Origin of the sequence: Streptomyces sp. NBC_01237 (assembly GCF_035917275.1) — a bacterium.
Classification (GTDB): Bacteria; Actinomycetota; Actinomycetes; order Streptomycetales; family Streptomycetaceae; genus Streptomyces.
Genome location: NZ_CP108509.1, coordinates 1,430,804 through 1,546,146 on the forward strand (window position 1 = coordinate 1,430,804; position 115,343 = coordinate 1,546,146).

93 protein-coding genes, 1 tRNA gene and 1 pseudogene (1 of these 95 cut by a window edge) are annotated in these 115,343 nt (G+C 71.4%); 56 read left to right on the top strand and 39 right to left on the bottom strand.

What is annotated here, in order from left to right:
- Window positions 1-159: 159 nt before the first annotated feature.
- Window positions 160-849, bottom strand: a complete 690-nt coding sequence (locus OG251_RS42485) for a sigma-70 family RNA polymerase sigma factor (protein WP_326682614.1) — start codon at window positions 847-849, stop codon at window positions 160-162.
- A 680-nt stretch (window positions 850-1,529) separates the two neighbouring features.
- Here OG251_RS42485 and OG251_RS42490 point away from each other — a divergent pair.
- The 8 genes from OG251_RS42490 to OG251_RS42525 all read left to right on the top strand — a co-directional run bounded on the left by OG251_RS42490 (window position 1,530) and on the right by OG251_RS42525 (window position 9,119).
- Window positions 1,530-2,003: a carboxymuconolactone decarboxylase family protein gene (locus OG251_RS42490; protein WP_326682615.1), complete on the top strand. Its 474-nt coding sequence runs from the start codon at window positions 1,530-1,532 to the stop codon at window positions 2,001-2,003.
- A 384-nt stretch (window positions 2,004-2,387) separates the two neighbouring features.
- Entirely contained in the window at window positions 2,388-3,284 is an 897-nt protein-coding gene (locus tag OG251_RS42495) for an RNA polymerase sigma-70 factor (RefSeq protein ID WP_326682616.1), read from the top strand.
- Between the two features lie 284 nt (window positions 3,285-3,568).
- Window positions 3,569-4,315, top strand: coding sequence for an SDR family oxidoreductase (locus tag OG251_RS42500; RefSeq protein ID WP_326682618.1), 747 nt, complete (start codon window positions 3,569-3,571; stop codon window positions 4,313-4,315).
- Window positions 4,316-4,656: 341 nt separating this feature from the next.
- Window positions 4,657-4,953 (top strand): hypothetical protein, encoded by a 297-nt coding sequence (locus tag OG251_RS42505; protein ID WP_326682619.1) that lies wholly within the window; start codon window positions 4,657-4,659, stop codon window positions 4,951-4,953.
- A 146-nt stretch (window positions 4,954-5,099) separates the two neighbouring features.
- Window positions 5,100-5,690: a hypothetical protein gene (locus OG251_RS42510; protein WP_326682620.1), complete on the top strand. Its 591-nt coding sequence runs from the start codon at window positions 5,100-5,102 to the stop codon at window positions 5,688-5,690.
- Window positions 5,691-5,917: 227 nt separating this feature from the next.
- A complete protein-coding gene (locus OG251_RS42515) occupies window positions 5,918-6,799 on the top strand; it encodes an MBL fold metallo-hydrolase (RefSeq protein WP_326682621.1) in 882 nt (293 codons plus the stop codon).
- A gap of 452 nt (window positions 6,800-7,251) precedes the next feature.
- On the top strand, window positions 7,252-8,325 hold the full coding sequence (locus OG251_RS42520) for a Dyp-type peroxidase (RefSeq protein WP_326682622.1): 1,074 nt from the start codon (window positions 7,252-7,254) through the stop codon (window positions 8,323-8,325).
- Window positions 8,322-9,119: a family 1 encapsulin nanocompartment shell protein gene (locus OG251_RS42525; RefSeq protein WP_326682623.1), complete on the top strand. Its 798-nt coding sequence runs from the start codon at window positions 8,322-8,324 to the stop codon at window positions 9,117-9,119. The genes OG251_RS42520 and OG251_RS42525 overlap by 4 nt, the downstream gene beginning before the upstream one ends.
- Window positions 9,120-9,143: 24 nt before the next feature.
- Here the strand turns inward: OG251_RS42525 and OG251_RS42530 are convergent, their stop codons facing one another.
- On the bottom strand, window positions 9,144-10,580 hold the full coding sequence (locus OG251_RS42530) for a M64 family metallopeptidase (protein WP_326682624.1): 1,437 nt from the start codon (window positions 10,578-10,580) through the stop codon (window positions 9,144-9,146).
- Between the two features lie 214 nt (window positions 10,581-10,794).
- Here OG251_RS42530 and OG251_RS42535 point away from each other — a divergent pair, with 214 nt between their 5' ends.
- The 3 genes from OG251_RS42535 to OG251_RS42545 all read left to right on the top strand — a co-directional run bounded on the left by OG251_RS42535 (window position 10,795) and on the right by OG251_RS42545 (window position 15,423).
- On the top strand, window positions 10,795-12,204 hold the full coding sequence (locus OG251_RS42535; protein WP_326682625.1) for a helix-turn-helix domain-containing protein: 1,410 nt from the start codon (window positions 10,795-10,797) through the stop codon (window positions 12,202-12,204).
- Window positions 12,205-12,289: 85 nt separating this feature from the next.
- A complete protein-coding gene (locus OG251_RS42540) occupies window positions 12,290-13,936 on the top strand; it encodes a helix-turn-helix domain-containing protein (RefSeq protein ID WP_326682626.1) in 1,647 nt (548 codons plus the stop codon).
- A 110-nt stretch (window positions 13,937-14,046) separates the two neighbouring features.
- Complete coding sequence (locus tag OG251_RS42545) at window positions 14,047-15,423, top strand: diaminopimelate decarboxylase (RefSeq protein ID WP_326682627.1); 1,377 nt, start codon at window positions 14,047-14,049, stop codon at window positions 15,421-15,423.
- A gap of 405 nt (window positions 15,424-15,828) precedes the next feature.
- Here the strand turns inward: OG251_RS42545 and OG251_RS42550 are convergent, their stop codons facing one another.
- The 7 genes from OG251_RS42550 to OG251_RS42580 all read right to left on the bottom strand — a co-directional run bounded on the left by OG251_RS42550 (window position 15,829) and on the right by OG251_RS42580 (window position 19,830).
- Window positions 15,829-16,182, bottom strand: a complete 354-nt coding sequence (locus OG251_RS42550) for a GNAT family N-acetyltransferase (protein WP_326682628.1) — start codon at window positions 16,180-16,182, stop codon at window positions 15,829-15,831.
- A gap of 40 nt (window positions 16,183-16,222) precedes the next feature.
- A complete protein-coding gene (gene panD / locus OG251_RS42555; RefSeq protein ID WP_073722268.1) occupies window positions 16,223-16,648 on the bottom strand; it encodes an aspartate 1-decarboxylase in 426 nt (141 codons plus the stop codon).
- Between the two features lie 105 nt (window positions 16,649-16,753).
- A complete protein-coding gene (locus OG251_RS42560) occupies window positions 16,754-16,999 on the bottom strand; it encodes a hypothetical protein (RefSeq protein WP_326682629.1) in 246 nt (81 codons plus the stop codon).
- 131 nt (window positions 17,000-17,130) lie between these two features.
- Window positions 17,131-18,111, bottom strand: coding sequence for a TIGR03557 family F420-dependent LLM class oxidoreductase (locus tag OG251_RS42565; RefSeq protein ID WP_326682631.1), 981 nt, complete (start codon window positions 18,109-18,111; stop codon window positions 17,131-17,133).
- A 177-nt stretch (window positions 18,112-18,288) separates the two neighbouring features.
- On the bottom strand, window positions 18,289-18,978 hold the full coding sequence (locus OG251_RS42570; protein ID WP_326682632.1) for an HAD family hydrolase: 690 nt from the start codon (window positions 18,976-18,978) through the stop codon (window positions 18,289-18,291).
- On the bottom strand, window positions 18,978-19,451 hold the full coding sequence (locus tag OG251_RS42575) for a DUF5709 domain-containing protein (protein WP_326682633.1): 474 nt from the start codon (window positions 19,449-19,451) through the stop codon (window positions 18,978-18,980). The genes OG251_RS42570 and OG251_RS42575 overlap by 1 nt, the downstream gene beginning before the upstream one ends.
- A gap of 52 nt (window positions 19,452-19,503) precedes the next feature.
- A complete protein-coding gene (locus tag OG251_RS42580) occupies window positions 19,504-19,830 on the bottom strand; it encodes a plasmid stabilization protein (protein WP_326682634.1) in 327 nt (108 codons plus the stop codon).
- A 514-nt stretch (window positions 19,831-20,344) separates the two neighbouring features.
- Here OG251_RS42580 and OG251_RS45135 point away from each other — a divergent pair.
- Window positions 20,345-22,690 (top strand): annotated as a pseudogene (locus OG251_RS45135) (phosphoketolase family protein).
- 231 nt (window positions 22,691-22,921) lie between these two features.
- Here the strand turns inward: OG251_RS45135 and OG251_RS42600 are convergent.
- A complete protein-coding gene (locus OG251_RS42600) occupies window positions 22,922-23,146 on the bottom strand; it encodes a hypothetical protein (protein ID WP_326682636.1) in 225 nt (74 codons plus the stop codon).
- A 533-nt stretch (window positions 23,147-23,679) separates the two neighbouring features.
- On the opposite strand from OG251_RS42600, the gene OG251_RS42605 reads away from it, so the two are divergent.
- The gene (locus OG251_RS42605; RefSeq protein ID WP_326682637.1) at window positions 23,680-24,240 is read left to right on the top strand and encodes a type 1 glutamine amidotransferase domain-containing protein; all 561 of its coding nucleotides are present in this window, start codon (window positions 23,680-23,682) and stop codon (window positions 24,238-24,240) included.
- A 272-nt stretch (window positions 24,241-24,512) separates the two neighbouring features.
- The gene (locus OG251_RS42610; RefSeq protein WP_326682638.1) at window positions 24,513-25,208 is read left to right on the top strand and encodes an endonuclease; all 696 of its coding nucleotides are present in this window, start codon (window positions 24,513-24,515) and stop codon (window positions 25,206-25,208) included.
- A gap of 53 nt (window positions 25,209-25,261) precedes the next feature.
- On the opposite strand, the gene OG251_RS42615 is transcribed toward OG251_RS42610, so the two are convergent.
- Window positions 25,262-25,870: a Dps family protein gene (locus OG251_RS42615; RefSeq protein WP_326682639.1), complete on the bottom strand. Its 609-nt coding sequence runs from the start codon at window positions 25,868-25,870 to the stop codon at window positions 25,262-25,264.
- Between the two features lie 568 nt (window positions 25,871-26,438).
- Between OG251_RS42615 and OG251_RS42620 the strand changes: the two genes are divergently transcribed.
- Window positions 26,439-27,620 carry a PP2C family protein-serine/threonine phosphatase gene (locus tag OG251_RS42620; RefSeq protein ID WP_326682640.1) on the top strand — a complete coding sequence of 394 codons (1,182 nt, stop codon included), beginning with the start codon at window positions 26,439-26,441 and terminating at the stop codon, window positions 27,618-27,620.
- Between the two features lie 80 nt (window positions 27,621-27,700).
- Here OG251_RS42620 and OG251_RS42625 read toward each other — a convergent pair whose 3' ends face one another.
- Entirely contained in the window at window positions 27,701-27,985 is a 285-nt protein-coding gene (locus OG251_RS42625; RefSeq protein ID WP_326682641.1) for a hypothetical protein, read from the bottom strand.
- A gap of 2,257 nt (window positions 27,986-30,242) precedes the next feature.
- Between OG251_RS42625 and OG251_RS42630 the strand changes: the two genes are divergently transcribed.
- The 6 genes from OG251_RS42630 (at window position 30,243) to OG251_RS42655 (ending at window position 34,446) form a co-directional block, all read left to right on the top strand.
- Window positions 30,243-30,605: a MarR family winged helix-turn-helix transcriptional regulator gene (locus OG251_RS42630; protein WP_326682801.1), complete on the top strand. Its 363-nt coding sequence runs from the start codon at window positions 30,243-30,245 to the stop codon at window positions 30,603-30,605.
- Between the two features lie 26 nt (window positions 30,606-30,631).
- The gene (locus tag OG251_RS42635; RefSeq protein WP_326682642.1) at window positions 30,632-32,032 is read left to right on the top strand and encodes an MFS transporter; all 1,401 of its coding nucleotides are present in this window, start codon (window positions 30,632-30,634) and stop codon (window positions 32,030-32,032) included.
- Window positions 32,033-32,064: 32 nt separating this feature from the next.
- Window positions 32,065-32,358 (top strand): DUF1330 domain-containing protein, encoded by a 294-nt coding sequence (locus OG251_RS42640; RefSeq protein ID WP_326682643.1) that lies wholly within the window; start codon window positions 32,065-32,067, stop codon window positions 32,356-32,358.
- Between the two features lie 297 nt (window positions 32,359-32,655).
- Complete coding sequence (locus OG251_RS42645) at window positions 32,656-33,345, top strand: SMI1/KNR4 family protein (protein WP_326682644.1); 690 nt, start codon at window positions 32,656-32,658, stop codon at window positions 33,343-33,345.
- Window positions 33,346-33,455: 110 nt separating this feature from the next.
- Window positions 33,456-34,100 carry an ATP-binding protein gene (locus OG251_RS42650; protein ID WP_326682645.1) on the top strand — a complete coding sequence of 215 codons (645 nt, stop codon included), beginning with the start codon at window positions 33,456-33,458 and terminating at the stop codon, window positions 34,098-34,100.
- A gap of 94 nt (window positions 34,101-34,194) precedes the next feature.
- Window positions 34,195-34,446: a hypothetical protein gene (locus OG251_RS42655; protein WP_326682646.1), complete on the top strand. Its 252-nt coding sequence runs from the start codon at window positions 34,195-34,197 to the stop codon at window positions 34,444-34,446.
- 265 nt (window positions 34,447-34,711) lie between these two features.
- Here the strand turns inward: OG251_RS42655 and OG251_RS42660 are convergent, their stop codons facing one another.
- Window positions 34,712-37,147, bottom strand: a complete 2,436-nt coding sequence (locus OG251_RS42660) for an AfsR/SARP family transcriptional regulator (RefSeq protein WP_326682647.1) — start codon at window positions 37,145-37,147, stop codon at window positions 34,712-34,714.
- A 494-nt stretch (window positions 37,148-37,641) separates the two neighbouring features.
- Between OG251_RS42660 and OG251_RS42665 the strand changes: the two genes are divergently transcribed.
- From OG251_RS42665 to OG251_RS42725, 12 genes are all read left to right on the top strand, one after another.
- Entirely contained in the window at window positions 37,642-37,863 is a 222-nt protein-coding gene (locus OG251_RS42665; RefSeq protein ID WP_326682648.1) for a hypothetical protein, read from the top strand.
- A gap of 52 nt (window positions 37,864-37,915) precedes the next feature.
- Window positions 37,916-38,137 (top strand): hypothetical protein, encoded by a 222-nt coding sequence (locus OG251_RS42670; protein WP_326682649.1) that lies wholly within the window; start codon window positions 37,916-37,918, stop codon window positions 38,135-38,137.
- 83 nt (window positions 38,138-38,220) lie between these two features.
- Window positions 38,221-38,817 (top strand): MauE/DoxX family redox-associated membrane protein, encoded by a 597-nt coding sequence (locus tag OG251_RS42675; RefSeq protein ID WP_326682650.1) that lies wholly within the window; start codon window positions 38,221-38,223, stop codon window positions 38,815-38,817.
- Entirely contained in the window at window positions 38,814-39,410 is a 597-nt protein-coding gene (locus OG251_RS42680; RefSeq protein WP_326682651.1) for a hypothetical protein, read from the top strand. The genes OG251_RS42675 and OG251_RS42680 overlap by 4 nt, the downstream gene beginning before the upstream one ends.
- Window positions 39,411-39,466: 56 nt before the next feature.
- A complete protein-coding gene (locus OG251_RS42685) occupies window positions 39,467-41,377 on the top strand; it encodes an ABC transporter ATP-binding protein (RefSeq protein WP_442818482.1) in 1,911 nt (636 codons plus the stop codon).
- Complete coding sequence (locus OG251_RS42690; protein ID WP_326682653.1) at window positions 41,374-41,862, top strand: S26 family signal peptidase; 489 nt, start codon at window positions 41,374-41,376, stop codon at window positions 41,860-41,862. Before OG251_RS42685 ends, OG251_RS42690 begins: the two co-directional genes overlap by 4 nt.
- A gap of 968 nt (window positions 41,863-42,830) precedes the next feature.
- Window positions 42,831-43,082, top strand: a complete 252-nt coding sequence (locus tag OG251_RS42695) for a phosphopantetheine-binding protein (RefSeq protein WP_326682654.1) — start codon at window positions 42,831-42,833, stop codon at window positions 43,080-43,082.
- Between the two features lie 214 nt (window positions 43,083-43,296).
- On the top strand, window positions 43,297-44,967 hold the full coding sequence (locus OG251_RS42700) for a carbamoyltransferase N-terminal domain-containing protein (protein ID WP_326682655.1): 1,671 nt from the start codon (window positions 43,297-43,299) through the stop codon (window positions 44,965-44,967).
- Window positions 44,968-45,216: 249 nt separating this feature from the next.
- Complete coding sequence (locus tag OG251_RS42705; protein ID WP_326682656.1) at window positions 45,217-48,531, top strand: non-ribosomal peptide synthetase; 3,315 nt, start codon at window positions 45,217-45,219, stop codon at window positions 48,529-48,531.
- A 109-nt stretch (window positions 48,532-48,640) separates the two neighbouring features.
- Entirely contained in the window at window positions 48,641-49,762 is a 1,122-nt protein-coding gene (locus tag OG251_RS42710) for a MupA/Atu3671 family FMN-dependent luciferase-like monooxygenase (protein WP_326682657.1), read from the top strand.
- Between the two features lie 333 nt (window positions 49,763-50,095).
- The gene (locus OG251_RS42720; RefSeq protein WP_326682658.1) at window positions 50,096-51,001 is read left to right on the top strand and encodes an aminoglycoside phosphotransferase family protein; all 906 of its coding nucleotides are present in this window, start codon (window positions 50,096-50,098) and stop codon (window positions 50,999-51,001) included.
- A 288-nt stretch (window positions 51,002-51,289) separates the two neighbouring features.
- Window positions 51,290-51,628 carry a hypothetical protein gene (locus OG251_RS42725; protein ID WP_326682659.1) on the top strand — a complete coding sequence of 113 codons (339 nt, stop codon included), beginning with the start codon at window positions 51,290-51,292 and terminating at the stop codon, window positions 51,626-51,628.
- 126 nt (window positions 51,629-51,754) lie between these two features.
- Here the strand turns inward: OG251_RS42725 and OG251_RS42730 are convergent, their stop codons facing one another.
- The 4 genes from OG251_RS42730 to OG251_RS42745 form a co-directional block, all read right to left on the bottom strand.
- Complete coding sequence (locus OG251_RS42730; RefSeq protein WP_326682660.1) at window positions 51,755-52,153, bottom strand: hypothetical protein; 399 nt, start codon at window positions 52,151-52,153, stop codon at window positions 51,755-51,757.
- A gap of 244 nt (window positions 52,154-52,397) precedes the next feature.
- On the bottom strand, window positions 52,398-52,577 hold the full coding sequence (locus tag OG251_RS42735; protein ID WP_326682661.1) for a hypothetical protein: 180 nt from the start codon (window positions 52,575-52,577) through the stop codon (window positions 52,398-52,400).
- A 104-nt stretch (window positions 52,578-52,681) separates the two neighbouring features.
- A complete protein-coding gene (locus OG251_RS42740; RefSeq protein ID WP_326682662.1) occupies window positions 52,682-53,359 on the bottom strand; it encodes a hypothetical protein in 678 nt (225 codons plus the stop codon).
- Between the two features lie 152 nt (window positions 53,360-53,511).
- A complete protein-coding gene (locus tag OG251_RS42745; protein ID WP_326682663.1) occupies window positions 53,512-54,555 on the bottom strand; it encodes a saccharopine dehydrogenase family protein in 1,044 nt (347 codons plus the stop codon).
- Between the two features lie 59 nt (window positions 54,556-54,614).
- Between OG251_RS42745 and OG251_RS42750 the strand changes: the two genes are divergently transcribed.
- The 3 genes from OG251_RS42750 to argB all read left to right on the top strand — a co-directional run bounded on the left by OG251_RS42750 (window position 54,615) and on the right by argB (window position 57,039).
- Window positions 54,615-55,241, top strand: a complete 627-nt coding sequence (locus OG251_RS42750) for a TetR/AcrR family transcriptional regulator (RefSeq protein ID WP_442818468.1) — start codon at window positions 54,615-54,617, stop codon at window positions 55,239-55,241.
- Window positions 55,242-55,416: 175 nt separating this feature from the next.
- A complete protein-coding gene (locus OG251_RS42755; RefSeq protein WP_326682664.1) occupies window positions 55,417-56,073 on the top strand; it encodes an isochorismatase family protein in 657 nt (218 codons plus the stop codon).
- Window positions 56,074-56,130: 57 nt separating this feature from the next.
- Window positions 56,131-57,039 carry an acetylglutamate kinase gene (argB, locus tag OG251_RS42760; RefSeq protein WP_326682665.1) on the top strand — a complete coding sequence of 303 codons (909 nt, stop codon included), beginning with the start codon at window positions 56,131-56,133 and terminating at the stop codon, window positions 57,037-57,039.
- 8 nt (window positions 57,040-57,047) lie between these two features.
- On the opposite strand, the gene OG251_RS42765 is transcribed toward argB, so the two are convergent.
- From OG251_RS42765 to OG251_RS42795, 7 genes are all read right to left on the bottom strand, one after another.
- Window positions 57,048-57,578, bottom strand: a complete 531-nt coding sequence (locus tag OG251_RS42765) for a GNAT family N-acetyltransferase (RefSeq protein ID WP_326682666.1) — start codon at window positions 57,576-57,578, stop codon at window positions 57,048-57,050.
- 178 nt (window positions 57,579-57,756) lie between these two features.
- Window positions 57,757-58,458, bottom strand: coding sequence for a 4'-phosphopantetheinyl transferase family protein (locus tag OG251_RS42770; protein ID WP_326682667.1), 702 nt, complete (start codon window positions 58,456-58,458; stop codon window positions 57,757-57,759).
- Window positions 58,458-58,685 carry a hypothetical protein gene (locus OG251_RS42775; protein ID WP_326682668.1) on the bottom strand — a complete coding sequence of 76 codons (228 nt, stop codon included), beginning with the start codon at window positions 58,683-58,685 and terminating at the stop codon, window positions 58,458-58,460. Before OG251_RS42775 ends, OG251_RS42770 begins: the two co-directional genes overlap by 1 nt.
- Window positions 58,682-60,259: an amidohydrolase gene (locus OG251_RS42780; RefSeq protein ID WP_326682669.1), complete on the bottom strand. Its 1,578-nt coding sequence runs from the start codon at window positions 60,257-60,259 to the stop codon at window positions 58,682-58,684. The genes OG251_RS42775 and OG251_RS42780 overlap by 4 nt, the downstream gene beginning before the upstream one ends.
- An 18-nt stretch (window positions 60,260-60,277) precedes the next feature.
- A complete protein-coding gene (locus tag OG251_RS42785) occupies window positions 60,278-61,288 on the bottom strand; it encodes an ABC transporter ATP-binding protein (RefSeq protein ID WP_326682670.1) in 1,011 nt (336 codons plus the stop codon).
- Window positions 61,285-62,313, bottom strand: a complete 1,029-nt coding sequence (locus OG251_RS42790) for a FecCD family ABC transporter permease (protein WP_326682803.1) — start codon at window positions 62,311-62,313, stop codon at window positions 61,285-61,287. The genes OG251_RS42785 and OG251_RS42790 overlap by 4 nt, the downstream gene beginning before the upstream one ends.
- 86 nt (window positions 62,314-62,399) lie before the next feature.
- The gene (locus OG251_RS42795; protein WP_326682804.1) at window positions 62,400-63,395 is read right to left on the bottom strand and encodes a FecCD family ABC transporter permease; all 996 of its coding nucleotides are present in this window, start codon (window positions 63,393-63,395) and stop codon (window positions 62,400-62,402) included.
- A 346-nt stretch (window positions 63,396-63,741) separates the two neighbouring features.
- Between OG251_RS42795 and OG251_RS42800 the strand changes: the two genes are divergently transcribed.
- Both OG251_RS42800 and OG251_RS42805 read left to right on the top strand, forming a co-directional pair.
- Window positions 63,742-65,493, top strand: coding sequence for an ABC transporter ATP-binding protein (locus tag OG251_RS42800; protein ID WP_326682671.1), 1,752 nt, complete (start codon window positions 63,742-63,744; stop codon window positions 65,491-65,493).
- Window positions 65,494-65,558: 65 nt separating this feature from the next.
- Window positions 65,559-67,394 (top strand): ABC transporter ATP-binding protein, encoded by a 1,836-nt coding sequence (locus OG251_RS42805; protein WP_326682805.1) that lies wholly within the window; start codon window positions 65,559-65,561, stop codon window positions 67,392-67,394.
- A gap of 105 nt (window positions 67,395-67,499) precedes the next feature.
- On the opposite strand, the gene OG251_RS42810 is transcribed toward OG251_RS42805, so the two are convergent.
- From OG251_RS42810 to OG251_RS42825, 4 genes are all read right to left on the bottom strand, one after another.
- On the bottom strand, window positions 67,500-67,709 hold the full coding sequence (locus OG251_RS42810; RefSeq protein WP_326682672.1) for an MbtH family protein: 210 nt from the start codon (window positions 67,707-67,709) through the stop codon (window positions 67,500-67,502).
- A complete protein-coding gene (locus OG251_RS42815) occupies window positions 67,706-82,003 on the bottom strand; it encodes a non-ribosomal peptide synthetase (protein ID WP_326682673.1) in 14,298 nt (4,765 codons plus the stop codon). Before OG251_RS42815 ends, OG251_RS42810 begins: the two co-directional genes overlap by 4 nt.
- Window positions 82,004-82,184: 181 nt before the next feature.
- A complete protein-coding gene (locus tag OG251_RS42820; RefSeq protein ID WP_326682674.1) occupies window positions 82,185-83,222 on the bottom strand; it encodes an iron-siderophore ABC transporter substrate-binding protein in 1,038 nt (345 codons plus the stop codon).
- A 116-nt stretch (window positions 83,223-83,338) separates the two neighbouring features.
- Window positions 83,339-84,691: a lysine N(6)-hydroxylase/L-ornithine N(5)-oxygenase family protein gene (locus OG251_RS42825; RefSeq protein ID WP_326682675.1), complete on the bottom strand. Its 1,353-nt coding sequence runs from the start codon at window positions 84,689-84,691 to the stop codon at window positions 83,339-83,341.
- A gap of 247 nt (window positions 84,692-84,938) precedes the next feature.
- Between OG251_RS42825 and OG251_RS42830 the strand changes: the two genes are divergently transcribed.
- Window positions 84,939-85,886, top strand: coding sequence for a methionyl-tRNA formyltransferase (locus OG251_RS42830; protein ID WP_326682676.1), 948 nt, complete (start codon window positions 84,939-84,941; stop codon window positions 85,884-85,886).
- Window positions 85,887-86,192: 306 nt separating this feature from the next.
- On the opposite strand, the gene OG251_RS42835 is transcribed toward OG251_RS42830, so the two are convergent.
- A complete protein-coding gene (locus OG251_RS42835) occupies window positions 86,193-86,717 on the bottom strand; it encodes a DoxX family protein (protein ID WP_326682677.1) in 525 nt (174 codons plus the stop codon).
- 214 nt (window positions 86,718-86,931) lie between these two features.
- On the opposite strand from OG251_RS42835, the gene OG251_RS42840 reads away from it, so the two are divergent.
- Together OG251_RS42840 and OG251_RS42845 are read left to right on the top strand one after the other, a co-directional pair.
- Window positions 86,932-88,947, top strand: coding sequence for an NADPH-dependent 2,4-dienoyl-CoA reductase (locus tag OG251_RS42840; RefSeq protein WP_326682678.1), 2,016 nt, complete (start codon window positions 86,932-86,934; stop codon window positions 88,945-88,947).
- Window positions 88,948-88,980: 33 nt separating this feature from the next.
- Complete coding sequence (locus OG251_RS42845) at window positions 88,981-89,571, top strand: PadR family transcriptional regulator (protein WP_326682679.1); 591 nt, start codon at window positions 88,981-88,983, stop codon at window positions 89,569-89,571.
- A 113-nt stretch (window positions 89,572-89,684) separates the two neighbouring features.
- Here OG251_RS42845 and OG251_RS42850 read toward each other — a convergent pair whose 3' ends face one another.
- Together OG251_RS42850 and OG251_RS42855 are read right to left on the bottom strand one after the other, a co-directional pair.
- Window positions 89,685-90,707, bottom strand: a complete 1,023-nt coding sequence (locus OG251_RS42850) for a DMT family transporter (RefSeq protein WP_326682680.1) — start codon at window positions 90,705-90,707, stop codon at window positions 89,685-89,687.
- Window positions 90,704-91,603, bottom strand: a complete 900-nt coding sequence (locus tag OG251_RS42855; RefSeq protein WP_326682681.1) for a phosphatase PAP2 family protein — start codon at window positions 91,601-91,603, stop codon at window positions 90,704-90,706. The genes OG251_RS42850 and OG251_RS42855 overlap by 4 nt, the downstream gene beginning before the upstream one ends.
- A gap of 160 nt (window positions 91,604-91,763) precedes the next feature.
- Here OG251_RS42855 and OG251_RS42860 point away from each other — a divergent pair, with 160 nt between their 5' ends.
- From OG251_RS42860 to OG251_RS42890, 7 genes are all read left to right on the top strand, one after another.
- Window positions 91,764-92,393 carry a TetR/AcrR family transcriptional regulator gene (locus OG251_RS42860; protein ID WP_326682682.1) on the top strand — a complete coding sequence of 210 codons (630 nt, stop codon included), beginning with the start codon at window positions 91,764-91,766 and terminating at the stop codon, window positions 92,391-92,393.
- Window positions 92,394-92,648: 255 nt separating this feature from the next.
- Entirely contained in the window at window positions 92,649-93,434 is a 786-nt protein-coding gene (locus OG251_RS42865) for an SDR family oxidoreductase (protein ID WP_326682683.1), read from the top strand.
- 54 nt (window positions 93,435-93,488) lie between these two features.
- On the top strand, window positions 93,489-94,502 hold the full coding sequence (locus tag OG251_RS42870) for an SPFH domain-containing protein (RefSeq protein ID WP_326682684.1): 1,014 nt from the start codon (window positions 93,489-93,491) through the stop codon (window positions 94,500-94,502).
- A complete protein-coding gene (locus OG251_RS42875; RefSeq protein WP_326682685.1) occupies window positions 94,499-95,398 on the top strand; it encodes a hypothetical protein in 900 nt (299 codons plus the stop codon). Before OG251_RS42870 ends, OG251_RS42875 begins: the two co-directional genes overlap by 4 nt.
- A 142-nt stretch (window positions 95,399-95,540) precedes the next feature.
- Window positions 95,541-96,047 carry a nucleotide triphosphate diphosphatase NUDT15 gene (locus OG251_RS42880; protein WP_326682806.1) on the top strand — a complete coding sequence of 169 codons (507 nt, stop codon included), beginning with the start codon at window positions 95,541-95,543 and terminating at the stop codon, window positions 96,045-96,047.
- Window positions 96,048-96,088: 41 nt separating this feature from the next.
- Window positions 96,089-96,583 (top strand): FBP domain-containing protein, encoded by a 495-nt coding sequence (locus OG251_RS42885; RefSeq protein ID WP_326682686.1) that lies wholly within the window; start codon window positions 96,089-96,091, stop codon window positions 96,581-96,583.
- 99 nt (window positions 96,584-96,682) lie between these two features.
- Window positions 96,683-97,087 (top strand): SHOCT domain-containing protein, encoded by a 405-nt coding sequence (locus OG251_RS42890; protein WP_326682687.1) that lies wholly within the window; start codon window positions 96,683-96,685, stop codon window positions 97,085-97,087.
- A 344-nt stretch (window positions 97,088-97,431) separates the two neighbouring features.
- On the opposite strand, the gene glpK is transcribed toward OG251_RS42890, so the two are convergent.
- Together glpK and OG251_RS42900 are read right to left on the bottom strand one after the other, a co-directional pair.
- The gene (glpK, locus tag OG251_RS42895) at window positions 97,432-98,949 is read right to left on the bottom strand and encodes a glycerol kinase GlpK (protein WP_326682688.1); all 1,518 of its coding nucleotides are present in this window, start codon (window positions 98,947-98,949) and stop codon (window positions 97,432-97,434) included.
- Between the two features lie 27 nt (window positions 98,950-98,976).
- On the bottom strand, window positions 98,977-99,822 hold the full coding sequence (locus tag OG251_RS42900) for an MIP/aquaporin family protein (RefSeq protein ID WP_326682689.1): 846 nt from the start codon (window positions 99,820-99,822) through the stop codon (window positions 98,977-98,979).
- A 552-nt stretch (window positions 99,823-100,374) separates the two neighbouring features.
- On the opposite strand from OG251_RS42900, the gene OG251_RS42905 reads away from it, so the two are divergent.
- Window positions 100,375-101,019, top strand: coding sequence for a hypothetical protein (locus OG251_RS42905; protein WP_326682690.1), 645 nt, complete (start codon window positions 100,375-100,377; stop codon window positions 101,017-101,019).
- 273 nt (window positions 101,020-101,292) lie between these two features.
- Here OG251_RS42905 and OG251_RS42910 read toward each other — a convergent pair.
- Both OG251_RS42910 and OG251_RS42915 read right to left on the bottom strand, forming a co-directional pair.
- Window positions 101,293-101,366: transfer RNA gene (locus OG251_RS42910), tRNA-Pro, on the bottom strand.
- A 50-nt stretch (window positions 101,367-101,416) separates the two neighbouring features.
- Window positions 101,417-104,071, bottom strand: a complete 2,655-nt coding sequence (locus tag OG251_RS42915; RefSeq protein ID WP_326682691.1) for an ATP-binding protein — start codon at window positions 104,069-104,071, stop codon at window positions 101,417-101,419.
- Between the two features lie 108 nt (window positions 104,072-104,179).
- Between OG251_RS42915 and OG251_RS42920 the strand changes: the two genes are divergently transcribed.
- The 3 genes from OG251_RS42920 to OG251_RS42930 all read left to right on the top strand — a co-directional run bounded on the left by OG251_RS42920 (window position 104,180) and on the right by OG251_RS42930 (window position 105,654).
- Window positions 104,180-104,680 carry a DUF309 domain-containing protein gene (locus OG251_RS42920; protein WP_326682692.1) on the top strand — a complete coding sequence of 167 codons (501 nt, stop codon included), beginning with the start codon at window positions 104,180-104,182 and terminating at the stop codon, window positions 104,678-104,680.
- 148 nt (window positions 104,681-104,828) lie between these two features.
- Window positions 104,829-105,251 (top strand): DUF350 domain-containing protein, encoded by a 423-nt coding sequence (locus tag OG251_RS42925; protein WP_326682693.1) that lies wholly within the window; start codon window positions 104,829-104,831, stop codon window positions 105,249-105,251.
- A gap of 73 nt (window positions 105,252-105,324) precedes the next feature.
- On the top strand, window positions 105,325-105,654 hold the full coding sequence (locus tag OG251_RS42930; RefSeq protein ID WP_073722219.1) for a hypothetical protein: 330 nt from the start codon (window positions 105,325-105,327) through the stop codon (window positions 105,652-105,654).
- A 61-nt stretch (window positions 105,655-105,715) separates the two neighbouring features.
- Here the strand turns inward: OG251_RS42930 and OG251_RS42935 are convergent, their stop codons facing one another.
- From OG251_RS42935 to OG251_RS42945, 3 genes are read right to left on the bottom strand one after another with little or no spacing between them, the layout of a single operon-like run.
- A complete protein-coding gene (locus OG251_RS42935) occupies window positions 105,716-106,966 on the bottom strand; it encodes an NAD(P)/FAD-dependent oxidoreductase (RefSeq protein WP_326682694.1) in 1,251 nt (416 codons plus the stop codon).
- Window positions 106,963-108,372, bottom strand: coding sequence for an FAD-dependent oxidoreductase (locus tag OG251_RS42940; protein ID WP_326682695.1), 1,410 nt, complete (start codon window positions 108,370-108,372; stop codon window positions 106,963-106,965). Before OG251_RS42940 ends, OG251_RS42935 begins: the two co-directional genes overlap by 4 nt.
- Entirely contained in the window at window positions 108,369-109,802 is a 1,434-nt protein-coding gene (locus OG251_RS42945) for an FGGY family carbohydrate kinase (RefSeq protein WP_326682696.1), read from the bottom strand. Before OG251_RS42945 ends, OG251_RS42940 begins: the two co-directional genes overlap by 4 nt.
- 368 nt (window positions 109,803-110,170) lie before the next feature.
- Between OG251_RS42945 and OG251_RS42950 the strand changes: the two genes are divergently transcribed.
- Window positions 110,171-111,178 carry a hypothetical protein gene (locus tag OG251_RS42950; protein WP_326682697.1) on the top strand — a complete coding sequence of 336 codons (1,008 nt, stop codon included), beginning with the start codon at window positions 110,171-110,173 and terminating at the stop codon, window positions 111,176-111,178.
- Window positions 111,179-111,338: 160 nt separating this feature from the next.
- Complete coding sequence (locus tag OG251_RS42955; protein ID WP_326682698.1) at window positions 111,339-112,868, top strand: amino acid permease; 1,530 nt, start codon at window positions 111,339-111,341, stop codon at window positions 112,866-112,868.
- A gap of 30 nt (window positions 112,869-112,898) precedes the next feature.
- Here the strand turns inward: OG251_RS42955 and OG251_RS42960 are convergent, their stop codons facing one another.
- Window positions 112,899-113,726: a sulfite exporter TauE/SafE family protein gene (locus OG251_RS42960; RefSeq protein WP_326682699.1), complete on the bottom strand. Its 828-nt coding sequence runs from the start codon at window positions 113,724-113,726 to the stop codon at window positions 112,899-112,901.
- A gap of 156 nt (window positions 113,727-113,882) precedes the next feature.
- On the opposite strand from OG251_RS42960, the gene OG251_RS42965 reads away from it, so the two are divergent.
- Window positions 113,883-115,076: a substrate-binding domain-containing protein gene (locus OG251_RS42965; protein WP_326682700.1), complete on the top strand. Its 1,194-nt coding sequence runs from the start codon at window positions 113,883-113,885 to the stop codon at window positions 115,074-115,076.
- 101 nt (window positions 115,077-115,177) lie between these two features.
- Window positions 115,178-115,343, top strand: partial view of an ABC transporter substrate-binding protein gene (locus OG251_RS42970; RefSeq protein ID WP_326682701.1) — the start only. It continues 1,220 nt past the right edge of the window; only the first 166 of its 1,386 coding nucleotides appear in the window; the start codon lies at window positions 115,178-115,180; its stop codon lies off the right edge, out of view.

A 115,343-nucleotide genomic window follows, 5' to 3' on the forward strand; every position in this document is an offset into this window, starting at 1 on the left:
ACCACCGCGCAGGTCAAAGGGCCGGACCCTGATCAACTCGGGTCGTCCTCATCATGCACCAGTGCCCGCAGCACGGGCAATCAGCCGGGCAGCCACGACCGGAGCCCGGCCGAGGCCCCGTCAACTGCCGTCGGCGGCACGGCCTGTTCCCGGGGATCATCAGGGTTGCGGCAGGGGGCCAAGTCCCTGGAGCAGGTCGATGAGGTGCGCCATGTCGCCGCCTCGCGCCGCGTCGAGGAAGGCTTCGAGCAGCCCGTCCCGCTCCGCCGGATCGACGGGGTTGTGCCGTTGCCCGGCGAGATGCCTGCGCGCGCGGGACGCCCGTTGCCGCGCGTTGGCCTCGCTGAGCCCGAGCACTTCGGCGATCTCACGGAACGGGTACCCGAATGCCTCGCGGAGTACGTACACGGCCCGTTCGACGGGGGACAGCCGTTCCATCATGAGCCGGACCGCGGACTGAAGCGCCTCGCCGCGTTCGGCCTCCGACGCCGGATCGGCGGATGCGAGCTCGCGTTCCGGACTCCATCCGCAGGCACTGACCTCACGACGGGCGCGCGCCGAGGTTGCCACGTTGAGCGCGGTCCGGGTGGTGACGGTCACGAGAAACGCGACCCGGTCCCGCACCTGTGCCGGGTCCGCCCCCTGCCAGCGAATCCACACGTCCTGAACGACATCCTCGGCGTCGGCGGCGCGACCCAGCGTCCGGTAGGCGATCCCGAACAGCCGGGAACGGACACTCTCGAAGTCCACCGCCGCTTCAGGCCCGGGGCGGACGGCTGTCGTCGTTGCGTTCCAGGTCGCACCCGCGCTCGACGAGCCTGAATCCCACACGATGTCAACGCTGGTCATGTACATGGCGATTTCCCCTACTCCCGGTGGTCCGGACCGCCGGGACCGGCTCATCGTGCGCCAAGGGCCCGGCTCGGTGACCCAGCCACCGTCGTCCGGGGCGGGTACCCGTCGCACCCGTGGAAACCCCGGTGTACCCCCTGGCGAAGCCCCGGGGTCCGTCCCGGGAAGCCCGCACTCCGGACAGTTCGATGTTCCTGGAACAGGACGAGGCCCCGGCCCACGCCTCCGTCGTCCGTAGTCCGTCGTCCGTCGTCCGTCGATTGGAAGGCGCGGGGCCGGTCCGCCGCGGTGGGCGCGTCCGCTCCGGCGTGTGCGCCACGGACTCGTGCCGTCGCATGAGGGCTCTCGACCGTACCGTCTGAGATGACATTCAGACACACTGTGTTGAGACAATGTGGTTCCTGCCCGGCGCAGGGGTTGTGGCGGTCCCGGTCAGGCCGCCATGGAGGCGCGACACCGGGTCACCGAACCGCGTGCATCTTGCCGATTCCGTCTGACGCCGCTTCGCTCAGCACCTTGAGGTGACGGTTCGGAGTGGACCCGACAACAGCGGACACGCGCCCGGAGGCGGAGCGGACACGCGTCAAATATGCTGCAGGTCACATCGTCTGTCTGTCACAGTTCGCCGGCCGGCCCGGTCAATAGTGTGAATCCGCACTACGGCGAGGGAGCACACCATGGATGCACGTCTCAACTACTTCGGCAATGCGCTCGGGGCCAAGGTTCTGAAGCACATCAACTCGGCCAACAAGGTGGTTTCGGCCTCAACGTTGCCGCACACGACACAGGAGCTGGTGAAGATCCGCGCGAGCCAGATCAACGGCTGCGGCTTCTGTACCGACATGCACACCAAGGATGCCGCCCACGCGGGCGAGTCCGTTCAGCGACTCAACCTGGTGGCGGCCTGGCGGGAGGCCACGGTCTTCACCGACGCCGAACGTGCGGCGCTGGAGCTGACGGAACAGGGCACCCGGCTCGCCGACGCCGCCGGCGGGGTCACCGACGACGTCTGGGCGAACGCTGCCGAGCACTTCGACGAGGACCAACTGGCCGCACTGGTATCCCTCATCGCCGTCATCAACGCCTACAACCGCATCAACGTCATCAACCAGCAGCCCGCTGGGAGCTATCAGCCCGGCCAGTTCGGCTGAGCCGCCCGGCTGGGTTCGTCATGAGCCGGGCACCCCGTCGGTGCCCGGTCGCGTTCCCGTGACTGTTCATCAGTGCTGACCGGGCAGGGTACGGATCTGTGACATGTACGGCGGTCCGCGGACAGATTCATGCGATGTCACAACGGTGGCGCCAACGCTGTTCTCGGTGTGGTGAGTGGCCGGCATCACCGTCACGAAGGCATCCGCCGGGTTGCCGGCCCCTCGACAGGAAGAGATCCGGATGAGAGGTGCTGTTGCGCACCGGCTTGTCCGCGCCGGCGCCGCTCTCGCCAGGCCTGATCCGGGTCGGCCCGGTTGAACGGACGCCCCGCTCCGCTCCGCCGGTTTGTAGCATGAGGATGCTCAGACCGGAAAGGACCGACCATGCACGCTGGCGACGACGGTGCCTCCCTCGACCGGGCGGCGAAGGACTTCCTCGCAGTGCGCCCACAACTGTTCGGCATCGCCTACCGCGTGCTGGGCAGCGCGGTGGAGGCCGAGGACATCGTGCAGGACGCCTGGCTGCGCTGGCAGGGGGCCGACCGAGCGCAAGTCCTTGAGCCGTCGGCCTTCCTGACCACGGTCACCACGCGTCTGGCCATCAACTTCGCCCAGTCCGCCCGGGTACGGAGGGAGTCGTACGTGGGTCCGTGGCTGCCCGAACCGGTCAACACCAGTCTGGACCCGCAGGTGGGGGCGGAGCGGGCCGAGGCCCTGGAACTGGCGGTCCTGCTGCTCCTCGAGAAGCTGAACCCGGTGGAACGGGCCGCCTACGTCCTGCGCGAGGCCTTCGAGTACCCCTACCGGCTGGTCGCGCACATCCTGGAGACGACCGAACCCCACACCCGCCAGCTGGTCAGCCGGGCCCGCAAGCACCTGGCCGCCGAGCGCAGGGAGCAGGTCAGCTCCGCCGACCACCGGCGCCTGCTCGAGGTGTTCCTGGACGCCGCACGGACCGGGAATCTGACGGTGCTCGAACAGGTCCTCGCCGCAGACGTCGTCAGCTACTCCGACGGTGGTGGAGTACGCGGCGCTTCGAGGATCCCGGTCGTCGGACGTACGCACGTCTCCAAGTACCTCGTGGCGTTCGCGCCGCGCTTCTGGCCCCGGGCGCAGCTGCGGTGGGCGGAGGCCAACGGACGGCCGGTCCTGCTCGTCTCCTCCGCCGAAAACACCGTGGCCCTGCTGTCCGTGGACGTGTCCGCGGAGGGGATCGACCGGATCATGTGGGTCATGAATCCAGCCAAGTTGTCACCCTATGTGGCGTCCTTGCACGGCTGAACGCTCGTCCCGGCGTCTCGACAGCCGAGTCGTGGCCGTGCAGGTGTCGCAGGAGCGGCGGCTCGTCGCTCATCCAGCCATCCGGATACGGACTTCGGCCGAGCGGAGGCTGGGGCCGCCGGCCTGACGAGAAGAAAAGTTCAGAGATTCTTCCGGGTGCCTGTCACAAACACGGGGACCATCCGGTCTTTACTCAGTGAAGTCGTAAAGAAGCCGATGCCGAAGCGCTGACAGATCCCACACCGCGCGGGCGCGTCCAAGAATCTCCCGAGAGGATTTCCCTCATGAAGGTCGTAGTCATCGGCGGTACCGGACTCATCGGCTCGAAGCTGGTCGCCAAGCTCGAAGAACACGACCACGAGGCAGTACCGGCCGCACCCTCCACCGGTGTCAATACGCTGACCGGTGAGGGCCTCGCCGAGGTCCTCAAGGGCGCCCAGGTGGTGGTCGACGTGTCGAACTCCCCTTCGTTCGAGGACGACGCCGTCATGGAGTTCTTCCGTACCTCGACCACCAACCTCCAGAAGGCCGAGGCCGACGCCGGCGTGGCCCACCACGTCGCTCTGTCGGTGGTCGGCACCGAGCACTTGCGGGAGAGTGGCTACTTCCGCGCCAAGCAGGCTCAGGAAGACCTGATCAAGGCGTCCGGGATTCCGTACTCCATCGTCCACGCCACGCAGTTCTTCGAGTTCATGAAGGGCATCGCCGCCGAGGCGACCGACGGGGACACCGTGCGCCTGGCGCCGGTCAGGATCAGGCCCGTCCACTCCGACGATGTGGCCGCCACCGTGGGCCGCACGGCTGTCGGCAGCCCTGTCAACGGCCTGGTGGAGGTGGCAGGCCCTGACACGTTCCAGCTGGACGAGCTCATCCGCAAGAGCCTTGCCGCGAAGAACGACCCGCGCACCGTGGTGACGGATCCGCACGCCACGTACTTCGGCGCCAGGCTCGGGGAGACCACGCTCCTGCCCGGTCCCGACGCGCACATCGCCGACACCCGCTTCACCGACTGGCTCGCCCAGCGGTCGTGAGCTCCCGGGGTGGCCCCGGTCGCAGGGCCACCCCCGCTTCGGCCGCTCGTCCCCTTTCGTCGTACGGAACCCATCCCGGTGGATTCCCGGTCCGGCCATTTCTGGATTCCGCCCCCATTCGGCATCCAACGCACAGGAAATCGGTTCGCCATGCCCAAATTCGGCAATCCGACCACGGATTTCCGCAGCCCGTACGAGCAGCTGCCCCTCGGCCTGTCCGCGGTCAGGATCGACCGGTCCGACACCTGACCCACGGACGCCCGCCAGTGCTCGGACGTCATTCCCGGACATTCGACGCGCCGCTACCCCATGTCCACCGCACCACCGACACAGGACGCGTGATGACTTCAACCTCCGACACCCCACTCGCCGTCGCGGCCACCGCACAGTCTCTGGCCGCGGAGGCGTTCTCGCTCCAGTCCCGTATCGCCGATCTGCGCGAAAGACTCGCTCTGCTCAACCTGCAGATGCAGGCCGTGTCCGACACTCTGCACCGGCTTCGGGCCGTCGGCTCCGGGGAAGCGCCCCTGGGCGGCCCGGACGTCACCGGGAAGGCCGTCGCGCCGTGTTCCACCCGGTTCCAGGCATCTGCGAAGTGTGCTGGTTCCGGCTCGGCCCGTCACATCGAGCAGGTGTGAAACACCGTGGGGCGACCCGGTCTCTCGTCAACACGAGGGTGTTCCTGCCTATGATGTCCGGCAGGACCCAACGTTGGAACCAGGCAACACACCGAGGGAAGCCGGGCGCGGACGCGACCACAAAGGGTTGAGGACGAGAGGAACACATGGTCTCTGTAACCCATACGGCACATGACATCGAGGTCACCGCAGAGAGCCTGCAGGAGGACCTGGCCCGTCTGAGTGTCCAGAAGCAGGCATTGGAGCGGGAGCTGGCTGCGGTCGTCGCCCATCTCGGCTCCGTCCAGCGAGCTCTCGGCGCCCTTCAGACCCTGATGTCCCCCGCCGGATCGGCACCTCCCGACACCGCGCCCACCCCCGGGGCCGGGACTGCCGCACGCGTGGAAGCGCTGCCGAAGTCGCCTGTGGTGGATCCGGACGACGTCGCGGCAACGGCCGGACGCCCCGCCCAGGATGCTCATTCCACGGCTGTGCCCGAGGAACACGGCCCTGCGCCGGAGTCCTCCGCCGAAACGGGCGGGCAGAAGCAGTACGGCAGGCTCACCGAACAGATCCTGGACTACTTCGCCGGAGTGGGCGACGCCGAGGTACGCGCACGGGATGTCGCCGCGGCGCTCGGCCGCGCCACGGACAGTGGCAGCATCAACGCTGTCCGGAGCACCCTCGACCGCTTGGTCGGTACATCTCGGATCCGCCGCACGGGCCGTGGCCTGTACCGTGCCGTGCAGGTGCCCTGAAGATCACTCCCGCTTCCCCTCCCCCTGCGGCGTCGTGTCACAGGGGGTTCACATGCCGAGAGGGGCTTGCGCGCCCCGTGCCGGGCCACGCGCCACGCGAAAGGTGTCAAACAGTGTGACTGTGTGGCTGCCTGGGCGTCTGTGGGCTCACCGGGGTGAGAGACTTGCCGGCAAGGGCCGGAACGCCGTGGTCGTTTCTTGATCGAAGAGGTTCGCGGGGAGACGTCATGGACCGACATGCGCAGCTGGTGGATTTCGTGTCCGAGGCGCCCGAGCCTCGCGCGCTGGACGTCGACTGGATCCACGGATCGCCGTCGGCGAAGCACAACAACGATCCCGATATCCAGGTCCACGCATACGACGAGCACACGTTCATCCTGCGCCAGAACATGGCGGTCGACTATGAGGCGCCGTTCCTGTTCCTGATCTTCGGCAACGCCCGCGCCGTGCTCATCGACACCGGAGCCACCGAGTCCGCCGAGTTCTTCCCGCTGCGCCGGGTTGTCGATGACCTGATCGGGCGTTGGCTGGCCGAGCACCCCCGGGACGACTACACCCTGCTCGTCCTGCACACCCACGCCCACAGCGACCACGTCGCGGGCGACGCCCAGTTCGCCGACCGCCCCCGCACCACGGTCGTCGGGGCGGATCTGAACAGTGCCTGGGAGTACTTCGGATACGCCGACGCCCCCGACCGGGTGGCCCGGGTCGACCTCGGTGGACGAGTGCTGGAGTGCCTCGCCACCCCCGGCCACCACGAGGCGGCCGTCACGTACTACGACCCGCACACCGGCATTCTGCTCACCGGTGACACGGTGTATCCCGGGCGGTTGTACGTAGCGGACTGGGCTGCCTTCGGCAGAACCGTCGACCGCTTGATCGCGTTCGCCGGCACCCGGCCGGTCACCCACGTCCTCGGCTGCCACATCGAGATGACCAACGAGCCCGGCGTGGACTATCCGGTCCTGACCACCTACCAGCCGGACGAGCCACCCTTGCAGATGACCACCGGCCAACTGCGCGACATCCGCGAAGCGATCGATGAGATCGGCGGCCGGCCCGGACGGCATCCCTTCCCCGGCTTCGTCATCTGCAACCGAGGCGGGTAGGCAGTCGCGGGCCCCGATCGCTCCGCCGCGGTCGACTCCCGTGACCTGAGCAGGCGAACACCGCCTGAGGCGTCTCGTCTCCGCACGGTCCTGACCACGTCCATCGTCCGCCGACGTCGACGACCGCCCGCCCGCCCATGCGTGCGTGCGTGCGTGCGTGCGTGCGTGCGTGCGTGCGTGCGGCAAGGACACCTGGCCAGGCTCCGGGACCGCAAGGACGCCGGGCCCGTGCTGCCGGCTTTTCTGCTCGACCTCGGCTGGACCCGGTTCAGCTCCCCACTGGCCCCGGTACGGACCGGCTCCGGGAGACGCGGAAGTGCCCGCCGCGGCCGTCCCGGGCGTGACCCCGCCGGGTCACCCGAGGTGCGGGCGGGCCGTGGGTGTGGGTAAGTGGCAGCGAGCCCCGCAGTCCCCACGTACCGCCGACGCCCCACCCACCCTGGAGTGCGCGCATGCCCGACGCCGTCCCGGACCCGGTCGCGGTCCAGCCCGTAGTCGCCCCGCTCACGAGCGCCGCGCTGATTCTGGTCGGCACGATCGAACCGGGGGGCGAGGCCGCCGTACGCGAGGTGCTGCCGGACGTCGCGGCGGTCTCCCGCTCGATCGGTTTCCGCTACCCGCGGGCGGAGCTGGCCTGTGTGACGGCTTTCGGCTCCGCGGCCTGGGACCGGCTGTTCGCGGGGCCGCGTCCGGCGCGGCTGCACCCGTTCCAGGAACTGCGGGGCCCGCGCCACCACGCCCCGGCGACCCCGGGTGATGTGCTCTTCCATGTCCGGGCCGAGCGGATGGACATCTGCTACGAGTGGGCGCGGCAGCTGCTCGAACGGCTCGACGGAGCCGTACGGATCGTCGACGAGACCCAGGGCTTCCGCTATCTCGACCACCGGGACCTGCTCGGCTTCGTGGACGGCACCGAGAACCCGGTGGGTGACGACGCGCGGTCGGCCGCCCTGGTCGGCGACGACGACCCCGGTTTCGCGGGCGGCAGTTATGTCGTCGTGCAGAAGTATCTGCACGACCTGACGGCCTGGAACGCGCTGCCCGTCCAGGAGCAGGAACGCGTCATCGGCCGCACCAAGTTCGACGACGTCGAACTGTCCGACGACGTGAAGCCCGCCGACTCCCATGTCGCCCTCAACACGATCACCGACCCGGACGGCACGGAGCGCGACATCCTGCGCGCGAACATGCCCTTCGGGAGCTTCGGGCAGGGCGAGTTCGGCACGTACTTCATCGGTTACGCGGCCGACCCCGATGTGACGGAGCGCATGCTCCGCAATATGTTCCTCGGCGATCCGCCCGGTACCCACGACCGCATTCTCGACTTCTCCACCGCGGTCACCGGCACGCTCTTCTACGCCCCCGGCGCCGATTTCCTCGACGCCCCGCCGCCCTCGCCCGCGCTTGCCGGGATCGCGGCCCAGCCGGAGCCGGCGACCGCGCCGGTACGGCGGGCCCCGGCCCCGGCGGTCCCGGACAACGGTTCGCTGCGCATCGGCAGCCTGCAAGAAAGCGCCCAGCGATGAACAACCTCCACCGCGAACTCGCGCCCGTCACGGAAGCCGCCTGGGACCAGATCGAAGAGGAGGCCCGGCGCACCTTCAGCCGTCATCTCGCGGGCCGCCGGGTGGTCGATGTCACCGACCCGGACGGGCCCGCGCTGGCCGCGATCGGCGACGGCCACCTCCGTGACATCGACCCGCCCACCCCCGACGTACTGGCACGGGCCCGCACCTCGATGCCGGTCATCGAGTGGAAGGTGCCGTTCACGGTGACGCGCGCGGCGGTGGACGATGTCGAGCGGGGCTCCGACGACAGTGACTGGCAGCCCGTCAAGGACGCGGCCCGCACCTGTGCGTTCGCCGAGGACATGGCCATCATCGACGGCTACCCGGCGGCCGGGATCACCGGCCTGCGGGACGGCTCCTCGCACGCCCCGCTGGCGCTGCCCGCCGACGCGCGGGACTACCCGGCGGCGGTCAGCCAGGCGCTGACGCGGCTGCGGCTCGCGGGGGTCGACGGACCGTACCGGCTGCTGCTCGGTGCCGACGCGTTCACCGAGGCAACCGAGACCTCCGACCACGGCTATCCGGTCGCCACCCACCTGGGACGCCTGCTGGACGACCAGATCCTGTGGGCGCCCGCCGTCACGGGCGGAGTGCTGCTCTCCACGCGTGGTGGCGACTTCGAACTGCGGCTGGGCCAGGACCTGTCGATCGGTTACCAGGACCACGACGCCACCAGCATCCGGCTCTACTTCCATCAGGCGTTCACCTTCCGGATGCTGACGCCGGAGGCCGCGGTCCCGCTCATCGCCTGAGCGGTCCGCGGCCCGGGGTCCGGATCAGCGGCGGGGGCCGGTGGCCTTGACCGTCCAGCTGAGCTCGTCGCCGCTCAGGGCCCGTACGGCGGGGTCGCGGATCGCGTCCGTACGGTCCACGAAGGTGACGGTCACCGTGTGGCGGCGGCCGTCGTGGCGTACGCCGAGCGCGAGGGGGGTGACGGTCGTACGTCCCCGGGCGGAGACCTTCTCCTTGCCGTCGACGTACCAGCGCAGGTCGGGTGCGGCCAGGGCCTTGCCCGCCCCGGGCCGGCCGTGCCGGTCCGTGCCGCCGAGGCCCGCGGTGCTCACCGTGATCCGGTGGCCGGGCGCGAGGGTGCTGCCCGCCGCGCGGGTGCTGCTCAGCGCGCTGCCCGCGCGGTAGAAGCCCGCGATCATCGCCTCGCGGCCGGGCAGGTTGAACTCGGTGTTGCTCAGCTCGCGCATCAGGGAGCTGGCGGTGGGCCGGTAGATACCGAACGGATAGTACGAGCTGCCCTCGAAGGTGCCGACCGTGCCGCCCGCCGGGTCGGTCTGTCCCAGCCAGCGGTACCACTTGGCGCGCTTCTCGGTGAGCTGCGCGGGGGTGTAGGTGGTGGAGTTGAGGTCGGCCGGCTCACCACCGGTCCAGGTGCCGTAGGAGTCGTAGGTGTACTCGTCGGCCAGGAGTCCGACGGAGTGGCCTATCTCGTGGGCGGCGATGAGGCTGGAGGAGGCGTTGTCGGAGGAGAGGGTGGAGACCCCGTTGAACGGGTAGCCCTCGGCGGTGAGTCCGGAGTAGCCGGCGCCGCCGTACTTGGTGGAGTTGGAGAGGACGACCACGAGGTCGGCGGCGGGGGCCTTGGCCGCGTACGACGCCACCTTGTCGATGTCGGCGCAGATCAGCCGCTCGATGCCGTCGCACCAGAAGCCGCTGCCGAGGGCCGTGTCCCGGACCACGTCCGCGGTCGGGTCGCCACTGATGCCGGACTCCTTGGAGACGGCGTCGACGGTCCAGACGTTGAACAGGCCCTGGTAGCTCCTGTACGGCTCGATGGCCGTGATGTCGGCCCACTTGGCGGTGGCGTCCGCGTGGAAGTCGCCCTGCTGGCCGGCCGTGTAGCCGTCGCCGACGATGACGACGTCGAGGCGGTCCTCGCTGGGTCCGGTCACCGCCTGCCGTCCGAGCGCACCGTCCGTGCGCGCCTCGGCGGCGGTGAGCGGCGTCGTGCCGCGGCGGGCCTTCGCGCTCCGGGCGGGCCCGTCGGACGGAACCCGCGTGGTGTGTCCGCTGCCGCCGGCCTGGGGGAAGTACTCGACCGTGAGGCCGCCCGGTCCGTCTCCGGAGCCCGGAGCGGCCACGGACGAATCCCCGGAGGAGGCAGTGGCGGAGGCCGGGGACACGGCGGCGGCCAGCAGACCGGCGAGTGCCAGACCGGCCACGGCGCCCGCGGTGCGACGCCTGGCGAGGCGTATGTGCATGGACAACTCCTTCGAATCCGCGCGGCCTTCGGGCGGGCGCGCAGGGCGAGTGGGCACACCCGTGACATAACTCGGATGTTAAGTAGAATTAATGTTCGGCTTAACCTAAGGGCGGAAGCGCCGCGCAACAAGGTCCCCGGGCCTGCGGGTTGATACTCATGACCGGGCCGACGACCGTGTCCGGGACGCAGGACGACGCGAAGAGGGTGACGCAGTGGCCGAACAGCACACGCCGGGACGGGGGTCCGGGCGCGGTCCGTCCGACGATCCCGGAGCCGTCGGCCGACGCGTCCAGCGCCTGCGCGCGGAGCGCGGTCTCACCCAGCGGCAGCTGGCCGAGCCGTCCTACACCCCCGCGTACATCTCCACCCTGGAGGCGGGCCGGGTCCGGCCCTCGGAGGCGGCCGTACGCCATCTCGCCGAGCGGCTCGGCGTCAGTTACGAGGAGCTGGCCACGGGACGCCCCGCAGCCCTGGCCACCGGAGTGCGCGAGCGGCTCGTCGAGGCCCAGCGCACCCTGGCCACCGGCGCGGCCGAGGACGCCGCGGCGTCCTACCGGGCGCTGCTCGCCGAGGCCGGGCGGCTGGGTCTCGACGGCGAACGCGCCACCGCGCTGCTGGGCCTGGGCCAGTGCGCCCTGGAGACCGGGGACCTGCCCGCCGCCCTGCGGCACTTCGAGGCGGCCGAGAAGCTGCTCGCCGACGCACCCCTGCCCCAGCGCGCCCCGGCCGTCCGCGGCCGAGCGGTCGCCCATCTGCTGGCGGGCGAACTGCGCTACGCCTGCTACCTGCTGGAGAGCGCCGTCGACGAGCTCAACGCCTCCGGGCTCCAGGACCCCAACGCCCTCCTGCTCCTCTACACGGCATCGATCGCGCCCTACATGGACATGGGCGCGCACGCCCGCGCCGCGCAGGCCGGTGAACTGGCCCTGGCCCTGGCCCCCCGCGTCTCCGACCCCGAGTTGGTCGCCGGGCTGCACCGTCAGGTCGCCCGGACCCTGATCGCCGCGGGCCGTACGGCGGAGGCCGACGCCTCGCTCGCCAAGGCCGCCGAGATCTATCAACAGCTCCAGATCCGCACCGAGATGGCGCACTGCCACTGGATGCGCGGCTATGTGCGCGCCCAGGGCGGCGACCTGTCCGGCGCGGAGAGCGAACTGCGCGCCGCCCGCGACATGCTGGCGTCCAAACGGGCCGCCCTGTACACCGCGCAGGTCGAGGTGGAGCTGGCCGATGTGCTGCGCAGGCAGGGCAGATCACGCGAAGCCCAGGAGCTGCTGCACCGGCTGCTCGGCGAACTGCACCCGGACCGGGGCTCGGTCCACGCGGGCGGCGCGCACCGGCTGCTCGGGCTGATCTGCGAGGCGAACGGCGAGCGGGAAGCGGCCGAGGAGCACTACGTCACCGCGCTCGCCCTGCTGGAGCGGGCGGGCGCGGCGGGAGATCTGGCGGACATCTGCCGTCTGCTGGGCGATCTGCTGCGCGGGGCGGGCCGTACGGAGGCGGCGATGGACGCGTACCGCACGGGGCTGGGCCACCGGGCGTCCCCCGGCAGCACCACGCTCGGCCCGGCGCCGGTGGTGCCGCGGCCCGCCCCGGACGGGGCGGCACCGGAGACCGGCTGACGGCACGTCCGGCCGACGCCGACGACCCCTCCCGACTCCTGTCCGCCCCGCCCGCCCCGCTCGCCCCGCTCGTATGCTCGGTGCCATGAACAGCGGACCGCCCCACGGCGTCCCGGCGTCCGGCGGCACGCTCCGGGAGATCCTGGCGTTCGACGACAGCGGGACGCTGCGGCTGCTGCTGGCGCCCTCCGGGCAGGACATCGAGGTCCGGGGCGTCGCGTTCGGCGACGAGGAGGCGGACCGGTCCGCCGAGGCTCACATCGTCCTGGCGGTCGGGGCATCGGCTGCCCAGGCCGAGGCGGCGGAGCCGGTGCGCCGGGCGGCCCGGCAGGGCGCCTGCGCCGTGGTGCTGCGCGAGGCGGAGGGTGCGGCCACGGCACCGGAAGTGCTGGCCGCGGCCGAGGAGTCGGGGATCGCGCTGCTGGCCCGCGCGGTGTGGACGGACTGGACCGACACGGCGACGCTGCTGCGCTCCGCGCTCGCGTACGGCTGGGCCGGCCGGAACGACGGCGCGGTGGCGGACGACGGTCCGGCGGGCGGGCTGAGCGCGCTCGCCGCCTCCATCGCCGAGTCCACCGGCGGCTCGATCACCATCGAGGACACCCGCTTCCGGGTGCTGGCCCACTCCGCCACCCGGCCCGAGGCCGACGGCGTACGCCGGTCCACCATCCTGGGCGGCCGGGTTCCCGAGTGGCGCGTGGCCGAGCTGCGCCGCAGCGGGATTCTGCGGAACCTGTGGACCTCGCGGGACGTCATCCACCGCCCGGCCGACGGCGACAGCCCGGAGCGCCTGATCATCGCCGTGCGCAACGGCACCGAAGTGCTCGGTTCGATCTGGGCGGCCGCGGACGGCCGCCCGCTGTCCCCCCGGGCCGGGGAGGCGCTGCGCCGCGCCGCCGGGGCCGCAGCGCCCCATCTGGTACGGCACCGGCTGCGCGAGAGCGGTGCCGTACGCCGCCGGGACCACGCCCTGCGCGGACTGCTGTACGGCCGGGGGGACCGCCGTACGCATGCCTGGTCGCTGGGCCTGGCACCGGACGAGCCGTGTGCGGTACTGGCGGTGGTGCCCGACCCCGGCGCCGGTTCACCGTCGCGGGCCGACCGCGCCCTGGACGTGCTCGCCCTCCAGGCCGCCGCGTACCGTCGCACGGTGCTGGTCCTGCGCGAACGGGCCCGGCTGCTGGTCCTGCTGCCCGCCGACCGCGGGCAGGACCGGGAAGCGCTCGCGCTGGCCCGGGAGCTGGACCGGGTCGCGACGTCGTTGCCCGGCGGTGTTCCCGTCCGGATCGGGGCCGGGTCCGTGGCCGCGTCCGCCCCGGGCGCCGCCGGCTCGTGCGAGGAGGCCGTGCTCGTCGTACGGGTGCTGCGTGAACGGGAGCGGCGCGGCGCCGACGGGGTTCCGCTCCGGTACGCCGGAGCGTCGGGGGTGCGCACGGCCCTCGATGTCCTGCGCATGCTGGACGCCGTACGGCCCCTGTGGGACTCGGGCGGCGGGCCGGTGCACGATCTTGTACGCGCCGATCTCGCGACCGGCGGCGAACTGGTCCGCTCGATCGCCGCCCACCTCGACGCCTCGGGCGATGTGGCGAGGGCTGCGCTCCGGCTCACGGTGCATCCCAACACCCTGCGGTACCGGCTGCGGCGCGCACGGGAGCGCTTCGGTGTCGATGTGGACGACCCGGACACCCGGCTGCTCCTCTCGCTGGCCGTGCGCCTGACGGGTGACGTTTGAGCGGTTCGGTACGTTTCCGTACGGCGGTTGCCCGTGCGGCCAGGGATTGCCGCCAGTCTTGGTCCTTCCCGACAAAGACCTGTGGGGCCGTCATCACCGACTCTCGCCGTATGACACAGACTTCCTTCCGGAACACCGGTACGCGCCCGGCCGCCAGGTTCGACGACGCCGTCCGCGCGGCCGTCGAGCAGGGGCTGCTGGGCGAGCGCGGCGCCGTCGTGGGCTTCATCGACATCGATGGCGTACGCGAGAGTGTCGCCGCGCTGCGGGACGCGTTCGCCGCGACGCCCGATGTGCTCCACACGTTCGCGGCGAAGGCCGCCTCCCTGATTCCGGTACTGCGGCTGCTGGCCGACTGCGGGATGGGGTGCGAGGTGGCCGGCCCCGGTGAGCTGCGGCTCGCCCTGGACGCCGGGTTCGCGCCCTCGGCCATCGTTCTGGACTCCCCCGCCAAGACGCGTGAGGAGCTCCGGCTGGCGCTCGCGCTGGGCGTGGCGGTCAACGCCGACAGCCTCCAGGAACTGCGGCGGATCGACGAACTGCGCTCCCGTGACACCGTGTCCGTCCTCGGGCTGCGGGTCAATCCACAGGTGGGCGGTGGTTCCATCGGGGCGATGAGCACGGCGACGGCCACGTCCAAGTTCGGGGTGGCGCTGCGCGACGCGGGGGCCCGCGAGGCCGTCGTCCAGGCGTTCGCGGACCGGCCGTGGCTGACCCGGCTGCATGCCCATGTCGGCTCCCAGGGCTGCCCGTTGGAACTCATCGCGGCCGGGATCGCGGAGACGTACCGGCTGGCCGAGGAGATCAACGAGCGGCTGGGAACCCGGCGGATCACCAGCCTCGACATCGGCGGCGGGCTCCCGGTCAACTTCGACGACGAAACGGTCCGTCCCACCTGCGCCGACTACGTGGCCGCCCTCACGGAAGCGGTGCCCGGTCTCTTCGACGGCCGCTATGCGCTCGTCACCGAGTTCGGCCGGTCCCTGCTCGCGAAGAACGGCTTCATCGGTGCTCTGGTGGAGTACACGAAGGACGCGGGCGGACGCCGTATCGCGCTCACCCATGCGGGTGCGCAGACCGCCACCCGTACCGTCCTCATGCCCGACGCCTGGCCCTTGCGGGTCGGCGCGTTCGGCGCGGACGGGCGCCCGAAGGAAGGGCCGGCGCTGGCCCAGGACATCGCGGGCCCGTGCTGCTTCGCCGGGGACGTGGTGGCGCACGGCCGGGAGCTGCCGGAGCTGCACGAGGGCGACTTCGTGGTGCTGTACGACACGGGGGCCTACTACTTCTCCACCCCGTGGGCGTACAACAGCCTGCCGCGGCCCGCCGTGTACGGCTTCCGGGCCGCGGCGGCCGACGGTTCCACCGATGTGGTGTTCGCCCCGGTGCGGGACGCCCAGTCGCTGGACTCGATCGCGGCGGAGAGCGGTCTCGCCCACGCGAACGCGCTGATCGAGCCCGGTGGCGCGTCGTCCCGGCCCTCGTGACGGGCCGGACAACGGCCCCGTGACGGCTCAGCGGCTCAATGCCTCACCCGGCCGGCTGGGGTGAGGGCTCCGGCTCCGGTACGGGGTCGGGGTCGGGCCTGGGCGGCTGCGGAATCGGGTCCGGCGCGGGCCCCGGAGGCATGGGGCCGGGGCCCGGCGGTACGGGCGGCGGACCGGGCAGGGGCGCGGGCGGACCGGGCACGGGTGCGGGGGTCGGCGACGGCGGTACGGGATCGGGGTACGGGTGGGTCATCTCGGACCTCCAAAGCATCGGGCAACGTACGGGTGGAGCTCATCTCCACCGTCTCCCGGTGCGGCTGCCCGCGCCCGTCGAGTCCACACGTGTACGCCGCAGATCCCTCCACCCGCGCCTGTCCGGCCGCCCGCGTGGGGCGTCCCCGCAGGTCAGAACAGCTCGGGGTGGGACTTGAGCTGCCGCTCCGCCTCCTGGACCAGTTCGGCGGGGGCCACGGGAGCCTGCTCGGGGTGGCGCTGCGCCCATTTCGCCGCGTACGGGCAGAGCGGGACGACGGGGACTCCCTCACGGGCCGCCATGCCGTAGAACTCCTGGACGAGGGCGCCCGCGATGCCCCTGCCCTCGTGGCCCGGCTCGACGACGGTGTGCACGGCGACAAGGGCACCGGGCGCCGGGTCCATCACGAAGTACGCGATGACTCCGGCCGCCTTGCCGTCCTCGTAGGCCACGAGATTGCCGTGGGCCCGGTCGTCCCGGATCTCTACTGCGGAGTTCTCTGCCATGGCGGGGCTCCCTGCTGTGTGCGGGCGTGGATGGGGCGGGTCAGCCGGCCGCGGGCACCGCGTGCGGGCTGCGTTCCGTGCGGGTCCCCGGAACCGGCGCGGAGGTGTCGTCGCCGAGCGCGACGATCCGGTTGTCCGCGTCGACGTGGACCACTGTCGGGGTCAGCGCGCGGGCCTCGGCATCGTCGACCTGCGCGTAGCTGATCAGGATGACCAGGTCGCCGGGGTGCACGAGGTGGGCGGCCGCCCCGTTGATACCGATGACACCCGAACCGCGCTCACCCTCGATGACGTACGTCTCCAGGCGTGCGCCGTTGTCGATGTCGACGATGTGCACGAGTTCACCCGGCAGTAGATCGGCGGCTTCCATCAGCTCGCCGTCGATGGTCACGGATCCGACATAGTGCAGGTCGGCCTGGGTCACGGTGGCCCGGTGAATCTTGGACTTGAACATCGTACGCATCATCTAGGTACTCCTGGAGGTAGGCTCCCTGCCTGCGTTTTTGCAGGTCAAGGGCTGTTTCCTTACCCTACAACGAGTCGCATGTCCGGGCAGCTCCCCCCAGGTTCTTCAGGACTCGTGCTGACCACTTGGTTGCTTGCAGGCCGCGAGGGCCTTGGTGGTCGTTGCGACGGCGTCGGGTGTCTCGTCCGGATCCTGGTAGTCGGTGGCCTGCCGTGGCCGTCCTCGTTGCCTACGACGGCCACGGCGGCGACCTTGCCGTACGTGTGCGCGGTCCTGGTCATCGGTCTCGGGGCCGTTCGGGCCGGCAGCGTCGGCGATGAGGGCGTTGATCCGCGGGGGCGCCTCTGCCATGTCTCGATCCATCGTCACCGGGCGACCTCGCGAAACACTTGCGGTCGCCGCCTCGAACCGTGACTCGCCCGGCTCGCCGATCCGGGCGTTTTCGGCCGACTCGCCAAGCCCGGCGTGCGGGACCACAGCCTTCAGGCTCGCACATTGCTCGGCGTGAGCTGTCGGATGCGCGCGTCGAGCTCGCGCTGGTAGAAGTCGATGAAGCCGTCGGGGTCGGGGCCCGCGTTCTGCATGACCAGCCTGTCGAAGCCCGCGTCGACGTAGCTCTGAGCGACCTCGATGTAGCGTCCGGGGTCCGCTCCGCAAGCGAACTTCTCCAGAATGTCACTCTCGCGCACGGTGGTGGTCGCGGCATCGAAGTTGACCGGATTGGGCAGCTCGCTCATCACTTTCCACCCGGTCAGCGCCCACCGCGACGTCTTGAGAGCGGCACGCGCGGCGGTGTGTGCGTCGGGTGCCCAGGCCATCGGAACCTCGCCGTAGCACGGGCCGGTTCCCCCGGCGTCACGGTAGTGCTGGACAATGCTCGGCTTGTCCTCAGTGGCGAACAGGCCGTCGCCCAGTTCGGCGGCGATGCGGGTCGACATGTGACCGCTGGCGGCCACGGCGATCAGAGGCAGCTCGCCGGGGAGGTCGAAGACCCGGGCGTCCTGCAGTCGCAGATGCTTTCCCTCGTAGGACCGGTAGCCCCCGCTCCACAGCAGTCGGATGATCTCCAGGGCTTCCGTGAGCATTTCGTGCCGGGGGCGGACCGCGTCGGGGAATCCGGGACCGACGACGTGTTCGTTCAGCCGCTCCCCCGAGCCGACACCCAGGACGAAGCGGCCTTCCGAGAGCAGGGCGAGCGTCGCAGCCGCCTGAGCGATGATCGCGGGATGGTAACGCACAGTGGGACACGTGACCCCGGTCGCCAGACCGATCCGCGACGTCTTGGCCGCGATGCTTCCCAGCACCGTCCAGGCGAACGGTGAGTGTCCCTGGTTGTCGAGCCAGGGGTGGTAGTGGTCGCTGATCTCCACGAAGTCGAATCCCGCCTCCTCGGCGAGCACTGCCTGCCTGACCAGCTCCGCCGGGCCGAACGCCTCCGCCGCCAGCTTGTAACCCACCTGCATGTGATCCTCATTCCGCACGCGTCACGGCCACTTCTTCCGCACAGGGATACCCCCTGATATCTACACATAACGGTCGAGTGCGTAGGGCCGTGCGGAATGCAGCCTTGACCTGGCCTTTCCTGCCGACGAGTCGTGTCCCGCCTGCTCGGGTGCACGAGGGGGTTCGACGTGCGCGCGTCAGTCGGGGGCCGGCCCGAAAGGGCTGTCGTCGAGGCGGTCGAGCAGATCGGCCACATCCAGATAGACCGCTTCCGCTCCTGCCCGCTCCAGGTCGGCGCGGGGGATACCGCCCGACAGGAGAGCAACCGCAGTCACCCCGGCCCGGGCCGCCGCCTCCATGTCCCATACCGTGTCGCCCACGAACACCGCTTGCCCCGCACTGACACCGGCCAGCCGGCAGGCCAGCTCGACGGGCTCCGGGGAGGGCTTGCCCCGGTCGACGTCGTCCGAGCTCGCCGTGGCCCGGACCGCCTCGTCCGCGTCCACCGCCCGCCGCAGAGCCGCGAGCTCCGTGCCGCTCGCCGAGGTGGCGAGAACAACCCGCCAACCGCGTTCGGCCAGGGTGCGCAGCAGGTCGCCCGCGCCCCGGAAGGCCGGGAGTCGGTCGAAGTACGTGGCGTAGAGCACCGTGTGCGCGGAGCTGATGGCCGTGTCCTGCCCGGGGTCACGGTCGGGCCCCAGCAGTCGCTCGATCAGATCGCCGGAACCGAGGCCGACCGCCCGGTGGATGTCCGGCATCGGCACGGTGTGCCCGGCCTGCCGAAAGGCCTCCCACCAGGCCACCACGTGGAGGTGGTTGGTATCGGTGAGAGTGCCGTCCACATCGAAGATCGCCGCCCCTGCCGTGGTCTTCCCCAGCGTCGCCATCAGACCTCGCGCCCCTGGATGTCCGCCTCGTCCGTGACATGGACGGCCGCTTCCTCCGCCGACGCCGCGCCACCGTCGATGCCCACGTCCTCGGCGAAGACGTCGTTCTCCCGCCCGGCCGCGTCGTCCGCCGCGCTGAGGCGTCCCGCCCGGGGCTCGCGCTCGGACGCTTCCAACGGTTCGCCCTCACCCCCGGCGAGGTCGCCGACGCCGTCACCGTTGGGTGGTTCCACATCGTCGGTCTCCTGGGCGAGCCGCTGGTCCAGGGACTCACCGTGGCGCACCTCGGCCCCGGTCGTACCGAACCTGTTCACGGCCAAGGGGCGTTCGGGAGGGGAGTAGCCCTCATCCATTCGGTCGTCCAGATCGCGTTCGTCGAGCGTGTTCTCCAGGTCGAGGCCGTCGTTCGGCGGATCGCCGCCGTCGTCGCCCTGCGGCTGGTACACATCGTCGCCGCGTGCGTCTGCGGGCATGTCCTGTTTCCTTCGTCGTGCGGGCGACCGGTCCCCGGGCCGCCGGTGGGCATCAGCGTCCGAGGGCCTTACGGAGCTGTTCCTTGTTCATGGAGGAACGCCCGTCGATGTTCTTCTTTTTGGCCTCCGCGTAGAGCTGGTCCTTCGTGGGTCCCTGCGCGCCCTTGTGGGAGCGTTCACCGCCGCGTTCGTAGGCGGACTTCCTGTCCTGGAGCGATGTCCTGCTCGCCGTCCTCGACTCACCGGACCGGGCGCGCTGCTTGTTGACTGTCCGGGCCGCGATCTCCTTCGCACGGGGCGTCGACGCGCCCTGTTCCTCCTGACTCTCCTTGATGTGCTCGTACTGCCGCTCACGCTTCTTGCTGGATCCGGCCGGCATGGCGCGCTCCTCCGCTTCCTCTCGTGGGCGTCGGGTCCGGAAACCGTCACGGACTCGGGGACGGCCACCGTCTTTCCCGTACGGATCCCACTAAACAACGCACCCCGCGACGGCGCCCCCGGAGGCGGGATCAGGAGTGCCCCGAGGCCGGCGGGGCATCGGCCGGATGCCGTGCGGACGTAGTGGCCCAGCCCAACCGGCCGGCCCCGACGTAACGCGGACTGCCGCCTGCCGAAGATCTGAGCCGACCACAGCGCAGAGGGACTGAACGGCCCAGGAGCGAAATGGACAGCCCCGGTATGGAGTGCCGAGGCCACGACCGGGCCAGCCTTTTATGAGACAGGCTGTGAACCATGGCCAGACTCGTGGGTGTCCCGATCAGTTGTGGACGACGACCGGGGCGGCCCGGGGCGGCCTCCGGCCATCGTGGAAGGGCTCCGATAGAAACCCACCGGTGTCATGGGCGATTCTCAGGACAGGCGAGCACCGTACGTGCGACGAGGGAAGGCGTTTCATGGAGCTGCGGCTGAACGGAACCCGGGAATACCGACAGGCGGCCGACTACGTGGCTGCCGCGCTGATCTTCCTTCAGGACAACGTCCTGTTGCGGGAGCCGTTGCGCCGTGAGCATCTCAAACCGCGTCTGCTGGGCCACTGGGGTTCGTGTCCGGGGATCACTATGGCCTACGCGGCACTCAATAGTTTGGTCAAGGAGCGCGACACCGACGTGCTGCTGGTCACCGGGCCCGGACACGGCGCCCCCGCCAACCACGCCAATCTGTGGCTGGAGGGCACGCACGAGACATACGATCCGGCGCTGTCCCGGACCGACAGCGGCCTGCACGAGTTGGCCCGGCGCTATTGCGCGCCCGACGGCTTTCCCAGCCATCTCTCGCCGGCGCTCCCGGGCACCCTCCACGAGGGCGGCGAGCTCGGCTACGCGCTGGCCACGGCCTTCGGCGCAGCCTTCGACGCCCCGGACCGGCTGGTGGCCTGCATCGTCGGTGACGGCGAGGCCGAGACGGGGCCGACCGCGGGGGCATGGCACTCCTCCAAGTTCCTCGATCCGGTCACCGGCGGTGCGGTGCTCCCGATCCTGCACCTGAACGGCTACAAGATCTCCTCACCCACCGTGTTTGCCACCATGTCCGACGAGGAGCTGACCGCACTGTTTCGCGGGTACGGGTGGGCCCCTCGCATCGTCGACATGACCCAGGATCCGCAGAGCGAGGCGATGACGGACGCGGTACGTGACGCTCACACGGCCATCGTCGACATCCAGGCCCGAGCCCGTGCCGGTGACATGCCCGAGCGCCCGCCCTGGCCGATGATCGTGCTGCGTAGCCTGAAGGGCCAGGGTGCACCCGCCAAGGCCGGGGGGAAACGCATCGAAGGCACCTTCCACGCGCACCAGGTGCCCCTGGCCGACGTCCACGACGATCCCTAACAGTTCAGAGCCCTGGAGGCGTGGCTCCGTTCGTACAGGCCGGACGAACTCTTTGACGGGGCCGGCCGCCCCCCGGCCCGAGGTTCTTGCCGTGTGCCCCCGGGGCGATCGGCGTATCGGAATGCAGCCCGCGGGCGACGGGGGCCGGTTGCGACGGCCGCTGGTTCTTCCGCCGCTGGAGCCGTGCGCAGTCGATGTCCACGCGGGGCCGGGCGTCGCCTCCGCGAGCCCCAACCGGGTCCTCGCCGAGTGGCTGGCAGAGATCATGCGCCGGACGGAGGCAAGCCGGGACTTTCGGATCATGTCCCCTGACGAACTCGCCTCGAACAAGCTCGACAGCATCCTGGGCGTGAGCGGACGGGCTTACGCCTGGCCCGTGGACGAGTACGCCGAGGGCCTCTCGCGCGACGGACGTGTCATGGAAGTGCTCTCCGAGCACAACTGCCAGGGCTGGCTCCAGGGCTACCTCCAGACCGGCCGCCACGGGCTGTTCCCGACATATGAGGCGTTCGCCTCCGTCGTGGACAGCATGCTCAACCAGTACGCCAAGTGGCTGAAGATGTCCCGCGAGGTGCCGTGGCGGGCGCCCGTCAGCAGCCTCACCTACCTGCTGACCAGCGAGGGCTGGCGTCAGGAGCACAACGGTTACAGCCATCAGGGCCCTGGGTTCATCAACAATCTGCTCACCAAGAAGAGCACCGTCACCGGCGTCTACCTCCCGCCCGACGCCAACACCCTGCTCGTCACCATGGAACGCCTGCTCGCCGACACCGGCAGGATCAATCTGGTCGTGTCCGGAAGCACACCGCCGCCCAGTGGCTCGATCTCGACGCCGCCCGCCGACACTGCGAGGCCGGTGCCTCCATCTGGCCTTGGGCCTCCACCTATGAGGGTGAAGATCCGGAAGTGATCCTCGCCTGCGCGGGGGGTATTCCGACGGTCGAAACGCTCGCAGCAGCCGCCCTGCTGCGCCGCGACCTGCCCGACGCACGCATCCGTGTGGTCAACATCGTGGACCTGTGCGTCCTCACCCCACCGGACCGCCACCCGCACGGCATGGCCGACGCCGGGTTTCGTGAGCTGTTCGGCACGGACACGCCGGTCGTGTTCGACTTCCACGGCTACCCCTCAGCCGTCCACCAACTGCTCCACGGAAGGCCGGAACCGGAGCGCTTCCATGTCCGCGGCTACGTCGAGGAAGGCTCCACCACCACCCCCTACGACCTCCTCGCACGCAACGGTGTCTCCCGGCACGACCTGGTCATTTCCGCGCTGGGCCACCTGCACGGACGCGCCACCGTCACCGGCGACCTGGCCGCCGCCCACGCACGCCACCGCGACCGGCTGCGCGAGGAGATCCGCCGCACCGGCACCGACCCCACTGAGATCACCGAGTGGAAGTGGCAGCGGTGAACGCCCGAGACAGCCTCGTCGTCGACGCCGGCTTCTGCGCCTTTCCGTCGTGGGCGCCGACGGCCGCGAGGAATCCGTGAAGCATCGGAACGAGCCACCCGGCCCCGAGACCACCGGCCTGATCGCGAGTTCCTGCACGACGGACGCGGTTTCCGGGTGGGCGCATCCGGACACCGCATGGGCAGGCAGTGTGCGAGCTCTCCCCCTGGCTGGTTTCCTGACTTGGAACCATCAGCCGGACGGTTCGTCCGGGATCGGGTGCTCGGGGTGAACGGAGCCGTCGTTGCGACTGCCGACCGGCCCCGTACCGGCCTCATCGGTGTCCGGGAGTTCAGTGCCCTCTTCGAGGCCGGCGGGCACCGGTACCGTCAGCGGGTCATCATCGTTGGCGAGCTGGTCCTCAGGGTCCCGGGGCAGTGGTTGATCCGCGTGTTCCCGGCTTGCTCGATCGCCCATCGGGGTACCGCCTTTCTGTTTGTCGATCAGCGTGTTGTGGTCCGAGCCGGATGACGGCTTCGGTCGAAAGGGGCGCGTGATCAGCTCAACGGGTAGGGCGCCCCAGGAAGGGAGGGGTGCTGGAACGCCAGAAGTCTCATGGCCCCCGTCCGTCCGGATGGGATGTCGCTCTTGTCCTCTCCGAGCGCGTCCCCGCCCTCCAACGGGCACAAACATGGATTTAAGGTGTAAAACAGCACAGCACGCGGCTGCCCGTGAAGAGGCCCCCGCCGGCTCATGAGCAGGAAAGGCGGATTGCCGATGCTGCCACAGCGCGCAATGGTGGGAGAGGCCCGAAAGCAAACCGCTCGGCGGCCCCGCGCGGCAGTGTGACAAATGCGCCGCCGCCCCTCCCCGCGCTACGCCGCTTCGTGCGCCAGAGGCCGGACGGACTGTCGGACCGGAGGCATGAGCTTCGCCAGGGCGGGAACCCAGGTGCTGCGGCCCACCGGAAGGACTCGGGTGTGCTCGGCACAAGGCAGGAAGGACAGACGATGACGGACCACGACGTGAGCAGGCGGAAGATACTGGCAATCGTCACCAACTACGGCGTCGAGCAGGACGAGCTCGTCGTGCCGCTCGATCATCTTCGCGGAGGGGGTGCCCAGGTCGATGTCGCTGCCGTGACCATGGACGACATTGACACCCTCGTCAGCGACAAGGAGCCCGGCAGGGCTGTCCGCCCCGACCTCACGCTGGACGATGCCGACCCGGCGGAGTACGACCTCCTCCTCGTACCGGGCGGTACGTTGAACGCAGACACGCTCCGACTGCACGAGTCCACTCCTCGCGTCGTGCGCTCCTTCACCGAATCCGGGCGACCGGTCGCCGCCATCTGCCACGGCCCCTGGGCGCTGGTCGAAGCCGGTGCCGTCGCCGGGAAACGGCTCACCTCGTACGCCTCACTGCAAACAGACATCCGCAACGCAGGCGGTGACTGGGCCGACGAACCGGTCGTCACCGACGAGGCGGGAGGCTGGAAACTCATTACCTCGCGCAACCCCGGTGACCTGGAACCGTTCATCCGGGAGATCGACGCAGCACTCGCCCTCTGAGGGCCGTCCCGTAATCAGTTCTCGTGGCTCCGCGGTCGTCACTCCGGTGCTCGCCCGTCGAAAGGGACCGCTCCCCGGACCCAGCTTGAACCTGTGGGTGTCGGCTGGAGGGCAGCTCAAGTTGGTCGAACAGATCCCTCGTCAAACGAGCGGCATCACGTAGCGGGCGGCGGCTGTGCCCCTGTCCCCTGCTTCTGCGGTTGCCCCCCGCTTTGGGACAATTCAGCAGAACGGAGTCCTAAGAGCTGCACCATTCACTCAGGGAGGCCGTCATGAGTGCCACGGCCACACGCCGTGAAACCGTCCTCGCACTGCTCGACGGCCATGGGCAGACCTATGCAGCCCAGGCCGGAATTCGACTGCGGAACACTCCCCAGCCGCTCTACCAACTACTCGTCCTTTCATGCCTTCTCAGCGCGCGCATCCGCGCTTCGGTCGCGGTCGGTGCGGCCCGTGAATTGTTCAAGGCGAGCATGCGCACCCCCCGCCGGATGCAGGAGGCCACATGGCAGCAGCGTGTGGACGCACTGGGCGCGGGACATTACAGGCGCTACGACGAGAGCACGTCCACGACCCTCGGCAAAGGCGCGGCGTTCCTCCGCGAGCGCTATGGAGGCGACCTGCGACGTCTGCGCAAGGAAGCCCACAACGACCCCGCACGCATGCGGGAGCTCCTCCAGGAGTTGCCCGGGCTCGGACCTGTGGGCGCGGCTGTCTTCCTGCGCGAAGTCCAAGGCGTCTGGACCGAGCTGGAGCCCTACCTCGACGGCAAAGCCGTCCAAGGGGCGCAGCGCATCGGACTGCCGACGAAATCCCGCGAACTGGCGAAACTGGTGCCCGCAGAGCAACTGACGGTCTTTGCCGCGGCGCTCGTGCGGGCCGCGCTGGACAAGTCGGTGGTGCAAGACGTGAAGGACCGGACAGACGCGCCCGTGCACAACCCTGCGCGCAACCCTCGGCTTGCGTGAGTGCGTCGAAGTCAGCTCACCGTGGTGCTGCGCACCGGGCCGTACATCACCCGCTACGCTTTGCCGCCGGCCTTCTTCGGCGCCCGCTTGGCAGCCGGCTTCCTGATCGGCGCCGCAGCGTTGGCAGCCTGCTTCTCCGTCCTGGCGCCGGCCGTGGCAAGAGACCCGCCGGAGCTCTCCAGGTGGGCCCGGACAAACCACTGGAACTGCTCCAGGGAACGGAGGTGCTCGATGAGGAGATCCTCAGTGACGGGATCGATGGAGCTGACCTTGGAGACGGCCGAGCGGTGCTCCGTGATGATGCCGGAATACACCAGGTCCAGCGCCCCCAGATGAGCCAGTGCGTCTGCACGGCCGAGGCTGTAGTCGTCCCACGTCCGCTCGTCGACCAGGGCGCCGGGAGTGCCCTGCGGTTCGCCGCCGAGCGCAGAGATACGTTCCGCTGTGTCGTCAGCCATACCCCTCACGGCGAGGGTCTGTGGATCGAGCATCTCGTGAACGGCAATGAAATGAGGCCCTACCACGTTCCAGTGAATGTGTTTGAGGGTGAGTGCCAAGTCGTTCAGCGCATGCAGACGCATACCCAGAAGTGAGATGACCTGCTTGCCCGCCTTGATACTGAGGCCTGGCACCGTGTAGCGGGGCTCGCTGGAGACTGCCATATCGCTCCTTCGTAGGATGAATTACGCCTTTTCCTCTGCCCCTTCTCGGGCGTTTGTAACCAGAGTGGAGGCTGTCGGGCTGATCAGGCGGCTGCCTCCTCAACGGGTCGCAGCCGCAGAACATGGCTCTCGGTTGGATCTGCTTCCGCCTGCTCCTATCGCGAAAACGACCCACGTTCGGCGTCATCGGCGGGACGTCACGAGCCCGTCCCGGCTGCGGCACCGACGGTCCTGGCCACCCCTCGCACGTTCATCGCTCCGACGCACTCTGCGGGCCCCGGCGGCGACTTCGGGGCGCGGACCCAGCTGTGACGCCGGTGTCCGGTATCGCACCAGAGCTGTGTCCTCCTTCTCCCGGAGACGCAGATCGGCCCCCCTCGAAGCGGTCGAAGAACGCTGTCGTTCCATCCGGCATCGTCGCCTCGACCGGCCCACCCGCCAGCAGGGGGCCTCTTTCATCGAGTACGTACCGGTTCGCGGGGCTGGTGCCCCGCCGTGCGTACGGGGGTAGGCCGGGCGACACTGCTCACGTGGGAGAGGCAGGCGACGCACGAGGAAGGGCGGCGCAATGACGGCATCCGCGACCGGCGAAGACCTGTTGGCCGCTTTCCTGGCCGACCCGGCCAATGCGGCCCTGGATCTGGCGACAGCCGTGGAACGATGCTCCACGGCCCTCGGCCTGAAGCATTCGGTGGTCTACCTGACCGATCTGCAGCAGCGTCTTCTGGTTCCCTTGACGGGACATGGACAGGACCTCGAAATCGACGCCTCACTCGCCGGCTGGGCCTATCGCACCCAGTCGTTGCGGGTGGAAGAAGGCGAAGTGAGCGGCCTGACGGCGTGGCTGCCGCTGGTGGACGGCGCGGAACGCCTGGGTGTGGTGGCGGTGCTGTCTCCCGTACTCGACCCCGTTTTGCTCTGCCGTGCCCGGGCCCTCGCCGCCCTTCTGGCCATGATGATCACCTCGAAGCGGTCCTACAAGGACTCCTTCGTGCGCCGGACCCGCACCGAACCGATGCAGTTGCCCGCAGAGTTGCTCCGGGCGCTTCTTCCTCCCCGCACCATCGGCACCACTCACGTCGTCTCGACGGCTGTTCTGGAGCCTGCCTACGAAATCGCGGGAGACGGGTTCGATCACGCCCTGACGGCTACGACTCTGCACGCATCGATCCTCGATGCCATGGGCCATGACCTGACGTCCGGCCTCGCCACCTCCGTCACGCTGGCCGCCTGCCGCAACGCACGTCGCACCGGAGCCGACCTGCCGCTGCTCGTCGACAGCGTCGACGCCGCGCTTTCCCAGTGGCTTCCGGAACAGTTCTGCACTGGCATCCTGGCCCAGCTCGACCTGCCCTCCGGCGTACTGCGCTGGATCAACTGCGGTCATCCGGCCCCGCTGCTCATCCGGTGCGGGGCGCTGGTCCCCCGTGCGATGGAAATGGAGGCGGACCCGCCCATGGGCTTTCCCTCCGTCTTCGCTTCCGGCCCCCGCCAGGTCCACCAGATCGCTCTGGAACCGGGAGACCGTGTGCTCATGTACACAGACGGCACGACGGAATCACGCATGCGCAACGGAACGGAGTTCGGAGTCGAGCGTTTCGTCGACTACGTCGTACGCGCCGCCGCGGCAGGAGAGCTCGCTCCGGAGACATTGCGCCGGCTCATCCATTCACTTCTGGACTCGGGGAGCGCAAGGCTCCGAGACGACGCGACCATTCTCATGTTCGAATGGAAGAGCCCCCAGCCATGAGTCGTAGGCTAAGGGTTGCCCCGTAATCCCTGGCCGGCGCACGACGACAGCTACGGCAGGCGTCCGATTTCCGCGAGGTCTCAGATGTCGCGCAGCGCGGGTACCAGTTCTCGCTGCGCCCACTCCAGATACGGTTCCTGGTGATCGCCTCCGATCAGGACGAGGGCGATCTCGGTGGATCCGGCCTCGGTGTAGGCCTGTACCACCTCCACGACGGCCCCGACGTCGTCCCCGGACGGGATGGACTCGACCACGTCTTCGGGCCGGACGACCTGCACGGCGGAAGCGAATCCGTCCGGTCCCGGCGGCTCCGAGTTGGCCTTCCGGCCTCCGCCGAACCACCGGAACCGGCCGTGCGAAGCCATCGATCAGCGCAGACTTCGGTTCCGTGGCGATCAACAGATGCGCGAGGTGCCCGGCGCGCCTGCCGGGACACCTCGCCTGAGGCCGGCGGAGCCCTCAGCGCTCGGAGCGGTCCTGTACGACGGCCGGGCGCGGGATACGTTCCGGGCCGATGACGTTCACGAGGTGGGCGTCACCCGGGACGGGCCACCGAGGCCGGGAGATCGTCGACAGAATCGAGTCCGCTTCAGCGTTCACAGAGTTGCCAGTACGTCACGCTCGAACACCCCGGCGCCCTTCTTGGTCTTCTTGGGGGCGTGGACGGGACGGGGTGTGAGTCCGAGGGCGGGGAACCGGGTTCGCTCCTCGGCAGCACGGCTGCCCGGACCGGGTGTTCACGCTGCTTGCCGGTCCGGGTGGGATGTGCCGGGTTGGTGCCAGTGGGCAAGTGACAGCGACGGGATGTCAGACCGCGACAGCCACCAGCAGAAACGCCGACGGAGGGCAGAACGGCATCTGCGGGAGCGCTCGACTGCCACGGGGCGGGTACGGCCCGCCCCGTGGCCCTGTCTCGGGAGCGATGCTCCGCATCTGGTGAATGGGTTCGGCCGGGGCCGATCAGCCGGAAGGCACGGGGGTCTCAGGCTGGGACACAGAATCCGATCTCGGCGAGGGCCTCCTTGATGAGCTGTTTCAGGTATTCCGGGCTGGGCGGATCACCGGGTTCGCCCTTGGCACCGCGGGAGCCCCGGGGCCCAACGGCCCCCTCGGGGCCCAAGTCGCCCCTGGGCCCCTGCGGCCCCCTGGGCCCGGCCGGTCCTTCCCTGCCGTCGGCTCCGGGCAGCCCGTGGGCACCCGGCTTTCCGTCCCTGCCGTCCCTGCCCGGCTGGCCTTCGCCGCCCTTGGCCCCGACGGGACCTTCCGGGCCGGACGGGCCGCCCGCACCCTCCGGGCCCGCAGGCCCCTCGTTGCCGCGGAGGCCCTGCGGGCCGGCCGGGCCTACCGGTCCGGGAATCCCTGTGGGACCCGCGGGACCTGTCGCGCCCGCAGGCCCCACAGGTCCGGCAGGACCCGTGCAGCCCGTACGGCCTGGCGGGCCCTGAGGTCCGGGCGGACCCTGAGGTCCGGCGGGCCCCTGCTCGCCGGGCGGCGGACCGCACGCCGGATCGCGGCCGTCGAGAACCGGGGCGCGCGAGCCCTCGGGTGGACTCTGCGCAGGTAATGGTGCTTCAGAGGATGTGGTGGTGGACGCTGTGGCCATGCCGCCTCCTGAGGTTCTTCGCACCCGTGAGGTGCGCCGGGTGGACGCCGTCCCGCCCCGAGACGGGACGGCTTGACGGGAGCGGAGAGCGAGCGGCCATTCAAATTGCCGGATCAGAATCCGAACCGCAGTGGTCGCATTTTACTTTCCCGCTCGCCTGTGACCATTCCCCGGCCGCTCAGCGGGGTAACCACACGCAAGGATGATGGATAAGTAATACTTAAGAAGCGTGAAACAATTGGAACAGAATTGCTTTTTCGTGACTTATTTCAGTGCGGGGCAGTGCGAAAGATGATTATGGCGAGAGCCCCCCGGCCGCCCGGTGACACTCACCCGGATGCGGCCCAGCAGTCGGCCTCCCTCGGGGCCCGCACGCACCTGACCAGGGCGATGACCGACGCCCTGGCCGAGAACCCGCGATGCTGCGCAACCTTCTTGCACTGCCTGGCTTCGCACGCGCCGAGCGCACCGAAGGACCGGGGCGGACGAGGCGAGCCCGTATGCGTACACACCGACACCACCGCCCCACCCCCCGAGGGAAGCTTTGTGAGACGCCTGCAGGATGTCAGTGGATTAAGTCACTTATTCGGCAGCATGATTCATGGTTCACATGCTCTACGGTCTGGGGATCTAATTGGCCTGCAGTGGATTCTTACGGCGCTTCTACTGACAGAGTGTGGCGTTTTTTCGCTGTCATTTCACCTTGCCGTTTCGGTTGGGCCGAGGTGGCTGCGTTGATCATCAACTGTTGGGTGGTCGAGGCGGTTCTGTTGCCCGGGCATGGTGGAGTCCCGGCACCATGGCCGGGTTCTCCGGTCCTTCGGATCCGGGTGGGGCGCCGCAGGCAGGTCGGGCGGTCGTCTCGTTCACCACCCCGATCCAAGATGCATAAAGGATTCATATAAATCCACTATGCTTCAGCCATGAGTCGCCGAGACGCCGCGCATGACGCTTCCGATGCCATCGGGTCAGCCCTCTACGGTCTGGCCACCAGGGCCGTGAGACGCCTTCCCCGCGACATGAGCCTGACGTCCGCCGCCACCTTGGCCACCCTGGACAGGACCGGCCCGCGACGGATCACCGATCTGGCGGTGTCCGAGGGCGTCACCCAGCCCGCGATGACCGTCCTGGTCCGGGTGATGGAGGAATCCGGGCTGGTCGAGCGGAAGGGCCATCCGTCCGACAGGCGGGTCACGCTGGTCTGCCTGACCGAAGCCGGCGCGTCGTACGTCCGGACGCGACGCCGGGCGGGCGTCGACGCGTACGCGCAGTTGATCGACGAACTGACCGGTGACGAGGTCGAGGCCTTGGCAGCAGCCCTTCCGGCGCTGCTGCATCTGGCGGAGATCGAAAGCCGCGCCCGAGAGGTGTCGGACCGGTGACCGGGGACCAAGCTCATGACCAGCCGATGAGTACTGCCCCGATACGTTCCGAAGTGCGTCTGCTGGTCCCTGCCCTGCTGTTCATCGCCCTGGTCGTGGCGGCGGTCGCCAGTCTCGGGACGCCGCTCATCACCAGCGTGGCGACCACGTTCCATGTCTCCCTCGACAGCGCGCAGTGGACGCTGACCATCGCCCTGCTCAGCGGCGCCGTCGCCACACCCGTCCTCGGCCGGCTCGGAGCCGGTCCGCACCGGCGGGCCACGATTCTCGCCACGCTGGCGATCGTCGTCGTCGGCAGCGCGCTCACCGTGCTGACGCTGCCGTTCGCCTGGCTGCTCGTGGGCAGAGCGGCCCAAGGCGTCGGACTCGGTCTCACGGCGCTGATGATGGGCGTGGCCCGCGACCATCTTCCCGAGGAGCGCAGCGCGGCCACGATCGCCCTGATCTCAGTGGTCTCCATCATCGGCGCGGGCGTCGGCTACCCGCTGGCCGCCCTGCTCGCCGAGTTCGCCGGACTGCGGGCCGCCTACGGCCTCGGCCTGCTCGTCACCGCCATCGCCTTCGTGACCGCGTGGCGCTCCATGCCCGCAGCTCCCGAGGGCCGCTACGCTCACGTGAACGTGGCCGGTGCGCTCGTCCTGGCGGGCGGACTGCTCCTCGTCCTGTTCCTGGCCGGCGAGAGGAGCCTGTGGAGCCGACACCTCGCCGTGGCGGTGACCCTTGCCGTCGCCGCCGTACTCCTGCTCTGCCTCTGGACCGTTTCCGAACTGCGGACCAAGTCGCCCCTGGTCGATGTCCGGGCGGTACGGCACCCGGCGGTCGCCGGGGCGAACATCGCCATGTTCGTCGGCGGGAGCGGCATGTACCTCCTGCTCACGCTCATCACCCGGTACGCGCAGACGCCGCGCAGCGCCGGCTACGGCTTCGGACTGACCACCTTCGTGGCGGGGCTGGTCCTCATCCCGTTCTCCGTGCTGGGGTTCGTCGCCGGCAAGCTCACGCCGCGGGTCCGCGAACGGATCGACGGCCCCCTGCTGCTGGCCGGCAGCGCCGCCATCGTCGGCGGCGGGTTCGTCCTGTTCGCCACCGCCCGGTCCAACCTGGCCGAACTGCTCGCTGCCATGGGCGTGCTGGGTTTCGGCGTCGGCAGCTTCTCGGCCGCCATGCCGGGCGTCATCCTGGCCGTCACCCCCAAGAGCGAGACGTCGAGCGCCATGAGCTTCAACTACGTCGTCCGCAGCGTCGGTTACTCCCTGGGCAGCGCCATCGGCGGTCTGGTCCTGGCCTCCGGCACCGCCACGGGCCGCCTCTTCCCGAACGACGACGCCTACACGACCGCGGCGCTGATCGGCGTCGCCGCGATGGCGATCACGACGATGGCCGGCCTTGCCCTCGCCCGCCGACGCTCGTCCGAGACCAACCCGTAAGTCAGATGCACTCGTCCCACACTGGAGGTTCCATGCCCAAGGGTTACTGGGTCAGCGCCTACCGCACCATTGCAGACCCCGAGAAGCTGGCTGCTTACAACAAGCTGGCCGCTCCGGCCGTCCAGGCCGGGGGCGGCCGGGCCCTCGCCCGTGGCGGTCGGGTCGTCGCCCACGACGCCGGAATCGCCGAGCGCACCGTCCTGATCGAGTTCGACAGCTTCGAACAGGCGGTCGCCGCACATGCGAGTGCGGCCTACCAGGAGGCCCTGGCCGCACTTGCTGACGGCGTCGAGCGCGACTTCCGCATCATCGAAGGCCTCGACTGACGATCGAGGCTGCGTCGGACATGACCTGCGAGGGACATGTCTCCTGCTGAAACAAGGCCGGCCGCATACCCGGGTCGTGCTCCAGCGGCCCCGTGTGGAGAGCGACGAGGTGCCGGTCGGCAGGCAGGGACACTTTCCGTACGGGTGGTGGCGAGGGGAAGCGGCCGGGCAGTGGACGCTGACCGACGACCGGTTCAAACAGACCGGGGTGGCCGGGCTCAGCGTTCTGGGTGGCCCACAGGTCATACGGTGTCCTTGGCAGGTTCCGCTGTCACTGGCTCCGCCTATGGTCTGGGCATGATTGATCAGCAGTGGAGCGGTGTCCGCCGGCGTGTGGGCGTTTTGGGTGCCCTGTCGGGGAGCAGCAGGGTGTTCGGCTCGCACGGGCACAGATGGGCTCTGGACGACCCCTTGGCCGCCGACGGGCTCGCCGAACTCGAAGCACAGATAGGCGTGCGGTTGCCCGATGAGTACCGAACCTTCCTCACCTGCGTCGGTGCCGGCGGCGCGGGTCCTGCGTACGGCCTCTTTCCCGTTCGCCGCGTCCAAGGCCGCTGGCGCTGGGAAGGTGACGGTGCCGACCTGGCCGATCTTTCCATGCTCGCCCGGCCCTTTCCCGGTCACGGACCGGATCCCCGGGACCGCGACGCACTTCTCGCCGTACGCCCTGAAGAAGAGGGCTTCGACGAGATCGAGGACTTCGACGACGCCATCGAAGCGTGGGACGAACGCTGGCACGCCCTGGTGTTCGCCCCCGAGCGCACCGCCGGCGCGATCGTGATCTCCCACCTCGGCTGCGCCCAGAGGGAGTGGCTGATCATCAGCGGCACCCATCGGGGCACCGTCTGGTCCGACTGGCGGGCGGACGACGGCGACCTGGTCCCCCTCCGCGACCCGGCCGGCGAGCCGGTCACATTCACTCGCTGGTACAGCGACTGGCTGCGGCAGGCCGAGCTCACCGCGCACCAGCCACCTACGAACGCCTGACGCCAGCATGGCGTGCGGACCTCGGCGAGAGCACCGGGCACGGTCCCGGCGACCCCTGCTGAGCGGATCGCTGCCGCAGCCGGAATGGGTGCGCGGCGGATACTTGTCGGATGGATGGATCAAGCGCTACTTGGGTCAACACCACGCACGACTGGGCCGGCGTCGTGGACGCGGACCATCTCGGCCGGATCCGCCGGGGATCCGCGGAGTTCGCGCCGGGCGGGCCTGGACACCTCGTTCTCGAAATCGTTGCTTACGCCGCCGACGAGGCAGCGAGCCGAGGCGGCGGACGATGCGTGGTCACGCTGCACGCCGACGGCTCGGTGTCGGTGAAGGACGACGGCCGGGGCACCGACACTCGGGTCGACGAGCATGGCCACGTGGTCAAGAAACCGGTCATGGCCACGAAGGATCTTCGGTTCTTCGACCTCCCGGAGGCGGAGCGGCTTCCGAACGGACACCCGCGTCGCGGCATGTCCGTCGTCGCAGCGCTCAGCGAGTGGCTGATTCATACCAACCGCCGTCTCAACGGATCCTGGAGCCAGCGCTATGAGCACGGCGTCCCGGTGACCGATCTGCGGCCCGTCGAAGCCGACGGGACCACGGGGACCTGCGTCCGCTTCCTGCCTGTCGAAGCCCTGCGTTCACGGTGGTCGTTGACCGCGGGCGATCCGGTGCGGTGGTCCGCGCACTGGCCCGACCTGGTTGCCCGCCTCGACGATCAGCGCGACGGCGAGGAGCGGCCAGGTCCGTGACCACAGGGCGGTACGACCGAGCTGCACCGGGGAGAGCGGCCCGTTCGGCCCCGCGGCATGTGCGAACGACCCGCAGTACGTACCTTCCTCGCCGATGATCAGGTCGATGGCCCTGGTGATCCCAGCGGTCCGGGCGGTGCGCACGGTCGACGCGGCCATCTCCGGTGCCCGGACTTCTCCGGGCACCGCCGACGTCGACCCGCCCCGGCGGCTCACCGTCGTCTTCGGGGCGGATGTGCCCGGGCGGCAGCTCCCGGAACGTCCGCCCCGAGCCCGGCCGCGTTCTCACCGCGCGACCGCCTCGACCAACTCCTCGCTCGGCGCGGTGGGGGGCTTGGCCTCGTAGGCCACGAACGGCTTCCTACTGATGCCGGGCGGCTCGGCGCGGAGCTGAAGTCGAGCCCCACTCGGTGGGCTGGGGCGAGCCAGGCGGCTGGGTCCTTCGGGTCAAGCGTTCGACATCTCTCGGCGGTCCGGCGCCGGATGCCCTGGCTGCCCTGGCTGCCCTGATCCAGGTGCTGTCGCCCCTGCGCGACCCCGCAACCGGCGCCGCCCTGCGGCCCCATGACCGCCACCACCGTCCCCGGCCGGGTGCCCGCCCGATCATCCGTCTACGCCAGGCACGGCCGCGGCGGCGCGCCCCCCGCCGTTACCCGCCCCGCGCCGTCGTCCCGGCCCCGCAGGGGCCCGGTCTCCACCGGGGCGTGCCCCGGGCGACGGCTGTGGACCGCGCGGCGACGCGCTCCGCCGGGCAGCTCGCTCCCAGCCGCCCCGGCCGCCGCCGTACCCCCGGGCCATACCGTCCCGGACCCGTACGCCCGACCCCGCCGCGACGGAAAGCCGTCCAGCACCAGGGCCAGCTGCCACACCACCACGTCCCACTTCCGCCGCTCCGCCACCCGCCGGGCCCCCGCGAGACACGCCCACTCATTGCGGAACCAGGCCCCCGCCGCGCGCCGGTCCGCGGGCCGCTGCGGAGTCACTCCCGGCAGCGGTGGCCCCAGCCACACCGGCGGATACCGGTACGGGTCCAGCAGCCGATCGGCCGCCCGCGCCGTGTGCAGATAGTGGTCCAGCACCCGCCGCAGCGCCCGCTCGAACGGTTCCGCCTCCCGCAGCTCGGCCGAGTACAGCCGCACCAGCGCGTTCACCCGATACCGGCCGGGCCGGTGCTGCTCCACCAGATGGACCGCCTCCAGCTCTCGCAGCAGCGCCCGCGCCGACGCCGGGGAACGGCCCAGCAGACTCCCCGCGGCGCCCAGCCCGATGTCCGGCCCAGGCACCGCCGACAGCAGCCGGAACGCCCCGGCCGCGGCACCGCCCAGCGCCCGGTACGACAGACGCAGCGCCGTCCGGACATCCGCCGACGGATCATCCGTGCCCAGCGCGGTCAGCCGCCCCGCCTCGTCCCGCAGTTCCTCGGCGAGGGCCGCCAGCGGAAAGCCGGGCCGGGCCGCCGCCCGCGCCGCGACCACGGCGAGCGCCAGCGGCAGGCCCGCGCACTGCTCCACGAGGGCCGCCGTCGACTTCGGCTCGGCCGTCGGCCGCGCCTCGCCCAGCCGGTGGCCGAGCAGTTCCCTGGAGTCCGCCCCGGACAGCGTGGACAGCGGCACCGTCCGCGCCCCCTGGGTGACGGCGAGCCCGGTCAGCCGGCGGCGGCTGGTGACCAGCACGGCGGCCCCGGCGCTCGCCGGCAGCAGCGCCGCCACCTGCTCGGCATCCGCGGCGTCGTCCAGGACGATCAGCACCCGGCGGTCCGCGACCACGCTCCGGTACAGCCCGGCGAGCGCCCCCTGACCGGCCGGGACCGCCCCCGGGTCCGCACCGAGACCGCACAGGAGCAGCCGGAGTGCCTCGGTGGGCGCCAGCGGAGCGCCCTCGCGGGCGAACCCGCGCAGATCCACGTACAGCTGGCCGTCGGGGAAGCGGCGGGTGTTCCGGTGCGCCCAGTGCAGTGCCACCGAGGTCTTGCCGACCCCCGCGCCGCCACTGATGACACACACCGGCCCCGCGCCGGAACCGCCGCCGGGCGCCCGGTCCGCCGTCTCGTCCGGCGACTGGCCCAGTGCCCGTTCCAGGAGGGCGAGTTCAGCCGTACGCCCGGTGAAGCACCGTGTCGCGGGAGGAAGCTGATGCGGCACCGCGCCGGTGCGCTGCCCGTCCGGGAGCGTGCGGGGGTCCGGCTCGGTGAGGGAGCCCGCCCCGGCGGAGGAGCGGGACACCGCGGAGAAGCCGGACACCGCGGGGGAGCTGGTCACCGTGAGGGAGCCCGCCGTCCCGGTGACCGGGGCGGAACCGGTCACCGGGACGGCGGCCGACCGCCCGGCCGGCCCGAGCGCCGGATCGCCCGCCAGCACCCGCTGATACAGCCGCCGCAGCTCCAGCCCCGGATCACTGCCCAGTTCCTCCGCCAGCGCGCACCGCACCCGCTCGAAGCAGCGCAGCGCGTCCGCCGTCCGCCCGCTCCGGTACAGCGCGAGCATGAGCTGGGCTGCCAGCCGCTCGTCCCAGGGGTGCTCGTCGTGGCAGGCACCCAGCTCCGGCAGGAGCTTGCTGTGACACCCCAGCCACAGCGCCAGGTCGTTGCGGTCCAGCCGACAGGCGTGCCGCTGCTCCGACAGCGAGGCCCGTACCGCGTTGAACCACGGGGTGTCCACCCCCGCGAACGGCTCGCCCCGCCACAGCGCGAGCGCCCGGTCGTACAACTCCAGCGCCCGGTCACCGTCGGCGGCCCGCGCCCGCGCGACCAGATCGTGGAAGAGATGCGCGTCCACCGCGCCCGGACCGGCGAGCACCGTGTACCCGCCGGGCCGCCGCACGATGGCGGACCACCCCGTACCGGCCTCCTCCGATACGGCGGAGCCCTGTGCGGGCCGCTCCAGCACCCGGCGCAGCCGTGACAGGTAGCTGTGCAGCGTCGCGGTGACCTGACGCGGCGGCCGGGCACCCCACACCCGCTCCGCCAGCCCCTCCAGGGGCACCAACCGGTCGGCGTCCATCAGCAGCGCCGCCAGGACGGTCCGCTGCCGGGCCGGGCCCAGGTCCATACGGCATCCGTCCCGCCGTGCCTCGATCTCCCCGAGCACTCCGTACCCGATGTCCAACGCGTCCCGTCCGTCCGCTGAGTGCCATCCCACCGGCCGCCGCCGATTTCAGATTTGCTCAAGATTCGTGCAAGGGCGTCCCCGGAAGCTGACGGGGCCGAAGACGCTTCCACGCAATCGGCCGGGAGCACACCGAGTCCCCTCACCCAGAGGAAGTCCATGCGCATGTGGTTCCAGAACCGGCCCGGTTCTTTGACCGGCCGTCCGGTCCCACAGGCGGAGGCCGCCGCCACCGGGCGCCGGTACGGGGAATCCCCCGCCGCCCGACAGGGCGCACCGGCTCCGCGGCGCGACCCGGTACCGGCCTCCGGACGGCCGTGACCCGTCACGTCCGCGCCGACGGCAGCCGCGTTTCCCGCGCCACCGCCGCGAGCGCCGCAACGGCCGGTCGGCCCCAGGGCCGGCCGCTCACAACAACACCAACCGAAGGACCTCTCATGCGCGCGTGGTTCGAAAACCTCTCCGACTCCCTGATCGACCGCCTGGTCCCCCGGGCGGAGGCCGCCGCCGCCACCGAGTGCTGGACCGAGGAGATCTGCCAGCAGGGGCCGCTCCAGCTCTGCGGCTCCACCGGCCGCTGGGGCTACTTCATCTACCAGGTGTGCGCCGACGGCAGCCGCTCCTACCGGGGCGTCCGCTGCGCCCGCTGCAACGGCTGACCCACCCCCGGCACCATCCCTCACCCACCTCTCCTCGACGAAAGGGTCTCCCGTGCGCAAGTGGTTCCGGAAACTGTCCGATGATCTGGTCGACCGCCTGGTCCCCCGGGCGGAGGCGGCCGCCGCCGTCCAGTGCTGGACCGAGGAATCGTGCATCCGGACGATGATCCCGGTGTGCCACCAGACCGGCTTCAGGGCGCTCTCCACCTACCAGGTCTGTTCCGACGGCACCCGCTACTACCAGAGCTATCGCTGCGCCAACTGCACCGCCTGACCAGCCCGTCGGCCCCTGGCGGGGGAGGGGGAACTCTCCCGCCGCCCCCGCCGGGGGCCACCCCCTCAAAGAAGGACACCGTCGTGGAACTCGCCCTCTGGGCGGTCCGGGGCTGTCTGCTGCTGGTGTTCACGCGCTCGGTCATGGGCAAGGTACGGAGCCGGGCCGCCTTCGCGGAGTTCACCGGGACCGTGCGCTCCCTGCCGCCCGCCCGGCCGCTGTCCGCCCCGCTGCCCGCCCGCACCCTCGCCGTGCTGGTGGTGACCGCGGAGGCCGCCCTCGTACCCGCCCTCGCCCTGCCGGGCGTTCTCGCACCCCCGGCCGTACTCGCCGCCGGGCTCGGGACCGCCGCCGTGCTGCTCGCCGCATTCACCGCGCTGGCCGCCGACGCCGCCCGCAGGGGCAGTCGTGTCCCCTGCCGCTGCTTCGGCCGTACGACGACCCCGCTCGGCGCCGTCCACGCCGTACGCAACTCCGTTCTGCTCGCGGTGGCGGTCACCGGCCTCGTCGCCGTCACCGTCACCGGGCGGTCCCCGGAGGCGGGCGACCCGATGGGGGGCGACCCGATGGTGGTGCTGACCGCCCTTCTCGGGGGTGCGGTCCTCGGCCTGCTCGTCACGGCCCTCGACGACCTCGCCGCGCTCTTCCGTCCCCTGCCCCGAAAGGAATCCGCCCCGTGAATCCGCTCGCCGTCGCCATCCTCGCCGTCGGAGCCCTGGCCCTGGTCAACCTCGTTCTCACCGTCGGTGTCGTCCGACGGCTGCGTGAACACTCCGACCTGCTGGAGCGCGCACCGGTGCCCGCCGTCGGCATGCCCGAGGGCATGTCCGGGATCGCGGCCGTCGGCACCTCGATCCCCTCCTTCACCGCGGGCCCGCCCGACAGCCCCGTCACCGACCGGGATCTCGCCGACGGAACCCTCGTCGCGTTCTTCTCGCCCACCTGCGCGCCCTGCCGCGACAAGCTGCCCGGCTTCGTCGCCCGCTACGCGGACCGGCCCGAGGAGGCCCGGCGGGTACTCGCCGTGGTCGTCGACGACTCGGGCGACTCGCACGGCTCGGACGAGCACGGCTCGGGCGCGTCCGACGCGTCGATGGCCGCCGCTCTTGCCGCCGTGGTGCCCACCGTCCAGGAGTCCCATGACGGCCCGGTGACCCGGGCTTTCGCCGCCAAGGCGTTTCCCAGCTGTGTACAGGTGGGACACGGCCCCGACGGCGGTCTCGTGGTGACCGAGGTCGGCCGGTGGCCCCGTACCCCCGTCGCCGCCCGGTGACCGGCCCCGCCGCCGGACCCGGTGACGAGCCCGACGACTCCCCGCTCCTCACCGTGATGGCCGCCGCGGTCCGCCTCGCCCGCCGGGCGGCACCCGCCACACTCACGGGCTGGCTGCTGCTCACCGTGGCCGCGTCCGCCGCCCCGGTCGCCGCCGCCTGGACCCTCAAGACCGTGATCGACCGGCTGGTCACCGGCCCCTCCGCCGGCGGCTCGCTCACCGGTCCGGTCCTGCTGCTGGTCGGCTGCGGTGTCGCCGTGGCCGTCGTACCCCAGTTCCTCCAGTATCTGCGGGCCCAGCTCGGCCGGGCGGTGGGGCTGCGCGCCCAGATCGAACTGCACACCGCCGTCGACCGGTTCACCGGTATCGGCCCGTACGAGAACCCGCGCTTCCTGGACCGGCTGCGGATGGCCCGTCAGTACGGCGGCTCCGCCCCGGTCGACGCGGTCGGCAGTGTCATCGGCACCGTCGGCGCCGTGGTGACCCTCACCGGCTTCCTCGGCGCGCTCGCCCTGCTCGGCCCCTGGATGGCGGCGGCGGTCCTGGCCTCCGGCGTCCTCGTCCTCGGCGCCGAGATCGCGCTCAGCCGCCGGCGCGCCGCGCTCGTCTGGTCGGTGGGCCCGGTGGAGCGCCGGGAACTGTTCTACAGCGCCCTCCTGACGGATCTGCGGGCCGCGAAGGAGATCCGGCTCTTCGGTCTGGGGCGATTCCTCGGTGATCGGATGGTCGCGGAGCGCCGTACCTCGGACGCCGCGAAGCGGGGGATGGACCGTCAGGAGCTGGCCGTCCAGGCGGGGCTCGCCCTGCTCTCGGCCCTGGTCGCGGGGGCCGGCCTGCTGTGGGCGGTCTCGGCCGCCCGCTCGGGGCAGATCACGGTCGGCGGGGTGACCGTCCTGGTCACCGCGCTGCCCGCAGTGCAGGCGGCCCTGGCCGGTCTCGCCGGCGAACTCGCCATGGGCCACCACGCCCTTCTGATGTTCCGCCACTTCCTCACCGTGACCGGTGCAGGGCCCGATCTGCCGGTGCCCGCCCGCCCCCGTCCCGTCCCGCCGCTGCGTCACTCGGTGGAGTTCCGTGATGTGTGGTTCCGTTACGGCGAGGACCAGCCCTGGGTGCTCCGGGGCGTCGATCTGGTCCTGCCCGCCGGGCAGGCCGTGGGCCTCGTCGGCCTCAACGGCGCCGGGAAGTCCACGCTGGTGAAGCTGGTGTGCCGGTTCTACGATCCCAGCCGGGGGCAGATCCTCTGGGACGGTGTCGACCTGCGCGAGCTGTGCCCGCGTGAGCTGCGCCGCCGGATGGGGGCGACGTTCCAGGACTTCATGGAGTACGACCTGACGGCCCGCGAGAACATCGCCCTGGGCGATCTCGCCGCGCTCCAGGACCCCGACCGGGTGGAACAGGTCGCCCGTGTCGCGGGAATCCACGACCGGCTGACCGGACTGCCCCACGGCTACGACACCCTGCTGAGCCGGATCTTCTTCAGCGAGCGGGACAAGGACGATGCCACGACCGGCATCGTCCTCTCCGGCGGCCAGTGGCAGCGGCTCGCCCTCGCCCGCTCCCTGATCCGGGACGACGCCGACCTGCTGGTCCTGGACGAGCCCGGCTCCGGTCTCGACCCCGAGGCGGAGTACGAGATCCACCGCCGGCTGCGGCGCCACCGCGCGGGCCGGGCGGGGCTGCTCATCTCGCACCGCCTCAACACCCTGCGCGACGCGGACACGATCGTGGTCCTGGAGGACGGCCGGATCGTCGAGCGGGGACCGCACGCCGACCTCATGCGCCGTTCCGGGGTGTACGCCCGGCTGTTCAGCCTCCAGGCCAGCGGGTACGCGCCCGACGGCGACGGCGGCGCTCATGGTGAGGGGCCTTCCGCGGTCGCCCCGCCGCTCTCCGGCGCCGCTGCCGGGACGCAGCCGCCCGCCGTCGTGGTGGCCGCCGCCTCCGGGAGCGGAGGTTCTCCGTGATCGTGCGCCTCGCCCGCCGTCTGCTGCGGACCCGTCTGCTGGCCGTCACCGTCACCGGCCCCAGCATGGAGCCCGCCCTCCGTGACGGCGACCGCGTCCTCGTGCGCCGCCGCCCGTCCGGCCCGGCCCGGGGTGATGTCGTCGTCCTCGAACCGCCTCCCGGAGCCCGTGAGGCGGGGCTGACGCACGAGGGGCTGATCATCAAACGGGTCGCCGCCGGGCCGGGCGACCCGGTTCCGGCCCTCTTCGCCGAACGGCTGGGCGTCCCCCCGGGCGCGGTCGTGCCGCCCGGCCACTACCTGGTCCTGGGCGACAACCGGCCCCTGAGCGTCGACTCCCGCCGCTTCGGCTATGTCACCCGCGCCCTGCTGACCGGTGTGGTGACACGCCCTCTGCCCCGCCACACCCCCACCGTGCCGGCCGCCCCCGTCACCACGGCTGATCCGCTCCTCCCCGTGGCGGAGCCGGTGAGGGACGCGGGGTGATCCCGCCCCGGTGGTTCCGCGTCCCCGGAGCACGCGCCGCCACCGCCGGCCGGTGAGCAAGCTCCCACACCACACCTCGGACTCCGAGGTTCTCCAGCGGACGCCGAGCGGCGACCCGTTCGCGTCCAGGCCCAGCGAATCGATCCGCCCGCCGTGGACCGGCCCGGTGCCGCTGCGGGCACCACGCGCTCGACGCCCTGCCCGGCAGCTCGTACGAGATCTGCCGGTTGCCCCTCACCGGTTTCCCTCGAAACGCTCCGTGCCACGGCACAGGAGCGGCAGCGAAGTCCCGGACGGACGCGCTTGTTGGGGTCCTGTGCGCAAGGTCCGACGCCGCTTCACCGTCGATTCAGGCGATTTGGCCGATGCTCCATGGTCAAAGGGCCACTAGACACTTCGGCAGACCGGCAGGAGTATCACTTCTTATTCCAACAAGCACGCGGGCCGTCTCCGGGGTGAAACGCTTGGACATCAATAATCTGCAGTGAATCGCTTGGGACGACTGGGTGTTGAAAGGCTTCAACACCACTGACATACCGTTGAATCTCTGCGTGCTTCAGGAAAGAACAGCTGCGGCCTCCACCGCATGGCGGAAAGAGCGGTTCGACGCTGCGCGTCCCGGCTGAGAGATGTGGGTGCTGAGGAGCAACAGGCATGAGCGAGAGCGGAACGCAAGCATGAGTGCCTTCGGCGCCCGAGTGGGCCGGGTGGCCGATCCGCGGGGCGCGATCGTCGTCACCCGGGCCTCGTGGAGGTCGGGAGCCACGGTGCGGTGGACCTGTACGCCGCCGGGATCGGCATGGAACCGGACGGGGTCCGCCGCCGCAACGTCATCGCCGCGGACATCTTCTCCTTCCCTACCGCGACGGGCGCTTGCCACGGCTCCGGTGAACATCGTCGAGGCCGTGCTCGCCGCGGCTGCCGAGCGGCAACCCGCACCAACCCCGTCCGTGTGAATGAGGAGATCGATGGAAGCCGATTGGCCTGAAGAGTTCGAGACCCTCGTGCGCGGCTATCTGCCTCGTCTGCGCGATGAGGACCGACTGCATCCTGATTCCGACCTGATCAACCTGGGTCTCGATTCACTCAACGCGGTCGGACTGCTGCTGGATCTTGAGGGGGCATTCGACGTGATGGTTCCCGCCGACGGGCTCAATATCAGGACCGTGCAGTCCCCGAGTTCCCTGTGGTCGACGATCGACGAACTGCGCAAGGCGTAAAGGCCGAGGTTGTGCATACCCATCGACGGCGGCTGGATTCTCTGCTGCCACTCCCGCAGGGTAATGAAATCGCGAAGGCAGAACCGAGTAGGCGGCCCAGGGCGGTCGGACCGCCTCTCGGCCTGTGAGGCGCATGTGAACGGCTGGCCGGCGGCACTGCCGGCGAGGGCCCCTGTCCCTTGCGCCGGCAGTGCCCAAGGGAATTGAGGAATCCATGCTCATCTGCGGAATCAAGGCTACCCACGACGGAGCGGTCGCGGTCATCGAGGACGGCCGTCTCCTGTTCAGTATCGAGACCGAGAAGATAGAAAATGGTGACCGCTACAGTTCACTGGGCGATCTGCGGAAGGTGTCCGACATCCTCGACCGCGAGGGACTGTCACCGGCCGATGTCGACCAGTTCGTGATCGATGGCTGGTACACGACCGACGCGAGCGGTGCGCACGCCGTCACAGTGAACAACGGCGACCGGCCGGTGGAGCTCCCCGTCGCCCCCTACGTGGAGACCTTTGGCGGCGCGGAACCACTGCAGCGGCACAGTTTCGACGGTGCCGACTTCATCGGCGGTTCCGACTATGCCAGCTTCCACCACGTGGCCCATCATCTTCTCGCCGCCTACTGCACGAGCCCCTTCGCCGCGAACGGCGAGGACGCGCTCGCCCTGGTGTGGGACGGGGGCATCGCGCCACGGCTCTACGAGGTGCGGGCCGCCACTCGCGAGGTGACGTTGGTCTCCGTGCTGCTGCCGATCACGGGCAACAGCTTCGCGAACTTCGCCGGGGAGTTCAGCCCGTACGCGGCGGACCTGACTGGCCTGACGCCGGACGAGGTGCTCCGCCACCGCCTGTCGATCGCGGGTAAGGCGATGGCGTACTCGGCACTGGGTACAGCGGAGCCCGATGCCTTCCCCTTGCTCGATGATCTCATCGCTGAATTCCCCAGCGTGAGCATGAAGAACGCACGGACCATGGGGGCGAAGGTCGCCTCGAACCGAGACGAAATGATGCCGGGCATGTCCGACGCGGACATCATCGCCACGTTTCAGGAGTACCTGGGTCAGCGTCTGCTGAACCGGCTGGCCGCAGTCGTGAGGCGCAGGTTCCCCGACCGTCGGCCCAATCTGGTGCTCGGTGGCGGCTGCGCCCTGAATATCAAGTGGAACAGCTTGATCCGCGCGAGTGGGCTCTTCGGGGACGTATTCGCACCGCCGTTCCCGAACGATGCCGGAGCGGCCATCGGCACAGCCGTGTGCGAGTCGTTCCACCGCGGGAACCTCGCACTCGACTGGGACGTCTACACCGGACCCGCGCTGGTCGCCGGCCCGGTTCCCGACGGATGGCAGGCGCGGCCGTGTGACGAGGTGCGGCTGGCGCAGCTTTTGCACACGGAGGGCGAACCGGTGGTCGTCCTTTCGGGACGTGCCGAGTTGGGCCCGCGCGCCTTGGGCAACCGGAGCATCCTGGCTCCCGCCGATGATCCCGGGATGAAAGCCCGGCTCAACGCGATGAAGAACCGGGCCGATTACCGGCCGGTGGCCCCGATCTGCCTGGAAGCCCGGGCGCCCGAGGTGTTCACCCCCGGCACTCCGGACCCTCACATGCTGTTCGAGCACCGGATGCGCCCCGGGTGGGCCGAACGCGTCCCGGCCGTCGTCCACCTGGACGGTACCGCCAGGCTTCAGACCATCGGCGACGACAGCAGCTCGGCCGCCGTCCGGATCCTCACCGCGTACGAGGAGATCAGCGGTCTGCCCGTGCTGTGCAACACCAGCGCGAACTTCGAGGGGCGCGGCTTCTTTCCCGACGTGGCGTCGGCCGCCCGTTGGGGAGGGACGCGCTACATCTGGTCGGAAGGCGTGTTGTACACGAATACGGTGCCCCGATGACGGGCGTGGAGCAGCCGGGCGGGTGAAGGAGTCGCGCAGGCCCGGCAGTTCACTGGCGTACCCGGTCACGACGCCGATCGAGATCCGGTCCGCCGGCCGGCCGTTCGGAGAGAGACCTCTTCATCGTGGCCGACGTCGTGCTCCGCGTGGGCGGACCGCCGAGATGACCGGCCTCGAATCGCAGCACGTGGAAACGAACATGGCACGCCCCGACGGGTGTGGGCGCCGAGAGGACGAAAGGTGATGAGCATGGCCGAGAACCCGGCCCCGGAGAGTCCGACAGCGGCGCTCGGCGGGAACGGTGGAGGGCGTCCCGCGCTGGTCCGGCAGTCGCGTCCCGTGCTGATCCCACTGTCACCCGCGCAACGGCAACTATGGATTCTTGACAAGGTCGCGGGAGGCGGAGATCGTGCCGCCGCGGCCAACAACATCACGTTGGCGCTGCGCCTGTCCGGTCGGCTCGACTCCGCCGCCCTGCGGAGCGCACTCAGTGACCTGGTGACACGGCACGAGGTGCTGCGCACGGTCTTCCCCGGAACGGAGTCCGAAACCGCCTACCTCGCCCACCAGGTCGTTCTCGGCGCCTTCAGGCCCGCGCTGCCGGTTACCGACATCTCGCCCGGGGAACTGGATGACGCTCTGGCGGCCGAGGCGGCGCGCGGATTCGATCTGACGGCTGCGCCGCCGATCCGCTGCCATCTGTTCGCGGTCTCGCCGGACGAGCATGTGTTGCTGATTTCGGTCCATCACATCGCGATGGACCGCTGGTCGTGCGAGCCGCTGGCAGCCGATCTCGCACTGGCCTACACCGCCCGGTCCCAAGGGCTGGAGCCCGGCTTCGGGCCGCCGGCCGCCCAGTTCGCCGACTATGTCCTCTGGCACCAGCGCATCATGGGCGACGAACGCGATACCGGCAGCCCGGCGGGTTCGCAGCTGGCCTTCTGGCGGCGGGCGCTGGCCGGACTGCCTGATGAGCTGGACCTACCGACCGAGCGGCGCCGCCCGGCCACGGCCGGCCGGCGCCGCTCGACCGTTCCGATCCGGCTTGACGCCGCGCTGCATAGCCGGCTGACACAGCTGGCGCGGACCACCCGTACAAGCTTGTTCATGGTGTTGCAGGGCGGACTCGCCGCCATGCTCACCCGCCTCGGCGCCGGGACCGACATCCCGCTGGGCTGCCAGGTGGCCGGCCGCGACGACGCGGCCCTGGCGGACATGGTCGGCTGCCTTCGTAACACGCTGGTGCTGCGGACCGACACATCGGGCGATCCGGCCTTCACCGAACTGCTCGACCGGATACGGAAGAGCGGTCTGGAGGCCCGTGCCAACTCCGACCTGCCGTTCGACCGCGTGGTGGACGCCGTCCATCCGACGCGCTCCCTGGCCAGGCACCCGCTTTTCCAGATCATGCTGGTACTGCGGAACGCCTCGGTACGGCAGTTCGCCCTGCCCGGAATCGAAGTCACCGAGCAATACGTGCACACTGCCGACGCACGCTTTGACCTGGTGATCGACTTTCGGGAGGAGCCCGGCGGCGAACTCGGCGGGGTCGTCGAATACGCCGACGACCTGTACGACCGGGTCAGCGTCGAGCGCTTCGCGGCGCGGCTGGTGCGTCTGCTGCGCGCTTTCGCCGCGGATCCCAGCCTGCCCATCGGACGGCCGCCGCTGCTGGAACCAGCGGAATTCGAGCGCATGGCGACGGAGTGGCACGGTACCGAGGTAGATGCGGAGCCGGTTCCCGTACAGCGTCAGTTCGAGGCCCAGGCGCGCCGGACGCCTGACGGTCTCGCGGTGGCCTTCCGCGACCGGCGGCTCAGCTACGCCGAACTCGACGCGCGAGCAGACGATCTGGCCCGGCGGATCGCCGCGCGGGGTGTCGGTCCGGAGAAGCTGGTGGCCGTGTGCATGCCGCGATCCGAATGGCTGGTCGTCGCGTTGCTCGCGGTGCTCAAGGCCGGCGGTGTGTATCTGCCGGTCGACCCGGACTACCCGCCGAATCGCATCGCCTACATCCTGGACGACGCCGCCCCCGTGCTCGCGCTCGCCACGTCCGCGACGGCTGCCGGGCTTGCGGAGGCCAAGGTGCCGTGCCTGCTCCTGGACGGGGACCCGGCCGACGACAGGCCGACCGGCGATGGGCAGGACGCCGACAGCGGTACCGCGGCCCCGGTCCCGCCGGCGGCACCCGCCTTCGTGATCTACACCTCGGGATCGACCGGACGGCCCAAGGGGGTCGTCATTTCCCACGGCGCGCTGGTCAACCTCCTCGGGGCCATGGGTGAGCGTTTCCCGCTCGGCCACAGCGACCGGTGGCTCGCGGTGACCACGATCGCCTTCGACATCTCCCATCTCGAACTGTGGCTGCCGCTGATATCCGGTGCCGGAGTCGTCCTCGCGGACCAGGACATCGTCTACGATCCGGCCGCCCTCAGCGCCGTCGTCAAGTCCGCCGGAGTTACCGTCATGCAGGCCACGCCATCGCTGTGGCAGTCCCAGCTCGGTGCCGACCTCGACGGCGTGACGGGCCTGCGGATGCTCACCGGTGGGGAGGTGCTCCCGCCGGCGCTGGCCAGGGCCATGGCGGAGCGGGCAGCTGAGGTGGTCAATGCCTACGGCCCCACCGAGACCACGATCTATTCGACGATGGCCACCGTTCCCCCCTCAGCCGGCCACATTTCGATCGGGCGCCCGATCCGGAACACCCGGGTGTACGTCCTCGACGCCGGATTGCGGCCGCTTCCGAATGGCGTCGTGGGGGAGCTCCATATCGCCGGCGCCGGCCTTGCCCGCGGTTACCTGAACCGTGCCGCACTGACCGCTGAACGCTTCGTGGCCGACCCGTTCGGCCCGCCGGGCTCACGGATGTACAGGACGGGCGACATGGCTCGCCGGCGGGCCGACGGCACCCTCGACTACATCGGCCGGGTCGACCAGCAGGTGAAGCTCCGGGGGTTCCGTATCGAGCTCGGCGAGGTGGAGAACACTCTGGCCGCTCACGGGAGTGTCGCGCAGGCCGCCGTGGTGATCCGGGAGGACCGTCCAGGGGACAGGCAACTGGTCGGCTATGTGGTTCCCACCGTCCCGGACGGGTCGGTCGCGGCACCTCTCGACCCGGTGGACCTGCGGACTTTCGCGGGAGAGGTGCTCCCCGGCTACATGGTGCCCGGATCGATCGTTGTGCTGGACGCGCTTCCGCTGACCCCCAACGGCAAATTGGACCGCGGGGCGTTGCCCGCCCCGGAGCTGCCGGACGCTGCTTCCCGTCGGTCTCCCGTTTCCGGGACCGAGGAACTCCTGTGCCGGCTGTTCGCGCAGGAGCTCGGCCTCGCCGGTGTCGGCGCCGATGTCCCGTTCTTCGACCTCGGCGGAAACAGCCTCACCGCGATCCGGCTGGTCAACGCCGCTCGCAGGGCCGGACTGCCGCTGACGGTGCGGGAGGTTTTCGCGCACCGGACCGTCGAGCGCCTCGCTCGTGCCGTCGACGGCCGCTCCGGGGAACAGGAACCCGTGCAGGGGGCCGAATCCGGCCCGCTCACGCGCCCGCACGGAGCGGACCGGTAGTCCGTTTCCCTCGTGACGGCCCTGGACGGGCAGTCACATGAAACCCCTGAGGGCTGTCCCAGTTGGGGCGATGACCGGGGAAACCGAGAGATGAACAACCTGTCGGCATTTGTTCCGCCGCGCCGGAGGCGCCGGAACCAATGCGGCAGATCACCGGCAACAGGTCGATCACTGGAGGACAGTCGTGGATTTCAGTCTTTTCTGCTTCGCTCACGACGGAGCCGACGGAACCCGGCAGATGCCTTACAACCTCCTACTGGAAGGAGCACGTTTCGCGGACCGGCATGGGTTCGCGGCGGTGTGGACCCCGGAACGGCACCTGCACCCGTTCGGCGGGATCCATCCCAATCCCGCTCTGACGGGCGCGGCGGTCGCGGCCGTCACGGACCGGGTGGAGATCAGGGCGGGGAGTGTCGTCGGCCCGCTTCGTGACCCGATCAGGATCGCGGAGGAGTGGGCGGTGGTCGACAACCTCTCCGAGGGCCGCACAGCGCTGTCCTTCGGACCCGGCTGGCCCGGCCCCGATTTCGTCCTGCCGCCGGAGGACTATTCCCAGCGCCGGGAAGCTCTCCTGCGAACGATCGATGCCGTGCGACGGCTGTGGCGCCAGGAGACCTTCGAACTGGCGGACGGCACCGCCCAACCGGCGGCCAAGCGCATTCACCCAGCCCCGGTGCGGCCCGAAGTGCCGGTCTGGCTCATGAGTGCGGGCAGCACCGAGACCTGCCGGACAGCCGGCCGGCTCGGCGCCGGGCTTCTCACCCACCTGCTCTGCCAGAATCTGGAGGAACTCGCCGAGAAGATCAGCATCTATCGCGAGTCATATACGGGGACCGAAGCGCCACGGGTAGCGCTCATGCTCCCCACCTTCCTCGGACAGGACCGCGAGACGGTACGGGAGACCGTCCGTGTCCCGTTCCTGCGCACCAAGGCGGGGTTGCTCCTGCAGGCACCGGGGGACCTCCTCCCGGGGATGGATCCGGACAACCTCGACCCGGAAGACCTGGACTTCGTCGTCGAGCAGGCTTTCGATCGCTATTTCGAGACCGGCGGGCTGTTCGGCCACGTGGAAGATGCCGCGCGGATGCTGGACAGGGTCGCCGAGATCGGCGTCGACGAGGTGGCGTGCATGATCGACCTCGATGTGGAGGCCGGCTCCGTGCTTGCCGGCCTCGACCGGCTGGCTACGCTCAAGGACACGTGGCAGACCTCGCGGGCAGCCGCCGGGTAGCCTCGGCGGGGGTCGGTACGGCGTGTGCGGCGAATACGCGGCAACCGCGTCACCGGCGTGGCCGAAGGCGCGACAACGAGTGGTCGCGAGCCCGGCGGCGCTTTCCCCACCGTTCGTCCCGCATCCCGGCGTGCCCCGGGTCACGGGGCCTGGACCTGCGTGTTCGCCGCTTTTGGCCCTGCCGCGGACGATGCCGAGGGCGATGCGGGTGACGTCGATGAGGCCGGCATCGTAGAGGATCATCGGTAAGTCGTGTGCGGGAAAGGTGCACGCACGGATGGAAAGGGGACGGAGGGTACGGGCCCGCAAGGGGCGCCGCGCCTCCAACTGTCAATGACTGAGACCGAGACCGAGATCACCGCGGGTCTTGTCCGCGACCTGCTGCTGGACCAGCATCCGGACCTGGCCGGGTTGCCCCTCCGCGAGGTGGAGGGCGGCTGGGGCAACCAGATGTGGCGCCTCGGGGACGAGCTGGCCGTGCGGATCCAGCGCATGGACACCGACCCCGATCACCAGCTCAAGGAGCGCCGGTGGCTGCCGCTGCTCGCCCCACGCCTGCCGTTGCCCATCCCCGTCCCGGTGCGCAGCGGTGCGCCCTCCGAACGGTTCCCCAAGATCTGGACGGTCATGACGTGGGTGCCGGGCCTGCCGCTGGACCACGGGACGATCACCCGCGGCGAGCACGCGGCCGACACTCTGGCAGCGTTCCTCCGGGCGCTGCATGTCGCTGTGCCCGCCGACGCGGGGGTTGATACCGGCCGCGGGGTGCACCCCAAGGAGTACAAGGACAGCTTCGACCAGTTCTTCGACTCCGTCGACGCCGCCACGATCGGCTCCGACGCCGCCGAGGTCAGGGCCGTCTGGGACGACGCCGTCGCGGCCCCGGCATGGGAGGGTCCGTCGGTGTGGGTGCACGGCGACCTGCATCCCGCGAACGTCGTCGTCGCGGACGGGACGCTGGCGGGCGTCGTCGACTTCGGCGACCTGTCCGTCGGCGACCCGGCAGCGGACCTGGCGGCTGCCTGGGTGCTGCTGCCGGCGGGTGCGGCGGAACGCTTCTTCGCCGCGTACGGGGAGGCCGACGAGGCGACGGTCCGGCGTGCCCGCGGACTGGCCGCGATGAAGAGCCTCTTCCTGATGCTGATGGGCCAGAACGGGGACCGCGGCCTGCCCGGCGGCAAGCCGGCGTGGGGTCCGGCGGGGCGGGCGGCGCTCGACCGGGTCCTGAGGGGGCGTTGATCCAGCCGCATCGCTCTCCTGTGTGCCTGCCTCCGGCGCGTGGGCCCGGCCCGCGTTCGCGTCGCGGGCGGCCACGGCCGGCGCCTGCCCGGCCGGAAGCGACCGGCTTATGCCCCTGCCCGTTCGAGGACGGCCGCCGAGGCCGACCGCACGCCCCACGGCCCGGAAGAGGACGAGGGGAAGAAAAGACGAGAAGTCACCCCGTCGCAGAAATATCGTCCATATGATCGACCTCGGCTCCCGCAGGTGGGACGGGAGCGGCGACAGGAGGAGGGGACCATGTCGAGCATGTCCAGACGGTCACTGCTGGGGTATTCGGGATCGGCGGTGGCGGGCGCCGCGTTCGCGTCCGCCGGGACGGCCACGGCCGCCGGTGCGGAGGAATCGCCTTCGGCCTCGGTGGAGTTCGATCCGGGGACGAAGTTCTCGGCGCAGGCCAACGCCTCCGGCTCCGACCTGCTGATGGAGATGTCGTTCAGCGTACGGGTGGACCGGCCCAACGGCGTTCCGACGGCGCAGGAGATCACGCCTCTGGAGATCGCCGAGGCGCTGTCCGCGCTCGCCGAGGCGAAGGGCTGGCCGCCGATCACCTTCTACGGCACGCCGCCTCCCGTACCGCTGAACTGACCTGTCACCGGGGCGGGTCGGGGGGCACGTCCGTCGTGGACGGGCCCCGGCAGCCCGGGGCCGGGGCCGCTCCGCACCACGGCGGAGGCGACGAACGGGCCCTGAAGACACTCGGGTTGGGCACATCTACGCGCCCATCCCCCGCCGGTACACGGCTGCCGCCCCACCGGCACCCGTGTCCGGCGGCAGGACGAGCCTGGGCAGGACGATCAGGCTGTCGGCGTATCGACCGGTGCGGCGGCCCGTGAACCGGTCCCGGACGCCCGCGCGGACGCGGACGCGTCGTGCCCGGCGGGCCCGGCGGTTCCCGTCGCGCCGCCGGGCCTTCCACTGCCGGTGGCGGATGCGGTTGGCCTGCATGGCGACCGCGTCGGCGGACTCGCCCGGGTGCGTTGCCCTCACGACCTCGGCGATACCGGAGGCCGCGGTGCGGATGACCAGCACCAGGGCCACGGTCAGGAGGAGCGGGTACACGAGCCACAGCGGTACCCCCAGGGCGAGGAGCTCCTGGATCAAGCCGTTCATGGTGCCGTCCTCGGGCTTCGTAGGTGGGCTTGAGGGTGCGGCGGCCGCCTGACCGGGCCGCGCTGTCTGTCCGCGGACAGGAGAAGGGCTCCCGGCCTCCGGGAGCCCTTCTCCATCGGCGTGAGTTCTTACCTCTTCTCACGCCGCAGGTCACTCACGGTCCGTCCATGACGCCGGTGACCATCCGTCCGACGAGCCGGCCGCTCCCCCATATGCGGCCGGCTCGTCGTGCGGGGTGCGCCGGTCACAGCCGTGCCACCTGGCCCGGAAGGTCGATGCGCACCGGTTCGCCCGCCGGGGGCGCGACGACGGCACGCGGCAGAGTCAGAGCCGATTCGGGCGTGATGAGCCTGATGAACCAGGTGACGACTCCATTCCAGATGGCAGCCAGTGGTGCCACCAATGCGGTGAGAGGTGCGAACACAAGTACTCCTTCGTCGACCGGTGAGAGGTGATAGACCTCCCCGCCGTCCGCGCGGACCGGGTCCTCCGGGCCGCCCGGCAGCGGGGCGCTCCAGCCTCTGGTCCCTAGTCGCGCGCCGTGTCCCGCGTGCGCTCACGCGTCGGCCCGTACCCGAGATCGGCGAACCTGCCCTCGTGGTACGCGCGGTTGACCTTCTTGACGGCCCTGCGGCGGATCCGGGCCACGGCCCGGGACGTCGTCGGCGGGTCGAGCCACTGCCCGATCGTGTCGAGGTCCTGGCCCACCACCTGGGACAGGACGAAGACGTCCGCCTCGGCGGGCTTGAGGACGCCCGAGGCACGGATGTTCCTGACGAGTTCGATCAGCTCGTGGTTGAGTTCGAGCGCTTCCCCGAAGTCGGGGTCGCCCTTGAGGAGTGCCAGGCTCTCGTCGCCGACCAGGATCTCGACCGTGGTACGCAGCTTCCTGAGCTGGTTGCTGACGCAGCTGTTCAGATACGGGTCGAGGTGCTCGACGGGGCCGAGGTTGCCCAGCCGTACGTGCAGGCTCACCATGATGTTGGCCCACATGTCGTCGGCCAGGTCCCGGCCGGCCTTCTTCGCCATGCGACCGCGGTGGAGCTCCTTCTGCTCCATCGCGCGGACCAGCTGTTCCTGGGCCCGGGGCGAGAGCTCGACCCCGGATCCGCGCGACGGCTTCCCCTCGCGTGTGCTGAGCTGCCCTTCAGCGGACGGTGGATTCGGGGATGCTGAACGGCCACCGCCGTGCATCTCTTCGGGCATCGGTTCTCTCCCGCTGGTGTGTGATCAACCGGTCAACGGCAATCAGTCGCGGGAAGCTCCGGATGTCACCGAATCCCCGGAGAATCTTCGCTCTCTCGGCGGCCGGTGATCGCTGCGCCTGTGCACGAGAGTCCCGCCGGGGCCGGCTCCGTTCACCGCCGTGTCCTCCCGTCCAGGCGCCGCGTCGTGACTCCGTGCGACCCCAGCCATCCCAGGACGCCTTCCAGAGAAGGTAGTTGCTCGATGTGATGGACCCCGGCTGGCAGCGAACCCGTCATCAGTTCGCGGGCGGCGAAGGCCGCGACCAGGCCGGTGACGCGGCTCTGTGCGCGGCCCGTGAGGCCGTACGCGGCGTGCCGGTCACCATGCCGGGCGTCGGCGCGTACGGCGAAGGCGTCACCGCCGGTGTGGACGCGGCGGAAGACACCGGTCAGCAGCCGTTGAGCGGCCGGCCGGCGCGCGACGCGCAGCAGTCCGGCGCGCCGCAGCGCGAACAGCATCCCCGTCAGCGGCCGTGAGTCGAGGCAGAGCCGGGTGGTCACGTCCGGCACCCCGAGGGTGCGCCGAAGGGTGTGCTGGTCGGAGAAGGGGAACGGATGGGCGGTCCGGGCTCCGAACCCCGGCAGGAAGGTCCGCTCCGGGCCCGCGGTGGCGGGCTCGGCCAGCCCCTGGACGGTCCAGCGCACCGCGTCGGCTCCATGCCGTTCGCCGGAGCCGAGCAGTACCGTCAGGCGGAGGCTCTCCGCGCCGCCGACGGCTTCGTGGGCGCGTCGGGCGAGCAGATTCGTCAGCCCGGGAGCGACGCCGACGCTGAGCAGCGCGGTGGCGCCCGCGCGGACCGCCGGATCGTGCAGCTCCGCCACCGCGTCGAGCTGTCGGCGGGTGGCCCCGATGTCGACCAGGTGGATGCCGCGCTCCAGACATGTCCGGGCGACGCGCGCGTCCGGGGGTTCGACGCACAGCACGACCGCGGCGACATCGCCGAGCCCGTCCAGCACCTCCCGGAAGCCCTCCGGATCGGACACGTCGACGCGGACTCCCCCGTTCTCCCGTGCGCGTGCCGCGTCTCGCCCACCGGGAATCACCCGGCCGGGAAACCATTCCGTGAGCGTGGACGTCACGGTCGCGCCGACCGCTCCGTAGCCACCGACGACCAGGATCCGCCCGGTGGGGCCGCCCATATTCGCTGTAGTCATACTCCAATGAAATACATTGTAGTGTCACTACAGTCAAAATATGGATCGAGGAGTGTCCCGTGACCGCCCCCATGACCCGCGCGGAGAAGACCCGCCGCACTCGCCTGCGGATGCTCGACGCGGCCGCCCGCCTCTTCGTCGAGCGCGGCTGGGCCGGCGCGACCGTGGAGGACATCGCCCGCGCCGCCGAAGTCGGCACGCAGACCGTGTACTTCACCTTCCGCAACAAACGCGTCCTGCTCAAGGAAGTCCTGGACAGCGTGATCGCCGGCGACGCGGACCAGGTGGCGACCCTGGACCGCCCCTGGGCCCGCCGGGTCATCGGGGAACCGGCCCCGGCCGTCCAGCTCACCCTCCAGGCCGCCGGAGCCCGCCTGATCCTGGAACGCGCCGCACCGGTCCTGGACGTCGTACGCGGCGCGGCGGCCTCGGATCCGGAGCTGGCCGAGCTGTGGCGGATCAACCAGGAGCAGCGGCACACCGTCCAGCTGCGCTTCGCCCGGGCACTGACGGAGAAGACCGGCGGATCGCTGCGGGACGGTCACGACGCCGCGTCGGCCGCCGACATCGCGCTCACGGTCCTCGGCCCGGAGACCTACGGCCTGCTGGTCACCGGCCGCGGCTGGCTTCCGTCGCGCTGGGAGAAGTGGGCCGCGGACGCACTCGTACGCCAGTTGCTCCCCTGAGGTCCGGCCCGGCCGCCGGATACGTCAACTCACGCGGGCGCGGGGAGGGTTACGGCGGGCGCGGCCACCTCCGGGCGCCCCGCGGAAACGTAGATCATAATTTATTAGGTTAGGCTAAGCTAATCATCGTTTGAGGGCTCGGTCCACGGGCCCGGTCATCCGGGAGGGGCCAGCCATGGGCTTGCCGGTCATCGCGTCCTACTCCATGCCCAACCGCTCGGCCCTCCCCCGCTCGTACGCCCCCTGGGCCATCGACAGCGGACGCGCCGCGCTGCTGGTCCACGACATGCAGAACCACTTCGTACGCGCCTTCCCCGCGCAACGGTCGCCGGTCGTGGAACTCGTCGAGAACATCGCCGCGCTACGGGAACTCGCCGGCCGGCTCGGCATTCCGGTCGTCTTCGGCACCGAGCCGGCGGCCCAGTCCCCCGACCGGCGCGGGCTCGTCGCCGATGTGTGGGGGCCGGGCATCGGCGACGAGCCCGAGGACTCCGCGATCATCGAGCCCCTCACACCCCGCCCCGGCGAGTACGTACTGCCCCACGTCCGCCCCAACGCCTTCCTCCACAGCCACCTCGGCCGGCTGCTGCGGTCGAAGGGCCGCGACCAGCTGATCCTCTGCGGCGTGTACGCGCAGCTCGGTGTCCTGCTGACCGCGTCGGACGCCTTCATGAACGACATCCAGCCCTTCGTCGTCGCCGACGCCGTGGCCGATTTCTCCGCCGAGGAGCACTCCACGGCCCTACGCTGGGCCGCACGCAGCGGCGTCGTCTGCACGACGGACGGCCTGCTGCGTGATCTGCGGCCGGGCGCGGACCCGCGTAACGGCTGACGGCTTCCCCGCACCACGGAAATGAGACGGACGAACATGAGCGGGGTGGCGGCAGGGATGAGCAGCACCGTCGGACAGCGGGTCACGGCAGTGGAACCTCCGTCCGGGCATCCTGCCGCGGAAGTGCTGCGGGACCGGACGGTGGTCATCAAGTTCGGCGGCAACGCCATGGTGGACGACACCCTCCAGCAGACGTTCGCACGGGATGTCGTGGAGCTGCGGCGCGCGGGCGTGCTCCCGGTCGTGGTGCACGGCGGCGGACCGCAGATCAGCTCGATGCTCGACCGGCTCGGGCTGGAGGTCCGTTTCGAGGCCGGCCTGCGGGTGACCACCCCGGAGACCATGGACGTGGTCCGGATGGTGCTCACGGGGCGGGTCCAGCGCGACATCGTCGGCGCGATCAACGCGCATGGACCCTTCGGCGTGGGCATGTCGGGCGAGGACGCGCACACCATGATCGCCGTGCGCCGCACCGCGCAGGTGGACGGACGCCCGGTGGACATCGGTCTCGTCGGGGACATCGTGACCGTGAACCCGGAGACCGTACGGGCACTGCTCGACCAGGGCCGCATCCCGGTCGTCTCCCCCGTCGCACGCGGCACGGACGGACAGATCTACAACGTCAACGCCGATCTCGCGGCGTCGGCGCTGGCCGTCGCCCTCGACGCCGAACGGCTCGTGATGCTCACCGACGTCGAGGGGCTGTACGCGGACTGGCCGCACAGCACCGAGGTCATCGACCGCCTGACGGCCGCGGAGTTGGGCGAACTGCTTCCACGGCTCGCCAGCGGGATGCTCCCGAAGATGGAGGGCTGCCTGCGGGCGGTCCGGTCCGGGGTCGGCCGTGCGCAGGTCCTCGACGGCCGGGTGCCGCACGCGGTGCTGGACGGCATCCTGCTGGAGCGGAGCCCCGGCACCACGGTCGTCCCGGACCGGGCACCCGACCGCTCCGGCGCGCCCGCCTAGACCCACCGTCAGAGCGCGCGGGCGAGTATCTGTGCGCCTCGCCCGGAGTCGAGGGTCCGTGCCCAGGACGCGGGGGCGGCGCTCGCGGGGGCCGGAGCGAAGCCGTACCGGAGGAAGAGGCGGCCGCTGCCGGTCGTCGCCGTGAACAGCGCCACGAGCGACCGGGCCCGCGCGCCGGTCAGCGCCGCGCCCAGCAGCCGTGCGCCCAGACCACTCCCCTGCCGGTGCCGGGCGACACAGAAGTTGTAGAGGACGCCGGAGGCGCTGCCCTCGCGCACCGCGTCGGCGTGCACGCCCAACGCCAGGCAGCCCTCAAGGGTTCCGTCGGACGCCTCGGCCACGAAGAAGTCGGCGGCACGGGCCGCGTACACCGCCGAGGGGCGCTCGCGCAGTGCGCCCGAGCGGACGAACGGCTCGGAGAGTGCGGCGAGTGCGGCGGCGTCCCCGGGCTCCGCGGTGCGCACCAGGAGCGGGAGCGGACCGGGCGGGTGCGGCGGGCGCGGCAGCGGCGTGACGGGGCGTGGCGTGGCCGTGGTCAAGGCGTTCCTTCCTCGGTTCCACCGTGCGCGAAGGGCAGTTGGAGCGCCTCGGGGCTCCGACGCGACAGCAAGACTTAGGTTAGCCTCACCTAACCGCATCGACCAAGTCCGGAGAGCCGCCGCCCGGTTGAGGCGGGCGGCTGCCGCCTGCGGCCCGGCCCGGCGAACCCCGCTGCGCTCAGCTGCGGTTCGTACCGGAGTCCGCCGTACGAATCGCGCAGGCTGCCGCGTAGCCCGGTTGGGCGGGCACATCGGTGAGCGTCCAGCCGGGGACGGCCGCCGGGGCGGACCCCGCTCCCACATGTGTGACGGAGAGGTCCTCGCCCAGGCCGATGCCGACGCCCTTGAGATAGGCCTCCTTGCGGGCCCAGCAGCGAACCACCGCGGCCGGCCGGGCCGCGTACGGCAGGGCCGCCAGCTCCGCGCGCTCGGCCGGATGGAACAGTGCTCCCATCTCCGCCGCCGTCCCGGCATCGGGCATCGCCTCGACGTCGACGCCGACCGGAGTGTCCGCGAAGGCCATCAGGACGGCGTCGCGTGAGTGGGAGAAGTGCGGTGCGCCTGCCGCCACCGCCGGGCGGCCGTGCGGTTCACCGCAGCCGGGACAGGGCTCGCGCGTCAGCCGTACGTCCGCCGGATCCCGGTCGAGGTAGGCGCCGAGCAGTTGTCGCAGCGCCACATGCGCGACCCGGTAGCGGTCGCGGTCGGTGTCGCGCAGGAAGGCCCGGCAGCGCGCCAGCTCCGCACCGTCCAGCACCGCTTGCCGTGCGACGGCCCGGTCCCGGTACTCGCCCACGCGCAGGGACCACAGCATCGGGCCCGCGCCGGCCACCCACGGCTCCGGCAACGGGTCCCTGCCCAGGACCGCCGGGGGCGTCATCAGGCGCACGGGCGTCCCGGGTAGTCGTCGCTCTCCGGCACCCCGGCACGGCGCATCCGGTGCAGGACGTCCGGCAGGAACTCGTCCTCCACGGGGGCCGGAACGTTGAGTTCCCGGTCGAAGGCCATGGTGTCCCCGTCCGCGTTCCAGATGACCCACCGGGGTGTGGACGTCCGCGGCTGCCACAGGGACGCCCAGGATTCGAGGCCGTCCGCACACTCGCTCACGACCGCGTCACCTGCTTCGTGTCGCGGCCGTCCACGAAGGTCGACAGGACCTCGATGTCCCCGATCCGGGAGGTGTCGACATGCGTCGGATCATCGCCCAGCACCACGAGATCGGCCCGCTTCCCCGGTGTGAGGCTGCCTGCGCTGCCGTCCCAGCGGCAGGCGTACGCACCGGCGACCGTATAGGCGCGCAGCGCCTCGTCGACGGTGACGCTCTCGTCCGGGCCTATCAGCCGGCCCGAGACGGAGGCGCGCTCGACCATGAACTGGACCGCGCGCAGCGGCGATCCGTCCGTGACGGGCCGGTCGGAGCTGCCCACGACCGTGACACCGTGGTCGAGGAACCCACGGCCCCGGTACATCCACGGGGCCCGCAGCTCCCCCATGACCGTCGCGTAGTCGTCGCCGAAGTAGCGCAGGAAGTTCGGCTGGATCACCGCGCTGACGCCGAGCCGCGCGAAGCGTGGGAGCTGGTCGGGGCGGATCAGCCCGGCGTGCTCGATGCGGTGCCGCGCGTCCGGGCGCGGCCGTAGCTTCTGCGCCCGCTCCAGAGCGTCCAGCGCGAGGTCCGCGGCGCGGTCGCCGATGGCGTGGACGGCGAGCTGCCACCCGGCGAGGTGCCCGTCCACGATGAGGTCCGCGAGGCGGTCGGGGTCGTCCTGGAGCTGTCCGGCCCGGGTCGTGCCCTCGTACGGGGTGGTGAGCGCCGCCGTACGCGCCATCATGCCGCCGTCGGTGTAGATCTTGAGCGCGCCCAGCGAGAGCCAGTCGTCGCCGAAGCCGGTGCGCATTCCGAGGTCGAGGGCGCGCGGGATGCCGTCGTCCCGATGCGTGGTGAGCGGCCGCAGGGTGTCACCGGCCGCCATGAGCTGGACCCGGAGAGGCAACCGGCCCTGGTCCCTGAGCAGTTGGTAGGCGCCGAGCTCGACCGGGCTGTGGCCCAGCAGTCCGCCGCCGATGCCCGCCTCGGCGCAGGCGGTCACGCCTTCGGCGAGGCAGGCGCGGCCCGCGTGCTCGATCGCGTCGGCGAGTTCGGCCTGGGAGTACGCCGGACGCAGCCGCCGGGCGGCGGTCATGGCGCCCTCCACCAGGAACCCGTCCTGGCGCGGCACGTCGGCCGGCAACAGGCCGAGCACAGCGCTGTTGACCACGCAGGCGTGTCCGGAGTCGTGCATCAGGAACACCCGGCGCCCGTCACTGACCCGGTCCAGCTCGGCGGCGGTCAGATGCCGTCCCAGGGCCCGTTGGTCGTAGCCCGCCAGGTCCACCCAGGCGCCGGGGGCCTTCCGGGAGACGGCGTCCGCCACCGCCGCGAGCACGTCCTCGATCCGCTCGCAGGGGGCGACGCTCGGGGTGCTCGCCTTCAGACCGGTCCAGGCGAGGTGGACATGGCTGTCGATGAACCCGGGGAGCACGGTGGCGCCTTGGAGGTCGACGACCTCACGCGCGGGAAGCGCGGTCACCTCCTCGTCCAGGCCGACGATCCGGCCCTGCCACATGCCCAGGTCGTGGGCGACGGGGCGGTCGGGGTCCATGGTGAGGATGTTGGCGTTCGTCAGCCGTGTGCAGAGCATCGTGCGCGGTTCTCCGTCCTAGCTGGTCTCGGCCATCACGGTGTCGGTGATGGAGGTCCTGCCCGTACGGTCCTCGGGCGCGCCGTGCTCGGCCTTACTGTCCTGGGGCACGTACCGTCGCGGCGCCGCGGGCACCATCAGCGGGGAGCCGGTCTCGGGATCGTCGATGATCCGGCACGGCAGCCCGAAGACGTCCTCGACCAGCTCGGCCGTCATGACGGTGGCCGGGTCGCCCTCGGCCGCCACCGTCCCGCCGGGGCGCATCACGATGAGGTGGGTGGCGTAGCGGCACGCCTGGTTGAGGTCGTGGAGGACCGCGACGACGGTGTGCCCCTTGCGGGCGTGCAGGTCGGCACAGAGGTCGAGCACCTCGACCTGGTGGGCGATGTCGAGGAACGTGGTGGGTTCGTCCAGGAGCAGGATGGAGGTCTGCTGCGCGAGCACCATCGAGAGCCAGACGCGCTGGCGTTGCCCACCGGAGAGATCGTCGACGGAGCGGTCGGCCAGGTCCAGCACGCCGGTCTGCTCCATCGCCCCGACGACGGCCGCCTCGTCCTCCGCGGACCACTGCTTCAGCATCCCCTGGTGCGGGTAGCGGCCCCGGGCCACGAGGTCACCGACCGTGATGCCGCCGGGCGCTGTCGAGGACTGCGGCAGCAGCCCCAGCCGACGGGCGACCTCGCGCGACCGGTAGGAGCCGATGGGCGCTCCGTCCAGCTGGACCTGCCCGGCCCGGGGTTTGAGCATCCGGGCGAGTGCCTTGAGGAGGGTGGACTTCCCGCAGGCGTTCGGTCCGATGATCACGGTGAAGGAGTTGTCGGGAATGTCCACGCCGAGGTGGGTGGCCACGGTCCGCTGGTCGTAGGACAGTGTCAGGTCCTCGGCACGCAGGCGGGGACCGGGCTGTTTCGTGCCTGACGCGTCGGCCGTCGTGGCCGCTGCGACGGACGTGCCCGATGCGGTTCTCGTGGCCGCGGCGGCCGATACGTGTGAGGTAGTCGTTGCGTGTGATGCGGTCTTCTCGGTCATGCGCGGCTCTTTCGCGACTCGTTGATCAGCAGCCAGATGAGGTACAGCCCGCCGAGGGTCCCGGTCGCCGTGCCCACCGGAAGGAGTGCCGGGGCGAAGACACGCTGGGCCACCAGGTCGCTCGCGGCGAGCAGCAGCGCGCCCATGAGCGCGGCGGACATCAGTCCCGGACCGGAGGACCGGGTGAGCCGGCGGGCCAGCTGGGGGGCCGCCAGCGCCACGAACCAGATGGGGCCGGTCACGGCCGTGGCGAACGCGGCGAGCGCGACACTGATGAGGAGCAGCACCGCGCGTGTACGCGCCACGTTGACCCCGAGCGCCGTCGCGGTGACATCCCCCATCTCCACCATGGAGAGCCGGCGGGAGAAGAAGAGGGCGAGCGGGAGCAGTACGGCGACGGCGGCCAGGATGGCGTTCGCGTGCGGCCAGCCCCGGTTGCTCAGGCTTCCGATCAGCCACGCCTGCGCCTCCAGGGCCTCCTGCCAGGTGGCCCGGGTGATCAGGTACGAGTTGACGGAGAGCAGCAGGGCGCTCACGCCGATGCCCACGACGACCAGCCGGAAGCCCTGCAACCCCCTGCCCAGCATGAGGAGATAGATGGCGGCGGCGGTGGCGAGGCCGCCGATCAGCGCGCCCACCGCGATCTGCGTCATGCTGCCGTGCAGCACGATGATGACGACGAGCGCCCCGACCGCCGAGCCGTTGGTGAAGCCGATGATGTCGGGGCTGCCGAGGGAGTTGCCGGTCAGGCTCTGCAGGATGGCGCCGCTGACCGCCAGGGCGGCGCCCACGCACAGCGCGGTCAGCAGACGGGGCATACGCAGGGTGTTGACGATGAAGTCGGCGCCGCCCGATCCGTTGCCCACCACGGCCCGGAGGACTTCACCGACGGACAGTTCGAAGTCGCCGGTGGTGAGCGTGACGAGCATGACCACGATGAGCGCGACGAGCACCACACCCGTCACGGCCAGGGTGCGGCCCTGGAGCCGTACGGACATTCCCCCGGCCCGGGTGCGCAGGACCATCCCGCTGACGACCCGCGGCCGTTCGGTGAGTCTCCCGGCCCTCTCCGGGGACTTCCCGGCGGCGGAGATCTTCTCCCGTACAGCGCTCACAGCATGACCAGCTTTCGACGGCGGCACAGCGCGATGAACAGCGGCGCACCGAGAAACGCGGTGATGATGCCGACCTGGACCTCGCCCGGCGAGCCCAGCACCCGCCCGAGGACATCGGCTCCGATGAGCAGGATCGGCGCGAGCAGCATCGAGTAGGCCAGCACCCACCGTTGGTCGGGGCCGACGACGAACCGGGCGACGTGCGGCACGGCGAGCCCGACGAAGCCGATCGGCCCCGCCGCGGCGGTGGCGGCGCCGCACAGCAGCATGACCGCGACCGCGCCCAGCGCCCGGGTCCGGCCGACGTTCAACCCCAGGGCACGGCTCACCTCGTCGCCGAGCCCCAGGGCGTTGAGCGACGGGGCGAGGCCGAGGGCGATCAGGACGCCGACGGCGACGAACGGCAGGATGACCTGGATGACGTCGTAGTACCGGCCCGCGAGGGAGCCCACCGTCCAGAACCGGAACTGGTCGAATGCGCGCGGGTTGAGCAGCAGCACGGCCGAGTTGAAGGCGTAGAGCACCGCGGTCAACGCCGCTCCGGCGACGACCAGCCGGTCGGGCGTGGCCACCTTGCGGCCCGAGGCGCCCAGCAGATACACCACCACCGACGCCACGGCCGCTCCGATGAAGGCGAACCACACATAGCCGAGGACCGAGCCCATGCCGAGGAAGGCGATGGCCACGACCACTCCGGCGGAGGCGCCCAGGCTGATGCCGAGCAGTCCCGGGTCGGCGAGCGGGTTGCGGGTCAGGGCCTGCATCAGCGCCCCGGACAGACCGAGTGCCATTCCGACCAGAAGGCCCAGAAGGGTCCTGGGGATGCGGTAGTCATGGATGATGATCGAGGTCTCGGAGCCGTCGGGATTCCACAGCACGTTCCAGGTGGAGGTGAACGGGATGCCCCGCGTCCCCACCCACACGCTGAGAAGTCCGACCAGGACCAGGGCACCGAGCGCCGCGAGCAGGCCCACGCCCCGCAGCGCCGTCACTCCCCGGCCGGGCCGGGCGGCGGCCGGAGCGGCGGCCTGGTTCTCGGGCACCGCGCGGGCTTCGACCGGCAACGACAACTCCCCCTGACGGCAGTCAGTTCCACCGCAAGCAACGTCATGCAGGGACACAGACAAAGACTTAGGTGAGGCTAACCGAACACACCTGGGCGGTCAACGCGCCGTTCCTGACGGCCAGTAGGGGAACGCGGCCGCGACCGGCAGCAGGGGCGCGGAGTCGCGAACGGGACCTCGCGACGGAGATACCCCCCTACCATCAGGAGGCACCTTCCTACCATGAAATTAGAGTAGCCTTACCTAACTGTCTGACATCTTCGCGGAGGGCCGCATGCCAGTTGGAGGACCGACCGGGGGCCATGTCCTCCGCGAAGCGATCAGAGGCCAACGCCGCCGCGTGGTCTCGGCATCGCTGCTCGGCATGACGCACCAGGGCTGTGAGGCTCTGGTGCCGGTGGTCATCGGGGCAGCCATCGACACGGCGGTGGCGACCGGTTCCTCCGGGGCGCTGCTGAAGTGGCTGCTGGTGCTCGCGGCGCTCTTCCTCGTGCTGTCCACGTGTTACCGGACCAGCGCCCGGATCGCCGAGGGAGCGGGCGAACACGCCGCGCACCGGCTCCGGCTGGAGCTCGGCGCCCGGGTGCTCGACCCGCGCGGCGGCGCCGACACGAACCGGCTGCCGGGCGCGCTGACCAGCATCGCCACCAACGACGCCCGCCGGGTGGGCTCGGTCGCGACCGTCCTGGCGTACGGCCTGGCGGCGGTGGCCGCCCTGACGGTCAGCGCGGTGGCGCTGCTGCGGATCTCCGTGCCGCTCGGGCTGCTCGTCCTGCTCGGCATCCCCCCGCTGCTCTGGCTCGGGCACCGCATCAGCCGGCCCCTCGAACGCCGCAGCGAGACCGAGCAGGAGCGTGCCGCACACGCCTCCGGAGTCGCCGCCGACCTGGTCGCCGGGCTGCGGGTCCTCAAGGGCATGGGCGCCGAGTCGGCCGCCGTGTCCCGCTACCGCACGACCAGCCAGGACTCGCTCGCCGCGGCACTGCGGGCGGCCCGCAGCCGGGCCGGACACGAGGGCGCCGTCCTCGCCCTGACCGGCGTCTTCATCGCGGTCATCGGCATCGTGGGCGCCTACCTCGCGATGCGCGGCACCATCAGCGTCGGTGAGCTGGTGGCGGCGGTCGGTCTCGCGCAGTTCCTCCTCGGCCCGTTCCAGCTGCTCACCTACGTCAACGCGGAGTTCGCCCAGGGACGCGCCTCCGCACGCCGGATCGCCGAGGTCCTGGCCTCGCCCGCGGCCGTGGAGGGCGGACACGCGGAACCGTCCGGACGGACCGCCGTCCACATCCGGCTGCGCGGGGTGTCCCTGGGCGCGCTGCGGGGAGTCGACCTCGACATCGCGGCCGGCAGCCTGACCGGGGTCGTCACCAGGGACCCGGCCGCCGCGAACGACCTTCTGCGCTGCCTCGCCAGGGAGGCGGACCCGGCCGAGGGCGTGATCGAACTCGACGGCGTACCGCTGACCGAGCTCGATCCCGACGGGCTGCGCCGCTCCGTCCTGGTGGCCCACCACGACGCCGACCTGTTCGAGAGCAGCCTGCTGGACAATGTGAGGGCCGGGGCCGGTTCGACCGCGGTGGTCGGCACCTCCACCGCCACGGACGGCACCTCCCGCGCCGTGGACAGTGCCCCCACCGCCGTGGACGACGCCCTCGCCGCCTCCACCGCGGACGAGGTGGCACGGCTGCTTCCCGACGGGGCGGACACGCTGCTCGCCGAACGCGGCCGGTCCCTGTCCGGTGGACAGCGCCAGCGGGTCGCGCTCGCCCGCGCACTCGCCGCCGACCGGCCGGTGCTGGTCCTGCACGACCCGACGACCGCCGTGGACACCGTCACCGAGTCCCGGATCGCCGCGCGGCTGCGCACGGTCCGCCGGGGCCGTACCACTGTCCTGGTCACCACCAGTCCGGCTCTGCTCGCCGTGACCGACCGGGTGGTCGTCCTCGAAGAGGGCACCGTGACCACCACGGGCCACCACGCCGAACTCGTCGCCGACGAGACCTACCGAGCGACGGTGCTGGCATGACGTCCACGTACGAAGAGCACGCCGGAGGGGCCACAGCCCCCGAGTCGGAAGAGGCGGCGGAGTCCATGAGCGGCACCCCTGCGGACCGGCCGGACCGCGCACTGCTGCCGACCGCCACCGGCGCCGAGTGCCTGGCGGCGCTCCGCACGATGCTGCGCGGCCACCGGCCCCTGGCGGTGGGCGCGTTCACCGTGCTGGTCATCGGAACGGCGATCGGGCTGCTGACCGCTCCCCTGCTCGGGCACATCGTCGACCTGGTGGTGGAACAGCGGGGCTCCCACGCCCTGACGCTGCCGCTGGTCCTGCTCATCGTGGTGGCACTGGCACGCGGCGCCGCCGCGGCGATCGGCAGCTCCCTGGTGGCCCGGCTCGGCGAGACCGTACTGGCGGCCGTGCGCGAGCAGTTCATCGAGCGCGCGCTGCGGCTGCCGCTCGAACGCGTCGAGGCGGCCGGCTCCGGAGACCTGGTCTCCCGGGTCACCAGCGATGTCTCCATGATCGCGAAGTCGGTGCGCCAGGCGCTGCCGGAGTTCACCCGCTCCGCCCTCACCATCGTGCTGACCCTGGTCGGACTGGCCGTGCTCGACTGGCGGTTCCTGCTGGCGGCGCTTCTGGCCATGCCCGTTCAGGTGCTGTCCGTACGCTGGTACCTGCGCCGGGCCGCGCCCGTGTACGCCGAACACCGGGTCGCCACCGGCGCGCTCCAGCACCAGCTCCTCGACAGTGTCGGCGGCGTACGCACCGTGCGCGCCTTCCGTCTGGGCGACACGCACGCCGCGCTGCTGGAGGGCCGTTCCGCGTCCGCCCGCGATCTGGCGCTGCGTGGCCTCCACATCGTCACCGGCTTCTTCTCGCGGCTGAACCTCGGCGAGTTCATCGGTCTGGCCGCGATGCTCGGCACCGGCTTCCTGCTGGTCGACAACGGCTCGGTGACCATCGGTACGGCCACCGCCGCCGCGCTCTACTTCCACAGCCTCTTCAACCCGATCAACGCCACGCTGTTCCTCATCGACGACGCCCAGTCCGCGGGCGCGAGCTTCGCCCGCCTGATCGGGGTGTCGAAGCTGCCGGCCGAGCGCACCGCACCGGGGCACGGCGCTCCGGTGGACGGCTCGGTCAAGGTGACCGCCCTCCACCACGCGTACGCCGCCGGGCGTCCCGTGCTGTGCGATGTCGCCCTGGAGGTGCACAGCGGGGAACGGGTGGCGCTGGTGGGGGCGAGCGGCGCCGGGAAGACCACGCTGGCCAAGGTCATCGCCGGTGTCCACGAGCCGCTGAGCGGGTCGATCGCCCTGGGCGGGGTCGATGTCCGTGAGCTGGGCCCGGCGGGTGTACGGAGCGCGGTGACGCTGATCAGCCAGGAAGTGCATGTGTTCGCCGGTCCGCTGGCGGAGGATCTGCGGCTCGCCCGCCCCGAGGCCACGGACGACGAACTGCGCGCTGCCCTGGGCCACGTCGGTGCCCTGCGGTGGGCCGAGGCCCTGCCCGACGGTCTGGCCACCGTCGTGGGCGAGGGAGGGCACCGGCTGACGGTGACCCAGGCCCAGCATCTCGCCCTGGCCCGCCTGGTTCTCGCCGATCCGCCGATCGCCATTCTCGACGAGGCGACCGCCGACGCCGGAAGCGCGGGAGCCCGGGTGCTGGAGGAGGCCGCCCTCAAGGCTCTGGAGGGGCGTACGGGCCTGATGGTCGCCCACCGGCTCCCCCAGGCCGCGACCGCCGACCGCATCGTCGTCCTCGACGAGGGGCGGGTCGTGGAGACCGGCACGCACGACGAACTCGTCGCCGCGGGCGGCCCGTACGCCGCGCTCTGGGCCGCGTGGTCCGACAGCCGCCGGGGCCCGCGGGAGGACGCGCCGCTCGGGGACACCGACGCGCGCTCCGTCGCACCGGCCGGCTGAGCGTGGCTGCGGGCCGACCGCGTCGGCGCGCGCAGACCGGGCAGGAGAACGCCGCTGCCCCGGAGTGAGGTGATCCTCGCTCCGGGGCGGCGGCGTTCTGCTCCCTCAGCCCTGCTGGGCCACCAGGCTCGCGGGACGCATGTCGGTCCAGTGGGACTCCACATGGGCGAGGCACGCCTCGCGGGTGTCCGGGCCGAGGACGGTCCGCCACCCGGCCGGCACCTCGGCGAAGGACGGCCACAGGGAGTGCTGGTTCTCATCGTTGACCAGGACCAGGAAGGTGCCCTGCGGGTCCTCGAACGGGTTGGTCGTCATGCGTTGTCGCTCCTTTTGGACGTTGCGGTGAACAGCTCGGAGAGCGGCTGTTCCGGGTGGGCCACCACGATGCGCAGCAGCTCCTGTAGTTCGTCGGCCAGACGCCGCGCCTTCGCGGTGCCCAGCAGGTCGGTCGCGTGGATGAGGGCGCAGTGCACGGGGCCCTCACCCCGTGGTTCGTAGAAGCTCAGGGTCAGTTCCGCGCGGGTCGAGCCGGTGGGCAGGGCCTCCAGCGAGCCCAGGCCGCCTTCCAGCCGCTCCAGATCGGCCTGTTCATGGTGGATCACCATGACCTGCGGTCCCTCCGCGGGCAGTCCGGTCGCCCCGACGACTTCGTCGAACGGGATGTCCTGACGGTCCAGGGCGCTCAGTGTGGTCTCCCGCACCCGGGTGAGCAGCTCCGTGAAGGCCGGGTCGCCGGCCGTGTCGGTGCGCAGCACGACCGTGTTGAGGAAGCAGCCGACCAGTTCGGCGAGCCGGTCCTCGCTCCGGCCCGCGACCATCGTGCCGATGGGCAGATCGGTGCCCGCCCCGTGCGCGGTGAGCAGTGCCGCCAGGGCCGCGTGCAGCACCATGAACATGCTGGTGCCGGTGGTACGGGCGAGCCGGTCCACGGCCTCGTGGAGATCGGCGTCGAGGACGAACCCGACCTGGTCCGCGGACCGGCCGTACGCGTCCGGCGCTGCCTCGCGAGGCCCGTCCGCCGGAAGCGCCAGCCGCTCCGGGACATCCCTGAGCGTCCGCCGCCAGTAGGCGAGTTGCCGTCCGCCCCGGCTGTCCGGGTCGGTGAGGTCGCCCAGGACCTCGTGCGCCCACCGCGTGTAGTCGCCGTAGGTGACAGGCAGCGGCTCCCAGGAGGGTGCCAGGCCCTGTGTGCGGGCCGCGTAGGCGGTGGTGAGGTCACGGAACAGGGGGACCACCGACCACTCGTCCACCGCGAGGTAGTGCGCGGTGACCAGCAGCGCCTGCCCGCCGTCCGGGCCGGTCAGCAGCCGCACTCCCACGGGCGCCCCCGCCTCCGGGTCCGGTGACCGCGTGGCGAGTTCGGCGAGCCGGGCCTCCAGGTCCGCGCTCGACTCCACGGCCAGCACCGGAGCCCCGGCCGGCCGCTGGTGCAGCACGCCGTCCCGCTCGGTGAACGCCGTGCGCAGCGGCTCGTGGCGGGCCGCCACGTCGGCGAGCGCGGCGGAGAGCGCCTGTGCGTCGAGCCCGCCCGTGGACCGCAGGACGAGAGCGTGGTCGAAGCCGGGGTTGCGGCGCGACGACTCCCACTGGACGCGCTGGACCGGTGCGGGCACCCGCGGCTCGTCGCGGTGACCCGCGACCAGAGCGGGGCGGGTGGCCGCCGCGCCCTCCAGTTTGGCGGCGAGAGCGGCGACCGACAGCGCGTCGAAGACGTCCCGGATGCTCAGCTCCACCCCGAACTCGGCGCGGATGCGGCCCAGGAGCCTCATCGACGCCATGGAGTGTCCGCCGAGTGCGAAGAAGTTGTCGTGCACGCCGACGCTGTCCAGCTTCAGGATCTCGCAGAACAGATCGGCGAGCCGGGCCTGCGTCCCGGTGGCCGGCCGGTCGTCGCCGGTCATCGCGGACCAGTCCGGTACGGGCAGCGCCTTGCGGTCCAGCTTGCCGTTGGGCGTGAGCGGGAGCGGCCCGTCCAGCGGGACGACGAGCGCGGGGACCATGTACTCGGGCAGCAGCCCGGCCGCGTGGGACAGCAGCTCCCGCGGGTCGGGAGTCCCCGATTCGGGCACCACGTAGCCGACCAGGCGCACGATGTCGCCGTCGCGGTCGGGCACCACGGCCGCCTGGGCTACCGACGGATGCGCGGTGAGGGCCGCCTCGACCTCGCCCAGCTCGATGCGGAAGCCCCGCACCTTCACCTGGCTGTCGACCCGGCCGAGGAAATCGAGGTTGCCGTCCGGTCGCCAGCGGGCACGGTCGCCGGTGCGGTACATCCGGCTGCCGGGTCCGCCGTACGGGTCGGCGACGAAGCGCTCCGACGTCAGCCCCGGACGGCCCAGATAGCCGCGGGCCAGGCCGCGGCCGGCGACGTACAGCTCGCCGGTCACGCCCGGCGGGACGGGTTTCAGGGTCTCGTCGAGGACGTAGCAGCGGGTGTTGGGGTCGGGCCGGCCGATCGGCACCCGGCCGGAGGGACTGCCGCCGTGCTCACGGGCTTGCCACAGCGTGGAGTTGACCGTCGCCTCGGTGAGCCCGTAGGCGCAGATCAGATCGGCCGTGGCGCCGAACCGCTCGAACAGCTCCGGCGGTACGGTCTCGGTGCCGACCAGGACGGTCGAGCCCTCGGGAAGCTCGCAGCCCGGCGGCAACGCGGACACCAGCGACGGCGGCAGGATCATGTGGGTGATCCGCTGGTCCGCGAGGAAGTCGGTGAGCGCCGGTCCCGCGACCCGTGCCTCGTCGCTGATGAGGACGAGGCGGCCGCCGTGGCACAGGGCCATCGACAGCTCGAAGGCGAAGACGTCGAAGCCGATCGACGCGAACTGGAGCACCCGGCTGTCGGGTCGCAGGCCCATGCGGTCGACCGCGGTCGCGACCAGGCTGGAGATGCCCTCGTGGGGCACCACCACACCCTTGGGGCGACCGGTCGAGCCGGAGGTGTAGATGACGTACGCGGCCTGGTCCGGGCCGACCGGTCCGCCGCCCACGGGCGCTTCGGACAGTGCGTCCAGCTCCCCGGCCGTCCCCGGCGCGTCGAGCAGCACCACGGGTACGCCGGCGACATCGGGGATCTTCCCCGCGACCGGTTCGGTGCCGACCACGAGGGCGGCCCCCGAGTCCTCGATCAGATACGTGAGACGGTCCCCCGGGTGGACCAGGTCCAGCGGCAGGAACGCGGCGCCCAGTTTCAGCACGGCGACCACGGTGGCGACCATGTCCACGGAGCGGGGCACGGCCACGCCGACGACGCTCTCGGTGCCCACGCCGTGGGCCGCGAGCAGCCGCGCGATGCGGTTGGCGCGGGCGTCGAGCTGCGCGTACGTCACCGAGCGGGAGCGTTCCACGACGGCGACCGCGTCGGGCCGTTCGGCGAGCCGCCGGGCGAACAGCGCGGGCAGGGACGCCTCCTCGACCTCGCGCGGGGCGCCGTTGAACTCCTCCAGGACCAGCCGCCGCTCGTCGGCGGTGAGGATCCCGGCCTGTGACAGGGGCTGCCCGGGTGCCGCGACGAGTGCGGCGACCAGCCGGCCGAGCCGCTCGCCGAGGCGCTCGGCGGTCTCCCGGTCGAACAGCTCGGTGGCGAACTCCAGGCGGCAGTTCAGCGCGCCGGTGCCGCCGTCGGCGGGGAGCCGTTCGGAGAAGCTGAACACGAGGTCGAACTTGGCGGAGCTGATCGCGAACGGCACGTACTCCAGCCGGAGTCCGGGCAGTTCCAGCTCGTCTCCGGTGCGGGCGTGGTAGCCGACCATCACCTGGAAGAGCGGGTTGCGGGAGAGGGACCGCGTCGGGTTGAGGGCCTCGACGACGGACTCGAAGGGCACATCGGCGTGCGAGAACGCCGCCAGGTCGCTCTCGCGGACCCGCGCCAGCAGCTCGGTGAAGCTGGGGTCGCCGCTCACATCGGCGCGCAGGACCAGCGTGTTGACGAAGAAGCCGACCAGATCGTCCAGCGCCTCGTCGCTCCGCCCGGCGATGGGTGCGCCGAGGGGGATGTCCGTCCCCGCGCCCATGCGGTGGAGCAGGGCGGCCACGGCCGCGTGCACCACCATGAACATGCTGGCGCCGGTCTCCCGGGCGAGCCGCTTCAGCCCCTCGTGGACCCGGGCGTCGAACGGGATGTCGAGTTCGGCTCCGGAGAACGCCGGGCGGGCGGGCCTGGGGCGGTCGGAGGGCAGTTCCAGTTCCTCGGGGGCCCCGGCCAGCGTGGTGCGCCAGTAGTCCAGCTGACGGGCGGCCATGCCGTTCCCGTCGGCGGGGTCGCCGAGCAGCCGCCGCTGCCACAGCGCGTAGTCGGCGTACTGGACGGGCAGCGGCTCCCAGCCGGGGGCCGTGCCGTCGAGGCGGGCCGTGTAGGCGGTGGCCAGGTCGCGGAGGAACGGCCGGTCCGACCATTCGTCGGTGGTGATGTGGTGCAGCAGCAGGACGACGGCGTGGTCGTCGGGCGCCAGCTCCACGACCGTGGCCCGCAGCGGCAGTTCGGCGGCGAGGTCGAAGGGGCGGTTGACGGCCGCGTCGATGATGCCGGGCAGCGCGTCCTCGGTGGCCCGGACGCACTCCACCACGGGGTGCGCCTGTTCGGCGGGCAGGACGCGCTGGGACGTCCGGCCGTCGGGCGCCGTGCGGAAGACCGTCCGCAGCGCCTCGTGCCGGGCCGTCACATCGGTGAGGGCGGTGCGCCACGCGTCGGTGTCGAGGGGGCCGCGCACCCGCATGACCAGCGGGAAGTTGTACGCGGCCGAGGTGCACTCGATCTGCTGGATGACCCACAGCCGTTGCTGGGCGTGGGACAGCGGCAGTTCGACGCGCCCGTGCCGCTCACCGGCCGTCAGTGCCGGACGGGCGGCGCCGCCGGCCCGTGCGACGCGTTCCACCAGTTCGGCCACGGTGGGTGCCTCGAACAGGTCCCGGATCGCCAGCTCCGTGTCCAGTGCGGTACGGGCCCTGCTGACGAGCCGGGTGGCCAGCAGGGAGTGGCCCCCCAGCTCGAAGAAGTCGCTGTCGATGCCGACGCTGTCCGCGGGCAGCCCGAGCACCTCGGCGTAGAGCGCGCACAGCGTCTCCTCCCCCGGGGTGCGGGGCGGGCGGCTCGTGCCGGTACCGGCGAAGTCCGGTGCGGGCAGGGCGCGGACGTCCAGCTTGCCGTTGACGGTCAGGGGCAGTGCCCCGACGGTGACGAGTACGGAGGGGACCATGTAGTCCGGCAGCGTGGCCTTCACATGGTCGCGCAGCCGCCGCGTCAGTGCCTCTCCCTGTCCGGCGCCCTCCTCCGGTACGACATAGCCGGCCAGACGCTTGGTGCCCGCGTTCTCCGTCACGACGACCGCCGCGTGGGCGACCTCCGGGTGCGTCGACAGCGCGGTCGAGATCTCGCCCAGTTCGACGCGGTAGCCGCGGATCTTGACCTGGTCGTCGGTGCGGCCGAGGAAGTCGAGGAGACCGTCGGCGCGTTGCCGTACGAGATCGCCGGTGCGGTACATGCGCTCGCCGGGCTCGCCGAACGGGTCGGCGACGAACCGCTCGGCCGTGAGACCGGGCCGGTCGTGATAGCCGCGGGCCAGACCCGTGCCGGCGATGTACAGCTCACCGGGGCAGCCCGGCGGGACGGGCCGCAGCATCGTGTCCAGCACATGGGCACGGGTGTTGCGGATGGGGACGCCGACCGTGGAGGTCGCGCTGTCGGCGGTGGAGCCGCCGAGCGTGTTGATGGTGTACTCCGTCGGCCCGTACAGGTTGTAGCCGTAGGTGCCCTCGGTGTTCCGGAGCCGCGTCCACACCGTGTCGGAGACGGACTCCCCACCGAGCAGGACCAGCGCGGGCCGGTGCTTCCCGGTCTCCTCGTCCTGGTCGAGCAGCCCTTCCTCGATGAGCAACTGGGCATACGTGGGGGTGACGTTGACCACGTCGACACGGTGCCGGTCGCAGTAGGCCACCAGGGCCTCGGCGTCACGGCGCAGCTCCTCGTCGCAGACGTGCACCTCATGGCCCTCGACGAGCCAGAGCAGTTCCTCCCAGGACATGTCGAAGGCGAAGGACACGGTGTGCGCGATGCGCAGCCGCCGCCCGCCCGCCGAGGCGATGGCCGGGTCGAAGATCTCCTTCTGGTGGTTGAGCTGCATGTTCGTCAGCCCGCGGTACGGGGTGACGACGCCCTTGGGCCGGCCGGTGGATCCGGAGGTGTAGATGACGTACGCGGGGTACTCCAGGCGGCCGGGCACGTCGTGCGCGAACGCGGGGCGCTCCGCGTCGGCGATCTCACCGCCCGGGAGCGCGGCCAGCTCGGCGGCCACGGCCACGTCGTCCAGGAGGAGTTCGGGCGCGACGGGTCCTTCGTCCCCGCGCAGCGTCGGGGCGACCGCGGCGGTGGACACCAGGCACAGGGGGCCGGTGTCGCGCACCATCAGGCGGAGCCGGTCGGCGGGGTGGTCGAGGTCGAGCGGCAGATAGGCGGCGCCGGTCCGCAGTACGGCGAAGAGGGCGGCCACCATGTCGATGGAGCGCGGCAGCGCGAGTGCGACGACCGTCTCCGGCCCGGCGCCCCGGGCGAGCAGCAGCCGGGCGAGCCGGTTGATGTGGGCGTCCAGTTCGGCGTACGTGAGGGCGCGCTCGCCGAAGACCAGAGCCACCGCGTCCGGGGTGCGGGCGACCTGGGCCGCGAGCATGTCGGCGACGGTCTCGTCCGGCACCGGCTCGCGGCTGCTCTCCCGGCCGGCCAGCAGTGCGGCGCGCTCGGCCGGCAGCAGCGGGTCGACACCGGCGGTCCGGGCGGACGCCCCGTCGCCGTGCTCCAGGGCTTCGGCCAGCCGGTCCAGGACGGCCGTGAACCGGGCGAGGATCGTGGTGGCGTCCTCGGGGTCGAAGAGGTCGGGCCTGGCCGCGAGGGTGACCCGCAGCCGGTTGCCGGGGGTGACGATCAGGGTGAGCGGGAAGTGCGTGCCGTCCACGTTGGACACATCGGTGATGCCGTGCCGCCGCCGCAGCTCGGCGGCCCGGTCCTCGCCGTCGGCCGAGCGGAGGACGAACAGGGTGTCGAAGAGGCGGCGGTGGCCCGTCTCCTGCTGGATCGTGCCGAGGCCGACGTACTCGTACGGCATGACGGCGGCCCGCTCGGACTGCATCCGTCGCAGCAGGCGGAGCACCGGCTCGTCCGGGGTGAAAGCGACGCGCGCCGGAATGGTGTTGAGGAACATGCCGATGATGCCGGCCGCGTCGGGTACGTCGGCGGGCCGCCCGGCGACCGCGATGCCGAAGGTCACGTCGTCGCGGCCCGTCATCGCCGAGAGCACCATGCCCCACGCCGCGTTCAGCACGGTGTTCAGGGTGAGCCCGTGCCGTCGGACGAGGGTGCGCAGCCGCTCGCTGCTCTCCGGCGTCAGTACGGTGTCGAAGTCCACCGGGATCACGGGTCCGGCGTCCCGCCCGGAGGGGGCGAGCAGGGTCGGCTCGTCGAAGCCGGCGAGCGCCCGGCGCCAGGCGTCGACGGCGGCCCCGGTGTCCTGCTCGTCCAGCCAGGCCAGGTAGTCGCGGTACGAGCCGGGGGCCGGCAGACCGGTGGCGTCGCCGCCCCGCTCGTACAGCGTGAACAGCTCCTCCAGGAACAGCCACGCCGACCAGCCGTCCCACAGGATCAGGTGGTGGGTGACGACGAGGCGGTCCCGGCCGTCGCCGAGCCGGATCAGCAGCAGCCTGCACAGCGGGGCGGAGGTGAGATCGAAGCGCCGGCGCCGGTCGGCAGCCAGCAACTCCTCGGTGCGGGTGCGCTGTTCGTCCTGGGAGAGACCGGACAGGTCCGCCTCGACGAGCGGGATCTCGGCCCCGTCCACGATGAACTGGACGGGGCGGGACAGACCGTCGTCGGCGAAACCGGCCCGCAGGCTGCTGTTGCGTTCCAGCAGCGCCCGGCAGGCGGCCCGCAGCCGGTCGGCGTCGACCCGGTGCCCGAAGTCGAGGCTCTCCTGCGACAGGTAGACGTCGAGCGCCTCGCCCGCGTCGAAGGTGGCGTGGAAGTACATGCCCTCCTGGAGCGGGGAGAGCGGCCAGATGTCCGCGACGGGCAGCCCTGCGACGGTCTCGACGCGCGCGGTCTCCTCGGGCGTGAGCACGTAGCCGCCGAGCGGGGCGGGGGCCGGCGGCTCCTGGGGGGCCGCGGCGGCGGTGAGCTGGTCGAGCAGTGCCCGCAGGGCGGGATCGACGGCCGCACCGGACCCGGCCTGCTGGGCCAGCACGGCCTGGAGGGCTGCCGCCGCCTGCCCGGCGTCGGCGGCGGAGACGGTCACCGCTTCGGCGGGCGCGGGCGCCCCGGCAGCGGGAGCGCCCGCCTCCGGAGCGGGAGCCGCGGTGGCCGCCCCGGCGGCGAGTGCGGCGGGGGTGCGGTGCTCGAACACATCACGGGGGCTCAACGCCATCCCTCTCTCACGGGCGCGGGTGACGACGGTGATCGAGGACAGGCTGTCGCCGCCGAGGACGAAGAAGTCGTCCTCCACGCCGATCCCCGGCACACCGAGAACGTCGGTGAAGATCTCGCACAGAGCGCGTTCGCGCGCGTCGCGCGGCGGCCGTCCGCCCGCGCGGGGCGTGACCCCGGGGGCCGGAAGCGCGTTCTGGTCGAGCTTGCCGCTGGGTGTCAGCGGCAGTTCGTCCAGGGCCACGACGGCGCCGGGAACCATGGTCGCGGGCAGCGCTTCGGCGAGCGCGGCACGCAGCCGTTCGGTGTCCGGGCGGGGGGCGCCCGGGGCGGGGGCCACATAGCCGACGAGGACACCGTCGCGGACGGTCACGGCGGCGAGGGCGACGCCCGGCAGGTCCGACAGAGCGGCCTCGATCTCGCCCAGCTCCACACGGTTTCCGCGGATCTTGACCTGGCGGTCGGTGCGGCCGAGGTACTCGACGGCGCCGTCAGCACGGCGGCGCACGAGGTCGCCGGTGCGGTACATGCGCTCACCGGGGGCACCGAACGGATCGGCGACGAACCGTTCGGCGGTCAGCCCCGGGCGGTCGTGGTAGGCCCGCGCCAGTTGCACGCCCGCGAGGTACAGCTCACCGGGGACCCCGTCGGGCACCGGTCGCAGGAAGGCGTCGAGGACGTACAGGCGGGTGTTCCAGACGGGCCGGCCGATGGGGACGGCGACCTCGCCGCCGCCCTCGTACGCGAAGGAGGTCACGTCCACGGCAGCCTCGGTGGGCCCGTAGAGGTTGTGCAGGGGAACGGGTCCGCGGCCGGAGCGGGACGTCAGCTCCCACCAGCGCCGGGCCCCGGCACCGGTGAGCGCCTCACCGCTGCAGAACACCCGCCGCAGGCTCGCCGCCCAGTCCGGGAGGCCCGTGCCGGTCTCCATGACCTGGGTGAACGCGGCGAGCATCGACGGAACGAAGTGGGTGGTGGTGATCCGCCGGGCGTGGATCAGCTCGGCCAGGTAGGCCGGGTCGCGGTGGCCGTCGGGGCGGGCGAGGACGACGGCCGCGCCCTCCACCAGGGGCCAGAAGAACTCCCACACGGACACGTCGAAACTGGCGGGCGTCTTCTGGAGCACCCGGTCCTCGGGGGTCAGCCCGTACGCGCCCTGCATCCAGGCGAGCCGGTTGACGATGGCCCGGTGGGTGACGGCGACGCCCTTGGGACGCCCGGTGGAGCCGGAGGTGTAGATGAGGTAGGCGGGGTGGTCGGGGCCGGCCGGGCGGGCGGGCGTGCCGGGTGTGCCGGGGACGTCTTCGGTCCGGTCGTCCCCGCCGACGAGGAGGTGGCCGAGGCCGGGCACGACGGGCAGCCGCCCGGCCGCTTCGGCGGTGGTCACCACGGTGCGCGCGCCGGAGTCGCCGAGCATGAACGCGACCCGGTCGGCGGGGTAGTCGAGGTCGACCGGCAGATAGGCGGCGCCCGCCTTGAGGACGGCGAGGAGCGCGATCATCAGCTCGGCGGAGCGGGGTACCGCGACCGCGACGTACGTCTCCGGGCCGGCGCCGCGTGAGCGCAGCCGCCGGGCCAGCGCCTCGGCACGCCGGTCCAGCTCCGCGTACGTCAGGGTGGTGTCCTCGAAGACGACGGCGGTGGCGTCGGGTGTGCGGGCCGCCGTCGCCGCGAACAGCGAGGCGAGAGTGGCCTCGGGAACGGGCCGCCCGGTGGCGTTCAGCGCGGCGAGGTGCTCGTGCTCCCGGTCGGAGAGCACGCCGGTCCGGGCGACGGTGCGACCGGGGTCGGACACGAACGCGCGCAGCAGCGCCGTGAACCTGTTGGCGAGCACGGCCACGGTCACCTGGTCGAGGCGGGCCGCGTCGTGCTTGAACCGCAGCAGGAGCCCGTTCCCGCCCGGCTCCACGACGAGCGCGAGGGGGTAGTGCACGGAGTCGAACACCTCGGCGCCGGTGATGCGCAGCTCGCCGGGCGCCTGCGCGGCGGAGAGGTCGCCGGTCGGATAGTTCTCGAACACCACGAGTGTGTCGAAGAGTTCTCCGCCGCCCGCGATCCGCTGGATGTCGGCGAGCGCCAGGTGCTGGTGGTCCAGGAGCGCCGCGTGCTCGTCCTGGACCCGTCGCAGCAGCTCGGCGAGCGATTCGCCGGCGCGCGGCGCGACCCGCGCGGGGACGGTGTTGATGAACAGGCCCACGGCGGTGTCCAGGTCCGTGACCTCGGTCGTCCGGCCGGACACGGTCGTGCCGAAGACGACGTCCTGACTGCCGGTGAGCGAGGTGAGGAGCAGGCCCCACACACCGTGGACGACGGTGCTCAGGGTGAGGCCGTGGGTCCGTGCGCGGGCGATGAGGTCGGCGGTGAACCGTTCGGGCAGCCGAGTGTCGACGTGCTCCGTCCTGGGTGCCGTCCGCCCCCGATCCGTCCCGGCGGCGAGTGCGGGCAGCCGGGTCGGCCCTTCGAGCCCGGACAGCGCCTGCCGCCACGCGTCGCGGGCGGCGTCCCGGTCCCGGCCCGCCAGCCACGACAGGTACGGGCGCGGGGCCACCGGCTCCGCAAGCTCCTCGCCCCGGTGGGCGGCGGTCAGTTCGCGCAGCAGGACCGCGACCGACCAGCCGTCGGCGACGATGTGGTGCAGGGTGAGCAGGAGCCGGTGGCGGTGGCCGTCCCGGATGAGGGTGGCGCGCAGCAGCGGCGGCCGGGCCAGGTCGAAACGCTCGGCCCGGTCGGCACTCAGCAGGTCGTCGAGGCCGGTGTCGGCGGTGTCGGCCTCCCGCCACGGAAGGATGACCTCGGCGGCGAGGCGCTGGACCACCTCGCCGCCGGGAAGCTGGCGGAACGAGGCACGCAGCAGGGGGTGCCGGTCCAGGAGCAGTTGCAGGGTGCTTCGCAGCCGGGCCGGGTCGACGGGGCCGTCCAGGTCGAGGAGTTCCTGGACCATGTAGAGGTCCGCTTCCCGTGCGTCGAACGCGGCGTGGAAGAAGAAGCCCTCCTGGAGCGGGGAGACGGGCAACGCGTCCTCGTCCAGCACGGCCGGGACGGCCGGGGCCGGGCGGGCCGTGATCCCCTCCGTCGGCCCGGTCTCCGACCCGGTCCCGGCCGCGGACCGGGCGAGGGCCGCCACCGTCCGGAGCCGGAACACCTCGCGCGGCCTGATCGTGAGCCCGGCCTCACGGGCCCGGTTCACCAGCTGGATGGCGACGATGCTGTCCCCGCCCAGTTCGAAGAAGCTGTCGTGGACGCCGACCGACGGCTGCCCGAGGACATCGGCGAAGAGGGCGGCGAGCACGGTCTCGGCCGGGGTGGTGGGGGCGTCGGCGCCGCTCATGGCCGTCCAGCGGGGCTCGGGCAGGGCGCGCCGGTCGAGCTTGCCGTTGGGGGTCAGCGGGAGCGAGCCGTCGAGGACGACGACGGCGGACGGCACCATGTGGTCCGGCAGGGTGTCGGCGATCCGGGCCCGTGCGGCGGTCACGGCGGTGCCGGATTCCGTGGCGGTGTCGGCGGCCAGGTAGGCGACGAGGCGTTTGACGCCCCGGTGGTCCTCACGGACGAGGACGGCGGCCTGGGCGATTCCCGGGCAGCCCATGAACGCGCTCTCGATCTCGCCCGGCTCGATGCGATGACCCCGGATCTTGACCTGGCCGTCCGCACGGCCCAGGAACTCCAGGTTGCCGTCGGTACCCCAGCGGACCCGGTCTCCGGTGCGGTACATCCTCGTGCCCGGCCCGCCGTACGGGTCGGCGACGAACCGCTCCGACGTCAGCCCCGGACGGCCCAGATAGCCGCGGGCCAGACCGCGGCCGGCGACGTACAGCTCGCCCTCGACGCCCACCGGTACGGGGCGGAGCGCGGCGTCGAGGACGTAGGTGCGGGTGTTCGGGTCGGGGCGGCCGATGGGCGTGGGGCCCGGCCGGTCCGCACGGGCGCTCCAGAGGGTGGAGTTGACGCTCGCCTCGGTGAGGCCGTAGGCGACGACGACCCGGAGCCGCCCGGACCAGCGGGCGATGAGCTCGCCCGGCACGGCTTCGGTGCCGACGACGAGGACGGCGCCTTCGGGCAGTTCGCACTCCGGCGGCAGCGCCGAGACGATCGAGGGCGGCAGGATCATGTGCGTGGCGTCGTGCCGCGCTATGTACTCGGTCAGGGCGGGTCCCGCGACGCGGCGTTCGGTGGGGACGAGGATGATCCGGCCTCCGACGCACAGAGCCATGACCAGGTCCCAGACCGTCACGTCGAAACCGACGGAGGCGAACTGCACGACGCGGCTGTCGGCGGTCACGCCGATCCGTTCGGTGGCGGTGGCGATGAGACTGCCGATGCCGTCGTGGGGGACGACGACGCCCTTGGGGCGGCCCGTGGAGCCGGAGGTGTAGATGACGTACGCGGCCTGGTCCAGTGCGACCGGCAGACCGGGATCGGAGCCGTCGAGGGCGGCGCGGGTGTCCGCGGTGGCCGGGTCGTCCAGCAGTACGTGCGCCACGCCGTCCTGTGCCGGGGGGAGTTCGTCCGCGAGTTCCCGCACGGTGATCACCGTGCGGGCCCCGGCGTCGGACAGCATGTAGGCGATGCGGTCCTGGGGGTGGTCGGCGTCCAGCGGCAGATAGGCGGCACCGGTCTTCATCACCGCGAGCAGGGACACGACGAGGTCCGGGGTGCGCGGCAGGGCCACGGCGACGACGTCCTCGGCGCCGACGCCGCGGGCCAGGAGGAGGCGGGCGAGCCGGTTGGCCTCGGTGTCGAGAGCGGCGTACGTCAGCTCGTCGTCCTCGCACACGAGCGCGACGGCGTCGGGCGTGCGGCGCACCTGCGCCTCGAAGGCCGCGGGCCAGGACTGTTCGGACACCGGGTGCGGTGCCGTCCCGAACTCGCCGAGGAGGCGGCCGCGTTCGTCCGCGGAGGTGAGTTCGATGTGGCCGACGGGGCGGTCGAGGTCCTCGGTGAGGGCCTTCAGCAGGGTGCGGAAGCGGCGCTCGTGGTCGCGGAGCGTCTCCTCGTCGCAGATGTCCGCGTCCGCGTCGAGGTGGACGCGCAGCCCGGTGCCGTCCCGGGTCCCGGCGAACGCGAAGGCGAGGTCGCTGACCGGGCCGAGCCACTCCGGGAGGAGCTCGGCCGTGCCGTCCGGGAAGCCCAGTTCCTCGGGCCGGGGAAGGATGTTGACGGTGGGCCCGACGAGCGCCGGTACGCCGTCGACGAGGCCGAAGTCCCTGGCCAGGTCCTCGGCACGGTAGCGCCCGTGCGCCACCGCTCCGGCGACCGCGTCGCGTACCCCGGCCACCAGGTCCGTCCCGGTCGTCCCGGGGCTGACCCGCACGCGCAGCGGGACGATGTTGGAGACCATGCCGGGGGTGCCGGCCGACACCCGGTCCTGCCGGGCCGCGATCGGCAGGCCGAGGACGAGGTCCTGCTCGCCGCCGGCCCGGTGGAGGTAGGCGGCCACGGCGGCGACCAGGACACGGGACGGCCGGACACCGGAGCGCTCGGCGGCCGCGTACAGCCGCTCCGTCTCCTGTGCGGAGAGTTCGGCGGTGCGCCGCAGGCGCCGCGCCATGGGGGACGGGCCGCGCTCGACCAGACGTGCGGGCTCGGCGCGTCCGGACATCCGCTCGTGCCACCAGGCGCGGTCGGCCCCGTACTGCTCGGATGCCCGGTAGGCCAGATCGGCGTCCACGAGCCGGGCGAGCGGCCGGTCCTCGCGGGCCGGGGCCTTCTCGCCCAGGGTGTAGAGCTCGCCGGCCCGACGGGTGATGAGTGCGACGCCCATGCCGTCGAGAACGATGTGGTGGTAGCGCTGGGACCATCGGACCCGGTCGTCCGCGAGCCGCAGCAGGACCTGGGAGAAGAGCGGGCCGTGGGTGAGGTCGACGGGCCGGTCCCGGTCGGTGGCCGTCCAGGTGGCGGCGGCCTCCTCGGGGTCCGGTGCGCCGCGCAGGTCGATGACGGGCACCTCGAAGGAGACGGGGCGCGGAGTCTGGCGCGCTTCTCCCTGTCCGGGCACCACCTCGACGTGCAGGCACTCGGCCTCCTCGACCGCCTGGCGGACCGCGCCCGCGAGGTGGTCGAGGTCGATGTCGCCGAGCAGGTCCAGGGTGAAGACGATGTTGTAGGCGGAGCTGTCCGGCTCGATCTGCTGGGCAAGCCAGACGCCGGCCTGCCCGCCGGTCAGCGGGAGCCCGGAAGCGGTTGTCCGGTCCGACTCGACGTCAAACATCGTACGAAGGGGCCTTTCCCTGGTCATGCCGGTGATGGGTGTGCCGTCCCGGTGAACGGGGCGGGCCGCCGCTGACAGACGGCTTCGGCGCTCGCCCCGTTCTCGTCCGTCATCGACGGCGTGCCGGGCCGGCACGCCGTCGAACCGTCCGCCTTCCCGGTCCCGCGTCAGTGGTGGGGCGTTACTTGATGGCCGCCAGCAGCGGCTCGATCTCGTCGATCGCGTAGGGGATGGAGAGGGCCGTGTTGAAGGAGAACGCGGCACCGACGTCCGGGTCCTGGTAGGGCACGAACAGGTCGCGCTTGTCCTGATGGACCTTCAGGTTCTTGTAGAGCGGTTCCGCCTTGATCCGGTTGTCGGCGTCGGTGCTGGAGGTCACCCAGACCAGCCGGTCGACGTCCAGCACATTCAGCTTCTCGGCACTGAGCTCGGCGGCGTTCCAGCCCGGCTTGGCCAGTGTGTCGATCTGGGGCTTCAGCTTGAAGCCCAGTTCGGAGAAGAAGATCGACTTGGGGTCGGTCCTGGTGAACGCCGAGTACTTGCCCGCCTCGAAGCTGTCGGCGACGGCGAGCGTCTTCGTGGCGAACTCGGGGTGCTTGTCGCGGACGGCCTTGAAGCGGGCGTCGATGCCCGCGATCAGCTTCTCGGTCTCCGCGTCCTTGCCGAGCGACTTGCCGATCTGCCGGGTCATGACCTGCCAGGAGGCGCCGTAGTCGGGAAGGCCCTTGGGCTGGGCGACGACCTTGGTGAACTTGGAGAGCGTGTCGTACTGCTCCTTCTTCATCCCCGAGTACTGGGCGATGACCAGGTCCGGCTTCAGCGAGGCGATCTTCTCGATGTTGTACTCGTCGCGCTCACCCACGATCTCCGGCTTCGTGGAGCCCCACTTGTCCTTGGTCCACGGCCACTTGCCGTACGGCTGCTCCTTGAACCAGTCCACCGATCCGACGGGCTTGATACCGAGCGCCAGCACCGCGTCCTGGTCCGAGAGGCCCAGGGTGACGACCCTCTTCGGCTCCGCGTCGACCGTCGTGCTGCCGTACTTGTGCTCGACCGTCACCGGGAAGGCGCCGGACTTCGCCCCGGCCGAGGGCTTGGACTCGGCCTTGTCGGCGCCGCCCCCACAGGCGGAGAGAGCGAGCGCGGCGACGGCCACGACGGCGACACGGGGAAGGTCTCTGACGAGCCGCGTCAGGGCGGGGCGTGTACCAATGGACACGGATGTTCCTTTCAAGGGGTTTCACTGTGCACACCAGGTCCGTCCACGAAGGCGCCGCCAACCGGCCGCGCGTGTGGGGGACTTGGCTGAAGATGTGTGGGTCGGGGCGAGCGACCCTAGCGGACCGATCCGATGCCGTCGGCGACCGGCCGCGGCCCGCCGGGGGCGGACTCCGCTCCCCGGTCGAGAATCGAGTCCAGGATCTCGCCGACCCTGATCGCGGTGTTGGAGAGCAGGGACGACGTGATGCCGTGGGTGTGCTCGGTGCCGCCCTGGAGGTAGATGCCGCAGCGCAGTCCGTCGTCCGTCGCGATCCGGTAGTCGCGCTCGACCTGGACGCGGCCCCGGTCGTCGCGGTGACAGCGTTCCGCCACGTCACCGAGGAGGGCGAGCGGCTCGGCCGGGGTGTAACCGGTGGCGAGGACCACCACATCGGCCTCCAGCGTGCTCTCCTCGCCGTTGACGAGGGACTTGACGGTGGCGCGCACCGTGTCCGGGGTCTCCTTGACGCCGGTCAGCCGGGAGATGTTGAGGAAGCGCAGCCGCTCGGTGCCGAGCACCTTCTCCTGGTACGCCTGGCGGTACAGGTCGTCGATCAGGTCGATGTCCACCACGGAGTAGTTGGTGTTGCCGTGGTAGTCCATCAGCTTGCGCTTGATGTCGTCGGGGGCGGCGTAGTACTCGTCGACCGCCTGCGGGTCGAAGATGCGGTTGGCGAAGCTGCTGTCGTCGGCAGGGCTGTAGCCGTAGCGGGAGAAGACGGCGCAGACCTCCGCACGGGGGAAGCGGCGGTGCAGGTACGCGACGTTCTCGGCGGCGCTCTGACCGGCGCCGACGACGATGAAGCGGGTGGGGTCGGTGCCCGCCAGGCCGTCCACCTTGGCCAGCAGGTCGGAGTTGTGCCAGACGCGGTCCGTCCGCTCCACGCCCTCGGGCATCAGGGGCCGCAGCCCCGTGCCGATGACGAGGTTGCGGGCACGGTGGACCACCGTCTCCGAGCCCGAACGGGCCGTCACATCGAGGTACTCCACCACTCCATCGCGTACGACGGGCTCGACGGAGATGACCTCGTGGCCGTAGGAGACCATGTCGTCGACCTTCGCCGCGGCCCACTCGAAGTAGTCGTGGAACTCCACGCGCAGCGGGAAGAGGTTCTTGTGGTTGACGAAGTCGATCAGGCGGCCCTTGCTCTGCAGGTAGCGCAGGAAGGTGTACTCGCTGGACGGGTTACGAAGCGTCACCAGGTCCTTGAGGAAGGACACCTGCATCGTCGCGTCGTCGATCAGCATGCCACGGTGCCAGCCGAAGTTCGGCTGCCGCTCGAAGAAGTGAGCGGTGACCGTCTCCTGCCTGCCGACACGCGCGTTGTGCTCGCTCAGCGCGATCGCCATGGCCACATTGGACGGCCCGAAGCCGATACCTATGAGGTCATGGATCAAAGGTGCGTCGCCAGGAAGAACCTGTGACATGTCACTCCCATCGTGCGGGTCGCCTGCCAGGCGCGGATGAAAAGAACGAGAGGCCGAGCCCGCCGTTGCCACCGGCCAGCCAAACTTAGGTAAAGCTAACCTGAGCTGAATCAAACTGTCGACAGGGCAAAACGGACGAGCGGCAGAAGTGGGGCGGCGAACAGGCCCAAAAACCGGGCGCGTTGCGCTATTAGGTAAGGCTTGCTTTACTTGCCCCCGGTCAGTCGCTCTTCCGAGGAGGAACTCCATGCGGGTCGTCATGTTCGGTTACCAGACCTGGGGGCACCGCACCCTTCAAGCACTCCTGGAATCCGAGCACGACGTCGTCCTGGTCGTGACGCACCCCAAGAGCGAGCACGCCTACGAGAAGATCTGGAGCGACTCGGTCGCCGACCTGGCCGAGGAGCACGGCGTTCCGGTGGTCATCCGCAACCGGCCCGACGACGAGGAACTGCTCCAGCGGCTCAAGGAAGCCGACCCGGACATCATCGTGGCCAACAACTGGCGGACCTGGATCCCGCCGCGCGTCTACACGCTGCCCCGTCACGGCACCCTGAACATCCACGACTCGCTGCTGCCGAAGTACGCCGGTTTCTCGCCGCTCATCTGGGCCCTGATCAACGGTGAACGCGAAGTCGGCGTCACGGCCCACATGATGGACGAGGTTCTCGACGCCGGTGACATCGTGGACCAGCGCGCGGTGACGGTGGGTCCCGCCGATACGGTCACCGACCTCTTCCACAAGACCGTCGACCTCATCGGCCCGGTCACGATCGGCGCACTGAAGCTGATCGCCTCGGGGCAGACCGAGTTCACCAAGCAGGACCGTTCACAGGCCAGCTTCTTCCACAAGCGGTCCGAGGAAGACATCCGGATCAACTGGGACTGGCCCGCCGATGTCCTGGAGCGTCTGGTCCGCGCCCAGTCCGCCCCGTACCCCAGCGCCTTCACCTTCCACAGGGGCAGGCGTCTGGAGGTCCTGGCCGCGGTCGTGTCCGAGGGCCGCTACGGCGGTACGCCGGGGCGCGTCTTCTACCGCGAGGGCGACGGGGTGGTGATCGTCGCGGGCGCCGACGCGCGGACCGGCCGCAACCACGGCCTCGCCATCACCCGCGTGCGTACCGAGGACGGCCGCGAGCTGCCGGCGGCCGACTACTTCACGTCCATGGGGGGCTACCTCACCAACCGCGCCTGACCGCCGGGCCGTCGGGCCGACGCACCGGGTGCCATTCCCCCGGTCCGGCCGGTCCGGCCGCCCTGAGGCAGATCCGCACCACCCGCCCCGCCCCTCGCATCCCGGTCCCCGGAACGAGGAGGCGGGGCGCACCCGTTTCCGCCCTGCTGACGGACTCGACTGCCGTGCGAGCGGGCCCCGTCGGGACGACGCACCGCGCCGCTGTCCCGGCGTCAGCTGTCCCGGCGTCACGGACGCCGCGCCCCCGTGAGTGATGCCGGGCCGGCCGCACGGGCTCGGGAGACGTACGCCCGGAGACCGGTCCGGCTACTCCTCCTCCCGCGTCCGCGCCTGCCCCTTGGCACGCTTGCCGACGACCGTCACGGCGGCCACCGCGCTGCCCACGAAGGCGAGGGCGACCACCCAGGGCTGATCGAAGACATGCCGCGTCGCGTGGTCCACGGAGTACCGGCCGGGGCCGATCAGACCGATGGCCGCGGCGGTGAAGCCGAGGAACGCCGGGTACTCGTAGCCGCCGCCCTGCGCGAAGAAGCCCGCGGGGGCGTGGACGGACACGGCTCCCGCCATCGCTCCGGCGGCGGCCGCCCCCGCGGCCGGAGTCGCGAGCCCGAACGCCAGCAGGACACCACCACCGGCTTCGCCGAGCCCGGCGGCGACGGCGCTGTGCTTGGGCGGATGGAAGCCCATGGCCTCCATGGCCGCGGTGGTGCCTTCGATTCCGCCGCCGCCGAACCAGCCCGCGAGCTTCTGGCTGCCGTGGGCGGTGAGGACCGCGCCGGTGCCGACGCGCAGGAGGAGAAGGCCGAGATCACGCCGGTTGACGCAGACCATGAGGACTCCCGGGGTGGGGACGGAATGGGGGGCGATACGGATTCCACTGTGGTCGGCCCGCGGCGTACCGGCACGGTCGGGATGGGCCGGACGGGGCCGAAGCCGGGCCAGGCAAGGGGTCACGGTGCGACACAAGTCATTGTGCAACTTGTTGCACAATAATGTTCCGGTGGTCTACAACTGGCTCGACGACACCTGTGCGAGGAGACGCCGGATGAGCCCTTACCCCACACTGCTGAGCCCGCTCGACCTGGGATTCACCACCCTCCCCAACCGGGTCCTCATGGGATCGATGCACATCGGTCTGGAGGAGGCCGAGCACGGCTTCACGCGTATGGCGGCCTTCTACGCCGAGCGGGCCCGCGGCGGGGTCGGCCTGATGGTCACCGGCGGCATCGCGCCCAGTGAGCGCGCGTGCTCCTTCCCCGGCGGCGCCAGGATGACCACCGAGGCGGAGGCCGCGCAGCACACGGAGATCACGACGGCCGTCCATGCGGCGGGCGGGCGGATCGCGATGCAGATCCTGCACTTCGGGCGCTACGCGCACCACGCGGATCTGGTGGCCCCGAGCGCGCTCAAGGCACCGATCAGCGGCTTCACCCCGCACGCGCTGACCGACGACGAGGTCGAGGAGACCATCGAGGAGTTCGTCCGGGCCGCGGAGCTGGCGCGCTCGGCGGGCTACGACGGGGTCGAGATCATGGGCTCCGAGGGCTATCTGATCAACGAGTTCATCGTTGCCGCGACCAACCACCGCACCGACCGCTGGGGCGGCTCGTACGAGAACCGCATCCGCTTCCCCGTCGAGATCGTGCGCCGGGTCCGTGAGCGGGTCGGGAGCGACTTCATCCTGATCTACCGGCTCTCCATGCTGGACCTGGTCCCCGGCGGCTCCACGCTGGAGGAGGTCGTGCGGCTCGCCCGGGAGATCGAGGCGGCCGGAGCCACCATCATCAACACCGGCATCGGCTGGCACGAGGCCCGCATCCCCACCATCGCCACCTCCGTGCCGCGCGGCGCCTTCACCTGGGTGACGGAGAAGGTGCGCGGGGCGGTGTCCGTACCCCTGGTGACCAGCAACCGCATCAACACCCCGGAAGTGGCCGAGGAGATCCTGGCCTCCGGCCGTGCGGACATGGTCTCGATGGCCCGGCCGTTCCTGGCCGACCCGGACTTCGTCGCCAAGGCGGCCGAGGGCCGCGCGGACGCGATCAACACCTGCATCGGCTGCAACCAGGCATGCCTGGACCACATCTTCAGCCTGAAGATCACCTCGTGCCTGGTCAATCCGCGCGCCTGCCACGAGACGGAGCTGGTGCTCTCGCCCACCCGGACGCGCAAGCGGGTCGCCGTCGTGGGCGCCGGTCCGGCCGGGCTGGCGTGTGCGGTGACGGCGTCCGAGCGCGGCCATGCGGTCACCCTCTTCGATCTGGCCGACGAGATCGGCGGCCAGCTCAATGTGGCGCGACGCGTCCCCGGCAAGGAGGAGTTCAACGAGACGCTGCGCTACTTCCGTACCCGGCTGGCCGAACTGGACGTCGAACTCCGGCTCGGCACGCGGGCCACGGCCGGAACGCTGGACGGCTTCGACGAGATCGTCGTCGCCACCGGCGTCGAGCCCCGCTCCCCCGCGATACCCGGGGCGGGGCACCCCAGCGTGGTCAGCTATCTGGACGTGCTGCGCGACGGGGCACCGGTCGGTGACCGGGTCGCGATCGTCGGGGCGGGCGGCATCGGCTTCGATGTGGCCGAGTTCCTGACGGACGGCGGCGACGACGCGAGCCTCGACCCGGAGACGTTCTTCCGGCAGTGGGGCGTGGACACCGACTACGCGGACCGGGGCGGGCTGCGCGCCCCCGAGCGCCCGAAGGTGCCGCGCACGGTCCACCTGGTCCAGCGCAAGGCGACCAAGGTCGGGGCGGGACTCGGAAAGACCACGGGCTGGATCCACCGCACCGAGCTGCGCCACCGCGGCGTCGACATGATCGCGGGCGCCGGTTACGACCGTATCGACGACGAGGGTCTGCATCTCACCGTCGACGGCGAGCGGCGCCTGCTCACCGTCGACACGGTGGTGCTGTGCGCGGGTCAGGAGCCGCGCCGCGAGCTGTACGAGGAACTGCTCGCCGCGGGCCGTCCGGTGCATCTGATCGGCGGCGCCGACGTGGCGGCGGAGCTGGACGCCAAGCGGGCGATCCGCCAGGGCACGGAGCTCGCCGCGACGCTGTGAGGTCCCGTTCCGCCCGTCCTTAGGATGCACTGCATGTCACTGCCGCACGCGATCCTCACCGCCCTGCTGGAGAAGCCGTCGTCGGGGCTGGAGCTGACCCGGAGGTTCGACCGTTCGATCGGTTACTTCTGGTCGTCCACGCACCAGCAGATCTATCGCGAGCTCGGGAAACTGGAGCAGGCCGGGCGGATCAGGGCGCTGCCCCCGGCGCAGCCGGCGCGTGGGCAGAAGAAGGAGTACGAGGTGCTGCCCGCGGGCCGCGAGGAGCTGGCCGCCTGGGTGGCCCTGCCCGAGGACCCGCGCCCGGTCCGCGATCCGCTGCTCCTGCGGATGCGGGCGGCAGCGGTGGTCGGGGCGCCGGGGCTGGGGGCGGAGCTCCGGCGCCATCTCGGGCTTCATCAGCGGCAGCTGGCCGAGTATCTGGAGATCGAGGAGCGCGACTTCACGCCCGCGCGGACGGCGGACGAGGACCGGCTTCGGCATCTGGTGCTGCGGGGCGGCATCGATCTGGAGAGCTTCTGGATCGGCTGGCTGACGCGGGCCATCGACGAGCTGGGCGAACCGGACCGGTCCCCGGACCCGGCCGCGCAGACAGCCGGAGACCCGGCCGCGCAGACTCCCTGAGGACGGCGCAGCCGGCCGAGCAGCCCCTCCCGAAACTGCTCAGACCCTGGGGCCGCTCACGACCTGCTCGGATCCCGGGGCTGCCCGGAATCCGCTCAGGACCCGAACCCCGCTCAGGACGCGCTCGGCCTGACCGTGAGCGGTTCGCGTGCGCGCGGTTCGGCTGCGCGCGGTTCGGTGGCGAGGGCCTGGCGGTCCTGTTGCCGCGGGCTGCCGATGACGACCCGCGACGGCGCACCGCTCACGGGCGCACCGCCCGCCACCGTCTCGCCCGCCGCCGTCTCGGCCTCTTCCCCGGTCACGGCCATGGGCCGGGCCTGAGCGCGGCTGAGCAGGATCACCCCGCGTACCGCGGCCGCCGTGCCGAGGAGCGCCGGGACCAGACCGGCCGCTCCGCCCTGGAGGCGTTCACCGAGGAGGGCGAGGCCGATCGCTGCGGCGGCGACCGGATTGGCCAGGGTGACCACGGCGAGCGGGGCGCCGAGACCGCCGCGGTAGGCGGTCTGGGAGAGCAGCAGGCCGCCCATGGCGAAGGCGGAGACGAGCAGCGCCACGGTCAGCAGCCGCCAGCTGAACAGCGGTCCCGTGGTGTGGTCGGTCACGGCGACCGTCAGGGTCTGGGTGAGCGCGGAAGCGACGCCGGAGGTGATGCCGGAGGCCGCCGCGTGCCGCAGTCCCGGCCGTGTGCCGGGGCGGCTGAGACCGGCGACGACCGCCATGGTGGCCGCGCCGACGCCGAGCGCCTCGACAAGACTCAAGGTCTCGTGCGGCGCGGTGCCGCCCGAGGTGAGCAGCAGGGCTCCGAGGCCGAGGAGGGTGAGGACCGTGCCGCGCCATTCGGTCCGGCTGACCCGGCGCCCGGCGGCGCGCGCCCCGAGCGGGACGGCGGCGACGAGGGTGAGCGCGCCCAGCGGCTGGACGAGGGTGAGCGGTCCGTACTTCAGCGCGGCGACATGGAGCAGGGCGCCGCCCGCGTTCAGACCGACCGCCGACCACCAGGCACCGCGGCCCAGCAGGCGCAGGGTGCCGGTGGAGGGTTCGGTGCGTCCGGCGAGCCGGGACTGTGCCACGGCCGCCGCCGCGTAGGCGGCTGCGGAGACGAGGGACAGTGCGACGGCGATGAGCGTGGCGTTCACCGCCGGGCTCCCGACCGGGCGAGCGTCCGTGCTCCGGCGCCGGTACCGGCGGTGGGTCCGGTGTACGTCCGGGTCTCGGCGACGGCCGCCGGTGCATGGGCGACGGCGAACGCGGAACCGGCTGCGGGCACCCCGCCGGACGGCCACGGCAGATGCTCCCGGACCGGAGCGGGGCGCGACAGCCGCAGGGCGGCGAAGGCGACGGCGAGCAGCGCCGAGACGACGATCGCGTCGAGCCAGTAGTGGTTGGCGGTGCCCACGATGACGAGCAGCGTCACCAGCGGGTGCAGCAGCCACAGCCAGCGCCACCGGGAGCGGGTGGCGACGATCAGCCCGACGGCGACCATCACCGCCCAGCCGAAGTGCAGGGAGGGCATCGCCGCGAACTGGTTCGCCATCGAGTCGGTAGAGGGGGTGTTCCCGTACACCGTCGGGCCGTACACCTGGCCGGTGTCCACGAGGGCCGCGGCGTCCAGCATCCGGGGCGGGGCGAGCGGGAACAGCAGATGGAGCGCGAGCGCGGCGCCGGTGAGTACGGCGAGTATGCGGCGCGACCAGACGTAGTGGCGGGGCCTGCGCCAGTAGAGCCAGACCAGGAACAGCACCGTGGCCGGGAAGTGCACGGTCGCGTAGTACGTGTTCGCCACATGGATCAGCGTCTCGCTGTGCAGCAGCACGCTCTGCACGGCGCCCTCACCGGGGAGATGGACGGCGCGTTCGAAGTCCCATACGTGTCCGGCGTTGCGGAACGCTTCCTCGACATGTCCGTTGGCGGCCTGCCGGCCGAGCTTGTACACGAGGAAGAGTCCCGCGACCAGGAGGAACTCACGGACGAGGGGCGGTCGGGCAGAAGTGTCCGGCTCCCGGTCTGCAGGCTTGCTGCGGGCGTGTATCACCCGATGCCCCTTTGCTGACGAAGCGCTGTTACGGCGGCATGGTCCACTCCATGCCGTATCGATACGCCAGTGTACCGATACGCGAACGTATCGGTACACGCGCGTATCGGTACACTGGCGTATCGAGGGACCTCACCGCAGAGCCGCAGGAGGGAAGCGCATGCCGTCGCAGGATTCCGCACAGGAACCGGCACTCGCGTCACGCCGGTCGAAGATCACACCGGAGCGGGCGCAGGAGCTGTACACGGCCGTGCTGGACCTCTTGCGGGAGAGCGGGTACGAGTCACTGACCATGGAGGGAGTGGCCTCGCGCACCCGCTGCGGGAAGTCGACGCTCTACCGGCAGTGGGGCTCCAAGCCCGAACTGGTCGTCGCCGCGCTGCACGGCACCCGCCGCATGCTGCTCTCGCACATCGACACGGGCACCCTGGCCGGGGACCTGCGCGAGGCGGCGCGGGCCATCGGCGAGGGCTCCGGCCGCGACACCCCTCTGATGCACGCGCTCAGCCACGCCGCGCTCCAGAGCCCCGAGCTGCTGTGCGCGTTGCGGGAGGCGCTGATCCTGCCGGAGATCGCGGCGATCGACGCCATGGTCCGGCGGGGCATGGACCGCGGCGAGATCGCGGCCGGTCATCCCGCGGCGGAGTACGTGGCCGCGCAGCTGCTCGGCGTGATGCGCGCGCGCCCCCTGCTGGAGGGGCGGTACGCGGACGAGGCGTATCTCACACGGTTCGTGGTGACCACGATCCTCCCCGGACTGGGACTTGAGGCACCGCCCCCGGAGTCCTGAACAAGACGTGGACCGTCCGCCCCGGCGGAGAGACGGTCCACCCGCGCCGCACCGTGGGGACGGGGGCGGCGCACCGCCCGGCCGGCCGGTGACTCCTTCGGGAGCCACCGGCCGGCCGTGTTTCCGGCCGCACCCCCGGCGGGCCGCGCCCCGTCGCGCGGTCAGCCCCGGCACACCCGGTGGACCTGGCGCACCCCTAGGTCACCAAACAAATGATTGGTAGATTCGTCGCTCCATACCGATGGAGGGCGGACCATGGGCTTCGGCAATCCGATCGACTTCTCCGGGCGGGCGGTGCTCGTCACCGGAGGCACCAAGGGCGTCGGCGCGGCGATCGCCGCCGCATTCCTCACCGCGGGCGCGGACGTCATGGTGTGCGGGCGCGGCGAACCGGCGGAGCTGCCGACGGCGGGCGGGCGACCGGCCCTCTTCCGGGTCGCGGACGTCCGGGACCCCGCTGCCGCCGCCGCACTGGTGGCGGCGGCCGTCGAGCGGTTCGGCCGGCTCGATGTGCTCGTCAACAACGCGGGCGGCTCCCCCGACGCCGACGCGGCGACCGTCTCCCCGCGCTTCGTCGAGAAGGTCGTCGCCCTCAACCTCCTGGCCCCGTTCTATGCGGCGCAGGCCGCGAACCTGGTCATGCGGGAGCAGCCGGAGGGCGGCAGCGTGATCAACATCGGCAGTGTCTCCGCACACCACCCGCAGCCGGGGACCGCCGCCTACTCCGCCGCCAAGGCGGGCCTGCTGGGGCTGACGCGGGCGCTGGCCCTGGAATGGGCGCCGAGGGTGCGCGTCAACCACATCACGGCGGGGCCGGTCCGCACCGAGGGCACCGCCTCCGTCCACGGCGAGGACCGGGGGACGGCGATGGCGGACGTCCTGGCGATGCGCCGGCCGGCGGTGCCCGACGACGTGGCCCACGCCTGTCTCTATCTGGCCGGCGGGCTGGCACCGTACGTCAACGGCGCCGACCTGGCCGTGCACGGCGGCGGGGAGGTACCGGCCAGATATCTCACCAGGACCCCTTTCTCGTCCCCTTGACGATATCCCCCGGTACCCCTTATCGTCGCACCGACGAGATCGAGGGGGTCCCCCATGGCCGACATCACCAAGCGCTTCGGCTGGCGCCATCTGCGCTCCGCGCCCACCGCACACATCCGCCACCACAAGCGCGGCAAGCTCGCCCACGACGGCCCCGGGCTCAGCTTCTGGTACCGGTCACTGACTGCCGCACTGTCCGAAGTGCCGGTGGACGACCGCGAGCTGGCCATGGCGTTCCACGCCCGTACGGCCGACTTCCAGGACGTGACCGTGCAGGCCACCGTGACGTACCGGATCAGCGACCCGGCGGCGGCCGCGGCCCGCCTCGACTTCTCCGTGGACCCGGACACCGGTGACTGGCGCAGCGCGCCGCTGGAACAGATCGCCACCCTGCTCACCGAGACCGCACAGCAGCACGCCCTGGACGTCCTGGCCCGCACCCCGCTCGCCGCCGCACTGGTGGACGGGGTCGCCTCGGTACGCGAACGGGTGGCCACGGGCCTCGCGGCCGAACCCCGGCTGCCCGCCACCGGCATCGACGTGGTGGCCGTGCGCGTCGTGGCGATCCGCCCCGAGGCCGAGGTCGAGCGCGCCCTGCGCACCCCGGCCCGCGAGCAGATCCAGCAGGAGGCCGACCGGGCCACCTACGAACGCCGGGCCGTCGCGGTCGAGCGGGAGCGCGCCATCGCCGAGAACGAACTGGGCAGCCAGATCGAACTGGCCCGCAGGGAAGAGCAGCTGGTGGAGCAGCGCGGCACCAACGCCCGGCGCGCGGCCGAGGAGAAGGCGGCGGCCGACTCGGTACGCACCGAGGCCGAGGCGACCCGCACGGTGCGGCTCGCACGCGCGGAAGCGGCCGCGGCCCGCGACACCGGAGCGGCACGCGCCGAGGCCCAGGCGGCCTGGCTGCGGGTGCACGCCGAGGTGGACCCGACGACGCTGCACGCCCTGGCGGTGACGCGGCTGGCCGAGAACCTGCCGCGCATCGACAGCCTCACCCTGTCCCCCGACGTCCTCACCGGGCTGCTCGCCAAGCTCGGCCGGCCGGACCCGGAGACGGAGGCATGAGCCTCGCCCCGCGTGCGGTGCTCGTGCACCGGACCACCGAGTACGAGGAACTGCTCGCCCGGCACGGGACGCACGGCCAGGCCGCGTTCTTCCTGTCCAGCCGCGGCCGGTCGATCGACGAGGTGGCCCGGCGCCACGACCGTACGCGGCGGGCACTGACCGAGGTGGCGGCCGCCGTGCCGTTGCAGTGGCGCGGCTCCCGGGTGGAGCGCGCGGACCTGGACCGCTTCCTCTTCGCCCCCGAGGACGTGGTGGTCGTGGTCGGGCAGGACGGGCTGGTCGCCAATGCCGCGAAGTACCTCTCGGGCCAGCCGGTGGTGGGGATCGACACCGATCCCGGGCGCAACCCCGGTGTCCTGGTCCGCCACCGCCCCGCCGACGCGGCCGCCCTGCTCCGGACGGCCGTCGCGCCCGGCGGTGCGGTGGAGGAGCTCACCATGGTCGAGGCCGTCGCCGACGACACCCAACGGCTGCTCGCGCTGAACGAGATCTATCTCGGGCCGCCCGGCCACCAGACCGCGCGCTACCGTCTGGGCCCCGACGATGCGGCGACGGCCGCGGAGGCGCAGGCGTCGTCGGGCGTCCTGGTCGGTACGGGCACCGGCGCCACCGGCTGGCTCCGCTCCCTGTGGCTGGAGCGCGGCGGCGTGCCCGAGCTGCCCGCACCGTCCGATCCGCGGCTGCTCTGGTTCGTCCGCGAGGCATGGCCCTCTCCCGCGACCGGCACTTCGCGCGTCGCGGGTGCGCTGGGCCCCGGGCACGGGCTCCGGCTCACCGTCGAGTCGGACCGGATCGTGGTGTTCGGGGACGGCATGGAGTCCGATGCCCTGGAACTGACCTGGGGCCAGACCGTACGGCTCGGCATCGCCGCGACCTCGCTGCGGCTCATCACCTGAACCCGGGCAGCACCGAAGTCCCTCCGGCCCCGCGCGGAGGCGCCGGAGCGGATCCGCCCGGGTGGCCGCCCAGCATCCCGGCAATGTGAGGATGGCCACGAGGAACAACGGTTCCCGTACGGCGCACAAGGAGCAGAGCACCATGACCGGCGAGTCCACCACCGGCCCGAACCGCAATACCCGCCCACCGGTGGCGCAGGCCGCACTCGGGGTGGGGGTCATCGTCCAGGACGGACATGGACGCGTCCTGCTCGGCCGGCATCACGGCGGCACCTGGGAGCTGCCGGGCGGCAAGATCGACCCGACCCATGAGTCCGTCGCCGCGGCGGCCGTACGCGAGCTGCGCGAGGAGACCGGCCTGGAGGTCGAGGAGGCCGCCGTGAACGTCTTCGCGATGCTGCACGACGTGGTCGCCAGCATCAACCGCGTCAGCATGGCGGCATCGGTGACGCTCGGGGCCGGCGTGCCGCAGGTCACGGAGCCCCATCTGATCAGCACCTGGCAGTGGATCTCCCCCGAAGCACTGCCCGGCCCGCTCTTCGACCCGTCGGCGCAGGTCCTGGCGGCCTGGCGGCCGGACCTCGCCCTCGCGCATCCGCCGGCCCACCTGCTGCGCATCGCCCCCTCGGACAGCCCCTACAACTCTTAATCATTTGCCTAGGAGTCATAGGCGCCCCTAGCGTCGTCGGCATGAGAGCCGTCAGCGAGCAGGACATCCGCGCATCGTTCGTCAACTGTTCCAAGGGCGAGGCGAAGCGTCTCCCGATGCCGCGTGATCTCGACGAGCGCCGGTGGGACGATCTGGACTTCCTGGGCTGGCGCGATCTCTCCGCACCCGACCGCAGCTATCTCGTCACCGAACTCCGGGGCACGCTCGTCGGCATCACCCTGCGCTTTCCGTCCCATCAGCGCGGCTTCCTCCACCGCAGCATGTGCTCGGTCTGCCTGACCACCCATCCCGGCAGTGGCGTCTCCCTGATGACCGCCCGCAAGCGGGGACAGGCGGGCCGGGACGGGAATTCCGTCGGGATCTACCTCTGCACCGACCTGAACTGCTCCCTGTACGTACGGGGCAAGAAGGATCCGGCCCCCGGGGCCCGTTTCGAGGAGTCCCTGTCCCTGGAGGAGCAGATCGAACGCACCCGGAACAAGCTGTTCGCCTTCCTGGACACGCTCTCCGGCTGAACCGGCGGCCGCCGTAACCCTTCCGGACGCCTACGGATGCGGAACCAAGAGGTCAGATATACGAATAAGTCACCATTCGCGTGATTGGAGTAGGCGCTCATGGATGACTACCCGCTGCTGAACCTCTTTCTGACCATGCTCTACCTGTTCCTCTGGGTCCTGTGGTTCTTCCTCCTGTTCAAGGTGGTGACGGACCTCTTCCGGGACCATTCGCTCAACGGCTGGGCCAAGGCGGGCTGGCTGGTCCTCGTCATCCTCCTGCCCTATATCGGCGTGCTGGTCTACCTCATCGTCCGGGGCCGCAGCATGGCCCAACGGGATGCCAAACAGGCCAAGGACTCGGAGGCGGCGTTCCGCCAGTACGTGAAGCAGGCCGCGGGCACGGAGGGCGGGTCCGGCACCGGCAGCCATGTGAGCGACCTCGCCAAGCTCGCCGAGCTCAAGGACAAGGGCGACATCAATCAGGAGGAGTACGAGAAGGCCAAGGCCAAGCTTCTCGTCTGAGGCACGGGACGGACGACGCGCCCGACATGGCGTCGGGCGTCCCGCCGAGGACTCCCCCGCACAGTCCGTCACACACGCAGCGGCCGTACCGGATCCCTCCGGTACGGCCGCTGCGTGTGTGACGGACCAAAGCCAGGCCACCACCCTCCGCTGTTCTCCGGCCGGCCCCTACCCGTGGCCCGGTCGGCTTCAGGCTGGGGCACTCGTCCCCGCCGCACCCGGCGCGACCGACGGAGCAGCCGCGGACCGCGGTGGTCACCGCCCCACGCGTGCGGCACACGACGTGGCGCCGCCCCTTCGGGACGGCGCCACGACACGGAAGAACTCGCCGGATACAGAGGTGGTCAGGGGACCTTCACCCAGTCGAGGGTGCGTTCCACAGCCCTCTTCCAGCCCGCGTAGCCTTCCGCGCGCTGCTCCTCGGACCACTGGGGCGACCAACGCTTCGACTCGTGCCACTGGGTGCGCAGTTCGTCGGTGTTCTGCCAGAAGCCGATGGCCAGCCCCGCCGCGTAGGCCGCGCCGAGAGCAGTCGTCTCCGCGACGACGGGACGGCTGACCTGGACACCGAGGACATCGGACTGGATCTGCATGCAGAGATCGTTGGCGGTGACACCGCCGTCGACCTTGAGCACGTCGAGATGGACCCCGGAGTCCTGCTCCATGGCTTCGACCACATCACGGCTCTGGTAGCAGATGGCCTCCAGAGTCGCCCGTGCCAGGTGGGCGTTGTCGTTGTACCTGGCCAGGCCGACGATCGCCCCGCGGGCGTCGGAACGCCAGTACGGCGCGAAGAGGCCGGAGAACGCGGGAACGAAGTACATGCCCCCGTTGTCCTCGACGCTCCGGGCCAGCTCCTCGCTCTCCGCGGCCGACTTGATGATCTTCAGCTGGTCGCGCAGCCACTGCACCGCGGATCCGGTGACAGCGATGGAACCCTCCAGCGCGTAGACCGCGGGGCTGTCACCGAACTGGTAGGCCACCGTGGTGAGGAGTCCGTGCTGCGAGCGGACCAGCTCGGTGCCGGTGTTGAGCAGCAGGAAGTTGCCGGTCCCGTAGGTGTTCTTGGCCTCACCGGGGGCGAAGCAGACTTGACCGACCGTGGCTGCCTGCTGGTCGCCGAGGACACCGCCGATGGGAATGGCGGCACGCAGCGGTCGGGAGGTGCGGGTGGAACCGTAGGCTTCCGGGTGCGACGAGGGGTTGATCGTGGGAAGCATCGCCCGGGGGATGCCGAAGAAGCCCATGAGTTCCTCGTCCCAGTCGAGGGTCTCCAGGTTCATCAGCATGGTGCGGCTCGCGTTGGTCACGTCGGTGGCGTGGATGCCGCCGTCGGGGCCGCCGGTCAGGTTCCACAGGACCCAGGCGTCCGTGTTGCCGAAGATGGCGTGACCGGCCTCCGCCGCTTCCCGTACGCCGTCGACGTTCTCCAGGATCCACTGGATCTTGCCGCCGGAGAAGTAGGTCGCCGGCGGCAGCCCTGCCTTGCGCCGGATGACCTCGCCCTGCCCCGAGCGTTCGAGGTTCGCCGCGATGGTGTCGGTGCGGGTGTCCTGCCACACGATGGCGTTGTAGTAGGGCCGCCCGTTGCGCCGGTCCCAGACCACCGTCGTCTCACGCTGGTTGGTGATCCCGATGGCCACCAGGTCGCTCGGCGACAGACCCCCGTACCGCAGGGCGTTCTGCATGACCGAGTTGGTGCGTTCCCAGATCTCCACGGGGTCGTGCTCCACCCAGCCGGAGCGGGGCAGGATCTGGGCGTGCTCCAGCTGGTGCTTGGCGACCTCGTTGCCACCGTGATCGAAGATCATGAATCGGGTACTGGTGGTGCCCTGGTCCACCGCACCAATGAAGTCCGCCATGATGTGCCACCTCTCCGGCCGGTGTGGTCAGACCTTGGATGCCGGGGCGCGTCCCGGCGGTTCGGGTACCGCGGACGGCAGGAACCGCCCGACGAAGCCCTTGTAGAGACCCGCGCCGAGCAGACCGCCGACCAGCGGGCCCACGATGGGCACCCAGAAGTAGAAGTTCCCGTACTGATCGCGCCACGCACCGCCGTAACCGGTGATGAAGCTCGCCAGCCGGGGGCCGAAGTCACGGGCCGGGTTGATCGCGTAGCCCGCGTTGGTTCCCCAGGCCATGCCGATCGCGACCACGACCAGGCCGGTGATGAAGGGGCCCATGTTCGAGCCGGGCGGGGTGTTCAACAGGTCCGTGATGGCCATGATCAGCAGCAGCAGAATGGCGGTGCCGATGACCTGGTCACGGAACGCGCCCCATTCGTGGACCGGCAGAGCCGGGTTGCCGTTGGCCGGCAGTGTGGAGAACACCGTCTGTGTCTTGATGGTGTGTCCGGGGTCGGCCTTCGCCAGCGCCTCGCTGTAGTTCCAGCGGACGAGGAGTGCGGCCACGAAAGCACCGGCCGTCTGCGCCAGGGCGTAGGGAGCCACCTTGCTCCACGGGAACCCCCTGAACGCGGCCAGCGAGAGGGTCACCGCGGGATTGAGATGGGCCCCGCTCAGCCGCGCCGCCACATAGACGCCCAGCGTGACACCCAGCCCCCACGCCCAGGCGATGCTGTCGTGGTCCCCGAGCCCGCCCGGCGGATCGGTCAGGGCGCCGCCCGCGGCCACCTGGGCCACGACGCCGCACCCGAAGAGGATGAGGATCATCGTGCCCGCGAATTCGGCGGACATCTCGCCGACCAGTCCGGTCTTTCTGCGTTGCTCAGCCATGGAAGCTCGCCCTCTGCCGACGGAGCCGGCTATCACCTATCCGAGCAGTGTCAGCAGGCTAAAACGCCCATCAAAAAAGGGCATATCGGGATGATCCGAATGCCAGGGTCGGGCTTGCGGGTCGAGCGTGACGCCCCACCCCCAACGGCCGGGGGCACGGGGCGCCGGACGGCCGGCGGACCGCCCGGACGCGGTGCATCGGCCCCGGAGCGGACCGTGAGGACGCTGGCCCGGTCGGGTGAGAACGCCGGACCGCCCTGAGCGCCGCGGCACGGCGGCCCGGCCGCGAGGGGCCGACAGCACGACGGCCGCGGGTTCCGATGCGAGGCGGGACGAGTCTCGAAAGTGCCTGTGCCGCCGGTCGACGGGCGGCACAGGCACCCACCCGATCCCCGGCCGGCCACGGGGACCGGTCTGGTCACAACGGGCAAGCGCACAGGGCCCATTGGGGCGGCGCGGGCGCAGTTCCGAACGCTCCCCCCGGGCCGATAGGCTCGCCGACCGTCGTACCCGTGAGTCACCCGAGAGCCCGCCTGGAGGACCTTGATGTCCGTGGCCGAACTGTTGGAAACGGCGATCGCCGACATACGGCGGCAGGGCTACGATCCGGCGGCGCTGGCGGACGAGAGCTGTGTCCGGGCGTTCGCCGACGTCCTGGAGCCCGGATCCCACACCTGGGACCTGGTCGCCGAAGCGGTCGCCGCCACTCCGCCCGACGTCGGGCTGGCGGACCGGATCCTGCGGACGAGGCTGACGTTCGAGAACAACCGTAATCCGCACATCGCCTCCTTCGAGCAGGACGTACGGATCGCCAGGGACTCCTGGGCGCAGGGACACCGGATCGGCAGCGACGCGTTTCTGCTGGCGGTGGGGCCGGTGCGGCCCGCCCTGTTCCGGGCCCAGACGGCTGCCGTCGAGGCTGTGGAGGCCGCGCTGTCCGACGCCTGCGAGCTGGCGGACCTGCCCCGCCGGGCCGATGAGCTACGGGGCCGCGCCGGACGGGCCCGTACCCGCTGGGGCAGCGGGCGGCTGGAGCGGCGGACAGCGGAACTCGACAGCCGGGCCGCCGCGCTGACGGCGGGCCGTGCGGAGCGGGCCGAGCGGACCCAGCAGCGGGTCGCCCGGTTCGTCGCGGATATGGCCGCGACCGTGGCGCTGTTCAACGGCACATTCGGGATCGACGGCCGACGGCCCTGAGCTTGTCCCCAGCGTCATCGGCGTGCCCCCGCATCACGGATGCTCCGGCTCACCCGCCGGGCTGCCGGAAGCCGGCTCACGGGCCGTGCGGTCCCGCTGCCTCAGCGTTCCCGTACGCGGAGATCGGTTTCGCCGATCGCCGCAGATGGGCGACGACGAGGGCGAGGTCCGAAGCTTCGATACGAGGAGGGCGAGAACAACTGGTCCCCGGAAACGATCAAGGGCCGGTTTCGGATTTCTCCGAAACCGGCCCTGATCTGCGACTGTCTCCAGTCGGGACGACAGGATTTGAACCTGCGACCCCTTGACCCCCAGTCAAGTGCGCTACCAAGCTGCGCCACGTCCCGATGCGTTTCCTCCCGGTTGCCCCGGGTGGCCGCGCAAGAGAAACATTACCTCACTCCGAGGAGCGGATCGACGCCCGTGCCCGTTGGGCGCGGGCGGCGAGCCCTTCCGCTCCGCAGGCCATGGCCTGCTTCTGCGCACGCGACAGCTCCCGGTGCGAACTGATCGCGATTCCGTACTCCACCCGGGCCAGTGCGTGCTCGTAGGCGGACGAGGTCTTCTCCAGATGGCGGACCGACTCGGCCAGCAGGTGCGTGGCCTCTTCCGGGGGCGCGAAGAGGGAGACGCAGCGCAGGGCTTCGCCGATCGCGGTGTCCGTGCCGAAGCGCTCGGCGTGCACCCTGGCGCGGGTCGCGAGCTGGGCCGCGCGCACGGGGTCGTCGTCGGCCAGGGCACGGGCGAGGTCGCCCGCCCAGGGCGCCCAGACTCCGTTGAAGCGTTCGCGCGGCTCCAGGGCCGCGCCCGCCGCCTCCAGTTCGGCGACGGCTTCCTTCGTACGGCCTTCGGCCAGCAGCAGGCGGCCCCGGACGCAGGGTGCGTCGGGCAGCACCATGGCACTGGGATACGGCGCACCGAAGCTGTAGCGGTCGGCGATCTCGCGGGCCTCTACCGTACGGCCGCGGGCGATCAGTGTGTCGATGAGCAGACAGGTGGCATCCCAGTGGACGGGGAGCCCGCTGCCGACCCGATCGGCCAGGCGCAGCCCCTCGCGCAGGAAGCCCTCCGCCTCGGCGAGGCGGCCGCGCCTGCGGTGCACCAGGCCGAGCAGGGTGTGGGCGAAGGCGAGGTGCGCCCCGCTCCAGCCGGAGATCTCGAAGGCGCGCACCGCCTCGCCGAACAGGCTCTCGGCGCGGTCCAGCTGATCGGTGAAGGCGTAGGCGATGCCGACCATCGTGGGGAGTTCGAAGCCCCATTCGGAGTCGGTCCAGCCGAGCCCGCGCGCCGGACTGCCGTCGATCAGCGCGCGTTCGCAGAGGTCGACGACGAGTTGGGCGTTCTCGCCCCGCAGCATGGCGTCGAAGGCCCGCAGGGTGAGCAGTGCCCGCTCCGCGTTGTCGCGGCCCTTCAGGTGGTCGGCGTTGCGGGCGAGCCTTCGCGAGCGGGTCGGGCCGTCGGTCTCGGTGGCCTGCATGCCCTCCCAGAGGAAGTGGGCCGCCTGCAGCCGCATCAGCCCGGGTCCCGGAGCCGTACGTGCCGCCTCGGCGGCCAGCGCGAGTGCCGCGTCCCGCAGTTGGTTGTTGTGGGCGAGGGCCGCGGCGAGCCGGAAGGTGGCGTCGACCCGCAGACCGTCGTCGAGTCCCGGCATGTCGAGGGCGGCGCGCAGGTGCCGCACCGTGGTGGGCGGTGAACTGAGCAGCGTCGCGCAGCCCAGTTCGTACAGCAGCGCGGCCCGTGCCTGCGGACGGGGCGGCTCCTCCAGGGCCCGTTCCAGACAGCGTCTGGCGGCCTCCGGCGCACCGACCGCGAGGTGCTGGCTGGCGGCTTCGCGGAGCTGGGCGACCAGTTCCTGGTCGTCGTCCGGGTGGACCTCCAGCAGATGGCGGGAGGCCGCGGCGGCGCCGAACCCGGCGCGGGTGATGGCCCAGGCGGCCCGCCCGTGCATCGCCGTGCGGGTGGCCGGCGGGATCGAGCGGTAGACGGCGGTGGCGATCAGCGGGTGGACGAACTCCAGCGGATCGAAGCCGCTGACGATACGGGCGTCGCGCAGCCGAGCCGTGCAGTCGGCGGCCTCCGCCGGGCTCATTCCGGCGAGGGTGGCCGCGAGCTCCTGGGAGATGTCGGTGCCCAGGACGGCGGCGGCCCAGGCGAAGCGGTTGGCGTTGGTGCCCAGTCGTTCGAGGCGGGCGACGAGTCCGCTGCCGCGGGCGGACGCGCCCAGCTCACGCAGCGTGCCGGCCGATTCCTCGACCGGCGGGAGCTCGCGGTCCTGGACCTTGGCGACCAGCTCGACGGCCTCGTACGGGTTGCCGCCGGTGACGGCCCACACCTCGCGGCAGAACGGGTCGTCGGCGTGTTCGCCGAGGGCCGCGCGGACCAGTTCGGCGGTGGCGTCCGGGGTGAGGGCGCGCAGCGCGACCCGCACCAGCGCGGTGTGGCCGTCCGGATGGCGCTCCGCGTCGCGGTCGGCGGCGTAGTTCGCGTTGCGCTCGGCCAGTTCCTGCGGGCGGTGCGCCTGGACGACCAGGACCGGGAGTTCGCCGAGGCGGGCGGTGAACGAGGCCAGCCAGGCCAGGGATTCGCCGTCGGCCCAGTGGGCGTCGTCGACCACGAGCAGCAGGGGCCGGTGGCTCAGGCGCGAGGCGAGCCTGGCGACGACGAAGTCGAGGCCGTCGCGGACACCCTGCGGGTCGGGCTGCGAGCCGCTCGGTTCGGCGAGACCGAGTGCGGGCGCCGTGATCTCGTACCAGTCGCCGAACAGCGCCCGCGTCTCGTCGGCCGGGAACTGGTCGAACGCGGGCTGCAACAGCTGTCGCACGACGTGGAACGGCACCGAGGTCACGGTCTCACCGCCGCGTGCCGACCAGACGGTGCAACGGTCGGCGGCGAGCGCCTGGATCTCGGCGAGCAGCGCCGTCTTGCCGATGCCCGCCTCACCGCTGAAGACCAGCAGCCCGCCGACAGCCTGGGCGCCGCACAGGGCGTCCACGGCTTCTGCGGCAGCGGCGAGTTCCGGTTCACGCTCGTACAACGGCCGGGACGGCTTCATGCCCGCCCTTCCCCAAAGTGGCACTGACGACTGTCGAGCCTAGTCGTGCGCGGGTGCCCACGGACAGGGTTCACGCCATTCCCCGCAGGTGCGGGGCACAATCGGAGAGTGGACGAGACTCGCAGGGACCGCGACACCGAGGGACGGGCGCACAACGCGCGCCCTCGTGATGGACTGGGCCGCCCCCTGCCCTACGGGACTCCGGGGGTCGAGCGGCAGCCGGAGGGCGTGGTGCGCGCCCCGGCGGAGACCGTGCGGGAGGCGCAGCGCCTGCTGGACGCGGGGATGCCCTTCCACGCGCACGAGGTGTTCGAGGACGCCTGGAAGTCGGGCCCCGAGGCGGAGCGGGAACTGTGGCGCGGGCTGGCGCAGTTGGCGGTCGGGCTGACGCACGCGGCCCGTGGGAACATCACCGGCGGGGCGCGGCTGCTGCGCCGGGGCGCGGCGGCGATCGGCGACTTCCGTGGCACCGATCCGCACGGCATCGGGGTCGGCGGGCTCATCGGCTGGGCCGAGGAGCTGGCCGGCCGGGTGGAGGCGGGCGCGGGAGCGACGGCAAAGGCCGGAAATGTCGACGCGGCGGTTGAGGCGCCTCGACTTCGGGCATAGGGCGGCCGGGCAGCGGGCAGCAGGCAGGCAGGCGAACGGTCGGGCGTTCAGGTGTGCGATAGGTTTTGCCTCTTCTTGACCGCGTGTCGATCACGTGCGTCGTGATCCCCCTTCCCGAATGCCTGCCTGCCCTGGAGACGGATTCTCGATGAGCGACATCATCAACGGCCTCGGCCGCGCCACCGCCTACGGGGCCCTGGGCGTCGTACTGCTCGTGCTCGGCATATTCCTGATCGACGCCCTGACCCCGGGCAAGCTGGGCCGGCAGATCTGGGAGGAGCGCAACCGCAACGCGACCGTGCTGCTCAGTTCGGCGCTGCTGGGCATCGGCGGCATCGTGTTCACCTCCATCTGGACGACGTACGAGGACTTCGGCAAGGGACTGGTCTCGACCGCCGCGTTCGGGGTGCTCGGCCTGGTGATGATGGCCGTGGCCTTCCTGGTGGTCGACCTGGTCACCCCGGGGAAGCTGGGGGCCACGCTCGTCGAGCGCGAGCCGCACCCGGCGGTCTGGGTGACGGCGTCCTGCAACCTCGCGGTGTCGGCCGTCGTGTCGGCGTCCATCGCCTGATCGTTTCGCCGGGAACGGGTGATCCTCGGGGTCCGGGGACCCTCGTGCCGCGCACCCATTACCATCCGGCTCCATGAGCAATTCTGACCATGACCAGGAACAGGACCAAGGCGTGGACGCCCCGATAGCCGCAGCCGCCGACGAGAAGAGACTGACGCCACGTCAGGCACGACGGTTGCGGATCGTCCTCTCCTCGGTGGGGATGGCGGCGATGGCCGTCGTTCTGGCCCTGCGCATCGCCAGCCGGTCGTCCGTGCTGGTCGTCGGCGTGTACGGGCTCGCGCTCATCCTGTGCGGCCTCGTGATCGAGCTGAGCAGGAACGGGCGTACCCGGCTGGGCAGTTGGCTGCTGGGCCTGGGTCTGGTGGCAGCCGTCGGTGCCGACTGGCTGCTGATCCCATGACGATCGGCTGAGGTCCGGCCCCTCCGGGGCGGCTGCCTCGCGCGAAGGAGCCCGATGGCTCTCAGACGGCGGTGATCCGCACGGTGGAACCCCGCGGATCGACCCGCCCGAGCCACCCGGCGCCCAGATGGAACGCCCGGCCCGGCACCGCGGGCAACAGCAGCCGCTGCCGGTCGAGTTCACGCCCGTCCTGACTGACGACCAGGACGGGGCGCTCCAGCCGCCGCGCGGTGCGCAGCACGAACCGGCCGCGCAGCGGGCGGGCCCCGGCCGGACCGGTGCGGTTCGGCGCGATCCACAGCAGCGGGGCGTCGACCGCCAGCGCTACCGGTCGCGGTGCGGGCGGCGGGCCGCCGGCGAGATGGCGCAGTACGGGGGCGGCCGCGGCCCGGCCCTCGGCCGACGCGACCCGGGCCTTTTCGACGGCGTGCAGCAGGTTCCCCACGGCGAAGACTCCCGGCAGCGAGGTGCGGTACTCGGCGTCGTACGCCGGGCCGCGGGTGCCGCGGTCGAGGGTGAGACCGGCGCGCCGGGCCAGTTCGTGGTCGGGGACGAAGTCGCCGGTGAAGACCACTGTGTCGCAGCGCAGGGTGGTGGTGCGGCCGTCCTCGTGGCGCAGGGTGACGCCGGTCAGCGCGGTGCGGCCCGTGAGCCCGGTGACGGTGGCGCGGGTGAGGAGCGGGAAGCGGCCTCGGGGCCGCAGGAGCGCGGCGGCCGGGGAGGGCGGCTGGTCGGTGACCATGGCGACGACCTCGGCCCCGGCCGTGCGCAGGGTGTCGGCGGCGGCGTGGCCGACGGCTTCGTTGCCGATGACCACCGCCCGGGTGCCGACCGGCTGGCGGTAGAGATGGACGGCCTGCTGGAGTTCGCCGGTGGTGTAGACACCCGACGGCCTGCCGCCGGGGACGAGGCGGGCGCTGCGCGGGCGTTCGCGGGCGCCGGTGGCGAGGACGACGGCGCGGGCGGTGATCCGTTCCAGTCCGGCGGGTCCGGTGATCTCCAGGGTGTGCGCCCCGTCGGCGGGAGCGTTCTCCGCCCAGCCGGTGACGGTGACTCCGGTACGGAGGGTGGCCCCCGCGCGCACGGCTGCCGCCACGCACCGCCGGGCGTACTCGTCCCCCGTCTCCCCACCTCGTGGCCGGCGCCCGAACCCTCCGTGGCGGCAGTGGCGCGGGACGCCGCCCGCGTCGAGTTCGCGTTCCAGGATCTCCACCCGGCCGGCGCCCGATGCCGCGAGTTCGGCCCCGGCGCCGAGACCTGCCGGGCCCGCGCCGACGATCAGGACGTCCACGGTGCGTTCGTCGCGGGTCATGGCCGGGCCTCCTCGAACAGGGCGCGGACCGCGGGACCGCAGGAGAAGCCCTGGCAGCGGCCGCCCCGGGCGCGGGTGCGGCGGCGCAGCCCGTCCAGGGAGCGGGCCGGGACGGTGGCGTTCAGCGCGTCGCGGATCTCGCCCAGGGTGACGCGTTCGCAGTGGCAGACGATGGTCCCGTACGCCGGGTCCCGGTCGATCAGGTCGGCTCGCAGATAGGGCCGGGGGGACGCTTCGCCGAGGTTGGGCATGGTGATCCCGGGGAGTTCCCGCGCCGTGCCGAGCTCCAGACCTGTCCTGGTGAGGAGCCCGGTGACATGGGCGCCGATGGCCAGGGAGGCGGTGAGCCCGGTGGACCGGATGCCGCCGACGGTGACGTACCGCTGGTCCGGGTGGTCCTGGATCCGGTAGTCCTCCTGTCCGGTGGCGGCCCGCAGTCCGGCGTAGACGGCCGTGACCTCCTCGTCGAGCAGTTCGGGCAGGATGCGCCGGCCCTTCTCCCGGAGGAAGTGGAGGCCGTCCGCGGTGGAGGCGGTGTCGGACTTGTCGCCGAGGTCCTCGGAGGTGGGGCCGAGCAGCACATTGCCGAACACCGTGGGTGCCACCAGAACTCCCTTGCCCGCGGAGGTGGGCACGGGCAGCAGGATGTGGCGCACGAGGTCGCGGGCGAGCTTGTCGAAGACCATGAGCTGGCCCCGGCGGGGCGTCACGGTGAAGGTGTCGTGGCCCAGGTGCCGGTCGATCTCGTCGGCGTACAGCCCTGCGGCGTTGACGAGGTAGCGGGTGCGCAGCGGGCCGCGCGAGGTGGTGAGGGTGTGCGTGTCGGGGCCGGTGTCGATGTGCAGCACCCGGCAGTCGAGGTGCAGGTGGACTCCGGCCAGGACGGCTTGGGTGGCGTACGCGAGAGGGGTCGTCCAGGGGCAGATGACGCTCTCGTCGGGGACTTCGAGGGCACCGAGCGCGCCCGGCCCCAGACGCGGTTCCCGGTCGTACAGTTCGTCGGCGTCCAGAAGGCGTGCCGCGTGATAGCCGTTGCGTTCGGCCTTGGCCAACAGGGCGGGCAGTACGGCGCGTTGTTCGTCGTCCCAGGCGACGAGCAGGGCACCCACACGTTCGACGGGGATGCCGGTGCCGGCGGCGTACTCGGCCAGGAGCCGCTGCCCCTCGCGTACGAGCCCGGCTTCGAGCGATCCGGGGACGGCGTCGAAACCGGTGTGCAGGATCGCCGTGTTGGCCTTGGAGGTGCCGTTGCCGATGTCGTCGGACGCCTCGACGAGCGCGGTGCGCAGCGGGTACTTGGCGAGTTCGCGGGCGATCGCCGTGCCGACGACTCCCCCGCCGATGACGGTGACGTCGTACGGGTCGCCGTCGGGCAGCTCTCCGGCACGGGTGACGGTGGGTGTCATGCGTGCTCCAGGAGGGTGTCCACCGCCGCGCGGAATCCGGCCAGCCGCTCGGCTGCCTCGTCCGCGCCGATCCGGGGTTCGTACACGGCGGTGGGCTCCCACGCGGGCAGCGCCTGCCGGACCGGCAGGCCCGGGTCGAGGCCGAGGCGGGCGACGGCGCCGACCCCGAGGGCGGTCACGTCGGGCAGCGCGGATACTTCGACGGGGCGTTGCAGCAGGTCCGCCTGGGTCTGCATGAGGAGTGCGGAGCGGGTCAGTCCGCCGTCGACGCGCAGCGCCGTCAGGGGTGTGCCGAGGTCGGACGCGGCGGCGTCGGCGAGCGCGACGACCTGTGCGGCGATGCCTTCGCACAGGGCCCGCACCAGATGGCCCGCCGTGGTGCCCAGACCGAGGCCGGTCACCGAGCCGCGCACGTCGCCGCGCCACCAGGGGGCGGCGAGCCCCGCGAGGGCGGGGACGAAGGTGACGCCCCCGGCGTCGGGGACGGCGGAGCCGACCGGGTCGAGGTCGGCCGCGCCGGAGATCACGCCGAGATCGGTGAGCCAGCGGACGGCGGAGGCCGCGGTGAAGACCTGGCCGTCGAGGCAGTAGCTCGTACGGCCGCCGAGCCGCCAGGCGACACAGCTGACCAGGCCGCTGGAGCCGCGTCGCGGTCGGTCGCCGGTCTGGGCGAGGAGGAACGCCCCGGTGCCGTAGGTGCATTTGGCCATGCCCGGGTCCAACGCGTTCTGGGCGAGCAGGGCGGCCTGCTGGTCGACGAGCAGGCCGGTGAGCGGCAGGTCGCCGCCGAACGCGGCGGTGGTGCCCACGGCGGTGTCGGCGTCGACGACGGCGGGCAGCCGCTCGCCTCCGAGTCCGTAGATCTCCAGGGCCCTGGGCGACCAGTCGACCCGGTCGAGGTCGAGCAGCTGGGTGCGCCCGGCGGTGGCCGCGTCGGTGACGAAAGCGCCGGTCAGCTGGTGGACGAGCCAGGCGTCGCTGGTGGTGACGACGCCTTCCCGCGTCAGGTTTCGCCGTATCCAGGCCATCTTGGGGGCGGCGAAGTACGGGTCGAGCGGCAGCCCGGTGAGCTGCTTCAACTCCTCTTCGTGGGAGGAGAGTCGGGCGCAGACGGTTTCGGACCGACGGTCCTGCCAGACGATCGCCTCGGTGAGCGGGCGGCCGGTGCGGGGGTCCCAGGCGAGAACCGTCTCGCCCTGGTTGGCCAGGCCGACGGCGGCGACCGGTTCGGCCGCTTCGCGCAGTGCCTGCCGCCCGGCGTCGAGGACCGAACCGAGCAGGTGGGCGGGGTCCGCCTCGACGGCGCCCCCGGCTCCGTACCGGGGCCGGACGGGAGCCGAACCGGAACCGATCACCCCGCGCTCGGGGCAGATCACCAGCGCTTTCGTCCCGGACGTCCCCTGGTCGACGGCGAGCACCGGGCCTGACATCGACACTCCAGCTGTACGGCGGTCCGAGGTGGAACGGAATGGTGATCATTGGTCTTTCACGCACAGAATCGTGCAGACCACGGCATTCGTCAACCCCGGTACGGACACCTTGCCGGAACCGGAATGTCCCGGCCAACGTCCGTGGAACTACTGCGACTTCAGTATGATCCGCAAAGTCGTCGGGAGATCGGCGCCCGGCGCTCTACACTCACCGCCGAGCAACAACCGGACTCACCGGAGCAGTTCGCCCTGCGCTGCTCCCTGCCCCCCACGCTGTTGAGGATTCATGACGACCAGACGCACAGCCGCGCCTCGGTGCCCGGCATCCCGCCTCGCCGCCTTGGACTCTCCGGGGGCGGGGCGATCCGATGGCCCCCAGTGACTTCCGGCCGGTCTACCACCCCGCGGGCCACGACAACGAGTTGCGCGGCGCCCTGCAGGATCTGCGGACCGGCCGCTGGGTCTCCATGCGGAATCTGCTGGAGAGCACGCCCGACTGGACCCTGTGGACCCAGCGCACCCAGGTCCTCGGAGCGGTGGCCGCGGGTTCCGACGCCGTGCAGGCATGGCTGGGCGAGGAACCGCAGAGCGTCGCCGCGACGGTGATGCACGCCCGGGTCGTCGTGGAGCGCGCGGTGCGGGCGCACCGGGAACGGCACGCGCGCGCCCAGCAGTTATGGCAGGAGGCGTGGGAGGGCTGCCGGTCGGCCGCGCACGCCTCGCCCGCCGACCCGGTGCCCTGGATCTGCCTGCTCGCCCTGTCCCAGCTGGATGAACAGCAGCGGCTGGAGGAGCACCGGATGCCGCCTCCGGGGCCGATGCTGTTCCCGGGGCCCTGGGGTCTGCTGGCGGAGGCGGACAGGCGTGATCCGTGCAACCGCGAGGCCTATCACCGGATGCTCCAGTTCGTGTACGCCAGACAGGGCGGCGGATCACTGTCCGAAGCGGTCAACTTCGTTCAGTGGGCGGCCTCCGGGGCACCGGACGGTTCGCCTCTCCATGTGCTTCCGCTGTACGTCCGGGTGGAGCGCTACCGCCGTGAGCACGGCGGCGAGAAGGCGCTGGACCTGCACTGGGTCACCGAGGACGGCGAGCGGGACGCCCAACGGGCGCTGCACCTGTGGTTCTTCCGCACCGATCCGGCCCGACAGTCCCTGCTCGACCTGAACCATCTGGCCCACGCCCTGTGGGGGGCTCTGCAATTCGCCGACGCGGCACCGGTGTTCAGAGCGCTGGGACCGTACTACACATCGGTCCCGTGGGCGTACCGTACCCGCACGCCCGGTGATCCGGCGGCGGCGGAGGACGTGTTCCTGCGGGCCCGCAGCCGGAGTCTGACCGCCGCGCCGGATCCCGGAACCGGCCGACGCGGCTGAGCGGGCGGTGCCCGTTCCGCTCCTGTCGGCCCTCCCGGTCTCCCGGTTTTCCCCTCCCGATTCCCCTTCCGCCAGTCTTCCGTCCCTCTTCGTCCCTCACTCCCCCGACTCCGCTTCCTTCCGTGATCCCGTCCCCACCCCCCGCCCGGAGGTTCTCCCCATGTCCATATCCACCCCCAGCCAGTCGAGCGCGGAGGCCAGTCCGCAGAAGGATGAAGAGCAACGCCTGCGCGAACTCGGCTATCAGCCCGTGCTCGCCCGCCGCATGGGCGGCTTCGGCAACTTCGCCATCAGCTTCTCCGTCATCTCGATCCTGTCCGGCTGCATGACGCTGTACGGCTTCGGCATGTCGACCGGCGGCCCGTCGGTCATGCTCTGGGGCTGGGCCGGTGTCGGCCTGTTCGTGCTCTGCGTCGGCATGGCGCTGGCCGAGGTCACCAGCGCGTACCCCACCTCCGGTGCGCTGTACTACATGGCCGACCGGCTCGGCGGGCGCAAGTGGGGCTGGTACACCGGCTGGCTGAACCTGCTCGGCCTGCTGGGCGCGATCGCCGGTATCGACTACGGGGCCGCGCTGTTCACCGGCGCACTGCTGAATCTGCAGTGGGGCTTCGACCCGACGCCCGGCCACACGATGCTGATCTTCCTCTGCATCCTGCTGCTGCACGCCGTGCTGAACCTGTTCGGTGTCCGTCTGGTCAGTGTGCTGAACTCGATCAGCGTGTGGTGGCACCTCGGCGGCGTCGCCGTGATCGTCTCCGTACTGGCGATCGTGCCCTCGAACCACCAGTCGCCGTCCTTCGTCTTCACCGAGTTCGTCAATGACACCGGGTGGGACAACCCGCTGTACGTCGCGGCGATCGGGCTCCTGCTGGCCCAGTACACCTTCTGCGGCTATGACGCCTCGGCCCACCTGTCCGAGGAGACCTCCAACGCCTCGGTGACCGCGGCCAAGGGCATCGTCCGCGCGATCTGGGTGTCGTGGGTGGCCGGATTCGTTCTGCTGGCGGGTCTCACCTTCGCGATCCAGGACTACGCGGGCACCCAGAACAGTGCCACCGGGGTGCCGCCCGCCCAGATCCTGATCGATGCGCTGGGCACCTCGGGCGCCACGGCCATGCTGCTGATCGTGATCGCGGCGCAGCTGTTCTGCGGCAACGCCGAGGTCGCCGCCGCCAGCCGGATGGTGTTCGCCTTCAGCCGGGACAACGCGCTGCCGGGCTCCGCGCTGTGGCGCAAGGTGAGCGCGCGTACCCAGACGCCGGTGCCCGCCGTCTGGCTGTCGGTCTGTGTCGCCGCGCTGCTGGCGGTGCCGTCGCTGTACTCCGCGACCGCGTACGGTGCGGTGACCGCGATCAACGTCATCGGCATCACACCCGCCTACGCGATCCCGATCTATCTGAAGCTGCGCGCCGGGGACCGGTTCGAGCGCGGCCCGTGGCACCTGGGGCGCTGGTCCAAGCCGATCGGCTGGATCGCCGTCGTCTGGGTCGCCATCGTGACGGTGCTGTTCCTGCTGCCGCAGTCCTCGCCGGTGACGATCGACTCCATGAACTACGCGTCGATCGCCCTGGTCGCGGTGCTGATACTCGCCACGGTCTGGTGGTTCGTCGCCCGCCGTTCGTACAGCACCCCGTCCAGCTACGGGAACGCCCGTGAGCAGGCGGAGATCGCCGAGGGCATCATCTGATCCGGTGCTGGGCGCGCTCCGGCCGCCTCCTCAGTCGAGGAGCAACTGGAGTCCGCCCAGCACGGTCGCCCCGATCACGATCCGTTCGAAGACCTTCTGGTTGATCCGGTCCACGCACCTGCGCCCGATGTACGCACCGGGGACGACGAACAGCACCAGGCACGCGTCCAGCAGCAGCGACCGGGCGTCGATGAGACCCAGGCCCACGCTGAAGGGCACCTTGGACGTGTTGACGATCAGGAAGAACCACGCCGATGTGCCAAGGAAGCCCAGCTTCCGGAACCCGGCGGAGAGCAGATAGAGCGACATGACGGGGCCGCCCGCGTTGGCGACCATGGTGGTGAATCCGCCGAGCACGCCGTAGACGCGCGCCGTGATCCGGCCGCCGCGCGAGGTGCCCCGCCGGCTCTCCGGCCCGGTCGCAGCCTGTTCATCGGTCGGCACCTTCTCATCGGATTCCGCCTTCGCCTCCGTCCCGGTCCTCGCCGCGACGGCTGACCGCCGGCGCCAGACGGTGACGCCCGACATGAACAGCAGGATCGCGCCGATCGAGGTCCGTACGGCGGCGTCGTCGGCCCACATCATGTAGAACGTGCCCGCCACCACGCCCACGGCGACGGCGGGGAACAGCCGCAGCAGTGTCGGCCAGTGCGCGTGACGTCGGTAGACCCGCACGGCGAGGATGTCGCCGGCGATCAGGATCGGGAGCAGCACCCCGGTGGATTCGCGGGCCGGGAGTACGGCCGCGAAGACCGCGAGGCTGATCGTATTGGCACCGCTGACGGCCGTCTTGGAGAAGCCGACGAGTGTGGATGCCGCCGCGAGCGCGGCCAGTTGCCAGAGTGTGATGGTGTCCATGCCGGATCAGATGGTAGACACACACGGTTTTCGGCGGGCGGTCGTGTCATTCCCTGGCGGGCGGCGGGGGGTTTCTGCCTATGCTGCGCCCCCAAGCGCTCATACGAAGCGTTCAAACGAACAGCGAGCGGCAGGAACGGCGAGGGGGCCAGGAGCATGCGGGAGCCGGTGGAACTGAGGCGGCAGCGAATACTGGCGGTGGTGCGGTCGCGGGGCGCCGTCAAGGTGAGCGTGCTCGCCGCCGAACTGGAGGTCTCGGTGGTCACGGTGCGCCGGGACGTCGAGGAGCTGGCCAGGGCCGGGCGGTTGCGGCGCGGCCACGGGGTGGCCCGCGCCGCCGGATCCGTCGAGGGGGCGGACGCCCTGCCGGCCGCCCGGCGGGAGGACCCGGCCGGGGACGGGGACGCGGTCGCCCTGGTCGTACCCGAGCGGCATTCGTATCTGTACGAGACGCTGCACGGCGCGCGCTCGGTGCTGGAGGAGTCCGGGATGCGGATCGCCCTGCACATCGCCCCGCAGGCCGTGGGCGCCGAACGGCCGCTGGTGGAACGGGCACTGGCGGGCGGGGCGCGCGGTCTGCTGATCGCTCCGCGGTGGCGCAGCGCGCTCTCGGAGGAGGCGGACTACGGCTGGCTCGCGGAGGTGGGGGTGCCGACCGTACTGATGGAGCGGCGGCCCCGGCCCGGCAGTGCGCTGCACGCGCTGGACTCGGTCTGTTCCGACCACTGGTACGGAACGTATCTCGCCGTGGACCATCTGGTGTCGCTGGGCCATCGCCGTATCGTCCTGGCCGCCCGGAACGACAGCCCGACGGCGCGCACGATCAGGGCGGCTTTCGCCGAGATCGCGGCCGCCCGGCCGGAGGTGGAGGACTGGTCGGTGGTGCTCAGCACCCCGGACGCGGTGCCGGGTCCGGGGCCGGAGGGGGAGGCCGCGGCCGCCGGGAGCGGGGCCCTCGGCGGTGGGGCGGCGGCGCCGGCCGGTCCGGGTGCCGGGGACGGCGCGGTCCCGGACCTGCTGTCGGTGCTGCGGGAGCGGCGGGCGACGGGCGCGGTGCTGCACGGCGACGTGGACGCGCTGATGCTGGTCCAGCGGCTGTCCGAGAACGGGCTGCAGGTGCCGCGCGACTGCTCCGTCGTGGCGTACGACGATGTGGTCGCGGCGCTGGGCAGCACCCCGCTGACCGCGGTGGCGCCGCCCAAGGCGGAGATCGGGCGGGCTGCCGCGGAGCTGCTCCTGTACCGGTTGAGCGGCGCGGACGGGGCGAGCGGTCCGGTGCGCAGGACGCAGTTGCTGCCCGCGCTGAAGGTGCGCGGTTCGGCGCTGCGGATCGACCCTCCCCAGGAGTGATCGTTTGACCGCTTTCATTTTCTTCTGAGCGATCTATTGACCCGTACCGATCAGCCGATCAGGATTCCCGTTGTCTCGGACAGGAGCCTCGGGAGGCACCCATGCCTGGTCGACAGAGCCGTCGATCCGTACTTGCCACGATCGCCGCGCTGCCACTGACGGGTGCGCTCAGCGCCTGCGGCAGCGGCGGATCCTCACGATCGGCCGGTACGAGCAGTACCAGCACCACGAGCACAGCCGGCAGCGCGAGCGCCGTCAGGAGCGGGG

Excerpts from the sequence above, each read along its gene's own strand:
- OG251_RS42840 (WP_326682678.1), top strand. The coding sequence starts at position 86,932 with ATGAGCCCTTACCCCACACTGCTGAGCCCGCTCGACCTGGGATTCACC.
- OG251_RS42755 (WP_326682664.1), top strand. The coding sequence starts at position 55,417 with ATGGGCTTGCCGGTCATCGCGTCCTACTCCATGCCCAACCGCTCGGCC.
- OG251_RS42550 (WP_326682628.1), bottom strand. The coding sequence starts at position 16,182 with ATGGCAGAGAACTCCGCAGTAGAGATCCGGGACGACCGGGCCCACGGC.
- OG251_RS42870 (WP_326682684.1), top strand. The coding sequence starts at position 93,489 with ATGGCCGACATCACCAAGCGCTTCGGCTGGCGCCATCTGCGCTCCGCG.
- OG251_RS42880 (WP_326682806.1), top strand. The coding sequence starts at position 95,541 with ATGACCGGCGAGTCCACCACCGGCCCGAACCGCAATACCCGCCCACCG.
- OG251_RS42835 (WP_326682677.1), bottom strand. The coding sequence starts at position 86,717 with ATGGTCTGCGTCAACCGGCGTGATCTCGGCCTTCTCCTCCTGCGCGTC.
- OG251_RS42740 (WP_326682662.1), bottom strand. The coding sequence starts at position 53,359 with ATGCCCGAAGAGATGCACGGCGGTGGCCGTTCAGCATCCCCGAATCCA.
- OG251_RS42600 (WP_326682636.1), bottom strand. The coding sequence starts at position 23,146 with ATGGGCGATCGAGCAAGCCGGGAACACGCGGATCAACCACTGCCCCGG.
- OG251_RS42830 (WP_326682676.1), top strand. The coding sequence starts at position 84,939 with ATGCGGGTCGTCATGTTCGGTTACCAGACCTGGGGGCACCGCACCCTT.
- OG251_RS42925 (WP_326682693.1), top strand. The coding sequence starts at position 104,829 with ATGAGCGACATCATCAACGGCCTCGGCCGCGCCACCGCCTACGGGGCC.
- OG251_RS42845 (WP_326682679.1), top strand. The coding sequence starts at position 88,981 with ATGTCACTGCCGCACGCGATCCTCACCGCCCTGCTGGAGAAGCCGTCG.
- OG251_RS42615 (WP_326682639.1), bottom strand. The coding sequence starts at position 25,870 with ATGGCAGTCTCCAGCGAGCCCCGCTACACGGTGCCAGGCCTCAGTATC.
- OG251_RS42505 (WP_326682619.1), top strand. The coding sequence starts at position 4,657 with ATGACTTCAACCTCCGACACCCCACTCGCCGTCGCGGCCACCGCACAG.
- OG251_RS42800 (WP_326682671.1), top strand. The coding sequence starts at position 63,742 with ATGCCAGTTGGAGGACCGACCGGGGGCCATGTCCTCCGCGAAGCGATC.
- OG251_RS42935 (WP_326682694.1), bottom strand. The coding sequence starts at position 106,966 with ATGACCCGCGACGAACGCACCGTGGACGTCCTGATCGTCGGCGCGGGC.
- OG251_RS42730 (WP_326682660.1), bottom strand. The coding sequence starts at position 52,153 with ATGAACGGCTTGATCCAGGAGCTCCTCGCCCTGGGGGTACCGCTGTGG.
- OG251_RS42495 (WP_326682616.1), top strand. The coding sequence starts at position 2,388 with ATGCACGCTGGCGACGACGGTGCCTCCCTCGACCGGGCGGCGAAGGAC.
- OG251_RS42745 (WP_326682663.1), bottom strand. The coding sequence starts at position 54,555 with ATGACTACAGCGAATATGGGCGGCCCCACCGGGCGGATCCTGGTCGTC.
- OG251_RS42635 (WP_326682642.1), top strand. The coding sequence starts at position 30,632 with ATGAGTACTGCCCCGATACGTTCCGAAGTGCGTCTGCTGGTCCCTGCC.
- OG251_RS42890 (WP_326682687.1), top strand. The coding sequence starts at position 96,683 with ATGGATGACTACCCGCTGCTGAACCTCTTTCTGACCATGCTCTACCTG.
- OG251_RS42875 (WP_326682685.1), top strand. The coding sequence starts at position 94,499 with ATGAGCCTCGCCCCGCGTGCGGTGCTCGTGCACCGGACCACCGAGTAC.
- OG251_RS42610 (WP_326682638.1), top strand. The coding sequence starts at position 24,513 with ATGAGTGCCACGGCCACACGCCGTGAAACCGTCCTCGCACTGCTCGAC.
- OG251_RS42530 (WP_326682624.1), bottom strand. The coding sequence starts at position 10,580 with ATGCACATACGCCTCGCCAGGCGTCGCACCGCGGGCGCCGTGGCCGGT.
- OG251_RS42540 (WP_326682626.1), top strand. The coding sequence starts at position 12,290 with ATGAACAGCGGACCGCCCCACGGCGTCCCGGCGTCCGGCGGCACGCTC.
- OG251_RS42725 (WP_326682659.1), top strand. The coding sequence starts at position 51,290 with ATGTCCAGACGGTCACTGCTGGGGTATTCGGGATCGGCGGTGGCGGGC.
- OG251_RS42955 (WP_326682698.1), top strand. The coding sequence starts at position 111,339 with ATGTCCATATCCACCCCCAGCCAGTCGAGCGCGGAGGCCAGTCCGCAG.
- glpK (WP_326682688.1), bottom strand. The coding sequence starts at position 98,949 with ATGGCGGACTTCATTGGTGCGGTGGACCAGGGCACCACCAGTACCCGA.
- OG251_RS42485 (WP_326682614.1), bottom strand. The coding sequence starts at position 849 with ATGACCAGCGTTGACATCGTGTGGGATTCAGGCTCGTCGAGCGCGGGT.
- OG251_RS42520 (WP_326682622.1), top strand. The coding sequence starts at position 7,252 with ATGCCCGACGCCGTCCCGGACCCGGTCGCGGTCCAGCCCGTAGTCGCC.
- OG251_RS42655 (WP_326682646.1), top strand. The coding sequence starts at position 34,195 with ATGATCAGGTCGATGGCCCTGGTGATCCCAGCGGTCCGGGCGGTGCGC.
- OG251_RS42780 (WP_326682669.1), bottom strand. The coding sequence starts at position 60,259 with ATGCTCTGCACACGGCTGACGAACGCCAACATCCTCACCATGGACCCC.
- OG251_RS42900 (WP_326682689.1), bottom strand. The coding sequence starts at position 99,822 with ATGGCTGAGCAACGCAGAAAGACCGGACTGGTCGGCGAGATGTCCGCC.
- OG251_RS42950 (WP_326682697.1), top strand. The coding sequence starts at position 110,171 with ATGGCCCCCAGTGACTTCCGGCCGGTCTACCACCCCGCGGGCCACGAC.
- argB (WP_326682665.1), top strand. The coding sequence starts at position 56,131 with ATGAGCAGCACCGTCGGACAGCGGGTCACGGCAGTGGAACCTCCGTCC.
- OG251_RS42625 (WP_326682641.1), bottom strand. The coding sequence starts at position 27,985 with ATGGCTTCGCACGGCCGGTTCCGGTGGTTCGGCGGAGGCCGGAAGGCC.
- OG251_RS42490 (WP_326682615.1), top strand. The coding sequence starts at position 1,530 with ATGGATGCACGTCTCAACTACTTCGGCAATGCGCTCGGGGCCAAGGTT.
- OG251_RS42785 (WP_326682670.1), bottom strand. The coding sequence starts at position 61,288 with ATGACCGAGAAGACCGCATCACACGCAACGACTACCTCACACGTATCG.
- OG251_RS42660 (WP_326682647.1), bottom strand. The coding sequence starts at position 37,147 with ATGGACCTGGGCCCGGCCCGGCAGCGGACCGTCCTGGCGGCGCTGCTG.
- OG251_RS42545 (WP_326682627.1), top strand. The coding sequence starts at position 14,047 with ATGACACAGACTTCCTTCCGGAACACCGGTACGCGCCCGGCCGCCAGG.
- OG251_RS42695 (WP_326682654.1), top strand. The coding sequence starts at position 42,831 with ATGGAAGCCGATTGGCCTGAAGAGTTCGAGACCCTCGTGCGCGGCTAT.
- OG251_RS42515 (WP_326682621.1), top strand. The coding sequence starts at position 5,918 with ATGGACCGACATGCGCAGCTGGTGGATTTCGTGTCCGAGGCGCCCGAG.
- OG251_RS42565 (WP_326682631.1), bottom strand. The coding sequence starts at position 18,111 with ATGCAGGTGGGTTACAAGCTGGCGGCGGAGGCGTTCGGCCCGGCGGAG.
- OG251_RS42605 (WP_326682637.1), top strand. The coding sequence starts at position 23,680 with ATGACGGACCACGACGTGAGCAGGCGGAAGATACTGGCAATCGTCACC.
- OG251_RS42860 (WP_326682682.1), top strand. The coding sequence starts at position 91,764 with ATGCCGTCGCAGGATTCCGCACAGGAACCGGCACTCGCGTCACGCCGG.
- panD (WP_073722268.1), bottom strand. The coding sequence starts at position 16,648 with ATGATGCGTACGATGTTCAAGTCCAAGATTCACCGGGCCACCGTGACC.
- OG251_RS42885 (WP_326682686.1), top strand. The coding sequence starts at position 96,089 with ATGAGAGCCGTCAGCGAGCAGGACATCCGCGCATCGTTCGTCAACTGT.
- OG251_RS42810 (WP_326682672.1), bottom strand. The coding sequence starts at position 67,709 with ATGACGACCAACCCGTTCGAGGACCCGCAGGGCACCTTCCTGGTCCTG.
- OG251_RS42805 (WP_326682805.1), top strand. The coding sequence starts at position 65,559 with ATGAGCGGCACCCCTGCGGACCGGCCGGACCGCGCACTGCTGCCGACC.
- OG251_RS42790 (WP_326682803.1), bottom strand. The coding sequence starts at position 62,313 with ATGGTCCTGCGCACCCGGGCCGGGGGAATGTCCGTACGGCTCCAGGGC.
- OG251_RS42570 (WP_326682632.1), bottom strand. The coding sequence starts at position 18,978 with ATGGCGACGCTGGGGAAGACCACGGCAGGGGCGGCGATCTTCGATGTG.
- OG251_RS42650 (WP_326682645.1), top strand. The coding sequence starts at position 33,456 with ATGGATGGATCAAGCGCTACTTGGGTCAACACCACGCACGACTGGGCC.
- OG251_RS42815 (WP_326682673.1), bottom strand. The coding sequence starts at position 82,003 with ATGTTTGACGTCGAGTCGGACCGGACAACCGCTTCCGGGCTCCCGCTG.
- OG251_RS42930 (WP_073722219.1), top strand. The coding sequence starts at position 105,325 with ATGAGCAATTCTGACCATGACCAGGAACAGGACCAAGGCGTGGACGCC.
- OG251_RS42825 (WP_326682675.1), bottom strand. The coding sequence starts at position 84,691 with ATGTCACAGGTTCTTCCTGGCGACGCACCTTTGATCCATGACCTCATA.
- OG251_RS42575 (WP_326682633.1), bottom strand. The coding sequence starts at position 19,451 with ATGCCCGCAGACGCACGCGGCGACGATGTGTACCAGCCGCAGGGCGAC.
- OG251_RS42770 (WP_326682667.1), bottom strand. The coding sequence starts at position 58,458 with ATGACGCCCCCGGCGGTCCTGGGCAGGGACCCGTTGCCGGAGCCGTGG.
- OG251_RS42645 (WP_326682644.1), top strand. The coding sequence starts at position 32,656 with ATGATTGATCAGCAGTGGAGCGGTGTCCGCCGGCGTGTGGGCGTTTTG.
- OG251_RS42945 (WP_326682696.1), bottom strand. The coding sequence starts at position 109,802 with ATGTCAGGCCCGGTGCTCGCCGTCGACCAGGGGACGTCCGGGACGAAA.
- OG251_RS42940 (WP_326682695.1), bottom strand. The coding sequence starts at position 108,372 with ATGACACCCACCGTCACCCGTGCCGGAGAGCTGCCCGACGGCGACCCG.
- OG251_RS42700 (WP_326682655.1), top strand. The coding sequence starts at position 43,297 with ATGCTCATCTGCGGAATCAAGGCTACCCACGACGGAGCGGTCGCGGTC.
- OG251_RS42560 (WP_326682629.1), bottom strand. The coding sequence starts at position 16,999 with ATGGCAGAGGCGCCCCCGCGGATCAACGCCCTCATCGCCGACGCTGCC.
- OG251_RS42720 (WP_326682658.1), top strand. The coding sequence starts at position 50,096 with ATGACTGAGACCGAGACCGAGATCACCGCGGGTCTTGTCCGCGACCTG.
- OG251_RS42630 (WP_326682801.1), top strand. The coding sequence starts at position 30,243 with ATGAGCCTGACGTCCGCCGCCACCTTGGCCACCCTGGACAGGACCGGC.
- OG251_RS42665 (WP_326682648.1), top strand. The coding sequence starts at position 37,642 with ATGCGCGCGTGGTTCGAAAACCTCTCCGACTCCCTGATCGACCGCCTG.
- OG251_RS42580 (WP_326682634.1), bottom strand. The coding sequence starts at position 19,830 with ATGCCGGCCGGATCCAGCAAGAAGCGTGAGCGGCAGTACGAGCACATC.
- OG251_RS42500 (WP_326682618.1), top strand. The coding sequence starts at position 3,569 with ATGAAGGTCGTAGTCATCGGCGGTACCGGACTCATCGGCTCGAAGCTG.
- OG251_RS42510 (WP_326682620.1), top strand. The coding sequence starts at position 5,100 with ATGGTCTCTGTAACCCATACGGCACATGACATCGAGGTCACCGCAGAG.
- OG251_RS42620 (WP_326682640.1), top strand. The coding sequence starts at position 26,439 with ATGACGGCATCCGCGACCGGCGAAGACCTGTTGGCCGCTTTCCTGGCC.
- OG251_RS42685 (WP_442818482.1), top strand. The coding sequence starts at position 39,467 with ATGGCCGCCGCGGTCCGCCTCGCCCGCCGGGCGGCACCCGCCACACTC.
- OG251_RS42865 (WP_326682683.1), top strand. The coding sequence starts at position 92,649 with ATGGGCTTCGGCAATCCGATCGACTTCTCCGGGCGGGCGGTGCTCGTC.
- OG251_RS42915 (WP_326682691.1), bottom strand. The coding sequence starts at position 104,071 with ATGAAGCCGTCCCGGCCGTTGTACGAGCGTGAACCGGAACTCGCCGCT.
- OG251_RS42960 (WP_326682699.1), bottom strand. The coding sequence starts at position 113,726 with ATGGACACCATCACACTCTGGCAACTGGCCGCGCTCGCGGCGGCATCC.
- OG251_RS42965 (WP_326682700.1), top strand. The coding sequence starts at position 113,883 with ATGCGGGAGCCGGTGGAACTGAGGCGGCAGCGAATACTGGCGGTGGTG.
- OG251_RS42640 (WP_326682643.1), top strand. The coding sequence starts at position 32,065 with ATGCCCAAGGGTTACTGGGTCAGCGCCTACCGCACCATTGCAGACCCC.
- OG251_RS42525 (WP_326682623.1), top strand. The coding sequence starts at position 8,322 with ATGAACAACCTCCACCGCGAACTCGCGCCCGTCACGGAAGCCGCCTGG.
- OG251_RS42705 (WP_326682656.1), top strand. The coding sequence starts at position 45,217 with ATGGCCGAGAACCCGGCCCCGGAGAGTCCGACAGCGGCGCTCGGCGGG.